Source organism: Pseudomonas sp. NFACC24-1, from assembly GCF_900115235.1.
In the GTDB taxonomy this organism is placed as follows: Bacteria; Pseudomonadota; Gammaproteobacteria; order Pseudomonadales; family Pseudomonadaceae; genus Aquipseudomonas; species Aquipseudomonas fluorescens_AA.
Window position 1 is genome coordinate 113,739 of the sequence record NZ_FOVS01000004.1, and the last position, 115,343, is coordinate 229,081.

The 115,343-nt window shown below is 61.6% G+C and carries 104 protein-coding genes and 2 pseudogenes (2 of these 106 cut by a window edge); 53 read left to right on the top strand and 53 right to left on the bottom strand.

Features of this window, described 5'->3' with window-relative positions; all coding sequences use genetic code 11:
• From nirB to BM317_RS05915, 3 genes are all read left to right on the top strand, one after another.
• A protein-coding gene (gene nirB, locus BM317_RS05905) for a nitrite reductase large subunit NirB (RefSeq protein WP_092473479.1) crosses the window boundary here: on the top strand, positions 1–1,895 show its 3' portion. It extends 667 nt beyond the left edge of the window; the window shows 1,895 of its 2,562 coding nt (coding positions 668–2,562); its start codon lies beyond the left edge, outside the window; its stop codon occupies positions 1,893–1,895.
• Positions 1,895–2,281, top strand: a complete 387-nt coding sequence (nirD, locus tag BM317_RS05910) for a nitrite reductase small subunit NirD (protein WP_060742269.1) — start codon at positions 1,895–1,897, stop codon at positions 2,279–2,281. The genes nirB and nirD overlap by 1 nt, the downstream gene beginning before the upstream one ends.
• A 190-nt stretch (positions 2,282–2,471) precedes the next feature.
• Positions 2,472–2,912, top strand: a complete 441-nt coding sequence (locus tag BM317_RS05915) for a CBS domain-containing protein (RefSeq protein ID WP_003202071.1) — start codon at positions 2,472–2,474, stop codon at positions 2,910–2,912.
• 43 nt (positions 2,913–2,955) lie between these two features.
• On the opposite strand, the gene BM317_RS05920 is transcribed toward BM317_RS05915, so the two are convergent.
• A complete protein-coding gene (locus tag BM317_RS05920) occupies positions 2,956–3,993 on the bottom strand; it encodes an AraC family transcriptional regulator (protein ID WP_092164430.1) in 1,038 nt (345 codons plus the stop codon).
• Positions 3,990–4,904, bottom strand: coding sequence for a GGDEF domain-containing protein (locus BM317_RS05925; RefSeq protein WP_092164431.1), 915 nt, complete (start codon positions 4,902–4,904; stop codon positions 3,990–3,992). Before BM317_RS05925 ends, BM317_RS05920 begins: the two co-directional genes overlap by 4 nt.
• Before the next feature lie 471 nt (positions 4,905–5,375).
• On the opposite strand from BM317_RS05925, the gene BM317_RS05930 reads away from it, so the two are divergent.
• The 5 genes from BM317_RS05930 (at position 5,376) to BM317_RS05950 (ending at position 12,013) form a co-directional block, all read left to right on the top strand.
• Positions 5,376–7,904: a TonB-dependent receptor gene (locus BM317_RS05930; RefSeq protein ID WP_092473481.1), complete on the top strand. Its 2,529-nt coding sequence runs from the start codon at positions 5,376–5,378 to the stop codon at positions 7,902–7,904.
• A 175-nt stretch (positions 7,905–8,079) separates the two neighbouring features.
• Positions 8,080–9,963, top strand: a complete 1,884-nt coding sequence (locus BM317_RS05935; protein ID WP_092164990.1) for a phytase — start codon at positions 8,080–8,082, stop codon at positions 9,961–9,963.
• A 64-nt stretch (positions 9,964–10,027) separates the two neighbouring features.
• The gene (gene tolQ / locus BM317_RS05940) at positions 10,028–10,735 is read left to right on the top strand and encodes a protein TolQ (RefSeq protein WP_092473483.1); all 708 of its coding nucleotides are present in this window, start codon (positions 10,028–10,030) and stop codon (positions 10,733–10,735) included.
• A 13-nt stretch (positions 10,736–10,748) separates the two neighbouring features.
• Entirely contained in the window at positions 10,749–11,195 is a 447-nt protein-coding gene (gene tolR / locus BM317_RS05945) for a protein TolR (protein ID WP_092473485.1), read from the top strand.
• Positions 11,192–12,013 carry an energy transducer TonB gene (locus BM317_RS05950; RefSeq protein ID WP_092473487.1) on the top strand — a complete coding sequence of 274 codons (822 nt, stop codon included), beginning with the start codon at positions 11,192–11,194 and terminating at the stop codon, positions 12,011–12,013. Before tolR ends, BM317_RS05950 begins: the two co-directional genes overlap by 4 nt.
• A gap of 155 nt (positions 12,014–12,168) precedes the next feature.
• Here the strand turns inward: BM317_RS05950 and BM317_RS05955 are convergent, their stop codons facing one another.
• Genes BM317_RS05955 through BM317_RS05975 form a run of 5 tightly spaced genes read right to left on the bottom strand, consistent with a single transcriptional unit; the run spans position 12,169 to position 17,717 of the window.
• Positions 12,169–13,062 (bottom strand): helix-turn-helix domain-containing protein, encoded by an 894-nt coding sequence (locus BM317_RS05955; protein ID WP_092473489.1) that lies wholly within the window; start codon positions 13,060–13,062, stop codon positions 12,169–12,171.
• 32 nt (positions 13,063–13,094) lie between these two features.
• Positions 13,095–13,562 carry a response regulator gene (locus BM317_RS05960; protein WP_092164443.1) on the bottom strand — a complete coding sequence of 156 codons (468 nt, stop codon included), beginning with the start codon at positions 13,560–13,562 and terminating at the stop codon, positions 13,095–13,097.
• Positions 13,559–15,871, bottom strand: a complete 2,313-nt coding sequence (locus BM317_RS05965; RefSeq protein WP_092473491.1) for an ATP-binding protein — start codon at positions 15,869–15,871, stop codon at positions 13,559–13,561. Before BM317_RS05965 ends, BM317_RS05960 begins: the two co-directional genes overlap by 4 nt.
• The gene (locus tag BM317_RS05970; RefSeq protein ID WP_092473493.1) at positions 15,868–16,536 is read right to left on the bottom strand and encodes a response regulator; all 669 of its coding nucleotides are present in this window, start codon (positions 16,534–16,536) and stop codon (positions 15,868–15,870) included. Before BM317_RS05970 ends, BM317_RS05965 begins: the two co-directional genes overlap by 4 nt.
• Entirely contained in the window at positions 16,533–17,717 is a 1,185-nt protein-coding gene (locus tag BM317_RS05975) for a sensor histidine kinase (RefSeq protein WP_092473495.1), read from the bottom strand. The genes BM317_RS05970 and BM317_RS05975 overlap by 4 nt, the downstream gene beginning before the upstream one ends.
• Positions 17,718–17,889: 172 nt before the next feature.
• On the opposite strand from BM317_RS05975, the gene BM317_RS05980 reads away from it, so the two are divergent.
• The 4 genes from BM317_RS05980 to BM317_RS05995 all read left to right on the top strand — a co-directional run bounded on the left by BM317_RS05980 (position 17,890) and on the right by BM317_RS05995 (position 22,742).
• On the top strand, positions 17,890–18,411 hold the full coding sequence (locus BM317_RS05980) for an SgcJ/EcaC family oxidoreductase (RefSeq protein ID WP_092164451.1): 522 nt from the start codon (positions 17,890–17,892) through the stop codon (positions 18,409–18,411).
• 227 nt (positions 18,412–18,638) lie between these two features.
• Positions 18,639–19,148: a sigma-70 family RNA polymerase sigma factor gene (locus tag BM317_RS05985; protein ID WP_092164453.1), complete on the top strand. Its 510-nt coding sequence runs from the start codon at positions 18,639–18,641 to the stop codon at positions 19,146–19,148.
• Positions 19,148–20,092, top strand: a complete 945-nt coding sequence (locus BM317_RS05990) for a FecR domain-containing protein (protein ID WP_092164455.1) — start codon at positions 19,148–19,150, stop codon at positions 20,090–20,092. Before BM317_RS05985 ends, BM317_RS05990 begins: the two co-directional genes overlap by 1 nt.
• A gap of 226 nt (positions 20,093–20,318) precedes the next feature.
• The gene (locus BM317_RS05995) at positions 20,319–22,742 is read left to right on the top strand and encodes a TonB-dependent receptor (protein ID WP_092164463.1); all 2,424 of its coding nucleotides are present in this window, start codon (positions 20,319–20,321) and stop codon (positions 22,740–22,742) included.
• Between the two features lie 36 nt (positions 22,743–22,778).
• On the opposite strand, the gene BM317_RS06000 is transcribed toward BM317_RS05995, so the two are convergent.
• From BM317_RS06000 to BM317_RS06010, 3 genes are all read right to left on the bottom strand, one after another.
• The gene (locus BM317_RS06000) at positions 22,779–23,180 is read right to left on the bottom strand and encodes a hypothetical protein (protein ID WP_060742284.1); all 402 of its coding nucleotides are present in this window, start codon (positions 23,178–23,180) and stop codon (positions 22,779–22,781) included.
• A 301-nt stretch (positions 23,181–23,481) separates the two neighbouring features.
• Positions 23,482–23,961, bottom strand: a complete 480-nt coding sequence (locus BM317_RS06005; RefSeq protein WP_060742285.1) for a nuclear transport factor 2 family protein — start codon at positions 23,959–23,961, stop codon at positions 23,482–23,484.
• 43 nt (positions 23,962–24,004) lie between these two features.
• Positions 24,005–24,568: a TetR/AcrR family transcriptional regulator gene (locus tag BM317_RS06010; protein ID WP_092164464.1), complete on the bottom strand. Its 564-nt coding sequence runs from the start codon at positions 24,566–24,568 to the stop codon at positions 24,005–24,007.
• A 123-nt stretch (positions 24,569–24,691) separates the two neighbouring features.
• Here BM317_RS06010 and pssA point away from each other — a divergent pair, with 123 nt between their 5' ends.
• From pssA to BM317_RS06065, 11 genes are all read left to right on the top strand, one after another.
• Positions 24,692–26,035, top strand: coding sequence for a CDP-diacylglycerol--serine O-phosphatidyltransferase (gene pssA, locus BM317_RS06015; protein ID WP_060742287.1), 1,344 nt, complete (start codon positions 24,692–24,694; stop codon positions 26,033–26,035).
• A gap of 11 nt (positions 26,036–26,046) precedes the next feature.
• The gene (locus tag BM317_RS06020) at positions 26,047–27,063 is read left to right on the top strand and encodes an AraC family transcriptional regulator (protein ID WP_092164997.1); all 1,017 of its coding nucleotides are present in this window, start codon (positions 26,047–26,049) and stop codon (positions 27,061–27,063) included.
• A 251-nt stretch (positions 27,064–27,314) separates the two neighbouring features.
• The gene (locus tag BM317_RS06025; protein WP_092164999.1) at positions 27,315–28,286 is read left to right on the top strand and encodes an NAD-dependent epimerase; all 972 of its coding nucleotides are present in this window, start codon (positions 27,315–27,317) and stop codon (positions 28,284–28,286) included.
• A gap of 27 nt (positions 28,287–28,313) precedes the next feature.
• Positions 28,314–29,057: a glycosyltransferase family 2 protein gene (locus BM317_RS06030; protein ID WP_092164465.1), complete on the top strand. Its 744-nt coding sequence runs from the start codon at positions 28,314–28,316 to the stop codon at positions 29,055–29,057.
• 1 nt (position 29,058) lies between these two features.
• Positions 29,059–29,352, top strand: a complete 294-nt coding sequence (locus BM317_RS06035) for a lipid-A-disaccharide synthase N-terminal domain-containing protein (RefSeq protein WP_092164466.1) — start codon at positions 29,059–29,061, stop codon at positions 29,350–29,352.
• Positions 29,353–29,419: 67 nt separating this feature from the next.
• Entirely contained in the window at positions 29,420–30,877 is a 1,458-nt protein-coding gene (locus BM317_RS06040; protein ID WP_170866246.1) for an ArnT family glycosyltransferase, read from the top strand.
• 348 nt (positions 30,878–31,225) lie between these two features.
• Entirely contained in the window at positions 31,226–32,890 is a 1,665-nt protein-coding gene (locus tag BM317_RS06045; protein WP_092164468.1) for an AMP-binding protein, read from the top strand.
• A gap of 16 nt (positions 32,891–32,906) precedes the next feature.
• Positions 32,907–33,668: an SDR family NAD(P)-dependent oxidoreductase gene (locus BM317_RS06050; RefSeq protein ID WP_092164470.1), complete on the top strand. Its 762-nt coding sequence runs from the start codon at positions 32,907–32,909 to the stop codon at positions 33,666–33,668.
• 16 nt (positions 33,669–33,684) lie between these two features.
• A complete protein-coding gene (locus BM317_RS06055) occupies positions 33,685–34,872 on the top strand; it encodes an acetyl-CoA C-acyltransferase (RefSeq protein WP_092473604.1) in 1,188 nt (395 codons plus the stop codon).
• A 9-nt stretch (positions 34,873–34,881) separates the two neighbouring features.
• Complete coding sequence (locus tag BM317_RS06060) at positions 34,882–36,009, top strand: acyl-CoA dehydrogenase (RefSeq protein ID WP_092473499.1); 1,128 nt, start codon at positions 34,882–34,884, stop codon at positions 36,007–36,009.
• Between the two features lie 131 nt (positions 36,010–36,140).
• A complete protein-coding gene (locus tag BM317_RS06065) occupies positions 36,141–36,914 on the top strand; it encodes an enoyl-CoA hydratase (RefSeq protein WP_092164473.1) in 774 nt (257 codons plus the stop codon).
• Positions 36,915–37,174: 260 nt separating this feature from the next.
• Here BM317_RS06065 and BM317_RS06070 read toward each other — a convergent pair whose 3' ends face one another.
• The 8 genes from BM317_RS06070 to BM317_RS06105 form a co-directional block, all read right to left on the bottom strand.
• Positions 37,175–38,326, bottom strand: a complete 1,152-nt coding sequence (locus BM317_RS06070) for an acyl-CoA dehydrogenase family protein (protein WP_092164474.1) — start codon at positions 38,324–38,326, stop codon at positions 37,175–37,177.
• Between the two features lie 3 nt (positions 38,327–38,329).
• Positions 38,330–39,436, bottom strand: coding sequence for an enoyl-CoA hydratase/isomerase family protein (locus BM317_RS06075; RefSeq protein WP_092164475.1), 1,107 nt, complete (start codon positions 39,434–39,436; stop codon positions 38,330–38,332).
• Between the two features lie 134 nt (positions 39,437–39,570).
• A complete protein-coding gene (locus tag BM317_RS06080) occupies positions 39,571–40,278 on the bottom strand; it encodes an HPP family protein (protein ID WP_092164476.1) in 708 nt (235 codons plus the stop codon).
• Between the two features lie 176 nt (positions 40,279–40,454).
• Positions 40,455–41,834 (bottom strand): UDP-glucose dehydrogenase family protein, encoded by a 1,380-nt coding sequence (locus BM317_RS06085; protein WP_092164477.1) that lies wholly within the window; start codon positions 41,832–41,834, stop codon positions 40,455–40,457.
• 97 nt (positions 41,835–41,931) lie between these two features.
• On the bottom strand, positions 41,932–42,867 hold the full coding sequence (locus BM317_RS06090; protein WP_092164478.1) for a LysR family transcriptional regulator: 936 nt from the start codon (positions 42,865–42,867) through the stop codon (positions 41,932–41,934).
• A 211-nt stretch (positions 42,868–43,078) separates the two neighbouring features.
• Entirely contained in the window at positions 43,079–43,276 is a 198-nt protein-coding gene (locus BM317_RS06095; protein WP_139197788.1) for a hypothetical protein, read from the bottom strand.
• Between the two features lie 40 nt (positions 43,277–43,316).
• On the bottom strand, positions 43,317–44,108 hold the full coding sequence (locus BM317_RS06100; protein WP_092164479.1) for a putative hydro-lyase: 792 nt from the start codon (positions 44,106–44,108) through the stop codon (positions 43,317–43,319).
• Positions 44,109–44,199: 91 nt separating this feature from the next.
• On the bottom strand, positions 44,200–45,147 hold the full coding sequence (locus tag BM317_RS06105; RefSeq protein WP_092164481.1) for a LysR family transcriptional regulator: 948 nt from the start codon (positions 45,145–45,147) through the stop codon (positions 44,200–44,202).
• A 242-nt stretch (positions 45,148–45,389) separates the two neighbouring features.
• Between BM317_RS06105 and BM317_RS06110 the strand changes: the two genes are divergently transcribed.
• On the top strand, positions 45,390–46,631 hold the full coding sequence (locus BM317_RS06110; RefSeq protein WP_092473501.1) for an OprD family porin: 1,242 nt from the start codon (positions 45,390–45,392) through the stop codon (positions 46,629–46,631).
• Positions 46,632–46,671: 40 nt separating this feature from the next.
• Here the strand turns inward: BM317_RS06110 and BM317_RS06115 are convergent, their stop codons facing one another.
• From BM317_RS06115 to BM317_RS06125, 3 genes are all read right to left on the bottom strand, one after another.
• Positions 46,672–47,352: a class I SAM-dependent methyltransferase gene (locus tag BM317_RS06115; RefSeq protein WP_092473503.1), complete on the bottom strand. Its 681-nt coding sequence runs from the start codon at positions 47,350–47,352 to the stop codon at positions 46,672–46,674.
• Positions 47,353–47,416: 64 nt separating this feature from the next.
• Entirely contained in the window at positions 47,417–48,046 is a 630-nt protein-coding gene (locus tag BM317_RS06120; RefSeq protein ID WP_092473505.1) for a LysE family translocator, read from the bottom strand.
• Between the two features lie 70 nt (positions 48,047–48,116).
• Positions 48,117–48,731: a TetR/AcrR family transcriptional regulator gene (locus BM317_RS06125; RefSeq protein WP_170842249.1), complete on the bottom strand. Its 615-nt coding sequence runs from the start codon at positions 48,729–48,731 to the stop codon at positions 48,117–48,119.
• Positions 48,732–48,841: 110 nt separating this feature from the next.
• Here BM317_RS06125 and BM317_RS06130 point away from each other — a divergent pair, with 110 nt between their 5' ends.
• Positions 48,842–49,846, top strand: coding sequence for an NAD(P)-dependent oxidoreductase (locus tag BM317_RS06130; protein ID WP_092473507.1), 1,005 nt, complete (start codon positions 48,842–48,844; stop codon positions 49,844–49,846).
• 37 nt (positions 49,847–49,883) lie between these two features.
• Here BM317_RS06130 and BM317_RS06135 read toward each other — a convergent pair whose 3' ends face one another.
• Positions 49,884–50,990, bottom strand: coding sequence for an NAD(P)/FAD-dependent oxidoreductase (locus tag BM317_RS06135; protein WP_092473606.1), 1,107 nt, complete (start codon positions 50,988–50,990; stop codon positions 49,884–49,886).
• A gap of 32 nt (positions 50,991–51,022) precedes the next feature.
• Complete coding sequence (locus BM317_RS06140) at positions 51,023–52,570, bottom strand: TerC family protein (RefSeq protein WP_092473509.1); 1,548 nt, start codon at positions 52,568–52,570, stop codon at positions 51,023–51,025.
• Between the two features lie 948 nt (positions 52,571–53,518).
• Here BM317_RS06140 and BM317_RS06145 point away from each other — a divergent pair.
• Both BM317_RS06145 and BM317_RS06150 read left to right on the top strand, forming a co-directional pair.
• Positions 53,519–53,935, top strand: a complete 417-nt coding sequence (locus tag BM317_RS06145) for a hypothetical protein (RefSeq protein ID WP_092164494.1) — start codon at positions 53,519–53,521, stop codon at positions 53,933–53,935.
• Positions 53,928–54,632, top strand: a complete 705-nt coding sequence (locus BM317_RS06150; RefSeq protein ID WP_139197789.1) for a hypothetical protein — start codon at positions 53,928–53,930, stop codon at positions 54,630–54,632. The genes BM317_RS06145 and BM317_RS06150 overlap by 8 nt, the downstream gene beginning before the upstream one ends.
• Before the next feature lie 75 nt (positions 54,633–54,707).
• Here BM317_RS06150 and BM317_RS06155 read toward each other — a convergent pair whose 3' ends face one another.
• Complete coding sequence (locus BM317_RS06155) at positions 54,708–55,643, bottom strand: hypothetical protein (RefSeq protein WP_092473511.1); 936 nt, start codon at positions 55,641–55,643, stop codon at positions 54,708–54,710.
• Positions 55,644–56,191: 548 nt separating this feature from the next.
• Between BM317_RS06155 and BM317_RS06160 the strand changes: the two genes are divergently transcribed.
• Complete coding sequence (locus tag BM317_RS06160; protein ID WP_092164497.1) at positions 56,192–56,737, top strand: hypothetical protein; 546 nt, start codon at positions 56,192–56,194, stop codon at positions 56,735–56,737.
• A gap of 44 nt (positions 56,738–56,781) precedes the next feature.
• On the opposite strand, the gene BM317_RS06165 is transcribed toward BM317_RS06160, so the two are convergent.
• The 10 genes from BM317_RS06165 to gabT all read right to left on the bottom strand — a co-directional run bounded on the left by BM317_RS06165 (position 56,782) and on the right by gabT (position 65,719).
• A complete protein-coding gene (locus BM317_RS06165) occupies positions 56,782–57,417 on the bottom strand; it encodes a hypothetical protein (RefSeq protein ID WP_092164498.1) in 636 nt (211 codons plus the stop codon).
• Positions 57,418–57,608: 191 nt separating this feature from the next.
• Complete coding sequence (locus tag BM317_RS06170; RefSeq protein WP_092473608.1) at positions 57,609–58,157, bottom strand: hypothetical protein; 549 nt, start codon at positions 58,155–58,157, stop codon at positions 57,609–57,611.
• 77 nt (positions 58,158–58,234) lie between these two features.
• On the bottom strand, positions 58,235–58,933 hold the full coding sequence (locus BM317_RS06175; RefSeq protein ID WP_092164499.1) for a hypothetical protein: 699 nt from the start codon (positions 58,931–58,933) through the stop codon (positions 58,235–58,237).
• Between the two features lie 93 nt (positions 58,934–59,026).
• Positions 59,027–59,788 (bottom strand): phosphate ABC transporter ATP-binding protein PstB, encoded by a 762-nt coding sequence (pstB, locus tag BM317_RS06180; RefSeq protein WP_025214260.1) that lies wholly within the window; start codon positions 59,786–59,788, stop codon positions 59,027–59,029.
• A gap of 75 nt (positions 59,789–59,863) precedes the next feature.
• Positions 59,864–60,775: a phosphate ABC transporter permease PstA gene (pstA, locus tag BM317_RS06185; protein WP_060742349.1), complete on the bottom strand. Its 912-nt coding sequence runs from the start codon at positions 60,773–60,775 to the stop codon at positions 59,864–59,866.
• The gene (gene pstC, locus BM317_RS06190) at positions 60,775–61,740 is read right to left on the bottom strand and encodes a phosphate ABC transporter permease subunit PstC (protein ID WP_060742350.1); all 966 of its coding nucleotides are present in this window, start codon (positions 61,738–61,740) and stop codon (positions 60,775–60,777) included. The genes pstA and pstC overlap by 1 nt, the downstream gene beginning before the upstream one ends.
• A gap of 72 nt (positions 61,741–61,812) precedes the next feature.
• On the bottom strand, positions 61,813–62,844 hold the full coding sequence (gene pstS / locus BM317_RS06195) for a phosphate ABC transporter substrate-binding protein PstS (RefSeq protein WP_092473513.1): 1,032 nt from the start codon (positions 62,842–62,844) through the stop codon (positions 61,813–61,815).
• A 300-nt stretch (positions 62,845–63,144) separates the two neighbouring features.
• On the bottom strand, positions 63,145–63,633 hold the full coding sequence (locus BM317_RS06200; protein WP_008146530.1) for an Lrp/AsnC family transcriptional regulator: 489 nt from the start codon (positions 63,631–63,633) through the stop codon (positions 63,145–63,147).
• 46 nt (positions 63,634–63,679) lie between these two features.
• Positions 63,680–64,336, bottom strand: a complete 657-nt coding sequence (locus BM317_RS06205) for an HAD family hydrolase (RefSeq protein WP_092473515.1) — start codon at positions 64,334–64,336, stop codon at positions 63,680–63,682.
• Between the two features lie 90 nt (positions 64,337–64,426).
• Complete coding sequence (gabT, locus tag BM317_RS06210) at positions 64,427–65,719, bottom strand: 4-aminobutyrate--2-oxoglutarate transaminase (protein ID WP_092473517.1); 1,293 nt, start codon at positions 65,717–65,719, stop codon at positions 64,427–64,429.
• Positions 65,720–66,005: 286 nt separating this feature from the next.
• Between gabT and BM317_RS06215 the strand changes: the two genes are divergently transcribed.
• The 3 genes from BM317_RS06215 (at position 66,006) to BM317_RS06225 (ending at position 68,773) form a co-directional block, all read left to right on the top strand.
• Entirely contained in the window at positions 66,006–66,932 is a 927-nt protein-coding gene (locus BM317_RS06215; RefSeq protein ID WP_092473519.1) for a 2-hydroxyacid dehydrogenase, read from the top strand.
• A gap of 226 nt (positions 66,933–67,158) precedes the next feature.
• Positions 67,159–68,016 (top strand): GNAT family N-acetyltransferase, encoded by an 858-nt coding sequence (locus BM317_RS06220; protein ID WP_092473520.1) that lies wholly within the window; start codon positions 67,159–67,161, stop codon positions 68,014–68,016.
• A gap of 49 nt (positions 68,017–68,065) precedes the next feature.
• A complete protein-coding gene (locus BM317_RS06225) occupies positions 68,066–68,773 on the top strand; it encodes a cupin domain-containing protein (protein ID WP_092473522.1) in 708 nt (235 codons plus the stop codon).
• Positions 68,774–68,982: 209 nt separating this feature from the next.
• Here the strand turns inward: BM317_RS06225 and BM317_RS06230 are convergent, their stop codons facing one another.
• The 11 genes from BM317_RS06230 to BM317_RS06280 form a co-directional block, all read right to left on the bottom strand.
• A complete protein-coding gene (locus tag BM317_RS06230; protein ID WP_092164506.1) occupies positions 68,983–70,062 on the bottom strand; it encodes a tartrate dehydrogenase in 1,080 nt (359 codons plus the stop codon).
• A 34-nt stretch (positions 70,063–70,096) separates the two neighbouring features.
• Entirely contained in the window at positions 70,097–71,554 is a 1,458-nt protein-coding gene (locus BM317_RS06235; RefSeq protein ID WP_092473524.1) for an NAD-dependent succinate-semialdehyde dehydrogenase, read from the bottom strand.
• 217 nt (positions 71,555–71,771) lie between these two features.
• Positions 71,772–72,929 carry an acetylornithine deacetylase gene (gene argE / locus BM317_RS06240; protein ID WP_092473528.1) on the bottom strand — a complete coding sequence of 386 codons (1,158 nt, stop codon included), beginning with the start codon at positions 72,927–72,929 and terminating at the stop codon, positions 71,772–71,774.
• Between the two features lie 71 nt (positions 72,930–73,000).
• On the bottom strand, positions 73,001–74,842 hold the full coding sequence (locus tag BM317_RS06245) for an ABC transporter ATP-binding protein (protein WP_092473529.1): 1,842 nt from the start codon (positions 74,840–74,842) through the stop codon (positions 73,001–73,003).
• Position 74,843: 1 nt separating this feature from the next.
• Positions 74,844–75,719 (bottom strand): ABC transporter permease, encoded by an 876-nt coding sequence (locus tag BM317_RS06250; RefSeq protein WP_053121195.1) that lies wholly within the window; start codon positions 75,717–75,719, stop codon positions 74,844–74,846.
• The gene (locus tag BM317_RS06255) at positions 75,716–76,672 is read right to left on the bottom strand and encodes an ABC transporter permease (RefSeq protein ID WP_092165009.1); all 957 of its coding nucleotides are present in this window, start codon (positions 76,670–76,672) and stop codon (positions 75,716–75,718) included. The genes BM317_RS06250 and BM317_RS06255 overlap by 4 nt, the downstream gene beginning before the upstream one ends.
• Before the next feature lie 40 nt (positions 76,673–76,712).
• Positions 76,713–78,359: an ABC transporter substrate-binding protein gene (locus BM317_RS06260; protein WP_092473531.1), complete on the bottom strand. Its 1,647-nt coding sequence runs from the start codon at positions 78,357–78,359 to the stop codon at positions 76,713–76,715.
• A gap of 84 nt (positions 78,360–78,443) precedes the next feature.
• Positions 78,444–79,718 carry an NAD(P)/FAD-dependent oxidoreductase gene (locus BM317_RS06265; RefSeq protein WP_092164512.1) on the bottom strand — a complete coding sequence of 425 codons (1,275 nt, stop codon included), beginning with the start codon at positions 79,716–79,718 and terminating at the stop codon, positions 78,444–78,446.
• Positions 79,719–79,754: 36 nt separating this feature from the next.
• The gene (locus tag BM317_RS06270; RefSeq protein ID WP_092164513.1) at positions 79,755–80,423 is read right to left on the bottom strand and encodes a haloacid dehalogenase type II; all 669 of its coding nucleotides are present in this window, start codon (positions 80,421–80,423) and stop codon (positions 79,755–79,757) included.
• Between the two features lie 356 nt (positions 80,424–80,779).
• Positions 80,780–82,105, bottom strand: a complete 1,326-nt coding sequence (locus BM317_RS06275; RefSeq protein ID WP_092164514.1) for an NAD(P)/FAD-dependent oxidoreductase — start codon at positions 82,103–82,105, stop codon at positions 80,780–80,782.
• Between the two features lie 397 nt (positions 82,106–82,502).
• Entirely contained in the window at positions 82,503–83,387 is an 885-nt protein-coding gene (locus BM317_RS06280) for a LysR family transcriptional regulator (protein ID WP_092473533.1), read from the bottom strand.
• 96 nt (positions 83,388–83,483) lie between these two features.
• Here BM317_RS06280 and BM317_RS06285 point away from each other — a divergent pair, with 96 nt between their 5' ends.
• The 3 genes from BM317_RS06285 (at position 83,484) to BM317_RS06295 (ending at position 86,628) form a co-directional block, all read left to right on the top strand.
• Entirely contained in the window at positions 83,484–84,620 is a 1,137-nt protein-coding gene (locus tag BM317_RS06285; RefSeq protein WP_092473535.1) for a DSD1 family PLP-dependent enzyme, read from the top strand.
• Positions 84,610–85,014, top strand: a complete 405-nt coding sequence (locus BM317_RS06290; protein WP_092473537.1) for a RidA family protein — start codon at positions 84,610–84,612, stop codon at positions 85,012–85,014. Before BM317_RS06285 ends, BM317_RS06290 begins: the two co-directional genes overlap by 11 nt.
• Positions 85,015–85,140: 126 nt before the next feature.
• The gene (locus tag BM317_RS06295; RefSeq protein ID WP_092473539.1) at positions 85,141–86,628 is read left to right on the top strand and encodes an aldehyde dehydrogenase family protein; all 1,488 of its coding nucleotides are present in this window, start codon (positions 85,141–85,143) and stop codon (positions 86,626–86,628) included.
• A 52-nt stretch (positions 86,629–86,680) separates the two neighbouring features.
• Here BM317_RS06295 and BM317_RS06300 read toward each other — a convergent pair whose 3' ends face one another.
• From BM317_RS06300 to BM317_RS06330, 7 genes are all read right to left on the bottom strand, one after another.
• A complete protein-coding gene (locus BM317_RS06300) occupies positions 86,681–87,181 on the bottom strand; it encodes a lipocalin-like domain-containing protein (protein ID WP_092164524.1) in 501 nt (166 codons plus the stop codon).
• Positions 87,182–87,246: 65 nt separating this feature from the next.
• Positions 87,247–88,569: an NTP/NDP exchange transporter gene (locus BM317_RS06305; protein ID WP_092164526.1), complete on the bottom strand. Its 1,323-nt coding sequence runs from the start codon at positions 88,567–88,569 to the stop codon at positions 87,247–87,249.
• A 69-nt stretch (positions 88,570–88,638) separates the two neighbouring features.
• Positions 88,639–89,694: an oxidoreductase gene (locus tag BM317_RS06310; RefSeq protein WP_092164528.1), complete on the bottom strand. Its 1,056-nt coding sequence runs from the start codon at positions 89,692–89,694 to the stop codon at positions 88,639–88,641.
• A gap of 44 nt (positions 89,695–89,738) precedes the next feature.
• A complete protein-coding gene (locus BM317_RS06315) occupies positions 89,739–89,999 on the bottom strand; it encodes a DUF2790 domain-containing protein (RefSeq protein WP_092164530.1) in 261 nt (86 codons plus the stop codon).
• Positions 90,000–90,129: 130 nt separating this feature from the next.
• The gene (locus tag BM317_RS06320) at positions 90,130–91,503 is read right to left on the bottom strand and encodes a heavy metal sensor histidine kinase (RefSeq protein WP_092473541.1); all 1,374 of its coding nucleotides are present in this window, start codon (positions 91,501–91,503) and stop codon (positions 90,130–90,132) included.
• Positions 91,503–92,207 carry a heavy metal response regulator transcription factor gene (locus BM317_RS06325; RefSeq protein WP_092326553.1) on the bottom strand — a complete coding sequence of 235 codons (705 nt, stop codon included), beginning with the start codon at positions 92,205–92,207 and terminating at the stop codon, positions 91,503–91,505. The genes BM317_RS06320 and BM317_RS06325 overlap by 1 nt, the downstream gene beginning before the upstream one ends.
• Before the next feature lie 132 nt (positions 92,208–92,339).
• Positions 92,340–93,272 (bottom strand): LysR family transcriptional regulator, encoded by a 933-nt coding sequence (locus tag BM317_RS06330; protein ID WP_092473543.1) that lies wholly within the window; start codon positions 93,270–93,272, stop codon positions 92,340–92,342.
• A 124-nt stretch (positions 93,273–93,396) separates the two neighbouring features.
• On the opposite strand from BM317_RS06330, the gene BM317_RS06335 reads away from it, so the two are divergent.
• From BM317_RS06335 to BM317_RS06405, 15 genes are all read left to right on the top strand, one after another.
• Positions 93,397–95,109 (top strand): dihydroxy-acid dehydratase, encoded by a 1,713-nt coding sequence (locus tag BM317_RS06335; protein ID WP_170842250.1) that lies wholly within the window; start codon positions 93,397–93,399, stop codon positions 95,107–95,109.
• Positions 95,106–96,389: an aconitase X gene (locus tag BM317_RS06340; RefSeq protein ID WP_092473545.1), complete on the top strand. Its 1,284-nt coding sequence runs from the start codon at positions 95,106–95,108 to the stop codon at positions 96,387–96,389. Before BM317_RS06335 ends, BM317_RS06340 begins: the two co-directional genes overlap by 4 nt.
• On the top strand, positions 96,386–96,868 hold the full coding sequence (locus tag BM317_RS06345; RefSeq protein WP_170842251.1) for an aconitase X swivel domain-containing protein: 483 nt from the start codon (positions 96,386–96,388) through the stop codon (positions 96,866–96,868). The genes BM317_RS06340 and BM317_RS06345 overlap by 4 nt, the downstream gene beginning before the upstream one ends.
• A gap of 33 nt (positions 96,869–96,901) precedes the next feature.
• A complete protein-coding gene (locus BM317_RS06350; protein ID WP_368665044.1) occupies positions 96,902–98,239 on the top strand; it encodes an FAD-dependent oxidoreductase in 1,338 nt (445 codons plus the stop codon).
• Positions 98,240–98,320: 81 nt separating this feature from the next.
• A complete protein-coding gene (locus BM317_RS06355) occupies positions 98,321–99,685 on the top strand; it encodes an MFS transporter (RefSeq protein ID WP_092164539.1) in 1,365 nt (454 codons plus the stop codon).
• A 113-nt stretch (positions 99,686–99,798) separates the two neighbouring features.
• A complete protein-coding gene (locus tag BM317_RS06360) occupies positions 99,799–101,028 on the top strand; it encodes an OprD family porin (protein ID WP_092473547.1) in 1,230 nt (409 codons plus the stop codon).
• A gap of 49 nt (positions 101,029–101,077) precedes the next feature.
• The gene (locus tag BM317_RS06365) at positions 101,078–102,442 is read left to right on the top strand and encodes an MFS transporter (protein ID WP_092473549.1); all 1,365 of its coding nucleotides are present in this window, start codon (positions 101,078–101,080) and stop codon (positions 102,440–102,442) included.
• A 331-nt stretch (positions 102,443–102,773) separates the two neighbouring features.
• A complete protein-coding gene (locus BM317_RS06370) occupies positions 102,774–104,999 on the top strand; it encodes a type VI secretion system Vgr family protein (RefSeq protein ID WP_092473551.1) in 2,226 nt (741 codons plus the stop codon).
• 16 nt (positions 105,000–105,015) lie between these two features.
• Positions 105,016–105,474, top strand: a complete 459-nt coding sequence (locus BM317_RS06375; RefSeq protein WP_092473553.1) for a DUF6484 domain-containing protein — start codon at positions 105,016–105,018, stop codon at positions 105,472–105,474.
• Between the two features lie 14 nt (positions 105,475–105,488).
• Positions 105,489–106,604: a DUF2169 family type VI secretion system accessory protein gene (locus BM317_RS06380; protein ID WP_092473555.1), complete on the top strand. Its 1,116-nt coding sequence runs from the start codon at positions 105,489–105,491 to the stop codon at positions 106,602–106,604.
• Positions 106,601–107,638, top strand: coding sequence for a 3-oxoacyl-ACP synthase (locus BM317_RS06385; RefSeq protein WP_092473557.1), 1,038 nt, complete (start codon positions 106,601–106,603; stop codon positions 107,636–107,638). The genes BM317_RS06380 and BM317_RS06385 overlap by 4 nt, the downstream gene beginning before the upstream one ends.
• A complete protein-coding gene (locus BM317_RS06390) occupies positions 107,638–108,825 on the top strand; it encodes a PAAR-like domain-containing protein (protein WP_092473559.1) in 1,188 nt (395 codons plus the stop codon). Before BM317_RS06385 ends, BM317_RS06390 begins: the two co-directional genes overlap by 1 nt.
• A 22-nt stretch (positions 108,826–108,847) precedes the next feature.
• Positions 108,848–109,774 carry a beta propeller repeat protein gene (locus tag BM317_RS06395; protein ID WP_256574055.1) on the top strand — a complete coding sequence of 309 codons (927 nt, stop codon included), beginning with the start codon at positions 108,848–108,850 and terminating at the stop codon, positions 109,772–109,774.
• A 33-nt stretch (positions 109,775–109,807) separates the two neighbouring features.
• Complete coding sequence (locus BM317_RS06400; RefSeq protein WP_092473563.1) at positions 109,808–111,067, top strand: TIGR02270 family protein; 1,260 nt, start codon at positions 109,808–109,810, stop codon at positions 111,065–111,067.
• Between the two features lie 59 nt (positions 111,068–111,126).
• A complete protein-coding gene (locus tag BM317_RS06405; RefSeq protein ID WP_092473565.1) occupies positions 111,127–111,906 on the top strand; it encodes an SDR family NAD(P)-dependent oxidoreductase in 780 nt (259 codons plus the stop codon).
• A gap of 58 nt (positions 111,907–111,964) precedes the next feature.
• On the opposite strand, the pseudogene BM317_RS31000 reads toward BM317_RS06405, so the two are convergent.
• Positions 111,965–112,063: pseudogene (locus BM317_RS31000) on the bottom strand (IS110 family transposase); the annotation flags it as partial.
• 68 nt (positions 112,064–112,131) lie between these two features.
• Between BM317_RS31000 and BM317_RS06410 the strand changes: the two are divergent.
• The 4 genes and pseudogenes from BM317_RS06410 to BM317_RS06425 form a co-directional block, all read left to right on the top strand.
• Positions 112,132–112,347 (top strand): annotated as a pseudogene (locus BM317_RS06410) (MFS transporter); the annotation flags it as partial.
• 137 nt (positions 112,348–112,484) lie between these two features.
• Positions 112,485–113,504 (top strand): LacI family DNA-binding transcriptional regulator, encoded by a 1,020-nt coding sequence (locus BM317_RS06415; RefSeq protein ID WP_092473567.1) that lies wholly within the window; start codon positions 112,485–112,487, stop codon positions 113,502–113,504.
• The gene (locus tag BM317_RS06420) at positions 113,488–114,492 is read left to right on the top strand and encodes an ABC transporter substrate-binding protein (protein WP_092164552.1); all 1,005 of its coding nucleotides are present in this window, start codon (positions 113,488–113,490) and stop codon (positions 114,490–114,492) included. The genes BM317_RS06415 and BM317_RS06420 overlap by 17 nt, the downstream gene beginning before the upstream one ends.
• A 15-nt stretch (positions 114,493–114,507) precedes the next feature.
• A protein-coding gene (locus tag BM317_RS06425; protein WP_092165015.1) for an ABC transporter permease crosses the window boundary here: on the top strand, positions 114,508–115,343 show its 5' portion. Its footprint extends 19 nt past the window's final position; only the first 836 of its 855 coding nucleotides appear in the window; its start codon is at positions 114,508–114,510; its stop codon lies beyond the right edge, outside the window.

Genomic DNA, 115,343 nt, shown 5'->3' on the forward strand with positions numbered 1-115,343 from the left:
GCGAGCAGTACCGTTATCGGATGAATTTCGGCGACGACGATTTCCTGGAAACCGACCTCATCGTCTTTTCTGCCGGTATCCGCGCTCAGGATGCCCTGGCACGCCAGAGCGACCTGCAGATCGGCCCGCGCGGCGGCGTGGTGATCGACGATCATTGCCAGAGCAGCGATCCGGACATCTACGCCATCGGCGAATGCGCGGCCTGGAACGGCAGCATTTTCGGCCTGGTCGCCCCGGGCTACCAGATGGCCCGTAGCGTCGCCGCCCGGCTGTGTGGCGAAAGCGCTGAAGCCTTCACCGGCGCAGACATGTCCACCAAGCTCAAGTTGCTGGGCGTGGACGTCGGCTCCATCGGCGATGCCCATGGCAACACTCCAGGTTCGCGCAGCTTCCAGTTCATCGACGAAACCAGCGCCAGCTACCGGCGGCTGGTGGTGGACGCCGCCGGCAAGCGGGTGATCGGCGCGGTGCTGGTGGGGGACAACAGCTACTACGACACCTTGCTGCAATACATGCAGAACGGCATCGCCTTGCCCAAGGATGCCGCCAGCCTGATCCTGCCATCGTCCGAAGGCGCCCCGACCCTGGGCCCGGCGGCGTTGCCGGAAACCGCCACGATTTGCTCGTGCCACAATGTGACCAAGGGCTCGATCTGCTCGGCCATCGACGGCGGCTGTACCGATCTCGGCCAGCTCAAATGCGACACCAAGGCCGGTACCGGTTGCGGTGGTTGCGCGGCCCTGGTCAAGCAAGTGTTCGAGCACGAATTGATTGCCCGCGGCGTCAGCGTCGACAAGAGCCTGTGCGAACATTTCGCCTACACCCGCCAGGAATTGTATGCGCTGGTACGCGTTGAAGGCATCATCAGTTTCGAAGAACTGCTGGCCAGGCACGGTCGAGGTCACACCGGCTGCGACCTATGCAAGCCGGCGGTGGGCTCGATCCTGGCGTCGTGCTGGAACCAGCCGATCATGGATCCATCCCTGGTGGCGCTGCAGGACACCAACGACACCTTCATGGCGAACATGCAGAAAAACGGCACCTACTCGGTGGTGCCGCGCATCGCCGGCGGGGAAATCACCGCCGACAAACTCATCGCCATTGGCGTGGTCGCCAAGAAATACGACCTCTACACCAAGATCACCGGCGGCCAGCGCATCGACCTGTTCGGCGCCCAGTTGCACCAGTTGCCGGACATCTGGGCCGAGCTGATCGAAGCCGGTTTCGAAACCGGCCATGCCTACGGCAAATCCACCCGTACGGTGAAATCCTGCGTGGGCAGCACCTGGTGCCGCTACGGCGTGCAGGACAGCGTGCAGATGGCCCTGACCATCGAAGATCGCTACAAAGGCCTGCGCTCGCCGCACAAGCTCAAGTTCGCGGTGTCCGGTTGCACCCGCGAGTGCGCCGAGGCCCAGAGCAAGGACGTCGGCGTGATCGCCACCGAGAAGGGCTGGAACCTCTACGTGGCCGGCAACGGCGGCATGCGTCCCCGTCACGCCGAGCTGTTCGCCACGGACCTGGATGACGCCACGCTGATCCGCTACATCGACCGTTTCCTGATGTTCTACATCCGCACCGCCGACAAACTGCAACGGACCTCGGTCTGGCGCGAAAGCCTGGAAGGTGGCCTGGACTACCTCAAGGACGTGATCATCCATGACTGCCTGGGCCTGGGCGCCGAGCTTGAAGCCCAGATGCAACTGGTGGTCGACCGCTACGAATGCGAATGGGCCAACGCCTTGAAGGACCCGGACAAGCTCAAGCGTTTCCGCACTTTCGTCAACGACAAGCGCGGCGATCCGGACGTTCACTTCGTCCGCGAGCGCGGCCAGCGTCGGCCGGTTCACGCCCATGAACTCCACCTGATTCCCGTTACCGAGGAGGTGCTCTGATGAGCCAGTCAAACGTCGTTCGCATTCCCGCCCGCGATGTCGCCCAGGAACCCTTGCAGTGGCGCGCCCTGTGCAGCCGCGCCGACCTGGTGCCCAACTCCGGCGTGGTCGCCTGGCACGACGGCAGCCAAGTGGCGTTGCTCTATCTGCCGGAACATGAGGACAAGCCGCTGTACGCCATCGACAACCGCGACCCCAAGTCCGGTGCGAACGTCATCGGCCGCGGTTTGCTGGGCAGCATCAAGGGTGACCTGGTGATTGCCTCGCCGATGTACAAGCAGCATTTCCGCCTGGAAGACGGCCATTGCCTGGAGTACCCGGAGCAAAGCCTGCGGGTGTGGCCGGTGCGCTTGAATGGCGATGTGGTGGAGATTGGCGAGGACTGATCCGCGCCTGCGAGTGAGTTGAAAAGCCGCATGAGAACCTGTGGGAGCGAGCTTGCTCGCGATAACGGTACACCAGTCGAACCTGAGGCTGCTGACCCAACGCTATCGCGAGCAAGCTCGGCTCCCACAGGGTGATGCCTGACTGACAGGCCTGGGTTCAAACATGCCTTTAGCTTTGTGGGGATGAACAATGAAAACCGCTGCTCAACTGGTGCGACTCAAGAGTGTGCAGAACCAGCAGGTCCACAGCATCGCGCCGGAGCAGACGGTGCTCGAAGCGCTGCAGATCATGGCCGAAAAAAACGTCGGTGCACTGCCGGTGATCGAGGACGGTCAGGTGGTGGGCGTGTTCAGCGAGCGGGACTACGCGCGCAAGATGGTGCTCAAGGGGCGGTCGTCGGTGGGTACGACGGTGCGCACCATCATGAGCGCCCCGGTGGTCACCGCCGACAGCCAGCAGAGCATCGACCGCTGCATGGAAGTCATGACCGACAGCCACTTGCGGCACTTGCCGGTGCTGGATAACGGGCAGTTGATCGGCCTGCTGTCCATTGGTGACCTGGTGAAAGAGGCGATTGTCGAGCAGGCCGACCTGATCCGGCAGTTGGAACACTACATTCGCGGGCACTGAGCCCACAGGGAATTTATCTGTGGGGGCAGTCTGCTCCCACAGTTCAGCCCAGCATCAGCAACTGCCGGATCAGATTCGGCGTGCTGCCGGTCCAGCGCTTGAACGAGCGACGGAAGTTCGCCGTATCGTTGAAGCGCAAGTACTGCGCCACTTCCTCGTTGCTGAACCCCTTGACCTGATACAGATACAAAGCCACGTGGGTGTGCACCCGGTCGACCTGTTGCTGGAACCCGGTGTGGTGCTTGTGCAACTTGCGCTTGAGGGTAGCCGGGCTCATGGCGAAGGCCTGGGCGGTTTGTTCCAGGCTTGGCGTCTGCTGCACATGGGCGTGCAGGTAGTCGTAGAGGCAATCGAGGAAGCTTGACGCGAACCCCAGTTGGTCGAGCTGGTCCTGGGCCTCAATTCGTGCCACCTGGCCGGCGGTGGCCGACACGTTGGGCCAGGGCTGGGCGAGGCAGTGGCGGGGCAGGCGCATCAGGTCCAGGGGACGGTCGAATTGCGTGTGTTCGCCCAGGTGCACCCAATACTGCTCGACGTAACGCGGCTCGCTGTGGCGAAAACTGCACTGCCAGGGCAGGCGTTCACTGCTGAGCCAGGCGCTCATCGCCACCATCGAGGTCATGCTCGCCTCCAGCACGAAGCGCCATTGTTCCCCGGCGCCGCAGCTGTCCAGCCAATGGACATAGGCGTAGTGCTCGTCCAGCAACAGGCGCGGGGCTGCCAACGGGCTGAGCAGCGCCTGTTGGTCGATCAGGCTTTGCAGGGCCTGATGCAGATTCTGCGCGTGGCGCAAGGCGTGGCTCGCGGGTCCGTAGTGGCCGGGCAATAGCCGTTGGCCAAACAGGAAACTGCTGTCGCTGGCATCCAGCAGGCGCCGGCTGTTGTCGATCAGGCCGAGGAATTGCTGCGGGCTGATGCGGCTCTGTCCGGCGAGGATATCGTCATGGAACAGTCCGGTGCCGCGCAGGAGGCGATGGCTGTCGATGTCCCGGGACAGCGCCAGGTCGATCAGCGCGGCAGGCTGATAGTGCCCCGGAATGAAGCGGCTGTCGGTTTCGTACCAGCAGGTCTTGAGCGTCATGCGCTTTTCGCCAGCGTGGTCCGGGATTGGGCCAGTGCCAGGTTCAGGCGCTTGAGCAAAACGTCGGGGGCTTCGTCGAACGCCATCAGCACTGCCGTGCTGGCGGCCAGTTGCAAGCGCTCGCTATGTTGCCGGGTCTTGTGGGCCAGGCTGCGCACCGCGATTTCCAGCTCCAGGGCCAGGCGCCGGGCCTGGCTCTCGCCAGTGTCGGGCAGCAGCACCACGAAGCGATCGCCGGCCAGGCGACACAGCAGATCCTGGCGACGCAGGTTCAAGACCAGCAACTGACTGATCGCCTGCAACACCGCATCGCCTTCGCCGTGGCCGAAGCGTTGGTTGATGGCGGTGAAGTTGTCCAGGTCCAGGGCCAGCAACGACAAAGGCTGCTGGCGCCGCCGGCTGTCTTCCAGGCTGGCGGACAGTTCGTGCTTGAGAAAGTCGGCGCCCCCCAACGGCGTGAGCTTGTCGAACAGGCGGTGCTCGCGGAACAATCGCTCGCGTTTCTCCATTTGCCCGTTGATCGCCAGCTGTTCGCGGTGCCAGTGATAGATGCCGAGGGTCAGCAGGATCATGCCCACCGGCATGGGGCCGGATTCGAGCCAGTGATCCCAGGTGATGCTATCGGGCAAGCGGATGAATTCGTCGAGGCTGTCGATCCACCAGGAAAAGAAGATGCAGCCCAGGCCCAGGATCAGGTAGTTGGTCACCCGCCCGGCCGGGCGGCTTTTCAATACCAGCCCCAGCCAGACCAGCGCCAGCAGCGCCGAGCCGCCTTCGCCGAGAATATCCAGCCAGACCCATTCGGCAATGGGTTTGAGCTCGCCGCTGGCCAAATGCAGGATCAGCCCGAGGTTGGCCGCCAGCAGAAGCAGGGCGAGTTTGAAGCGGTGCGGGCGAAGCACGGAGAACATGGCCGAAGTCCTTTGCCAGAAGCGGAATGCGGCCCAGCACAGCAGATGGATGTGACAGTGCGGTGACGGCGGGTAACGGAGTGGGGGAGGTCGAATCAGCTCATCGGTCATCCGGTTTTTTCACTGTATGGGACAGCACCTCTCCCATTGTGGCGAGGGGATTTATCCCCGCTGGGCTGCGCAGCAGCCCTGTAGAGCTGATTGCACGGCGTGACAGGTATGCCGCATGGGGGCGCTTCGCACCCCAGCGGGGATAAATCCCCTCGCCACAAAATTAATTGTCTTCAGATTCATTGAGCCGCAGGGAAGAGGTCATTTCAGCTCACTTCGGTCGACCAACCTGTCTAAATCGCCGATATCGTCCTTTGGCTGGCACCGCTGTCACAGAACCGTCATTCCCCACCCCTAGCGTGCCCTCCCAGTTGCCGGGCCACTGCCTGGCGGATTTCCGGATTCCTGGGGAGGATCACCATGTACCACCGCACAAGCACCGCCGGGCTCGTCGGTTTCACCTTCACCGCGTTGGCGATGGCCATTGCCAGCGAACGACTGAGTGCCGCCGAGCAAGCGGCCGGCGCCACGGAACACGTTGAAGTGGTCGGCCAGGCGGTGAGTATCGACCAGGCCCTCAAGGAGCAGCGCAGCGCCGACAGCATCAAGAGCGTGGTGCATGCCGACGGCGTGGCGCAGTTGCCGGATGAAAACGTCGCCGAAGCGGTGCAGCGCCTGCCCGGTGTCAGCGTCGAGCGGGACCAGGGCGAAGGCCGGTTTGTCAGCGTGCGTGGCCTGGGGCCGGACCTCAACAGCGTGACCATCAACGGCACCCTGGTGCCGGCTCCGCAAAGCGAGCGTCGCGCCGTTGCCCTGGATGTGCTGCCCTCGGAACTGGTGCAGTCGTTGTCGGTGATCAAGACCCTGACGCCGGACATGGACGCCAACTCCCTGGGCGGCACGGTGGATGTGAAAAGCCTCTCGGCCTTCGACCACAAGGGGCTGTTCTACACCGGCAGTAGCGAAGCCAGCTATGACAAGAACACCGACCAGACCAGCCCGAAATTCTCCGGTGCCATCAGCGACCGTTTCAGCCTTGGCGATGGTATCGACAACTTTGGCGTGGCCGCGGCGCTGAGCTGGCAGAAGCGCGACTTCGGTTCGGACAACGTCGAAACCGGCGGTGCCTGGGATTTCGCACAAGGTTCACGCCTCGAAGAGTTCGAACAGCGCGACTACGACATCCGCCGCGAGCGGGCCGGTGGCGGCTTGAATTTCGACTATAAGCCCGACGACTTCAGCAGCTATTACCTGCGCACGCTGTACAGCCGCTACAAGGACAGCGAAACCCGCAACGCCGCCAGCATCGCCTTTGAAGACCCGCAAGCCGCCGGGCAACTGGGGGACGCCGAGGGCGAGCGCAAACTCAAGCAACGTGAAGAAACCCAGGAAATCCAATCCTACGTACTGGGTGGCGAGCGCCTGTTCGGTCTCTGGACCCTGAGTGGCCAGGGCGGCTACAGCCAATCCAGCGAAGACAGTCCCGGCCATATTGCCGGGGCTACCTTCGAAGGCATCGACGGCTTCAATGGTGGTTTCTACGACAACGATAAGCCGCGGCCGATCATCGACTCGGGGTTCTACGATCCGGCCAACTTCAGCCTCGACAAGGTGGACTGGGAAGCGCAGAAGACCACCGACACCGAGAAGAACCTGCGCCTGGACCTGGCCCGGGACTATGATTTCAGCGGCTATGCGTCCCAGGTCAAGTTCGGTGGCAAAGTCAGCCGGCGGGACAAGGACAACGACCTGGACGCCTGGGTCTACGAAGATTTCGACGACCTGGGGTTCACCGACGAGCAACTGAACCTCGGGCAGTTCCAGAAAGGCAGCGTGGACTACCGTCTCGGTCGCTTCGGCCCGGGCATCAGCGCCGATGCCATCAAGCAGTTGCTGGGCGGCCTGAACCGCGACGAGTTTTTCGACGAGCAAGAGTCGCGAGTCAACGACTTCAAGATGAGCGAGGACATCAATGCCGCGTACCTGATGAACACCGTCGACATCGATGACTGGCGCTTCATCGCGGGCATGCGCTACGAAGGTACCGAATTCGAAGCCAAGGGCAGCGGCGCCACTGACGGGGTCTTCACCGATACCGAGACCCGTCGCGAGTATCATCACTGGTTGCCGGGCCTGCACGCGCGCTACCAATTGGACAAGAACACCCAGGTGCGTGCGGCCTGGACCAAGTCGGTGGTGCGTCCAACCTTCGGGCAATTGGCGCCAGGTTTTGTCATCGACGATGACGAAGCCACTTTCGGCAACCCGGAGCTCAAGCCGCTGGAATCGAGCAACCTGGACCTGGGTATCGAGCATTTCATGGGCCACGCCGGCACGGTCTCGGCCTTCGTGTTCTACAAGGACATCAAGCATTTCGTCTACAACACCGACCTGGCCGGTACGGGCGCCTGGACCGATTTTTCAGAAGCCCACAGCTACGCCAACGGCGACAGCGCCAAGCTGTACGGCCTGGAATTGGCCTACTCGCAAAAATTCGACTGGCTGCCGGCCCCCTGGAACGGGCTGCTGCTGGGGGCCAACACCACCTTCAGCCGTTCGGACGCCGAGATCGAAGGTTTCGACCAGGCCAGCGGTACCCAGCGCAAGCGCAGCATCGACCTGCCGAACCAGTCGGACACGGTCGGCAACCTGATGCTGGGTTGGGAGAACGACAAGCTGAGCCTGCGGCTGTCGGCCAACTACAAGTCAGCGTACCTGTTCGAGCTGGCGTCCATCGGCGACCCCGACCATGACCTGCACGTAGACGCCCAGACGTTCGTCGATTTCAGCGCGCGTTACTCGCTGACCAAGAATCTGCAAGTCAGCCTCGAGGCCCAGAACCTCACCGACGAGTCGTATTTCGTCTACACCGGCCACCGCTCCTATAACGGCCAGTACGAAGAGTACGGCCCGACGTACAAGCTGGGGCTGACCTTTACCCATTTCTGATTCGCGAACCTGATCACTTGTGGCAAGAGGATTTGGCTGTGGGAGCAAGCTTTGCTCCCACAGATGAATTCCCTGGCAATAGAAGTGAGCAACAAGCCCGTTTGAGTCTGACTGAACGACAAGGATTTTCCCGTTGAACAAGCTGTTTTCCTTACCCAAGCGCTGCCTACTGGCGATGGCGCTCAGCCTGGCATCAGCCGCCGCCCTGGCAGCTGCTTCAGTGCCCAAGCTAAAGCTGCAACCCTGGCCTCAAGCCGAACAACGGTCGATCAACGCCCTGGCATTCCTGCCTGGTCCTTCGACGACCGAGCGACTGGCCAGTGCCCGCGAGGGACTGTTCTTGCTCGATGCCCAGGGTCGCGAACTGACGCGCCTGAAGGGCACCTTCGAAGGTGTCGATAGCCGGGCCCAGGGCGCGAACGTGCTGGTCGCCAGCCTCGACAGCGAGCGCCAGCAAGCCATGGTCGTCAGCCTCGACCCACAAAGCCGCCAGTGGGGCGCGCCACTGTACCTGCCCACGCGGGACTTCCCGGTAAACGGCCTGTGCCTGTACCGCGACGAGGCGAGCAACCTGTTTGTGTTCCTGGTGGGGGAAGAGGGCAAGGGCGAGCAATGGCTGGTGAGCGCCGGCGAGCGGTTGGGTGCGACCGCCCAACGGGTGCGTGGCTTACCACTGCCGCCGGACGCCAAGACCTGCCAAGTGCAGGACACCAGCCAGCAATTGTTCGTCAACGAAGAGCGGATAGGCTGGTGGGCCTACCCGGCATCCTCCGAGGCTGAGACCGTGCGGGCGCCCGTGGCGATGCGTGCGCCGTTCGGCGACATCCAGCAGGCGGCCGGCGCCTTGGCGGTATTGCCCGGTGGCGTATTGGGCCTCGATCCAGAGGCTGTGCAGTTGCATCTGTATCAACAGGACGGCAAAGGCTGGACACCCCGCGCCACGCTGTCGCTGCCGGGCCTGAAGGAGCCGGAAAGCCTGGCGGCGCGCCGGACGAAAACCGGTATCGAAGTGCTGCTGCGCGACAATGATGACGGACGCCTGTATCAGGGTGAACTCAACTGGCAACCCACGCCCATGCCCTTGCCGCCGGTGCTGCCCACGGTAGTTGCCATCGCCCAGAGCGAGCCGGTGGCCCGCCAGGGCGATGCCGCGGATGACCCGGCGATCTGGGTGCACCCGACCACACCGGGCTTGAGCCGGGTGTTGGGCACCAACAAAAAGCAAGGCCTGCTGGCCTATGACCTGCAAGGAAAGTTGCTGCAGGAACTGCCGGTCGGGCGCCTGAACAACGTCGATGTGCGGGCGAACTTCAAGCTGGGCACGCAAACCGTCGATCTGGCGGTGGCCAGCAACCGCGATCGCAACAGCTTGAGCCTGTTCAGCATCGACCGTGCCAGTGGCGAGTTGCGCGAAGCGGGGGAGATTGCGACGTCATTGAAGGATATCTACGGCATCTGCCTGTTCCAGCCCGCCGAAGGTGAGCTGTACGCCTTCGCCAACGGCAAGGACGGGGGCTTTGTGCAATACCGCCTTAGCGCACCCGACGGCGTGGTGCACGGTCAATTGGTGCGCCAGTTCAGCGTCGACAGCCAGCCCGAAGGCTGCGTGGCCGATGAGCAGCGCCAGCGCTTGTTTCTCGGTGAGGAGGACGTGGGTGTCTGGGCGATGGATGCCCGGGCCGACCAGCCGGCGACCTTGAGCAGTGTGATCAAGGTTGGCCCGTCGTTGCACGCTGACGTCGAGGGCATGGCCTTGTACCAGGCCAAGGGTCGCGACTACCTGGTGATCTCCAGCCAAGGCAACGACAGCTACCTGGTGCTCGATGCAGAGCCTCCGTTCGCCGTGCGGGGTGCGTTCCGGGTCGGCCTGAATGCGGCTGCGGGCATTGATGGCGCGTCGGAGACCGACGGCCTGGAAGTGACCTCGGTGAACCTCGGCGGGCCCTGGAACCAGGGCATGTTGGTGGTCCAGGACGGCCGCAAGCGCATGCCCGAACAGACCCAGAACTTCAAGTTCGTGCCCTGGGCCGACGTGGCGAAAGCCCTGCGTCTGCCTTGAGCGGCACTGTCATCAACCGGTCACGAACATTTCATCGAATAGCCGCCAGACAGGAGTTCTACCCATGCAAGCCACTTTGGAACACATGACAATCTGGGGCCTGATCAGTGACGCAAGTCTGCTGGTCAAGGCGGTCATGCTCACCTTGCTGCTGGCCTCGCTATTGAGCTGGTACCTGATCATCCAGCGCAGTGCCGTGCTGCAACGCAACGAGCGTCAGCTCAACGCTTTCATGCAACGTTTTCGCAGCACCCAGGACCTGTTGCCCCTGTACCGGGAACACGCACAGATACGTGACGACGAGGGCGGCGTCACGCCGATTTTCCAGGCAGGCTTGCTGGCCTTCACTCAGCTCAACCAGCCTGCCTGTACGCCTGAGGTGGTACTCGAAGGCGTCGAGCGTTCGCTGCAGGTGGCGATCAGCGAACAGGAAGTGCACTTGGAGAAAGGTTTGCAGTTTCTCGCGACCGTCGGTTCGGTCAGCCCTTACATCGGCTTGTTCGGCACGGTCTGGGGGATCATGAATGCGTTCCTCGGCCTGTCCCAGGTGCAACAGGCCAGCCTTTCCACCGTGGCACCGGGCATTGCGGAAGCGCTGATCGCCACGGCCATCGGCTTGTTCGCGGCGATCCCGGCGGTGATTGCCTACAACCGTTTTGCCGCCCGCGGCCAGACCCTGCTGACCCGTTACTACGGGTTTGGCAACGAACTGCAGGCGCGTTTGCACCGCAAGCTGCACGGCGCCCCGGTGAACCTGGCCTCGGCCGCTTGAAAGGAGAGGCAAGATGCTCGTCAAGCCACAACGCAAGCACGGTCCCAAGGCCGAGATGAACGTGGTGCCGTACATCGACGTGATGTTGGTGCTGCTGGTGATTTTCATGGTCACCGCGCCGATGCTGACCCAGGGCGTGAAGATCGAATTGCCCAAGGTCGCGAGCCAAGCGCTGGCCACCGACAGTCGCCAGCAAATCCTCACCCTGTCGGTAAAGGCCGAAGGCGGTTTCTACTGGAACCTGGGCGGTGAGCTGGACACCCGCCACCAGACCGACAGCGCCGTGGACCTGGAGCAGATGCGCGCCAAGGTGGCGCAGGTGGTGGCCGAGCGCAGCGATACCCAGGTGTACATCCGTGCCGATGATCATGCCGATTACGGCCGGGTCGTCGCGGCCATGGCCGCCTTGCAGCAGGGCGGCGTGAGTAACCTGGGGCTGGTGACCGAGGCGCCGCAATGACGGCGATGATCATGCACAGTCCCGCCTTGAGCGTAACCGCGTTGAGCCGCCACGGTTTTTGGAGAAACGGCCTGGCGGCGGGACTGGCCGTGGCTCTGCACGCCGCAATAGCTGCGCTGTTGGTGTTGGGGTGGAACGTGGAGAAGCCCGTCGCCGAGACGCCGCGGGTGCTACGTACGCAACTGGTGATGTTGCCGGCCGCACCGGTGGCCGAAGCGCCTGCACCGGCGGCTGTCATCCCTGTTGCACCCCCCGTGGTCGAACCCGCGCCGCCACCCACGCAAGCGCCACTTCCTGTCCCCACCAAGCCGCTCGTCGACCCGCGGGTCCAGGCGCAGAAGCTGGAACAGGCGGCGCTGACCCGCAAACGGGTCGAGGAACAGAAACGCGAGCAGCAGGCCCAACAGCAGCAGCGCGAACGGCTGGAAAGTGAGCGGCGCAGGCAAGACGCCGAGCAGCAGGCCGCCGAACGACAGCGCCTGGTCCGGCAGGCCCAAGCACTCGCCGAACAACGCCAGGCCGAGCAGGCGCGCCAGGCCATCGCCGACAGCCGCAGCTATCAGCCCCTGAGCAAGCAAGCCCCAGATTACCCGCAGCGTGCCCTGGACAAGGGCTTGGAAGGCGATTGCACCGTGGAGTACAGCGTGACGCCGGAGGGCCGGATCGACAGTCCCAAGGTACTCGACGGCTGCCATCCGTTGTTCATCCGCCCGTCACTGGCGGCGGCCCAGACCTTCCGTTATCAGCCGCGAATCATCGATGGCAAGGCGGTGACGGTGCCGGCGGTGCGCAATACCTTTCATTACCGGATCAAATGAAGACAGGCCTGGCAGGAAATACCTGTGGGAGCGAGCTTGCTCGCGATAGCGGTGGAGCCGTTGCCATCAGTGTTGACGGGGCTGACGCCATCGCGAGCAAGCTCGCTCCCACAGGAGGTTGTGTGCGGCCACATTATTATGGCGCCGTCAGGCCTTTACTTGCGGTAATGACTCGGCGCCACGCCCACTTCGCGACGGAATACCTGGGAGAAGTGACTGGCGCTGCCATAGCCGACCTCCAGGCCGATATCGATGATGCTGCGCTCGGTTTCGATCAGCAGTTGCCGGGCCCGGGCCATTCTCAGTTGGATGAAGTACTGCGAGGGCGAACGCCCGGTGGCGCGCTTGAACAGGCGGCTGAAGTGGTATTCGCTCAGGCCGATGGCCCGGGCCAGGTCACCGAGGTTGAAGGGGTCGGCCAGGTGTTGCTCCATTAACAGGATCACCCGCTTGAGCTTGAAGGCGGGCAGGGCGTTGCGGCCGGACATGTCCTCGGCCCCGGCATCCACATAATGCCGCGCCAGGTGCACCGCCACGCATTGCGCCACGCCCTGGACCAGCAAGGCACTGGTTTCACCGCGTCGGGTCAGCTCCAACCGGATCTGTTCCAGCAAGGCCGAGAGCACTTCATCCCGCCCACCTGAGACTTCCCGCAGTTGGATCGCGCCGCCGCCAGCTTCGGCGATGGCGCGCTCCAGCAACGCCAGGCCCAAATACACATGCATGACCACGAACGGCTCAGGGCTGGTCACTTGCCAGCGCATTTCATAAGGCACAGGGGAGGTGGTCAGGAAAAAATCCCCGCGACAAACCGTATTCGCTTCCCACGGCTCGTGGGCGGTGCGCTCCTCGACAATGGCTTGCCCGGACAACACCCAGACGAGCAACGGCTCGGCCACCGCTGGCACGACGATGTGGGCTTCGCAACGCTCACGGACAAAGACCTCCACCAGGATATCCTTGCTCGATACGCCGTCGGAGGTGGCCAGGCGTTCGCCGCGAATGTGCCCTTGCAGGCCGTTTGCCGATGTTCGTTCGGTGACTTCCATGCTTCGATGGCCTCGATGAAACGGCCGCCAGACTAGACCGGGTCGGCGGCGGGACGGTGCTGGCGCAACAGTTCGATCTGCTGGGACGGGATCAACTCGCGCAATGCTTTATAGAGCGCCCGGGTTTCCAGCAGGTTCCAGATGCGCAGCATGGTTTCCAGGGCATCCAGGGGTTTGCTGATGAAGTCCCGGGCGCCGAGTGCCAGGGCCCGCAGGCGGGTGTCACGGGTCGCGTCGGCGGTCAGGACCAGGATCGGCAAGTAGTCGTTGGCCGGGATGCGCCGGTTCAGTTGTTCCAGCACGGCAAAACCGTCGAATGCCGGCATGTGCAGGTCGAGGATGACCAGGTCCGGCTCGAAGCTGTTGAACAGGTCGAGCGTACGCAAGGGCTCGGTGCTGCTCAGTACATTGTGCAGTCCTTCACGTGCCAGCAGTTGTTCCATCAGGTCCAGGTTGGGGCGCTGATCGTCGACGATCAGAATGCGCAAGTCGCGATTCATGCGGGCTCCGGTAGATAGTGCTCGAGGTGGCCGAGAAAGGCCTGGATATGGATAGGTTTGGTCAGGATCGCCGTGGCCCCGGCGTCGCGCAGGGCACGATGGGTCAGGTCGCTGGCATCGGCGGTGATCATCAGTACCGGCGTGGCCGCGGTGGCCGGGGATTGGCGCAGGCGCCGCAAGACTTCCAGGCCTTCCAGGTCCGGCAGGGTGACGTCCAGCAGGATCAGTTGCGGTGAGTGCTGACGGGCGAGGTCCAGGCCCATCTGGCCTTGCATGCTGGATAACAGCTGGATGCCGGGACGGCGCTGCATCAGGGTCTCGATCAGCGCGAGGCTCGACAGGTTGTCTTCAATGCAGAGGATTTTGCCGTGGTAATCCACGGGGGCGCGCGTTACGGCCAGGGCGGCGATGGGCGGCAAGTGCGTGCCGATCACCTGGGTGGCGGGCAGTTGCAGGGTAAAACAGCAGCCGTGCCCGGGCTCACTGTGGACCTGCAGGTTGCCCTGCATCATCTCCAGCAGGTTCTTGCTCAAGGACAAGCCAAGGCCAGTGCCTTCGACCTGCGGATCGGCGCCCAGGCGTTCGAAGGGCTTGAACAGCTGGCCCAGTTGTTCAGGGGCGATGCCATGGCCGGTATCGTGGACGGCGATGCTCACCTTCTGGGCCTGGACGCTCACTTCGATGCGCACCTCGCCGCCGGGTCGGTTGTACTTGATGGCGTTGGACAACAGGTTGAGCAATACCTGCACCAGGCGTTGGCGGTCGGCAAGCACACCGCTGTCGTCGGGCAGTGCAGGCAGGTCGATCAAGTGGATCCCGGCGTCGGCGGCCATGGGTGAAACCAGCGTCAAGGCTTCGTGCAGCGCCGTCGCCAGGGGGATCGGCTCGATGTTCAGGGGCAGGCGCCCGGCCTCGATCCGGGCGATGTCCAACACCTCGTTGATCAACGCCAGCAAGTGCTGGCCGGCCCGCAGGATGTGGCTGACCTGGGGGCGCTGGCCGGCGGTGGAGTCCATGTCCAGCAGTTGAGCGAAACCCAGGATGGCGTTCAGTGGCGTGCGCAGTTCGTGGCTCATGCGCGAAAGGAATTCGCTCTTGGCCCGGCTGGCGCTTTCCGCTTCTTCGCGGGCGGTGCGCAGGGCGATTTCGGCGGCGCGCCGGTCGGTGATGTCGCGGGTGATCTTGGAAAAACCGCGCAAGGCGCCCGTGCCATCGTACTGGGCGGTGATGACCACGCTGGCCCAGAAACGGCTGCCGTCCTTGCGGCAACGCCAGCCTTCCTCCATGTAGTGGCCGTCGCGGGTGGCTTCGCGCAGGGCCATGTCCGGGTGCGCCGGGCATTCTTCGGGCAAGTAGAACAGGGAGAAGTGCTGGCCAAGGATTTCCTGCTCGGTGTAGCCCTTGATCCGCTGCGCGCCGACATTCCAGGTAGTGACGTAGCCCTGGGCATCCAGCGCGAAGATCCCGTAGTCCTTCACCCCATCGATGATCAGCCGCAAGCGCTCCTCGTTATCGCGCAGGGCCCGCTCGCGTTCTGCGAGTAACTGCCCGGCCTCCACCAGCCGCGTGCCGAGCTGGCCGATTTCGTCCTGCTCTGGCGGTTGCGGCAACAATGGTTGGCCCAAGGCCAGGCGTTGGGCGTTGCCTTGCACCTGCTGGACCCGGGCGACGATGCCCTTGGATAGGAACAGCACCGCGACAATGGCCCCCAGCAAGCCGCACACCGCGGCCAGCAATGTGGCGAACAGCAGGCGCATGCGCGTGGCCGAGGCGGCGGCGCTGCGCTCGGCGAGCAGGCCATCCTCGCGTACGCGCATCGCGCTGATCTGCTCGCGCAACACGTCCAGCACCTGCTTGTTTTCGATCAGGATCGCGGTGATGGCCTCGGGGTCGTCACGCTTGCCGTTGCGCAAGGCGAGTAAACCGTCGAGTTTGTCGGCGATCAGCGGGGTGATGGTCTTGAGGTGCTCGCGCATCCTGGCATCGCGAATGTTGTGGTCCAGGCGCTGCAACGCCGCATGGATCAGCGGCGTGGCTTGTTCGTAGCTGGGCAGGAAATCTTCGCGCCGAGTCAGCAGGTAACCGCGCACGCTGGCCGCCGCTTCGGCCAGCAAGGTATGGACCGTCTGGATATCACCCTGGACGAGCAGTACCCGGCGCACATCCTCCTCGGCCCGTGCGGTCTGCCGTTCGGTGATGTAGATCAGCACCAGCGACAGCAGCAGGACCACCAGGGGCAGGGAAATCACCACCAGGGCCTTGCCCCGCAAGGGCAGGTCGGCCCAGCGGCGGGCGGCGAGAAACCTCATGGCCATTGCCCTGCGGGTTGCGCCACCAGCCCCAGGGCCACGCCGCGCACTGCGGCCTGGGTCCGGTCGGCGGCGCCCAGTTTGCCGATGACGCGCTCGACGTGGGCCTTGGCCGTGCCGGGTGCGATGCCCAGCTTTTCACCGATTTCACGATTGCTGAAGCCGCTGGCCACCAGCCCCAATACCTGGCGCTCACGGGCGGTCAAAGCCTGGACCTGGGGGGCGCCATTGGCACCGCGCTCGGCCATGCGGCGCAGCAGGCGTGCGCTGACTGAACTGTTCAGCGCCTCGTCGCCCTGGGCAACCCGTTTGAGGGCGTCGAGCACCTCATCGCGGCTGGCATCCTTGAGCAGATAGCCGACCGCGCCCGCACCGATGGCGGCTTCGAGGTGGTCGGGGCTGTCATCCATGGTGAAGATCACCACTTTGATCCCAGGCTGGCGCTGCTGCAGGATCCGCGCCGCGCCCAGGCCATTGAGGACGGGCATGCGGATGTCGAGAATCGCGATGTCCGGTTGTAGCCGCTCGCACAGGTCGAGGGCCTCCTGGCCGTCGCGGGCCTGGCCGACGACCTCGAACCCCGGGCTGTCGGCGAGCATGCTGATAAACCCGGCGCGGGTGACTTCGTGGTCATCGGCCAGCAGCAGGCGCAAAGGACGGTTCATGGCTGTACTCCGGCAGACGGTAGCGGCACGCTGGCCAGCAAGCGGGTGCCGCCGCCGGGTTGGCTGCGACAGGCCAGGTGGCCGCCCAGCAGGTTGGCGCGCTCCTGCATGGCGGCCAGCCCGAGGTGGCAACTGCCGTTGGTCTCGATGGGTTGCTCCAAGGCAAAGCCACGGCCATCGTCTTCTACCCGCAGGCTGGCGTGGTCATCTTCCACCGCCAGCCCCAGGCCCACATGACGGGCCTGGGCGTGCTTGAGAATGTTGTTGATGCCCTCCTGGGCAATGCGAAACAGGGCGATCTCGGTATTGCCCGGCAGGCGCGCGCTGCTGTGTTCGGTCCAGCTCACGGTCAGGCCCGCGTCACGCAGGCGATCGGCCTCCTTGTCGACGGCTTTGTACAGGCCGAAATCATCCAGTACGTGGGGGCGCAGGCCACCGATCAATTGCCGGCCCTCGCCGACGCAGCCTTGGGCCAGGTCGAGGATGGCCTGCAACTCGCTCGCCAGTGCCGGCGCCAGCGACGGGCAACGACCGGCGAAGCCCTGCAAGCGCTGGTGCAAACCGGCGAGGTTCTGCGCCAGACCGTCGTGCAGGTCGTAGGCCACGCGCTTGCGTTCGTCTTCCTGGGCGCTGAACAAACGGTGGACCAGCTCGGACATGGTCCGCTCGCGGGCCTGTAGCGCTTCGACCAGGCGGCTGTTCTCCAGATGCGCCGCCAACAGTGTCGCGAGCAATTGCAGCGACTCGATGTCTTCGTTGTCCGGCGCGCCGAGGGCGACGCTGTTGCCCAGCAGCAACGCCCCGAACGTCACGCCATCGGAGGTGCGCAGTGGAATGCGCAGGACCTGGGGCAGGGCGCTGCCGGGGGACTCCAGCCAATTCGGGCCGGGCGTCTGCGGCTGGGCCAGGTTGGCGAGAAAGTCGACCCGTTCCGCGCTCCCGTGGCTGGCGAGGGTGCGCAGCGTGTTGTCCGACGCCCACTCCAGCAACAGGCCGTGGTCCATCGCCATGAAGGCGCACGCCCGTTGCAGCGCACGCTGACGCATGGCCGGCAGGGGCAACTGCGTCAGCTCGTGGCCGGTGCCCAGCAACAGACCCAGGCGCGCGGCACGGCTTTGCGATTGGCGATACTGGCTGCGGATGGCCAGGGCACTGCCGGGGTCATGGGGCGGGCTTTGCATGGGGAGCTCCAGCATGGAAAAAGATCGGACGGTTCGCGGTGACGCCATTAGACCGTGTCACCGGCACCGGGCCTATCTGCCGAATGGCATAGGCGATCGGCACCGGTTGGCCGATGGCGAGAGCCGGGAAGGTCGGCAAAGTGGGCTCATTGAAACCCAAAGGAGCTTTCTGATGAAAATGAAAACCTGTGCCATCGCTGCTTTTTTCCTGCTGAGCGCGCCGTTTGTCCAGGCTGTCGAGGTCACACCTTACGTGTATCGCACAGTGGCCGAGCAGCCCAAGAACGTGAATGATCGGGAAATCGCTGCCCTGTTCGATCGCTGGAACGCCGCGCTGCAAACCGGTAGCGCCACCGCCGTGACCGGCCTCTATGCCCCGGATGCGATTTTGCAACCGACCGTCTCCAACAAGGTGCGCAACACACCGGCGCAGATCCAGGACTACTTCGAGCATTTCCTGGCCGCCAAGCCGGTCGGACAAATCAACTACCGAGAAATCCGTCACCTGGGGCCCGACGCGGCGATGGACAGTGGTGTCTATACCTTCACACTCACCCAGGCCGATGGTTCCAAGCGTGAGGTCCAGGCGCGCTACACCTTCCTTTATGAGCGTCTCGATGGCCAGTGGAAGATCATCAATCACCACTCTTCGGCCATGCCGGAAGTGCCGAAGACCTTGCATGCCAGTCACTGATCGCACTGTGTGCAAAGACCTGACTGTGGGAGCGAGCTTGCTCGCGATGGCGACCACCCAGTGCCGTGGAAGCAAGCTGACCCACCGCTATCGCGAGCAAGCTCGCCCCCACAGAGGGAGGGGGCTTGCATCCCGTTTCTAGACCCACTTTGCATAAACAACTTGGATTCCTGCGCGAACATTAATTAGAATCAGTCTCATTTAAGATCTTGCGCAGGCTTCTGGACATGTGTGATGCAGTTACGCCGACGGAGCAATCCCTTCATGTGTTGTACCGTGACCACGGGAGTTGGCTGGAAGGTTGGTTGCGACGGCGCATGGGCAATGCCTGGGATGCGGCGGACCTGCGTCAGGATACCTTCCTGCGGGTGCTTGCCAGCTCCCAGACCTTGACGGACCTGCAAGAGCCCCGGGCCTATCTGCTGACCGTCGGCAAACGCCTGTTGAGCAATTTCTATACCCGCCGCAATCTGGAACAGGCCTATCTAGACGCTTTGGCGAACCTGCCTGAAGCCTGTGCACCGTCTCCGGAACAGCGTTGGCTGCTGCTGGAAACCCTGCAAGCCCTGGACGAATTGCTGGATGGCCTGCCGCCCTTGGTGCGGCGGGCTTTTTTATGGAGCCAGCTCGAAGGCCTGGGCTATCGCGAGATCGCCGAGCGCCTGCAAGTCTCCGAACGCACCGTGAAGCGCTACATGGCCCAGGCCTATGAGCATTGCCTGTTGGTGGACTTCTGATGCCATCGACGCCATCACCCGAGGCTCGTGAAGCGGCACGGGCGGCTGCCCGGTGGTTGACCCTGATGGAGTTCGACGGGGATGCATTCGACTTGGCGGCCCTGCAACGCTGGCGCGACAGCAGCGCCCATCACGAGGCGGCCTGGCAGAAGGCCCAGCGATTGCGCCAGCGTTTTGCCGGGGTGCCGGCATCCCTGGGCATGGCAACCCTGGACCGTCCGGTACTGGCCCGGCGCGCGGTGCTCAAGCGTGCATTGGGCGTCGCCGCGTTGGTCCCGACCGCCTGGCTGCTGGGACGGGAGCTGCCGCTGGAGGCCTGGCGCGCTGATTTGCACACCGCCACGGGGGAGCGACGGCGCTGGTCGCTGGTCGATGGCAGTGCGCTGCAACTGAACACCGACAGCGCCGTCGACCTGGACCTCAAGGCCCGGCGCCTGGTGCTGCTGCGCGGTGAGATGGCCCTCAAACTCGCCGGGAGCACGCCGCTGTCCGTTCAGTCACCCTATGGGCTCGTCACGATCCATCGTGGCGAAGCTTGCCTGCACTTGGGCGACGGCGACTGCCGGGTGTCGGTGGTCAGCGGTTCAGCGTACCTGCAACCCCTGCGGGGACCCTCGCTGAGTCTGGAAGAGGGCCAGCAGGTCAACGTCCAGGCCTCAGGCGCGGGGCCGGTGCAGGCGTTCGACGTGGCACAGTTGGGTTGGCGTGACGGGGTACTGGTGGCGCAGGACCAGCCGCTGGGGCATTTCCTGCGGGAACTGAGCCGCTATCGCCCCGGCGTGCTGCGCTGGGACGAAACCCTGGAGCCGCTGCGAATCACCGGCAGCTTCCGCCTGGACAACACCGACCGAATCCTCACGCTGCTTGCGGCCAGCCTGCCGCTGGACGTGCACATGCGCACCCGTTACTGGGTCACGCTGACGCTTCGCAAGAATCTGGCCTGAGGACAGTTGATGTCGATCAGCCTCCCGCTGGGTCTGTAGGAGCTGCCGAGCGAAGCGAGGCTGCGATCTTTCTCCAGACACTTGAATCTCAAGCGAAAGATCAAAAGATCGCAGCCTTCGGCAGCTCCTACGGTGCCCACCAGCGTGAATCGAGACTGAGGCCTGTCCCCTTTTTTTGTCTCGCTTGTCATTCAAGGCAACTGAACAAAAACGAGAGCGCTTTCCAATGTCCGCAGTTGTACCTTCGCGTTTGCGCCCGGCCTTTGCCGGCCGGCGTCCGCTGTTGAACCTGAGCCTCATGTTGAGCCTGGGTGCCAGCCCATTTTTCATGTCATCAAGCCTGGCCGAAGAAGCCGCCCGGCGCAGTTATCAGGTGCCGGCCGGCAGCCTCGGCGCGGCGTTGACCCGGTTTGCCGGGTTGGCGGGGGTCAACCTGTCGGTGGATCCGGCCTTGGTGAGCGGGCGCGACAGCGCCGGGCTTTCGGGGGAGTTCGGGGTGGAAGAGGGGTTTGCCCGGCTGTTGCGGGGTTCGGGCCTGCAGTTGCAGCCGGTGGGGGAGCAGGCCTACATCCTGATGCCGGCGCCAGAAGGCGGCAGCTTGCAACTGGCACCCACCTCGATTCTCGGCGCCACGGCGTCGACGGACAGCCCGGTGTACGCCGGCGGCCAGGTGGCACGGCGTGGTTCGCAAGGCCTGCTGGGCTCGCGGGACTTCATGGAAACACCGTTCAGCATGACCACCTATACCAGCCAGACGGTCAAGAACCAGCAGGCGCGCACCCTCGGCGACCTGATCGCCAGCGACCCCTCGGTCCGCACCACCAACCCGGCGGGCGGACGCTTTGAGCAGTTCACCATTCGCGGTTTCAGCCTGTTCAACAGCGATGTCGCCTACAACGGTCTCTACGGCATCCTGCCGACGTACACGATCGACATGGAGATGGCCGAACGCGTCGACATCCTCAAGGGACCGAGCCAGCTCATCAACGGTATCTCGCCGCGGGGCAGCGTGGGGGGCGGGATCAATGTGGTGCCCAAACGCGCCACCGACAAGCCCATCACCTCGCTCACCGGCAGCTATGCCTCCAATAACCAGCTTGGCGGGGCGGTGGATGTCGGGCGACGCTTCGGTGAAGAAGACAAGTTCGGTATTCGTTTCAATGGCGTGAAGCAGGCGGGCGACACCGAATGGGATCACCAGAGCGTGGACCGCGAGATGGCGGTGCTGGGCCTGGACTTTCGCGGCGAACGCCTGCGACTCTCGACGGACATCGGCCACACCGAACGCAACACCGACGCGCCCCAGGAACGCGTGCAGGTCGGTGCCAATGCCCAGATCCCCCACGCCAGCGATGTGCGCGACAACTACGCCCAATCGTGGAGCAAGGCGCGCACCCAGGACACCTTCGGCACAGTGAACGCTGAGTTCGATGTCAGCGATTCGGTGATGCTGTATGGCGGTGTCGGCGCGCGCAAAAGCGACCACGACTTCCTTCGGCACAACGTTTCGGTCACCAACGACGCGGGCGACTTCACCGTCCAGCCCCGTGACTTTACCCGGGAGGAAAATGTCCGGACGGCCACGGCCGGCGTGCGCAACTGGTTCCATACCGGTCCGGTGAGCCATGAGGTCAACCTGGCGGCCAGTTATTTCTACATGGACTTCGAAAATGGCGGCGCCCGTTATGCCAACGGTCGCAGCAACCTGTATGACCCGGTACAGACCCCGACGCCGAGCAACCCGACCCGACAGGACGACAAGGTCTATACCGAGAACCGCTTCAGCGGCGTGGCCTTGTCCGACACTCTGGGGCTGTTCGAGGATCGCTTGCTGCTGACCCTCGGCGCTCGCTGGCAACGGGTGAAGGTTGATGACTGGACGAATAACGTCAAGGGTGACACCGCCTACGACGAGGAAAAGATTTCGCCGTCGGGCGGGATCCTGTTCAAGGCGACTGACAAGCTGTCGCTGTATGCCAACTACATGGAAGGCCTGAGCCAGGGCAAGATCGCGCCATCGACGTCGGTGAACGAGGATGAGATTTTCCCGCCGTTCATCAGCCGCCAGGTCGAAATGGGCGCCAAGTATGACGCTGGCCCGTTCGCTGTCACCGCCGCCGTGTTCCGAATCAAGCAGCCTGCCTATGCGACCGACGCCACGACACGTGTCTTCGGCCCGAACGGCAAGCGCGGAAACACCGGCGTGGAGTTGAGTGTGTTCGGCGAACCGCTGAAGGGAACCCGTTTGCTCGGCGGCGTGATGTTCATCGACAGTGAACTGACTGACACCACCGACAGCACCTTCGATGGCAACCGTGCACCGGCCACGCCGAGGTACAACGTCAACCTCGGCGCCGAATGGGATGTGCCAACGGTCCAGGGCCTGACCCTGACCAGTCGCGGCATCTATTCCAGCTCGCAGTACCTGGACCAGTCCAACACCAAGGAAATCGATGCCTGGACGCGTTTCGACGTGGGGGCTCGCTATGGGTTCAAGGTCGACGAAAAACACATCACCCTGCGGGCCAACATCGAAAACGTGGCCGACAAGCGCTACTGGAGTTCGGCCGGCGCATCGGATGACAGTGAACCGGGCTTGACGCTGTCGACCCCGCGCACCTACCTGCTTTCCGCGACCGTTGATTTCTAGGTCGAAGTGCCGCTCCAGGGAAGGAGCGGTCCAGGTTCAGGTATCGCGAAACAGATCGTGGGCATCCAGCAGTCGCCAGGCGATCTCGGGGCGTTTTTCCAGCCCGCGGCGGATGGCGGCGGGGATCGACTGGCGAATCTTGCGGCACAGGCCGGGCTGTTCCTGGAATTCGATGGCGATGCCGCGCATGGTCCGCACTTCGTTGTAGCCGGGCTCGACGCGCAGGCGGATCCCCAGGTTTTCATACAGGCGCTGTTGCAGGCGCTGGAGTTCGTCGAGGCTCTGGATGTTCTCCAGGCGTTCGAGCAGGCGTTTTTCTTCCTGGCGATTCAGGCACAGGATGCGCAGGTCGCTGCCAGGCGCTTGCAACAAGGCATCACGTCCGCAATCGCAGACGCCGGGCGGGCAGGGGGGACGGATCGGAATCGACGCGGTCATGGGCTCCACAAAGTCTGCTGCACAACGAAACAGCGAGCTTATCGCCGGCCCAGGCAATGTGATGCCTGGCGGCATGTGGGTCAAGCCTGTTGGAGGGGCCGCTGGTCTGGCGCGGCTGCTGTACTGTGCGAGCTTGCTCGCGATAGCGGTGGGTCAGTTTGCACACCCGTTGGATTTGCCGCCGTCATCGCGAGCAAGCTCGCTCCCACATTTGGATTTCAGTGCACACAAACGCTGTGTCCGACCTCAATCCCCTGTGGGAGCGAGCTTGCTCGCGATAACGGTAGATCAGCCGAGAGGGTTACAACCCCAACTCGGACAATCCCGGATGATCATCCGGCCGGCGGCCCAGGGGCCAATGGAACTTGCGCTCGCTTTCCTTGATCGGCATGTCGTTGATGCAAGCGTAGCGGTTGTACATCAGGCCTTGCTCGTCGAACTCCCAGTTTTCGTTGCCGTATGAGCGGAACCAGTTGCCCGAGTCGTCGTGCCATTCGTAGGCGTAGCGCACGGCGATGCGGTTATCGGTGAAGGCCCAGAGTTCCTTGATCAGCCGGTAATCCAATTCCTTGGCCCACTTGCGGGTCAGGAACGCCTTGGCTTCTTCGCGGTTGTGCGCGAATTCGGCGCGGTTACGCCATTGGGTGTCCAGCGTGTAGGCCAGGGATACTTTTTGCGGGTCGCGAGAGTTCCAGCCGTCTTCGGCCAGGCGAACTTTCTCGATCGCCGACTCACGGGTGAACGGCGGCAGTGGCGGACGAACTTCAGAAGAGGCAGACATGGCGAGTCTCCAATAAGTTGATGAATGAAGCAGGGTTCAACGGTCAGGTGTGTAGCAATATCTTCAGCATGTCCTGGGCGTGGTCAGCCGCGCTGTGGTCGCCCATGACCAGCGCCACGGTAATGGCGCCGTCGATCAGAATCAGTAGCTGGCGGGCCAGGGCGTCCGGATTTTCGACGCCTTGTTCGACGCACAACCGGGTCACGTAATCGAGCAGCTTCTGTTTGTGCATCTTCGCCACCTGGCGGACCGGGTCCTGTGGATCGCCGGTTTCGCCGCTGGTGTTGATGAAGGCACAACCGCGAAAACCTTCGCTGTCGAACCAGCCCTTGAGCACGGTGAACAGGTTGAGCAGCCGCGCCGTCGGTGTGGGCGCCTTGTCCACTTCGCTGCTGAACCAGTGCATCCAGCGCTCGTCCCGCCGCTCGAGAGCGGCCACGATCAGGTCGTCCTTGTTGGCGAAGTAGCGATAGACACTTTTCCTGGAGACGCCGGCGGTTTTCACCAGAAGGTCCATGCCGGTGGCGGCGATGCCACTTCTATAGATCAACTTTTCGGCGACATCGAGGATGATGTCTCGAGTTTCATTACCAGTGATTTCGTTCATGGGATAAAAGTAGAACGATCGTTCTCCTTGGTCAAGTTGTTTTTTTCTTGACGACAGGAAGACCCGAACCCATCCATGGTGTAAGCTCATCCGTTCTTCGGAATCGACCTTTTTGCGAGCCCTATGCCGTCGCTCTTCAAACGCTCCCTGCTGCCCAAGCTGCGCAGCTTTGCACTGACCGCCGACGCGGTGACCATCCTCGATGGCGCTGCCCAATTCCGCCGTTGCCTGCTGGAGAAAATCGCCCAGGCCACCCAGCGCATCTACATCGTCGCCCTCTACCTGCAACAGGACGAGGCCGGCCAGGAAATTCTCGATGCCTTGCATGCCGCCAAAGCGGCGCGTCCGGAACTGGACGTGGTCGTGGTCGTGGACTGGTTGCGGGCCCAGCGCGGGCTGATTGGCGCCAAGAAGCAGCCGGGCAACTCGGCGTGGTACCAGGAACAGACCCGTACCCATGCCAGCGAAGTGCCGATCTACGGCGTGCCGGTGCAGACCCGCGAACTGTTCGGCGTGTTGCATTTGAAAGGTTTCGTGATCGATGACTGTGTGCTCTACAGCGGCGCCAGCCTGAATAACGTCTATTTGCACAAGTTCGACAAATACCGCTACGACCGCTATCACCTGTTGCAGAACACGGCACTGGCCGACTCGATGCATCACCTGGTGCAGCATGGCCTGATCACCTCCAGGGCCGTGCATCGCCTGGACCTGCCGAACCTGCCCAGCACCCGCAGTTTGCGCAAGGACATCGGCGACCTGCGCAGTCGCCTCAAGTACGCGACCTATGACACCAGCGTTGGCAGCCTCGACAAAAGTGGCCTGTCGGTAAGCCCGTTGCTGGGGGTGGGCAAGAACAACCCCCTGAGCCGGGTGATCGGTGAGCTGATCGCCAGCAGCCGCCAGCAACTGACCATCTGTACCCCGTATTTCAACCTGCCCCTGGCCGTGACCCGGGAGCTCAACCGCGCCCTGGCCCGCGGGGTCAAGATCGACATCATCGTCGGCGACAAGACCGCCAACGACTTCTACATTCCGCCAAGCGAACCGTTCAAGATCATCGCGGCGCTACCATACCTCTACGAAATCAGCCTGCGACGTTTCGCCAAACGGCATCAGCACGCGATCGACAGCGGCCAATTGAACCTGCACCTGTGGCGTGACGGGGACAACACCTATCACCTCAAGGGCATGTGGGTCGACGAGCGCTACACCTTGTTGACCGGCAACAACCTCAACCCGCGGGCCTTTCGCCTGGACCTGGAAAACGCGCTGTTGCTGGACGATCCCAAGGGCGAGCTTCTGGCGCCGCGCCAGGCCGAGCTTGAGCGGATCTACCGCCACACCCGCCGGATCGAGCGTTACCTGGACCTGGAAACCCTGCCGGATTATCCCGAGGCCGTGGCCAGGTTCCTGAAACGAGTCAGCCGGGTGCGGATAGAACGGCTGCTTTACCGGATCCTGTGAACACCCGCGCCATGTCGGAAAAAGACACCATCTCCATCCAGCTGGTGCGTGAGGCGTTGCTGCAAAGCTGCGCGCCCGGGGCTGCTACCGATGAGGTCTTGAGCAAGGTCGGCATAGCCCCGGCGCTGCTTGACGATCCCCAGGCGCGTGTCCCGGCCCATGCCTATGCGCGGCTCTGGCGGTTGCTGGCCCAGCGCCTGGATGACGAGTTCTTCGGCATGGACCCGCGCAAGCTCAAGTCCGGCAGCCTCGCGTTCCTCTGCCAGTGCGCCATGGCCCAGCCCACGCTGGCGAGCGGGCTGACAGCGGGGCTGGGGTTTCTGTCACTGATGCTCGAACACCTGCCGGCCCAGTGGGTACGCCAGCAAAGCCTGGCGGAAATCGTGCTGCAGGAAGACGACCAGGCGCCACGCCGGGCCTTTACCTACTTCACTTACTGGATGATCGTCCATGGTGTCGCCTGCTGGCTGGCCGGGCGGCGCATTCCCATCCTGTCTGTCGAACTGCGCTGCCCGGCGCCGGATTTCTGCGACGACTACCGGGTGATGTTCTCCCAGAACTTGCGCTTTGGCCGGCCGCGCACCCGGATGATTTTCGCCGCCGAATGCCTCGACCTGCCCATCCGGCGCAACGCTGACGAGCTCAAGCGCTTCCTGGCCCGGGCCCCAGCCAACATCCTGGTCAAATACCGCGACCCGCAAAGCCTGGCCAGCCGTATCCGGCACGACCTGCGGCAACTGCCCGCCGAACGGTGGCCGGAAACCGAGGCCCTGGCCCAGCAGCTGTGCGTGTCCGCCTCGACCCTGCGCCGACGCCTGGCGGAGGAGGGCCAGACTTACCAAGGCCTCAAGGACAGCGTGCGCAAGGATCTGGCGATCACCTGGCTGGCCGAGCCGTCCATCAGCTTCGTCGAAATCGCCTCGCGCCTGGGTTTTGCCGATGCCAGCTCTTTCTACAAGGCGTTTCGCAAATGGTCCGGGTCCAACCCGGGGCATTATCGCAGCCTGATTCTCAACGACCCGGATTGATCCATCGGGTGGTCTCCAATCTTGTGCCCCCTTGTGGGAGCGAGCTGGCTCGCGATAGCGGTGGTTCAGTCGCCTCGTCATTGACTGCCATACCCTCATCGCGAGCCAGTTCGCTCCCACAGGGACTTTCGCCTGGCAAGCTGGCACGCTCATAAAACCGTCATTTTTCTTTGATACAAGCCTGTGCAGGCGCCGGAAAAGCCGGGCCATCCATCAGGGTAATGTATGCAAGTGACCGTTTTGGGCTGCGTATGAGCGTACTGGTCACCGGTGCTGCTGGGTTCATCGGGTTTCATACCGCCAGGCGGTTGTGCAGCGAGGGCCATCAGGTCATCGGCATCGACAACCTTAACAGCTACTACAGCGTCGAGCTGAAGCAGGCTCGGCTGGCGTTGTTGGCCGAATACCCCAACTTCCGCTTCCTGCGGCTGGACGTGGCTGACAAGCAGGCGCTGCTGGATGTATTTGCGAAAACTCCATTCGAGTATGTCGTCCACTTGGCGGCCCAGGCTGGTGTGCGCTATTCCATCGATAATCCCGACCTTTATGCGCAAAGCAACCTGGTGGGGTTCCTCAACGTATTGGAAGCCTGCCGTGCCCACCGGCCGGCGCACCTGGTGTTCGCCTCGAGCAGCTCGGTGTATGGCTTGAACGACCGGTTGCCGTATGCCACCACCGATCCGGTGGATCAGCCCGTGTCTTTTTATGCGGCGACCAAGCGCGCCAATGAGCTGATGGCCCACGCTTACTCGCATCTCTACGGGATTCCCACCACCGGCCTGCGGTTTTTCACCGTGTATGGACCGTGGGGGCGGCCCGACATGGCACCGTTCAAATTCACCGACGCCATCCTCAGCGGTCGCGCCATTGACCTCTACAACGACGGCGCGATGTCGCGGGATTTCACCTACATCGACGACATCGTCGAAGGCCTGGTGCGGTTGTTGCCGCGGCCGCCGGCCAACGAAACAGGCGTGCGCCACAAGCTCTACAACATCGGCTTCGGCGCTCCGGTGAAGCTCTTGCAGTTTGTCGAGTGCCTGGAAGAGGCCCTGGGCATTCCCGCGATCAAGCATTTCTTGCCGTTGCAAGCGGGTGACGTGGTCGACACGTGGGCGGACACGCGGGAGCTGGAGGAACACATCGGTTTTCGCCCGCAGGTCGCGGTGCCCGTCGGCGTGCAGTCGTTTGTCGATTGGTACCGCGCGTATTACCGCGTTTAACCCCCTCAGCTTTTTTACTGGAGCGTCATGCACGAAACCCTTTATGTGTCGGTCCTGATTCCGGCAAAGAACGAAGCCGGCAACCTCATTCCACTGCTGGAAGAAGTGCGGGCGGCGCTGGTGGACGAGGCCTTCGAAGTCATCGTGGTCGACGATGGCAGCACAGACGCCACCGCCGCGCAACTGCGGGCGTTGCAAGGCAGTGGCTATCGCCAGTTGCGGGTGCTCAGCCATGCCCGCTCCCTCGGGCAGAGCACGTCGATCTACCACGCGGCTGAAGTGGCCCGCGGGCATTGGTTGGCAACCCTCGATGGGGACGGGCAGAACGACCCGGCCGACCTGCCAAAGATGCTCGACCTGGTACGCGGTTCGGAGGGTACGCCCGCCGGTGTCAAGCTGGTGGCGGGGCATCGCGTCAACCGCCGGGACACGGCGAGCAAGCGTTGGGCCTCGCGGTTCGCCAACAAACTGCGGGCCAGCCTGCTCAAGGACCAGACGCCCGATACCGGTTGCGGCATCAAGTTGATCGAGCGGGAGGCGTTTCTGCGCTTGCCGTATTTCGATCACATGCATCGCTTCATTCCGGCGCTGATCCGTCGGCACAACGGCCGGATGCTGGTTCACCCGGTGAATCACCGTGAGCGCGGGGCCGGGGTGTCCAACTACGGCAACCTCGACCGGGCGCTGGTGGGCATTGTCGATCTGTTCGGGGTGTGGTGGTTGATAAGACGCACCCGCCTGGATATCAACGCACAAGAAACCGAGGTGTGACATGGGCAGAGAAACGTTGTGGCTGGCCGTTGGCTTCGGCGGCCAGTTGGCCTTCACCGGACGTTTTGTCCTGCAATGGCTGTACAGCGAGTACAAGAAGCGCAGCGTGATCCCCGTGGGTTTCTGGTACTTGAGCATCATCGGCAGCGCGCTGTTGCTGGCCTACGCCATCTACCGCGAAGACCCGGTGTTCATTGTCGGCCAGTCCTTCGGCTTCATCGTTTACCTGCGCAACTTGCAGTTGATCGCCAAGCACCACGAGCAGGAAAACCGCGAACTGGCCGAGAAGGGCTGAGACGGTGCGGATACGATTGTCTTCCTCGCGACTGGAGCTTCTGGCGCTTGTGGCATTGGCCTTGATCATGGTGGGCGCCGGCCTGGGTTGGCGCCAACCGATGAACGTCGATGAAGAGCGCTTCCTCGGCGTTGCCCTGGAGATGCTGCAGAACGGCTCATGGTTCATTCCCCACCGCGCCGGGGAAATCTACGCCGACAAGCCGCCGTTGTTCATGTGGGCGGTGGCCTCGTTCGTGCAATTGACCCACCTGCCGAAAATTGCCCTGTACCTGCCCGCGCTGTTGGCTGGTGCCGTCACCACCGCATGCCTGTATGACCTGGGCCGGCGCTTGTGGGGGCGACGCGTGGGAGGGATCGCCGCGCTTTTGTTTCTCGCCACCTACCAGACCTACAGCATTCTGCGCACCGGGCAGATCGATGGTTTTCTTGCACTCTGGACCATCTTGGGGATCTATGGCTTGTGCCGGCATCTGATGCTCGGCCCGGCGTGGCGTTGGTATTACGTGGCCTGTGCGGCGATGGGGCTGGGGGTCATCAGCAAAGGCGTGGGGTTTCTGCCGGTGTTGATGCTGATTCCCTACGCCTATGGGGTGCGTCGAGGGTGGAAAGGCCTGGTGTCCATGCCGGGCAAGGCGGGGGGCTGGTGGCTGGGGCTGGTTGTGGCGCTGGCCGCCATTGCGCTGTGGCTTGGGCCGTTGCTGCTGATCGTGTGGCAGGGCAGCCCCGACAGCCTGGCGTACGCCCAGGAAATCCTGCTCAAGCAGACGGCGGGGCGTTATGCCAATGCCTGGGAGCACCGCGAACCCTTTTGGTATTTCTTCGTCCTGGTGATTCCGAAATACTGGCTGCCGATCTTTTTCATGCTGCCATGGCTGGTGCCGGCCTGGCGCAGGCAGTTGCTCAAGCATGACGGTCGCGTGCTGATGCTGCTGGGGTGGGTGGTGCTGGTGCTGTTGTTCTTCAGCCTGAGCAGTGGCAAGCGCAAACTGTATATCTTTCCCGCGTTGCCAGCCTTGATCCTGCTGGTGGCGCCGCTTGTGCCGTGGATGCTGCACCGCTGGTTCAGCCGGCGTCCGAGGGGCAGGGTGGTATTCGCTGGGTTGACGGTGGTGTGGTTGTGCGCCTGGTTTGTGCGCGGCTTCATCGAGCCCTACAGGGAAGGCATCAACCCCCACCAGACCTTGATGCGTGATGTCGCGAGGCTGACTTCAAATGCCGAGTTGGCGCTCGTCGGGTGGCGCGAGGGGCATTGGCTGTTCGCCCAGCAGCCCATCGTGCATTTTGGCTTCCATGACCGCCAGTCCCTGGAACGATCCGCCACCTGGCTACGCGGCCACCCGCAGGCCTTTGCCTTGGTGCCCGCGCGGGACCTGGCGCGTTGCTACGACCCGCAAAAGGCGCGCCGGGTCGGCGATACCTCGCGGGCCGAGTGGTTCCTGGTGGGGCCTGATGCGGACAACCGGCGCTGCCAGTCCCCGGCGTCGGAGAAGGTTTACTCGTTCACATGGGCGCATCCTTTGTAGTGGCTGAAAACTTCCTGCGGCGAGGGCGCTTGCTCCCGCTGGGCTGCGCCCCGTAGGAGCTGTGTAGGAGCTGTCGAGTGCAACGAGGCTGCGATCTTTCCCCAGACACTTGAATCTCAAGCGAAAGATCAAAAGATCGCAGCCTTCGGCAGCTCCTACACAAGCCCAGCGGGAGCAAGCTCCCTCGCCACAGGGGAAGCTCGACAGACAACACATCCCTCGAACCATGGCCAAACCAGTCAAGCAACTTGATGGCTTTGACCATTGCCGCCACCGTCCTTCGGCGCGAGTATTTGCCTGCTCTTCACGGTTCCCCCAGCCAATAAAAAGTACAGAGGGATTCTGGTCATGCGCGATTATTCGTCCGCCACGTCACAGTTCGATTACCAGCACACCGTCAACGCCGCGCTGCACGGCTCGCTCGAGGCGCTCAATGCCTGTGTCGAGTGTTGCGACCGGCATGCATTGCCGGGTCGCATCGCCTTGTTCTGGGAGGGCCGTGACGGCAGCGAAGCTACCTGGACTTACCGCGACCTGCAGGACAATGCCGCACGGTTCGCCAACTTCCTGCGTGCCCAAGGCGTCGGCAAGGGCGACAAAGTGGCCGGCCTGCTGCCGCGCACTGCGGAACTCTTGATCGTCGTACTCGCCACCTGGCGTATCGGTGCGGTGTATCAACCGCTGTTCACCGCGTTCGGACCCAAGGCCATCGAGCACCGCCTCGGCAGCTCGGGCGCACGGATCGTCGTGACCGACGCCGTCAACCGTCCCAAGCTCAATGAAGTCGCCGGTTGCCCCACCATCGTCACCGTCGGTGGCGAAAAGGGCCAGGGCATCGTGCGGGGCGACTACAGTTTCTGGGCCGAAGTGGCGAACCAGTCCAGCCAGTGCGAACCGCTGATGCTCACTGGCGAAGATCCGTTTTTACTGATGTTCACCTCCGGTACCACGGGGCCCGCCAAGGCGCTGTCGGTGCCGCTCAAGGCCATCGTGGCGTTCCAGAGCTACACCCGTGACGCGGTGGACCTGCGCCCTGAAGACGCCTTCTGGAACGTCGCCGACCCGGGTTGGGCCTACGGTATTTATTTTGGCGTGACCGGGCCGCTGGCCATGGGGCATCCGATCACCTTCTACGATGGCCCGTTCACCCTGGACAGCACCTGCCGGGTCATCAACAAGTACGGCATCACCAACCTGACCGGCTCGCCCACCGCCTATCGCCTGTTGATCGCCGGGGGCGAGCAGTTTGCCCGCTCGATCAAGGGCAAGCTGCGCATCGTCAGCAGCGCCGGTGAGCCATTGAACCCAGAGGTGATCCGCTGGTTCGCCGACAACCTGAACGTGGTGATCCACGACCATTACGGCCAGACCGAACTGGGCATGGTGCTGTGCAACCACCACGGGCTGGAACACCCGGTGCACCTGGGCGCGGCCGGTTTCGCCTCGCCGGGCCACCGGATCGTGGTATTGGATGAAGACCAGCGCGAGCTGGGCGTGGGCCAGCCGGGCATTCTCGCGGTGGACCGCAGCCAGTCGCCCATGTGCTGGTTCGCCGGTTACGAAGGCGCGCCGACCAAGGCCTTTGTTGGCGACTACTACTTGAGCGGCGACACCGTGGAGCTGAATCCGGATGGCAGCATCAGCTTCGTCGGTCGCAGCGACGACGTGATCACCACCTCCGGCTACCGGGTCGGTCCGTTCGACGTGGAAAGCGCGCTGATCGAACACCCGGCCGTGGTGGAAGCGGCGGTGATCGGCAAGCCCGATCCTGAGCGCACCGAGTTGGTGAAGGCTTTCGTGGTGCTCAGCACCCAATATCGCGCCTCTCCGGAGCTGGCCGAGGAATTGCGCCTGCATGTGCGCAAGCGCCTGGCGGCCCATGCCTATCCCCGTGAAATCGAATTTGTCAGCGACTTGCCGAAAACCCCAAGCGGCAAGTTGCAGCGCTTTATCTTGCGCAACCAGGAAATCGCCAAAGCCCAAGAAGCTGCGGCGCAGAACGTTTCAGCTTGAACCCAAGGAAACCATGATGCAGATCGACAACAAGATTTTCCTCGTCAGCGGCGGCGCCTCCGGCCTCGGCGCGGCCACCGCTGAAATGCTGGTCAAGGCCGGCGCCAAGGTGATGCTGGTGGACCTCAACGCCGACGCCGTGGCCGCCCAGGCGCAAAAGCTGGGTTGCCAGAGCGTGGTGGCCGATATCAGCAACGAAGTGGCGGCTGAAGCGGCAGTCAAGGCCACGGTCACGGCTTTCGGGGGGCTGAATGGCCTGGTGAATTGCGCCGGTATCGTGCGCGGCGAGAAAATCCTCGGCAAGAACGGCCCCCATGGGCTGGACAGCTTCAGCCAGGTGATCAACGTCAACCTGATCGGCAGCTTCAACCTGCTGCGCCTGGCGGCTGCAGCCATTGCCGAAACCGAGGCCAACACCGACGGCGAACGTGGCGTGATCATCAACACCGCTTCGGTAGCGGCCTTCGACGGCCAGATCGGCCAGGCCGCCTACGCGGCTTCAAAAGGTGCCATCGCCAGTCTGACACTCCCCGCCGCCCGTGAACTGGCGCGCTTCGGTATCCGGGTGATGACCATTGCCCCGGGGATTTTCGAAACCCCGATGATGGCCGGCATGACGCCCGAGGTGCGGGATTCCCTGGCCGCCGGCGTACCATTTCCTCCGCGCCTTGGGAAACCTGCCGAGTACGCGGCGCTGGTCAGGCATATCATTGAGAACAGCATGCTCAACGGCGAGGTGATCCGTCTCGACGGCGCCTTGCGCATGGCAGCCAAATAAACAAGGAGGATTCATGATGTCCAACGATCCTATTGTCATCGTCAGCGCCGTCCGTACCCCCATGGGCGGTTTCCAGGGCGAACTGAAAAGCCTCACCGCGCCGCAACTCGGTGCCGCCGCTATCAAGGCTGCCGTGGAGCGGGCCGGTATCGCGCCGGGTGCGGTTGAAGAAGTGCTGTTCGGTTGCGTGCTCGCCGCCGGCCTGGGCCAGGCACCGGCACGTCAGGCCGCGCTGGGCGCCGGGCTCGACAAGTCGACCCGCTGCACCACGCTCAACAAGATGTGCGGTTCGGGCATGGAAGCGACGATCCTGGCCCACGACATGCTCATCGCCGGCAGCGCCGAGGTGGTGGTGGCCGGCGGCATGGAGAGCATGTCCAACGCCCCGTACCTGCTGGATCGCGCCCGCGGCGGTTATCGCATGGGCCATGGCCGGGTGCTCGACCACATGTTCCTCGATGGCCTGGAAGACGCCTACGACAAAGGACGGCTGATGGGCACCTTCGCCGAAGATTGCGCCGAGGCCAATGGCCTGGGTCGCGAGGCTCAGGACGCCTTCGCCATTGCGTCCACCACCCGCGCCCAGCAGGCGATCAAGGACGGCAGTTTCGACGCCGAGATCGTGCCGTTGCAGGTCATGGTCGGCAAGGAACAAGTGACCATTCGCCACGACGAGCAGCCGCCGAAAGCGCGGATCGACAAGATCGCCTCGCTCAAGCCGGCGTTCCGCGAAGGCGGCACGGTGACGGCAGCCAACGCCAGTTCCATTTCCGATGGTGCCGCTGCCCTGGTGCTGATGCGCCAGAGCCAAGCGGTGCAGCGCGGCCTCAAGCCTTTGGCGGTGATCCACGGTCATGCGGCGTTCGCCGATACCCCGAGCCTGTTTCCCACCGCGCCGATTGGTGCCGTGAAGAAACTGATGCAAAAGACCGGTTGGTCGCTGGACCAGGTCGACCTGTTCGAAGTCAACGAAGCCTTTGCCGTAGTGGGGCTGGTGACCATGGACAAGCTGGAAATCGCCCATGACAAGGTCAACGTTCACGGTGGCGCCTGTGCGCTGGGCCACCCGATTGGCGCGTCTGGCGCGCGGATTCTGGTGACTCTGCTGTCGGCCCTGCGCCAGAAAGGCTTGAAGCGCGGCGTCGCGGCCATTTGCATTGGCGGCGGCGAAGCCACGGCCATGGCCGTTGAATGCCTGTATTAAGGAACCACTATGCTCCCGACTGAAGAACAGACCCAAATCCGCGACATGGCCCGGCAGTTCGCCCAGGAACGCTTGAAACCGTTCGCGGCCGAATGGGACCGCGAGCACCGTTTCCCCAGGGAAGCCATCGCTGAGATGGCCGAGCTAGGCTTTTTCGGCATGCTGGTGCCGGAGCAGTGGGGCGGCTGTGACACCGGTTACCTGGCCTATGCGATGACCCTGGAGGAAGTCGCCGCTGGCGATGGCGCCTGCTCGACCATCATGAGCGTGCACAACTCAGTGGGCTGCGTGCCGATCCTCAAGTTCGGCAACGATGAGCAGAAGGCGAAATTCCTCACGCCCCTGGCCAGCGGCGCAATGCTCGGCGCGTTTGCCCTGACCGAGCCCCAGGCCGGTTCGGACGCCAGCAGCCTCAAGACGCGGGCGCGCTTGGAGGGCGATCATTACGTGCTCAACGGTTGCAAGCAGTTCATCACCTCCGGGCAGAGCGCCGGGGTGGTCATTGTCTTTGCGGTGACCGATCCGAACACCGGCAAGCGTGGCATCAGTGCGTTCATCGTGCCGACCGATTCACCGGGCTACAGCGTGGCGCGGGTCGAAGACAAACTCGGCCAGCACGCCTCCGATACCTGCCAGATCCTCTTCGAGGAGGTGAAGGTGCCGGTGGGCAATCGCCTGGGCGAGGAGGGTGAGGGCTACAAGATCGCCCTGGCGAACCTGGAAGGTGGACGGGTGGGCATCGCGGCGCAAGCGGTGGGCATGGCCCGCGCCGCGTTCGAAGCGGCCCGGGACTATGCCAGGGAGCGCTCCAGTTTCGGCAAACCGATCATCGAGCACCAGGCCGTGGCGTTCCGCCTGGCGGACATGGCGACCCAGATCGCCGTGGCCCGGCAAATGGTGCACTACGCCGCCACCCTGCGGGACAGTGGCCAGCCTGCTTTGGTGGAGGCGTCCATGGCCAAGTTGTTCGCTTCGGAAATGGCTGAAAAAGTCTGCTCCATGGCGTTGCAAACCCTGGGCGGTTACGGTTACCTCAACGACTTCCCGCTGGAGCGCATCTACCGCGACGTGCGGGTCTGCCAGATCTACGAAGGCACCAGCGACATTCAGCGCATGGTCATTTCGCGCAATCTTTGAGTAGGAGCTGCCGCAGGCTGCGATCTTTTGATTTTGCTTTCGTTCAAGACTCAATTGGCGGGAAAAGATCGCAGCCTTCGGCAGCTCCTACAGGGCATCGAGTCAAATACAGCGTTTAACAGGAGTCCTGCATGAGCTATGAAACGATTTTATTGGAGATCAAGGACCGCGTCGGCTTGATCACCCTCAACCGTCCCCAGGCCTTGAACGCCTTGAATGCGCAGATCGTCAGCGAGCTGAACCACGCGCTGGATAGCCTGGAGGCGGATCCGAGCATTGGTTGTATCGTGCTGACGGGCTCGAAAAAAGCCTTCGCCGCCGGTGCCGACATCAAGGAAATGGCTGAGCTGACCTACCCGCAGATCTACCTGGACGACCTGTTCAGCGACAGCGACCGCGTGGCCAACCGCCGCAAGCCGATCATCGCGGCGGTGAACGGTTTTGCCTTGGGCGGTGGCTGCGAACTGGCGTTGATGTGCGACTTCATCCTGGCCGGCGACAATGCCAAGTTCGGCCAGCCGGAAATCAACCTCGGCGTGCTGCCGGGCATGGGCGGCACCCAGCGCCTGACCCGGGCGGTGGGCAAGGCCAAGGCCATGGAAATGTGCCTGACCGGGCGCTTTATCGACGCGGTAGAAGCCGAGCGCTGCGGTATCGTCGCGCGGATCCTACCGGCCGATGAACTGCTGGACGATGCGCTGAAAACCGCAGCGTTGATTGCCTCCAAGTCGGTGCCCATCAGCATGATGGTCAAGGAAAGCGTCAACCGTGCGTTTGAAGTCAGCCTGTCCGAAGGCGTACGTTTCGAGCGCCGGGTATTCCACGCGGCGTTCGCGACGCAGGATCAGAAAGAAGGCATGGCGGCATTCGTGGCCAAGCGCGCGGCGGAGTTTCAGGACAAGTAAGGCGGCGTTCCGACTGACGCCATCGCGAGCAAGCTCGCTCCCACAGGGTGTCGGAGGTGTACGCAGCATTTGGGTACGCCACCAGCCCCTGTGGGAGCGGGCTTGCCCGCGAAGACGCCGGCACATTCAGCATAGAAGTGACTGACCCACCGCTTTCGCGAGCAAGCCCGCTCCCACAGTGGATCTCAGGTGTACGCGCCATTTGCGTACACCACTGGACACTGTGGGAGCGAGCTTGCTCGCGATGCTTTTTCCAGCCATCACACCAGGTAGTGTTTCAACTCCCGGGCGATGACCATTCGCTGGATCTCGCTCGACCCTTCATAGATCTGGGTAATCCGCGCGTCGCGGTAATAGCGTTCTACTGGGTAATCCTCAAGGTACCCGTACCCACCGTGAATCTGTATGGCCGAGGAGCAAACCTTCTCGGCCATTTCCGAGGCAAACAGCTTGGCTTGGGAGGCTTCCGACAGGCACGGCTTGCCGGCGCTGCGCAGGCGGGCGGCGTGGAGGATGAGCAGGCGGGTGGCGTTAATGCGGGTGTGCATGTCGGCCAGCAGGTTGGCGATGCTCTGGTGCTCGATGATCGGCTTGTCGAACTGGACGCGATCGCGTGCGTAGGCCAGCGCCGCTTCGAACGCCGCGCGGGCGATGCCCAAGGCTTGCGCCGCGATGCCGATGCGACCGCCTTCCAGGTTGGACAAAGCGATGGCCAGGCCTTTGCCTCGGGCGCCCAGCAGGTTGGCCTCGGGGACGGTGCAATTGCTCAAGGTGACCGCGCAGGTGTCCGAAGCGCGGATGCCCATCTTGTGTTCGGTGCGATCGACGATGAACCCGGGTGTATCCGTGGGCACCAGGAACGCCGAAATGCCTTTTTTGCCCAGCTCCGGGTCCGTCACCGCAAACACGATGGCCAGTTTCGCCCGTTTGCCGTTGCTGACGAATTGCTTGGCGCCGTTGATCACCCACTGGCCATCGCGCAGTTCGGCCCGGGTGCGCAGGTTGTGGGCTTCGGAACCGGCCTGGGGCTCGGTCAGGCAGAAGCAGCCAATGGCCTGGCCACTGGCAAGTTCGGCCAGCCATGTCTGTTTCTGTTCATCGGTGCCAAAATTCAGGACCGGCCCGCAACCCACCGAGTTGTGGATGCTCATCAGCGCCCCGGTGGCACCGTCGCCCGCGGAGATTTCCTCCACCGCCAGGGCATAGGCCACGTAATCGACGTAGGTGCCGCCCCATTCTTCCGGTACCACCATCCCCAACAGACCCAGTTCACCCATCTTTGCCACCAGGCCGTCGTCAATCCAGCCGGCTTTTTCCCACGCCTGGGCATGGGGAGCGATTTCACCACGGGCGAAGTCCCGGGCCATGTCGCGGATCATCACTTGTTCTTCGGTCAGTTCGAGGTCGTGCATGGCTCAGTTCCTGTGGTCGTCGAAGCCGTCGAAGAAACTCGCCACATGGTCGGCGTCCAGCGTCTCCAGGGTCGGCGGGTTCCAGCGCGGGTTCTTGTCTTTGTCGATCAGCAAGGCGCGCACGCCTTCGATCAGGTCACCGCGTTCGAACCATTGCCGGTCCAGGTGCAGCTCCAGGGCAAAACAGTCTTCCAGGCTCAGATGCCGACCGCGCCGCAGCATTTCCAGGGTCACGGCCATGGCCAGGGGCGAGCGACTGTCCAGCACGTCTGCGGTCTTCAGCGCCCATTCGTGGCTGTTGACGACGGTGACCTGGCGCAACTGCTCGACCATGCTTGGCACATCGGGCAGGGCAAAGAAATGGTCAATGGCCGGCCGCAAATCGGCCAGGGGGGGCGCAGGGAGCTGTTGCTGGCCGAGTTTGGCCAGCAGGCTTTGCAGGTCCTTGAGCGGCATGTCGTGCCACTCAAGTCGATCGAGACGCTCGTCGAGCTGCTTGAGCTTGTGGCTGTCGAGGTACCAGTCGGCGAGCCCGCAATACAATGCATCGGCGGCGCGGATCTGTACGCCGCTGACCCCCAGGTAGATCCCCAGCTCACCGGGAATGCGCGACAGGAAATAACTGCCGCCCACGTCCGGGAAATAACCGATGGCGACTTCCGGCATGCCCAGGCGACTGCGTTCAGTCACGATCCGCAGGTCGGCGCCTTGCACCAGGCCCATGCCGCCACCCAGCACGAAGCCGTCCATCAGGGCGAGGATCGGTTTGCGATAATGGTGGATCGTCAGGTCGAGGGCGTATTCTTCGACGAAGAAATCTTCATGCAGGGTGTCGCCCTGCTTGTGGCTGTCGTACAGCGAGCGGATATCACCGCCGGCGCAGAAGGCCTTGTCGCCCGCGCCACGCAGTACCACCGCGCGAATGTGTGGGTCGAGTGCCCAAGTATCGAGTTGTTGCTGCAAGCTGCGCACCATGCCCAGGGTGAGGGCATTGAGGCCGGCGGGGCGGTTCAGGGTCAAATGGCCAATGTGATTGCGAACGTCGACCAGCACCTCATTGGCCACGGTGTCCATGGCTGGCGCAGCTTGGGATGAAACCTGAGCTGTCATCGCTAACTCCCTGCTTTTATTGTTTTTTACGAATGGTGTCGCGCGTACCCGTTCAGGATCGTACCAGTGCAAATTTGCCTTGCACAACCGGGATACGTGCAGGTCCTGTCTGCATATTTATAGCAGCCACAGGCTCAACCGCGACCGGAAAGTACCTCCGCGATGCTGCGGCGCCTGGCATTTCGTTCGCTGGCCTGGATCAATTGTTCGAGATCTTGCGGGGTGACGTCGAAGAAGGCCTCCATTTCCGCCAGGGCCAATTTCAGGTCTTCGGCGGTGATGGCCTGTCGGTCGATGGGAGGGTGGTCAGCCGGTATGACGGCCGCCGGTTCGCTGGCGCGCTTGGGATAGCGCACCCGCGTCAGGTTGTTGTAGGCCAGCGCAAAGGCGAGTAGCCCGGAGCCGGCCAACATGGCCGCGCCGACCGCCTGCCAGTCCAGGGCAACGATGGACGGATCCGCCAGCACCAAGGTCGCCGCCAGGGCGCCTGCCGGTGGGTGCAGGCAACGCAGCCAGCACATCAACACCAGCGCCATGCCGGCCGCCAGGCAGGCGCTGCCCAGCGTCCGCCCCAATACATGGACCACCAGCAGTGCCACGACCGACGCACACAGGTAGCCGCCGACAATCGACCAGGGCTGGGCGAGGGCGCCCGAGGACACGGCAAACAACAACACGGCCGAAGCGCCGAGGGGGCCGATCAGGTGTTGCGCCACCTCAAGGCCAAAGACCTGGCCACATAGCCAGACACTGGACATCGTCCCCAGCGCCATGCCGATGGCGGCGCGACTCCATTCGCTGGGACGGGTATTGATAGCGGCGGGGACCCAGCGAGAAAGCATTTAGCGAGAATCCAAAAAACGAACAAAAAAAGGGGCTTACGGGAAAATCCCAGGAAGCCCTTTAAGTGTTCCAACAGTCGGGGGAGGAACGGTGCACAGTGTGCCGGTCACAACCCTTGCTTACAAATTCATATTAATGCTGGTTGAGTGCATTAATTTTGAGGTAACGGTCAGGCTCAAGCGCTTCTTGAGGCGGGGAACCACGTTTGCTGGGCAATGGGCAGGTTGCGTGACTGGCCGCGGCCCATCGGAAAATAGGTAAAGCCCTTGTCGGCCATGCGTTCCGGGTCGAACAGGTTGCGCCCGTCGAAAATCACCGGGGCCTTGAGTCGCTGCCGGATCAAGTCGAAGTCCGGTGCCTTGAAAGGCTGCCATTCGGTGCAGATGACCAGCGCATCGGCCCCTGGCAACACCGATTCCGGCGTGCCCATCAGCATGAGTCGGGTTTCGTCGGGATAGAGCAGTTGCGTCTGCTGCATCGCCTCGGGGTCAAAGGCGCGGACACTGGCTCCCGCAGCCCAGAGCGACTCCAGCAGGGTGCGGCTCGGCGCATCGCGCATGTCGTCGGTGTTGGGTTTGAAGGCCAGGCCCCACAGTGCGAAGGTCTTGCCGCGCAGGTCGCCCTGGTAGAACGCGTTGATCCGCTCGAACAGCTTGTGTTTCTGCCGACCGTTGATGGCTTCCACCGCTTGCAGCAGGTCACTGGAACAGTGAGCCTGCTCGGCGGTGTGGATCAGGGCGCGCATGTCCTTGGGAAAGCACGAACCGCCGTAGCCGCATCCCGGGTAAATGAAGTGGTAGCCGATGCGCGAGTCGGCGCCGATGCCCAGGCGCACGGACTCGATGTCGGCCCCCAGGTGTTCGGCCAGTTCGGCGATCTGGTTGATAAAGCTGATCTTGGTCGCCAGCATGCCGTTGGCCGCGTATTTGGTCAGCTCGGCGCTGCGCAGGTCCATGAACAGGACCCGGTCGTGGTTGCGGTTGAAGGGTGCGTACAGGTCGCGCATGGTTTCGCGCACTTCATCGCGCTCGCAGCCGATCACGATGCGATCCGGACGCCGGCAATCGGCGACGGCCGAGCCCTCCTTGAGGAATTCGGGGTTGGAGACGATATCGAACTGCAGCAAGCGACTGGCCTTGAGCAGGCATTTGTCGATGTGCGCCCGCAAAACGTCACCGGTGCCCACCGGCACGGTGGACTTCTCCACCACGATGAGCGGTTGCTCGCGGTAGCGCGCGACGGCCTCGCCAACGGCCAGCACCTGACTCAGATCGGCACTGCCATCGTCCCGGGAGGGCGTGCCCACCGCGATAAACAGCACCTGGCCGTGTTGCACGGCAAGCTGTTCATCACAGGTGAAGTGCAAACGCCCGGTCTCCAGCCCTTCGCGCACCAGCGCAGCCAGGCCGGGTTCGAAAATACTCACCTGGCCTTGCCGAAGGCTGTCGACCTTACGCTCGTCGATGTCCATGCACACCACGTCATGACCCACCTCGGCCAACACGGCGGCTTGCACCAACCCTACGTAACCACTTCCGAATACACTGATCTTCATGGCGGATTCCCTGGATCATTCCGAGCAAGCGACATGCACAACCAGCGTTCGCCGCAGTGCGCTTGGTTCAGAATAAGTCGGGGATGTTGCAGTTCACTTACAGCCCGCGGAAGTCTTGCCCCGCCAACCGGTATGCGACTGGCAATTGCGCGACGAACTCGCCGACCACTTCCCGGGTCAGGCTGACGATGTCTTCCACCCGCTCCATTCCGGCGCCGGTCCGCCAACTGGCGACGATGTCCATGACCGATGGCAGCGGCACGCCCTCCACCAAAGTCAGTGTGCCCTGGGCCAGTTCGCCGACCACCAGCGCCGCGGGCATGGCGCCGATGCCAAAGCCGTCGCGAACCAGGCGGGTGATCGCCGAGGCCGAGTTCACGCAGTTGATGCGTGGCGAGACGATGTTGGCCGAGTGCAGCAGGTTGAGGATGTCCTGGTGGGGTCGTGAGTTGCGTGAAAATGTCACGATGCGTTCCTGGGACAGATCTTCCAGTGACCCATAGGCTCGGTCATAGGCGGAGCCGGTGCGCACCACCCAGTGCATCGGATAACGGGTCAGCAAGGCATTGCGTACGCTGTCCAGGCGCAGGATGTCGGTCTGGAAAATGATGTCCTGGTAGCCTTTTTCCAGCTGTGAGCAGAGGTTGCTCGCGGTGTCGGCCGACAGTTCGATTTCCAGGGCCGGGTAGCATTCCATCAGGCGGGTCACCAAGGGACTGAGCCAGGTGTGGATCACCGTATCCATCGCGCCGATGCGGATCCGGCCGCGCACCTGGCGCGGGTCCTTGATCACGGCTTTCATGCTTTGCATGGTGTCCATGATGCGCTCGGCGTATTCCAGCACGCGCTGGCCCTCGGAGGTCAACGACACCCCTTTGGAATCGCGCACGAACAGGCGCACGCCCATTTCGTCTTCCAGGGCGGCGATCCGGCTGGAAATGGAGGCCTGGGTGGTGAACAGCTTTTCCGCGGTGAGGCGAAAGCTCTTCAGGCGGGCCACCCAGACGAAGGTTTCGAGAAACTTGATGTTCACTGGGGGCGGCTCCTTGGAACAGTCATGGGAGCATAGAAACAGTGGCGACGGGAGTAACCCCACCCGGTGGGAGCAAGGCTTGCCCGCGATGAAGATGACGCGATCTCCCTAGGAACCGAGGCCTTTGCATCGCGAGCAAGCTTTGCTCCCACAGAGAAATCCCCTCGCCACAATTGCCTAGGCTGGCTTCATTTTCTTCACCGCTCCGGTATTAGCCAAGCAGCGGACTACCTCTAGCAATTCGTCCAAATGCGGCACGGCCTTCAACGTGGTCGGGAAACGTGATGGCGCCGGTGTGCACGACCATGTCCAGAATAGCCGCCGCTGTAAAGGCCTGGTCCAGCAGGTGCGGGCGGTTGCCGTCCTTGGCACGGATGTACTGTTGAATCGAGAACTGAGCAGTATTCATCGTGTATCCCTTCAAGTCGCAAAGCAGCCTCGTTCGAGGCCTACAAATCACTGTTACATAAGTCCGTCACCAGCATGCAGCCCGGGGCATGGGTGATGCACAGCGGTGGGCGCGAGGCCTGGACCACCGATTGAGGCGTCACGCCGCAGGCCCAGAACACTGGGATCTCGTCCGCTTCCACCGGTACGGCATCGCCGTAGTCCGGCGTGGCCAGGGATTGAATGCCGATCAGTGAAGGATCGCCGATGTGCACCGGGGCGCCGTGGACATTGGGCATACGCCCGGTAATCTGGATCGCCTGGATGGCAGCGGCGGCTTTCATCGGCCGCATGGTCACCACCATCTTGCCAGACAGGCGGGCGGTGGGGCGCGTGTCGATGTTGGTCTGGAACATCGCGACATTGCGCCCCAGTTCAATGTGCCGCAAACGGATGCCGGCCTCCAGCAAGGGTTGTTCGAAGGAGAACGAGCAACCGAGGGCGAAGGCCACCAGGTCGTCCTGCCACAGGTGTTCGATGTCCACCGGCGATTCGCTCAATTTGCCGTGGCGATAGACCCGGTATTGAGGCACTTCATGACGGATATCGATGGCCGCGCCCAGGTTGCGGAAGAACGGATCCCCTGGCTCGGTCACGTCAAGCACCGGGCAGGCCTGGCGGTTGAGGGTGCAGTAGCGCAGGAACTCATTGGCCCAGTCGCCGGGCAGAATCACGATATTGGCTTGCACGCAACCCTGGCCCAGGCCGCTGGTATGGCCCTGGTACTGGCCGGCGGCGATGCTTTGGCGCAGGACGAGAGGCGTGCATTGCTGCAGTTGTTCGAAGGACGTCATCACGGGGTCTCCAAGTGTTCGTTCGCTACTTTGAGAACAGCGTGGTGAGGACGTCCAACAAGGAATATTGGTACCCCGCGACAACTAAAAGTTATTCGAGCGGCGCCTGGCTGTTCAGGCCAGGGGCGGCCACCATGCGCAAGGGCCCGATATCGACAGCGTATTGGCTGACCACCTGGCGGCTCATCTGGACGATGCTCTCGATCAACTCCAGGCCGACGCCGGCGCGCCAGGACGCAACGACGTCCAGTTGGGGCAGGGCGGTGCCGGGTTCGAGCTGGATCAATTCGCCGCTGGCCAGGGGCTTGGTCACCAGTGCGGCCGGTAAGGCCCCGATGCCGAAACCGTCACGAATCAGCCGGGTCATGGCCGAGACCGAATTGACGCAACTGACCCGCGGCGCACTCACGCCATGGGCGTACAGCAGATTCAGCACGTCTTGATGCGGGCGCGAATGCTTGACGAAGGTGATGATGCGCTCGCTGGCCATCTCCACCAACGACCCATAGGGTCGGGCATAGATCGATTGGCTGGCGGCGATCCAGTGCATGGGATAGTGCCCCAGTTCCAGGTTGCGCACGCTTTCGTGGCGCACCAGATCGGTCTGGAACACGATGTCCAGGTAGCCTTTCTGCAATTGCTCACAGAGGTTGCGTGCGGCATCGGCGGTGATTTCGATTTCCACGGCGGGGAAGGCCTGCATCAGCATCGACATCAATGGGCTGAGCCAGGTATGGATCACCGTATCCATCACGCCGATGCGCACCAGGCCTTGCTGCGGCGTGCTGGTGTCCAGTGATTGCTTCAACGCCCGTTGGACGTCGAGCATCTGTTGCGCGTAGTCGAGCACCTTGAGGCCTTCGGGTGTCAGCGAGACCCCGCGCGAATCCCGCACGAACAGGCGCAGGCCCAGTTCCTCTTCCAGTGACGCGATCCGGCTGGAGATCGCCGCCTGGGTGCTGAACATTTTCTCGGCGGTGAGGCTGAAGCTTTGCAGCCGAGCGACCCAGACGAAGGTTTCGAGGAATTTGAGGTTCATGAAGGCTCTCTGGGGGGCGTTTGGTTCTTATGATTGCAATTGTTACTCCAGATCGGGCTATCGGGCGCATCAAATTTTCTTATGCCCGATCCGGCTTTTTTCCCGTTTGACGCTGCGCGGATCCGGCACCAAGAATCCGCTCCACGACGCAGCCCCACTGCGCCGGTATCCCCATGACAACAATAACGAGGCGTGCGCACAGCCCCTGGTGGGTTCGCTCGCGCCCATAAAAGGAGCGCGCCATGCAACATGCCACATTCCCTCGATGGACCTGCACCTCGGCGGGCACCTTGCTCGGCCTGAGCCTGATCGGCGTGCCATGCGCCCAGGCTGACTTCATCGCCGACAGCAAAGGCAGCCTGGAGGCCCGCAACTTCTACTTCAACCGCGACTTTCGCCAGGAAGGGGCGCGGGACAAGGCCGAGGAATGGGCCCAGGGCTTCCTGCTGCGGATGGAATCGGGATACACCGCCGGGACTGTGGGTTTCGGCCTCGATGCCTTGGGCATGGCCGGTTTCAAGCTGGACTCCGGCGGCGGCACGGCTGGCACCAATCTGTTGCCGGCGGATTTGTCTGGCGGTTCCCAGGACCGTTATGGCGAATTGGGCCTGACCGCCAAGGTGCGCCTGTCCAATAGCACCTTGAAACTGGGGACGTTGCAGATCAAGGACCCGGCGGTGAGTTCCAACGACACGCGTCTGTTACCGGGAACGTTCAAGGGTGGGTTGCTGAGCGTGCAGGAAGTCGATCGTTTGAAGCTGACCGCTGGGCAATTCACGCAGATCAACTTTGTCGACTCCACCGACTACCAGGACATGACCGCCAACCGCATCGGTGGCAGCAGTGACCAGTTCCAGTTCGCCGGGGCGGACTATCAGTTCCTGCCGAACCTTACGGCACAATACCGCTATAGCCAGTTGCAGGATATTTACCAGCAAAACTACCTCGGGTTCGTCCATACCCTGGACCTGGGCGCAGGCCAGTCATTCAAGAGTGACGTGCGTTATTCTCGCAGCACCGAAGACGGCAGCTTCCGCGATCTCGACAACCAGGCCTTCGGCGCCTTGTTCACCTACAGCCTGGCGGGCCATGCCGTGGGCCTGGGCTACCAGCGCATGAGCGGCGACAATCCGTTTCCCTACATCGGCCGCAGCGATCCGTACCTGGTCAACTTCGTGCAGATCGGCGACTTCGCCAACATCGACGAGCGTTCCTGGCAAGCGCGTTATGACTACAACTTCGCGGCGATTGGCGTGCCCGGGCTGACCTTCATGACTCGATACATCACTGGCGACAACGTCCAGCGCAGCACCGCAGGCGAAGGCAAGGAATGGGAGCGCAACACGGACATTGCCTATGTGGTGCAAGACGGCACGTTGAAGGGCCTGGGCTTGAAATGGCGCAACGCGACGGTGCGCTCGAATTTTGGCAATGACCTGGATGAGAATCGGCTGATCGTCAGCTATACGCTGGCGCTGTGGTAAAGATATTCCGGTAACACCGAAGGGGGGGACCGTCGAGTCGCTAACGCCATGACGGGGATTGCTCGGCCACCAGAAGCAGTGACTGCGGCACCGGGCTTTGCGGGTGCTGCGGCTCCTGCATTCCCACCAGTCGGAAACCCGCCATGTCCAAGGCATTGAGCCAACTGGACAAGGTGCGGAAGTACCACGGCATCGGCTGCCATTGGCCTTTGAACCCATCGAAGGTCTCTTCCCGCCAGCCGTCCTGATAATTACCCGCCGCCACGGTCCAGGGATGCGACGTCTGGATCACCAGTGCACCGCCAGGGCTGAGTAAAGCGTTCATGGCGGCGAGCAGCGGGATGATGTCCTGATGCAACAGGGCGAAGTTGGCGCAGACCAGGTCGTAGCCGCTGCCGACGTCCACCTTCGTCTCTACCAGTGCTTCATAGCTTGCCAGATGCACCGGCGAGGATCCCGACGCCCGGGCCGCATCGACCAAGGTCGCGTCGCCATCCACACCCACCGCCTCGACGCCCCGTTCAGCCAACGCCCGCAACAACCAACCTTCGCCACAACCCAGATCCAGCACGCGCTCGGGCTGACGGCTCAGTACCGCCAGCAGCATGGCCTGGTCGGTGACCGTCTGACGGCTTTCGATGGCGCCGGTGCGGATGGCTTCGATCCAGGCTTGGGCATTGTGGTGCCAGCTTTGGAGGAGGGTGGTTTCGGAGAGCGACATCGATCCAGCTCCGGCAATAGGTCGAGTAAGCATAGGACAACGGCTGGCGCAGGGGCGTCGCAGGTCAAAGTGGTCGCTCAAGAAACAACAGGCGTGCCGCCAGCGCTGCCATGACCCCGGCAAAACCATAGGTGCCCAGGCGTCTTGAAATCCCGCCGCTTGCCAGTTTTGCCCTGAGCTGTGCGGCGCAAACACCCAGCAGCATATGGAAGACCAGAGCAATCAGTGCCAGCAAGGCTCCGAGGAAGATCAACTGCAGGCTCACGCCGCCAGCCTTGACGTTGACGAACTGGGGCAGGAACACCATGAAGAACAACAGCGCCTTGGGATTCAAGAGGCTGTTGAGGGCACCTCGGCAGAAAATTTTCCACAGCGAAGCCGCCTGAAGCTGGCTATCCTGCGTCGCTGCCGGCGTTCTCAGTGCTTGCCAGGCCAGCCACAGCAGATAGCCGGCCCCGGCCAGGCGTAGCACGTCGAACGCTGGCGCCCAGCTCATGACCAGCGCGCCGATGCCAGCACTGACCATCAGCGTCATCAGCGCGTCCGAAAAGGCAATGCCGAGGGCGGCCGCGACGCCGGCACGCCAGCCGTGGGCCAATGCATGACTGGTGACAAAGGCCATGTTGGGCCCCGGGACGATCAGCAGAAGCACGACAGCGACCACGAACAGGTAGAGATTGGCGGTATCCGGCATCGGGATCACTCCGTGGGATGAGCCACGACAGTAAGCGAAGGGCGAGGAGGGCGTCAGTTACAGTCCGGGCTTATCTGATAGCAACAGTGACACTGCGGATCAGTAAAGCGAATGCCTCAATGACCTCGTCTTCGCCATGCCGCCCCCGTACCAACGCGCCGGACAGGGCTTCTCCCGCGCCAACCAGGCCAATGCAGCATCGCTCGAGTTCGTCCGCTGACCACGTCGTATGAGGTTCGAGCACAGACATGAACATCTGCACACAGTTATCCAGAAGCTCCTGGAACACCGCCGCCTTCTCCTCGCTGCCCGCCAGGGCTGCACCCACGGCATGGAATTCGTCGGTGTTATCGGCCGCGCAATGAATGTAGGCGCTGGCCAGGACTAGCGCCGTCTCTTCCAGGCTCCGCGCAGTCTTGGACATGGCGTCACGGAAAGCGGTGACCCGCTCGGTATCGATCCACTTGTAGAGCTCGATCAACAGGCCCGAGCGGGTGCCGAAATGATCGTAGACCACCGGTTTGGATACGCCGGCGCGAACGGCCAGATGCCCCAAGGTCAAGCGATCCGCGTCTTCCTCGCGCACGATCAATAACGCGGTATCCAGCAACTGTCGCCGCCGTTCGGCTTTCGAAAGCCGGCGAGGAGGGGAGCTGATAGCGCTTTGCTCAGTGTTGTTCTGCACGTTTTCGTTCCTGGTTGATAAAAACCTACCAATGGTAGGTTGAAGTGCGTGATGTTGTGCTAGCTTACCTACTGAAAGTAGGTTTAAACCAGAGGCAAGGAGAACACACTATGTCACTTGATCCTATCTTGCTAATGGGCGGTTCTGGCGCCATTGGCCACCACACCGCCCGGGCGCTGCGCGCCGCTCATCCCGACGTCCCCTTGTTGATCGGTGGTCGCGACCTTGCCAAGGCTCAGCGTGCCGCGGAGCACATTGGCCGGGCGCAGGGCGTGGTGATTGATTCCGCCGCAGACGACCTGGGCCTCGGCGATCGCCCGATCAGCGCCGTCGTGGTCTTTTATATGGACCACGCTATTGCCGGGTTGCGGTTTGCGCAGAAACGCGGCGTGCCGCATCTCAGCATTTCCTCCGGTGTTTTCGAGATCGCGCCGGAAATCGGGATGTACATGCACAGGCCTGATGCCTCGCCCATTGTCCTGGGTTACGAATGGATGGCAGGCGCGACAACAGTGTCGACACTGAGCATTGCCCAGGCATTCAGCCGAGTCCACGATATCCGTATCAACGCGCTGGTCGATGAGCAGGACACCGGCGGCCCGACCGTCGCCACCGACTTTGAACACTTGAACAAAATGCTGCCTGCCGCGCTGACACGACGCGACGATGTGTTCGTCTGGCGCGAAGGGGAGGAGTCCAAGGCCAGATTCCATGCGGTGGATGGTACGCAAATCGAGGCTTGGGGCTTCTCGTCCATTGATGTCGTTGGCCTGGCGGCGGCGACGGGTGCACCGAATGTCCAGTTCAACATGGCCACCGCGGTGAGCTCAAGCCGACGCCAGGGTAGGCCGATGTCCACCGAGATCATCATTGAACTGGTTGGCGATGACCTCAAGGGCGAACCGCTGCATACACGTCATGCGATCATCCACCCGGCAGGCGCTGCGCCCTTGACTGGCCTGAGCGTCGCCATGACTCTGGAACGGCTGCTCGGGTTGGACGGCCAACCACCGACTCCGCCAGGGCTTTATTTCCCTTATCAACTGTTGGACGCCAGCGCGTATCAGGAGCGTTTGAAGAAGGAGGGCGGTGAGTTGCGCAAGCTGCAGGAGTAATGACCTGCGCAGTCCCGAGCCAGGCGGCCCGCGGTGGCTAGCGTTCAAGCAGCGCCCGAACCCGCTTGGCAATGGCAAGGCAAGAGGTCAACCCGGGCGATTCGATCCCGAACAGATTGATCAATCCCGGAACGTTATGCAGCCGTTCACTGCTGATGAGAAAGTCGCTGGCAGGTTCGCCTGGTGCGGAAATTTTCGGGCGAATCCCGCTGTACCCGGGTTGCAAGCTGTTGTCCGATAAACCGGGCCAGTAGCTGCGAATCGCTGCATAGAAGGCATTGGCCCGCGATGGATCGACCTGATAGTCCTCGGTCTCGACCCATTCAGTGTCCGGGCCGAAACGCGCTTGGCCGCCCAGGTCCACGGTCATGTGAACCCCGAGGCCGGCGGCCTCCGGTGCGGGGTAGATGAGATGTGTGAAGGGCGCACGCTTGGCCAGGCTGAAGTAGCTGCCTTTGCACAGGTAATCCCGGGGTACCGTTTGTTGCGCCAAGCCCTCCATGCGCCTGGCTAATGCAGGCGCTTTAAGGCCGGCCGCGTTGATCAGCAGGCGGCAGGACAGCGCCATCGGTGCCGCCCCTGCGACATTGAGAAGGAAACCGTTAGCGGTGACCCGGGCGCTGATCAGGGGCGAGTAGAACGCGATGGTGGTGCCCATCGCTTCAGCATCGCCCTGCAACGCCAACATCAACGCATGGGAATCGACGATGCCGGTCGACGGCGAATACAACGCTGCGATGCATTCAAGCGCAGGCTCCAGCGCGAGGGCCTGATCACGATCGAGCAGGCGTAGATCCTCCACGCCATTCATCCGTCCTCGCTCGAGCAAGACTTCCAGTTGGCGAACTTGCGCTTCATCCTTGGCGACGATCAGCTTTCCTGTTTTACGGGTGCTGACGCCATGGCTATCGCAGTAGGCATAGAGTGCATGCCTGCCCTCGACGCACAACTGGGCCTTAAGACTGCCGGGCGGGTAGTAGATCCCGGCATGGATCACCTCGGAGTTACGCGAGCTTGTGCCAATACCAATCGCTTCTCCGGCTTCAATCACCAGCACCTCATGACCTGCCAAGGCCATTTCGCGCGCGACGGCAAGACCGACGACACCCGCACCCACGACTACGCAATCGATATCGACACTCACCGTCATGGCTCCTTTCAATTGCATCTCTGTGCTTATTCCTTACGCAACAGCACCCTGGTCACTCGACGTTCTTCAACCTCCATCACGGTCATGCTCCATCCTTGGCAACTGAGCGTGTCGCCAATGATCGGTAAGCGATCCAGCAGGCTCATCACCAAACCAGCCAGCGTCTGGTAATCCTCTGTCGCTTTCGCCTGGAAGCCGATATGTTCGCGGACCTGACTGAGATTCAGGGCGCCGCTGACCAGGAAACCTTCTTGCTGGGGAACAATGTTCGGGCCTTCGATTTCACTGGCATCCGGCAGTTCACCTGCAATGGATTCCAGGATGTCAGTCATGGTGAGGAGGCCGACGAAGTCGCCGAACTCGTTCACCACGAACGCGATGTGGGTCGACTCTTTACGCATTTGCTCCAGTGCATTGAGGATCGTGAAGCTGTCGAGCAGGTTGATGGCTTTGCGTGCCATGACTTCCAGGTTCGGCTGATTGCCCGCCAGTATTTCCTTGAGCAGTTCTTTCTTATGGACAAAGCCTAGCGGCTCATCCACGCGCCCTTCGCGGATCAACGGCAAACGCGAGTAAGAAGAGTGCATCAATGCCGTACGGATTTCTTGCGGAGCGTCTGTCACGTCAAGGTGGTCAATTTGCGCACGAGGCGTCATCACGCTGCGTATCGGGCGCTCGGCCAATTGCAGCACGCCACTGATCATGACCCGTTCGCGCCGATGGAAAACCTGCTCCGGCTCATCGCCTTCCAGCATGTCGGCGATGTCCTCGCCGACTTCATCGGCCCCCAGCTTCTGACCGCCCAGCAGGCGCAACACCGCATGGGCAGTACGCTCGCGCATCGGTCGAAGACCTTGCAGGCTTTTCTTGCGACGCGAGCGCGCCAACTGGTTGAACAGCTCGATCAGGATCGAGAAACCAATCGCGGCGTACAAGTAGCCTTTTGGGATGTGGAAGCCCAGTCCTTCAGCCGTCAGGCTGAAGCCGATCATCATCAGGAAGCCCAAGCACAGCATGATGACGGTAGGGTGGCCGTTGACGAATTTTGTCAGCGGCTTGCTCGCGATCATCATCAAGCCGATCGAGAACATCACCGCGATCATCATGACCGACAGGTGCTCCACCATCCCCACGGCCGTGATCACCGCATCCAGGGAAAAGACCGCGTCCAGCACCACAATCTGCGCAACGATAGGCCAGAACAGCGCATAGGCGGCATTGCCGGAACGTTGCGCCACGTGGCCCTCGAGTCGTTCATGCAACTCCATGGTCGCCTTGAACAACAGGAACACACCACCGAATAGCATGATCAAATCCCGGCCCGAGAACGTCTTGCCGAAGACCTCGAACAGCGGGTTGGTCAACGTCACCATCCAGGAGATGCTGGCGAGGAGGCCAAGGCGCATCAGCAACGCCAGGGACAGGCCGATGATACGGGCACGGTCGCGCTGCTCGGGCGGAAGTTTGTCGGCCAGGATGGCGATGAATACCAGGTTATCGATGCCGAGCACCAGCTCCAGCACGATCAACGTCAGCAGGCCCAGCCATGCCGTGGGGTCAACGATCCATTCCATGGATTATTCGCTCCCTCGGACGGTCAATGCGAGGGCCCGGGGCTGCAACGAGCGTATGCAGGCCGCTGGGGCACAGGAGAGAAAACGATTCTTTGAAAGGCGACTGGGAGGTTCCTGGAGGGTGTTCATACAGACCTGGAAATGATTGGGGAAGAAATCCTACAACGGTTTCCAATACTTCATACGGGACGATTTATTACAGGATCTGACAAGGGAGACTGATGAGAACGGTGTGTCGACATGTCTCCTTGGAGATATCGGCAACCTGATGTTCCAGGAAGCTTTTGCCAATTAACGAAGTTCAGAGTCGCTGTCGCGTATGGAAGTTTTAACCCGTGGCTGACAGGTCGTCGTCAGCATGCTGAACTGGCCTCAAAGCGTGAGCCATTCGTTCAGCCAGAACCTGGTAAGGCGCCGCATTTACCGTCGTGGCCGACAGCGGCAGCACAGCGAAAAAGCCTGCACAGGGCGTCACCTGGGCTGATCATTGGCTACACATAATGTATATTATGTTAAACGATGTGTTTATCCCGACCTCCGCTACATTGCCGCCCTCACAAAGCTGACGTCTATAAGGCGTTCGCCATGGTCTTGGCCTGAAATCTACTGCGGCCAGATGAGCGTTGAGACTGATGGCTGGATGCTCACGTTCTACATCTTAAAGCTAGAAAACCGTGGTAAAACCTCTGCCTCAAACCTCATCAAGGCACGCTATTCATGAAAGAGCTACGGACAGCAGCTGAAGTCCTTGAGCGTCTGAGCCATAACAAAGACGCTTTGCGGGCCGCAGTCGAAGAATTAGTCAAATGGGTTGGTGATCGAGGAGCCACCAGCCTGAAGCCCTAGTCTGACGAAGCGCCAACAGCTGAAGAACAGCAGCCACGGCGAGGATTGTTTCTACTCGTTCTTACGGGATTTTTTTCCGGCCACACTACAGGTGACTCCAACATGAATTTCGCAAACATTGATTCTCCGGAGCAGCTTGAGGCGCTCGGTACGGTCGAAGAGGTAAGGCTCGCCCTTGAACAGTTCGCTAGCCCATTCAAGGTTCAAGCACAGAGCTATGAGGAGCTGATGCCCTATGTTATGAGAGTACAGCCCTGGAGCCCCCCCCACTCTGGTCACTTTGTCAGCCGACAGGCTGAGGTCATTTTCTTCCTGACCATGCTTACTGGAAAGACAAGGAATGACTTCCTTGAGGTCAAAGATGAGTACTTCCGTGATCATGAGGCTGCCAAGCGATGGTTCAGAAGACTGGCCAACATAGTGCATCCCGATAAGACCAATGGTGACAGCGAAGCCTTTAAGGCACTCACGAAACTGTACGAGGAAATAACCTACGTGGGAGCTGATGACGATGAGTGATAATAACAATAAATCCCCAGTCATTTTCCCGGTATCGGCCTTGAATCTTAATCTTCCAGAACCATCAGATCTGGTCGATCCGAAAGCAGCCACGCGTATTCAAAAAGCAGTAAAGACTCATGTTGTCTATACGCCTGAAGGCGAGCTATTGATCAACAAAAATTGCCTCAAGACGCTACTTCAGACAGATCAGGCTGGCGCCAACTTGGTAGTTGCTAACCTCCCGCCTGAACAAAAAATGGAGAACGGCAATGACCATTACGTCAAGAGCGCGCCAATCAACCAAGAGCTGTCGCGACGGATTCAAGAGCCTAGGGACGCCCAGCAGTTGCAAGGGCTAAAATATTCCGAGGCCTGCTTAAACACTGCCCGAGATAACCCTGAGCTTGAGGTTCGGCGACTCGTGCTTGAGTCCCGGAATGAGAAGACTATGCCTGCTGTCAAAAAAGTTGTGAAACAGGAAGCGACCGGATGCCTATCTGGTCAGCCGTTGCAGCCGAACGCTGAAGTCCACCACAAGGAGCGAGTCGCGGATCAACCACGCAAAAGCGTTGACCCAAATAACATGGTCGCAGTCAATCCCGAGGTTCACTCGACAATCCATAATGCGCAGGCCCATTCTCCAGCTGCACTTGAAGAGTTGGCCAAGCAGCAAGGATGGCCAGCGTCCTCAGAGGGTGATCCCGCAAAGCCATAGAAGACAAACTGGAGGTACTCAGTTAGAGGCATCATTTGATGCCCTTTTATTGGAGTATGATTGGTCTTACAAGACTTAACGGATGAAGGTCGTATTGGTTCTGTCTACAAACCCACGCAGCTTATCGGCAACCGTCTCCAACTCGGCCTTGAGCCCTGGCCCTCTTGGGATAAATCGTTTTCTAAAAGCAGTGACTTGTTTGTCCAAGGTGTTAGCAGTTGAAGGAAACGTGGCGGCGAACAACTTGAATGTGGTCACTGCGTCCAAGCCAATTGGACCTTGCTGTGCAGTAAAAGGTACGGCGTATTGCTCAACGGCAAGGCCAAACCTTCTATTCGAGCTCGCGATGACGGGCGCTAACATTACCCACGCGTGCGGTAGATCTTTCAGGGATTTTTTATTGATGACATGATCCGCATCCAGTGTCGAGTCAAATGGCTTGAGCAGGTGGCTGTCTTTAATGGCAGCCTGTTCAGAGGAAGAAGCAATCTGACAGCGCGCGGCCATGGCTCTGAAAATTTTAACCAGCTTCGCGCGGCGACCTGGGGATACTTTTTTACGGATGGCACCCGCTTCCACAGAAGCTGCGACTCGCTCGTAAACAATCGCAGCACGCCCCTGCACTTCAAATAGCTTTCGATCATCGCGTAGGTAATTCAACCAAGCCAGCAGTGCCACTCTGTATTTTGACGACGTGGCTTTGACCCAGATAAATGAGCTGCCTCTCAAGTTAAACGAGCTATTGTCCACGCCATGCGTCATGAACGCAGGATTTGATGGGGTGCCAACAGACACTTTGATCAGCTCGTTTAATTTTGCCCATTTAAAAAACTGCTTGGTGGTACTGAAGGCCCCAGGAAGCGCACCGAATGAATCACCCTCCTCCACTGCCACCTGAACGGAAGTCTGAAAGTTTAAATAACAATAGGCGTGATGATCCCACCTGCCTCCATTCGCCAAGGCCACGCTCTCCATAAACTCAACCAGGGACTGCGTTAGTACAGATGCCATGTAGATATATCACCTAATATGTTTAGCTTGAGGTGAATATATGCCAAATTTTATGAAATGCCTATAGCCACAATCGGCATTCAACGGGTGCCCTTCAAGAGTAACGCATCTAAGCATGCCAGCATGCATGCTTAGTGTCTTGGCATTATCCGCCAAAACAGCGTGGGCGCTTGCCCTAGATACATTTATATTGGCCATATTTAATCAGGAGTTCAGGGTGAGATGTAACAGTGTTCACCCAAGACGGCCCACACGAGGATATTTGGTGCTTCCAGCTCGAAAGAACCTCATGCAACTTGCAGACATGACTTGCGCCAGGTAAAACGCCGCTCATCATGGACAGAGTCGCAATGGCAGTCCTTTCTCCAGGTCTGTCGAAGCGTTTCCCGGCGGCGGTTCGTGAGTAGACCGGTTAGTTTATCGGGGGTACGTGAATGACTGATCCGTCCACACGATGTTTAAGTACGCATAAACCCACCCCCACCCTTGATGGCTCAACGCTATCTGTCGATAATCCCCCTCTCTAAAAAAGCACATAAGGATTTGCTGTGAAGAAGCTCTACCTGGCTCTACCGTTCTGCGCATTGCTGCTCCAGGGCTGCGGCGTGACCATGACCCGCTATGAACCCAATTTCCAGAACGTTCAGCAGCTCAAGAAAAATGAGCCCATGCAGTCCCTGCGCGAGACGCAGGTGAATGCCGATACGGGTCAAGGGTCGCTGATGGTGCGTCTGAACCCGATTTCTTCGCCCGTGGGCAGCATTCCACTGCACATCCAAGCCGCGATCAACGATGAGCTGCGTCAGGCTGGTCTGTTGGATCCTCGTGCTGATCGGCAGCTGCAGGTTCAGTTGGTTAAGAGCCAGCTCACCGCCGGCGCGGGCACTGGGCACGGCGAGCTGGCTGCACGCTTCACCCTGCGTAAAGGTGATCAGGTTTTGTACGAAACCACCAAAGACGTGCAGCGTGAGTGGGACAGTAGCTTCTTCGGTCCGATCGCCATTCCGGCGGCGGCTAACAACTACAACCCTATGCTGCAAGATTTGCTCAGGAGCTTGTACAACGACCCACAGTTCACTCAAGCGTTGAAGTGATCAAAAAAAAAAGAGCCGCGACTGCGGCTCTTTTTCTATCGGTCTCAACCCCGTGGGATGTGGGTATCGACAGCGGAATATTTCATGCGGTTGTTGTCGACCCAGTTTTTCAGCAGCGCATTGACCTGGCGATTGAAGGTGTCAGTGATGGCAGCCTTGGGGGTGTTACCCGCCAGCGGCAGGAACCAGATACCCATCCAAGTGTTGACCGCGTCATGATTGCTGGTCTTGCCCAACGGCTGGCCCTGATTGTCCAAGGTTTCCAGGCTCACGGTGTACTGGTCGGTTGCCAGCGCAGGAATGACCGTGAACGTGAGGCCGCTGATGAACGCCCAGACCATTTGCCCACCGCCTGGCGCATGGTTGTAGACCTTCAGGCGAAGGCTGTAGTCGCCGGGTTGCTTCTGGAACTCGTCGAACACTACACGCCCGAAAAGCCCTGATTCATCGAAGGCTCGCTTCAGATCGGGCTTGAGCATGTCACGGGCCTGAGGCACCTCGGTGGCTTTGGCATTGTCGGGTTCGCCCTGATAGAAATCGAAGTCGACATAGACGTTCGGTTTGTTCGAATAGCTGGCCATCGAAGGCAGATTCACGGGGGCGACTTCATCTTTGGTGAAACTGGCGCATCCACTGAGGCTCAAGGCCAAGGCAAGGCCAATGGCTTTTCCAAATTGCATATCGACTTCCTTGCTTAATATATTGATGCCGCTCACAGAGAGGGGGGACGAATTCTAGCGATATTCGCTTGAAATCAAAAGGCCATCACTCTCTGCCCTCGCCCGCGTTTTTCCATTGACGAGGCTGAGGGATGAGCTGGAGCGACCGAGCGGGTTCGGCCTGCTAAAGGGACGCGGCTCGCAATCACCCGCTAAACAGTCGGCACCCGGTGTAACGAAGGTCGTTGGACAGGCATCTGCTGCCAAGCCAGCTGCGCCTGAACAATGGCGACCGCCTCCAGCACTTTATGGGCCCAGCCGTCATCTTCCGGATGCACCACGACAACACGAAAGCCATGGTCATCACCTTCAATCTGTACGCCTTCGGAATCATCGACATGCAAGTCGATATCGAACGCCGGCGGATACTTCGAGGGTGTATTCGACAGCCCATGGTCCGTTAGCGCCTGATTGTGCAGCACGCTGTTGACCACACCGTCGACGCGGATGCCGTAGAGCAACAGCCAACGCCGGATGTAGGACGGCGTGCGGCCGGACGATGTATAGACCCAGATGCTGCAGTCCTGGCGGCGCAGCTCTCGGATCAGGGAGCGTGTCCCCCTGCGCAATGGCTCACCCAGCCAGCGATGAACACAGGCCGGCAATCGGCTTTGTTCGACTTCGCAGTGGTGGAGTTGGCAGGCGAGCGTGTCATCGATATCAAACGAAATGCGTATGCGCGGCCGCCTGGATATCTGCATCGGGATGGCGCAGCGGATGGCCTGCCCTGCCCGGCTGCCGAAGGTTTTGCATTTGGCGAGCGCTGAGTTCCCGCTCATCAATGGCCACCCTGAGAGAGGGGCAAAGACTTGCCCTTGAGGAAAAACTTCATCGGGTCAGGCGCTTGTTCTTCCAGGAAGGCTGCGTATTTTTTCTTGATCTTGGGCAGTTCGTACAACGCCTTGACTCCATGTTTGGCAGAGTTGCGTATAACCGATGACGGGTTGAAGTAGCCTTTGGCGTTTTCCAGCGTCAACACGAAGGGCGGCAAGCCCGCACGCATGAGCAGGTAGCTGACGATGAGCGACCCACTGCGGTTGTTCCCTTCAATGAACAACTGCGGCTTGCTGAGAATGCGCACATAGACGCCAGCCGCACGCTTCCAGACGGATTCGCTGCGGTACGCGCAATACCAATTGAACAAGTCCTTGATGCCTCCCTCAACGTTGTTGAAGAAATGCGCCTCGGTCGCGGCCAGGTGCTGGGCGTATTCCAGGCGGCGCGTCGGGTCTCGGCCACAAAGCACCGTGGCGTTGATCTCGAGCATCAGGTTCAGGTGCTGAAGGTCGAACAGATCGACGCCGCGGGCAACATAGTCGTCAATCAACGCGTAGCCTTCAAGCACGTTGTGCAGCACTTCGTCAGTCAAGGGATCGCGCGGTTCCGTGAAGTGCCGGCTGAGCTCGGCGAAGCGGTGTTGCACTTCGCGTAGTGCATGTTCAATCGCAGGCAAATCAAGGCGATGCGTAGCAGGCATTGGTGCTCCTTGGAAACGCTTGGTAAATGTCTACCGGATGCCCGCCAAATCCATTTGGCTTCTGCAGGTATGCGGCCTTGACCGGATGTATGGTTAGCTGAACTTGCCGCTGATGTAGTCACCGGTCATCTGTTCACGTGGGTTGTCGAAAATCTGCGTCGTCGGGCCCATTTCAACCAGATAGCCAGTACGCGTGCCCTGGGAAATATCCACCGAGAAGAACGCAGTGGTGTCAGCGACACGGATGGCTTGCTGCATGTTGTGGGTGACCAGCGCGATGGTGTAATCCTTCTTCAACTCGACCATCAATTCCTCGACCCGCCGGGTAGCGATCGGGTCGAGTGCCGAACAGGGCTCATCCAGCAGCAGGACTTCCGGCTCGGTGGCGATGGCGCGGGCGATGCACAGGCGTTGTTGCTGGCCGCCGGAGAGCGACAGGCCGCTGACCTTGAGCTTGTCCTTGACTTCATCCCACAGGGCGGCGCCTTGCAGCGCATGCTTGACCCGATCGCCTATATCGCCTTTGTAGCGGTTGAGGCGCAGGCCAAACGCGACGTTGTCGAAGATGCTCATCGAGAACGGGTTCGGCTGCTGGAACACCATGCCGATGTAACGGCGCACGACCACCGGGTCAACGCCCTTGCCGTAGACATCTTGCCCAAGGAAGTGCACGTGGCCTTCGAAACGGAAGCCTTTCACCAGATCGTTCATCCGGTTCAGGCTGCGCAGCACGGTACTCTTGCCGCAGCCGGATGGCCCGATGAAACCGGTGATCTTGTTTTTCTCGATCGGCACATGGCTGTCACGTACCGCCATGAAGTTGCCGTAGAAAATCTTGTCCAGTTTGCAGTCCATGACTACAGGTGCCTGGGTGACAAACGGAGCGGCTATTTGCGCAGTGGATACGTTCAAGATCAGATGCTCCCGTTCTTAATACTTGGGCTTGCCGAAGATACGGCTGATGATATTCACGACCAGCACGATCATCACCAGCACCAGTGAGGCCGCCCATGCGAGCTCGAGCTGGTTGTCGAACGGCATGCCGGAGAAGTTGTAGATCAGCACGGCAAGCGATGCCGTCGGGTTCATGACCTCGAGGCTGCCTTGGTGGTAGATCCAGTAGTTGCTGAACAGCGCGGTGAACAACAGCGGCGCTGTTTCGCCCGCGGCCCGTGCCACCGCCAGCATGACGCCGGTCAGGATCGCCGGCATGCCGGTGGGCAAGACGATTTTCCAGATCACCTGCGAGCGGGTGCAGCCCATGCCATAGGCGGCATCCTTCATGATCTTGGGCACCATCCGCATCGACTCTTCCGCCGTCAGCACGACGATAGGCAGCATCAGGACTGCCAGCGCTACGCCACCGGCCGGTGCCGAATAAGTGCCGGTGGTCATCACCACCAGGGCGTAAGCGAACACCCCGGCCAGAATCGAAGGCAGCCCCGTGAGCATCTTGGCGGCAAAGCGCGCAGCGTTTGCCAGCTTGCTGTCCGGCCCCAGTTCAGCCAGGAAAATCGCCGCCATGATGCCGACCGGTACCGCGATTGCCGCCGCGATACCCACCATCACAAAGGTACCGGCCATCGCGTTGCCGAAGCCCCCGCCCATCTCGAAGCCCGTCGGCGGCAGTTCGGTGAAGACTTCCAGGTTCAGGCGAGCGCCGCCGCGGGTGATCAGCATGTAGAGCACGGAAATCAACGGCACGCTGGCCAGCAGCGCCCCGCCCCAGACCAGGGTGGTCAAGATCAGGCTGCGCAGGGCGCGGCCCTCGAACTTGCGCTGCAGGCTGGGCATCGCGCCTGCTGGAGCCGTCAAGTCTGTTGCAGCAGTCAGGTCGGTCATCACTTATTACCCCGTTGGGCGTACATCATGATCAAGGAGCCGAAGACGTTCACGATCAACGTGATCAACATCAGCACCAGTGCGGCATACATCAACACCTCGATCTCGTTCGGCCCGGCTTCGGGGAAGTTCAGGGCCAGCAAGGCCGCCAGGGTGTTGGCCGGGGCGAACAGCGAGAGGGAAATGTTATTCGCGTTGCCTACCAGCATGGCCAGTGCCATCGTTTCACCCAACGCGCGTCCCAGGCCAAGTACCAAAGAACCGAAAATGCCCGTGGCGGCCGATGGCACCATCACCTTGAGAATCGCTTCCCAGTGGGTGGTCCCCATGCCGTAGGCGGCCTGTTTGGTTTTCATCGGTACGCCCGTAAGCGCATCCTGCGAAACAGCGGCAATGGTCGGAAGAATCATGATGGCGAGCACCAACGCCGCAGGAAGCAGCCCCGGCCCGCTCAAGGATGTGCCGAAAAATGGCACCCAGCCGAGTTCGCTGTTCAACCAGGTGGTCAGTGGCCGAATCGCCGGAATCACCACGTAGATCCCCCACAGGCCGTAGACGACGCTGGGGATGGCCGCGAGTAATTCGACAATGGTGCGGAAAATGGCGGCGAGCTTGGGGGGCAGGAAGTCCTGGGTCAGGAAAATCGCCATGCTGACGCCGAAAAAGCCCGCGATCAGCAATGCGATGAAGGCACTGTAGAGCGTGCCCCAGATTGCCGGCAAGATGCCGTATTTACCCTGGTTCACGTCCCAGACGGTGCCTAGGAGCACATCAAACCCGTGCTTTTCCATGCCAGGCAGCGCCTTGCGTCCCACTTCGAATACGAGGGCAAATACCAACGCCAGAACCAGAATGACCCCAATACGCGCAAGCGCACGAAAGGTGCGATCAACCAGGAAGTCCTTCGCGGACGGTGGTTGGCAGGCAGAATCTGGATTAACCGGTACGACAAAGGGTTTGTTCATTGGCTAAGTCCGGAACAAGGGGGAAACTCTCCCGGCATGGCTGACAGCACACGCCGAGAGAGGCCTCAGGCGTTACTGAATGTTGGCGGACGCTTTGCGAACCTGGTCGACAACCGATTGCGGCAACGGGATATAACCCATCGAATCGGCAATTTTCTGCCCTTCGGTCAGGCTGTATTCGACCATTTCACGCATGGCCTTGGCCTTGGCCGGGTTGCCGTTGTTCTTGCGGAAAATCATCCAGGTGTAGGAGGTGATCGGGTACGACTTGGCGCCGTCCGGATCAGGCAACCAGGACACCAGGCTATCCGGCATCTTCACCGCTGCCAGAGCCTCGGCACCGCTCTCGGCGTTTGGCACGACGTATTGGCCGGCCTTGTTCTGCAACTGGGCGAAGTCAACCTTGGCAAGTTTGGCGAAGCCGTATTCGATGTAGCCGATCGCGCCCGGCGTCTGGCGCACGGTAGCCGTCACACCATCGTTCTTCGGCGACTTGATGAACTTGTCACTGGCCGGCCAGTTGACGGTATTGCCCTCCCCCAGCGCCTGCTTGAACTCCGGATTGATGGTCGCCAAGTGCTTGGTGAATACCGCGGTGGTACCGCTGGAGTCCGCACGTACAACCACCGTGATCGGCGTATCGGACAGTTTCAGGTCCGGGTTGGCGGCGACGATCTTTGGATCGTTCCAGCGGGTGATCTTGCCCAGGAAAATGTTTGAGTACACATCGCGTGGCAACTTCAGGCCTTTAGGATTGCCCGGCAGGTTATAGGCCAGCACGATTTCCCCGGCGGTCATCGGCAGCAGCTGCACGCCTTCGGTAACCTTGGCGATATCCTCGTCTTTCATTGCCGAGTCACTGGCGGCGAAATCAACGGTTTTATTCAGGAAGTCCTGTACACCCGCGCCGCTGCCCTTGGATTGGTAATCCACAGTGACACCTTCGGATTTCTTGCTGAAATCCTTGAACCAGGTCAGGTAGATCGGCGCCGGGAAACTCGCGCCAGAACCCGTCAGACGGACGCTTTCTGCAGCGAACGACGCCGAAGTGGCACCAAGAGAAAGCGTAACGGCGAGCGCAACAGACTTCATCAAACTTTTCATTGAAAGAAATTCCTTGTGATGACGGGCTGGGGAACTCTGCAACAGTCGTGTTACGGTTTTATGAACATCGAATTGCAAAAGGGGACAAATGTCCCCGTTTTGCGCCACGGCACCGACGTGAAAAGCTCGCGCACACCCACGCCCCGGCGTTTGCGCAGGGCCTGAAGAACTTGAATTCACACGCCGATTGATCGGATCGCAATGCCGAGGCGCATTGATTCCGGCAGCGCTGGGGCTGCTTGAAGGTCGTAAGGACCCGTTCGAGGGATTGCCGTCATGGACGGCTGGCGCTGGGACGTATCAGTGGCGCAGCAACCTACGCAGCGGCACCCCATCCTTGAGCACGGGGGATTTGATGACGATGTAACTGAAGTACTTGGAAATGCCGATGTTCTTGTCCAGCAACCCTTCGATCACTTCCTGGTAATGCTGGATACTGCACGTCATGAAGCGCACCAGGTAATCGTAGCCGCCGCTGATCAAATGGCACTCCAGCACCTCATCAACCAAGCGAATATTGGACTCGAACTTGGCAAAGTCCTCGCGCTTGTGGTCGCTGAGTGTAATTTCAGTGAAGACCGTGACCGAGTCAGTGATCTTGGCCAGATTGAGATGAGCCCGATAGCCGGAAATATAACCGGCCGACTCGAGCCGCTTGACTCGCTGCAGGCAGGGGCTGGATGACAGGCCCACGGCATCGGCGAGACTGACGTTGGTCATTCGACCGTCCTTTTGAAGTTCAACAAGGATACTGATATCAATTCGGTCTAGTTTTATTAAACCTTCCATCGGGTACCCCTCGGTTGTCTTCAGGTTGACAGTGGTTTTAGCAAATTCAACGCCGCAAAGATAGCTGATGCTGAGCGACGAGGTCGGCCATGCTGGTGATGTAGAAATCGGCGGAATATGCTTGATTATCAGGCTCATGGCCACGGCGGATCAGGCACAGGCCAGCCGATTTTGGCGGGGATGCGGGCGGCCTGGACACTTGCATGATGTTTTCAGGCGTGAGCTTGTTCGCCAGCAACCATGCCTCGTCCTCCAATGGATTGTTGGCGCGGGAATGCAGGTCCTCGGGGGGAATTCCCAAGCGCTCGCAGAGCGGGTCACGATCCTCGGCATCACGATCGCAGTACACCAGCAGCCGGTAGAATTTGCGCAGGTACAACATGGCACCCGGCGCGTCCTCGAACAGCGACCAGTTGCTGGCCGAACGGGCAAAGCTCATGCCCTCCTCCCAACTGACCTTGAGCCCCAGGCGCTCTGCCAGTTGACGATGGGCAAAGCACAACAAACCACTGAAGCCCAGTTCGGAATAACGCGGATAGAGCCCGCGCACCGCCTCGTCGAACTCAGCCAGCACCGCTTCCCTGCCAGGCGTGCCCGGATGGTTGTCGAGCAAAGGTTGCAGGGCCGTCCAGACACCGGAATCCCGATCGACCAGGACTTCGTCGCAATCGATCAGCAGCGCACGATAATCAGTCAGGTGCATGTGTCGCCTCCCATGATGCATTCATCAATCCATATGCGCTAAATGCCCCCGGTCGGCACATCGCTACTGCGGGCCGACCGAGACCTGAGATTAATCCAACACGCGCAGCAATGCTGCTTCAAGAATGGTCAGTGCTTCGTCGATCTGACTTTCTTCGGTGACCAGGGGCGCCAGGAAGCGCAGGACATTTCGGTACACCCCGCATTTGATCACCAACAGCCCGCCTACCCTGGCCTGGTCGATCAGTTGTTGGGTGAGTTCGGCATCGGGGCTGCGGGCCTCATCGTCCTTGATCAATTCGATGGCCAGCATGAAGCCGCTGCCGCGCACGTCACCGATGCGCGAGTGACGTGCCTGCAAGCGCAGCAGGCCCTGACGCAGCCGCTCGCCCAGGACCTGGCCACGCTCGAGCAACTGCTCCTGTTCGTAAGCGTCGATCACCGCCAGCGCGGCGGCACAGGACAAGGCGTTGCCGCCATAGGTGCCGCCAAGACCACCGGGCAATGGTGCGTCCATGATGTGCGCACGCCCCACCACGCCCGAAATGGGCAGGCCACCTGCCAGACTCTTGGCGACAGTGACCAGGTCCGGCTGAATGCCGGCGTGCTGAAAACCGAACCATTTGCCGGTACGGCCGAAGCCGGTCTGGATTTCATCGAGGATGAGTACGATGCCGTGTTGCTCGGTCAGGGTCCGCAGCGCCTGGAGAAACTCGGGTGGCGCAGAAAGGAAACCGCCGTCGCCCTGCACCGGCTCGATGATGATCGCCGCGACTCGATCCGGAGCGACTTGGGTCGCCAGCAACTCATCCAGGGCCTGCAACGCCATCTCGCTGCTGAAACCGCGATAGGCATTCGGGTATGGGGTATGGAAGACTTCCGGTGCGAAAGGCCCGAAGTTCTGCTTGTAGGGCTGGCTCATGCCCGTCAGCGTAGTACCCAGCAAGGTACGTCCATGAAAACCGCCACGAAAGGAAATCACCGCGGGACGATTGGTATGGGCGCGGGCGATCTTCACCGCGTTCTCCACCGCCTCTGCGCCAGAGGTGAACAGCGCCGCCTTGTAGGCTTGCTGACCACCCACCAACCCACACAGGCGCTTGACCAGGTCGAGATAGGGCTTGTACGCCACCACCTGGAAGCAAGCATGGCTGACCTTTTGCAATTGGGCCTGCACGGCCGCGACTACCTTCGGATGATTGTGGCCGATGTTCAGGACGCCAATGCCGCCGACGAAGTCCAGGTAGCGCGCCCCATCCACGTCCCACACTTCAGCCCCTTTGGCCCGGTCGATGACCAGCGGATGTGCGGTGACCAGACCCCGAGGCACGAATTGATCGCGTTGACGGAGCAAACTTGGGGTTTCTTCGACTTTACTGTTCATGGCATCTCCCACAGTGAACCAGGCAACCGGGAAACGGCTGCGATGTGTTCCACAGGTTAAGCGTTCGACGCGATTGTCTAAGCCGAACTTGGCCTCTGGGAAATTCGGATCGACTGTTTTAACCCCGGCAAACAGCAGATTCCTTCAGCCGCCTCCAGTCCCATGGAATCTGCTGGCAGACGCCCTATACAACGCAGTGATGTGTGATTACGCAGGCTCTTTTGATACATCCTACTTTGCCACTCGGGCATGCTGGAGGTTCCCCATCCAGTACGAGAAGTGACCCATGGCCCTGCTTTATAAAGCCGACCCGGTACGCGGCGAACAATGGAAGCGTCTATTCGCCGAGCACGCGCCGGATATCGAATGGCGTGCCTGGCCGGACATCGGCGATCCGAAGGATATTCGCTACCTCGCCGCTTGGCAGGCGCCGAACGACCTCGAAACATTGCTGCCGAACCTGGAGGTGCTGTTCGCCTTGTCGGCCGGGGTCGACCAGCTTGACCTCGATCGCCTGCCCACGTCCCTGCCGGTGGTCCGGTTACTCGACCCTGGCATCACCCGGGGCATGTGCGAGTACGCCAGTTTCGCCGTGCTCAGCCTGCACCGGGACATGCTCCGTTATCGCCAGCAACAGATCGCCCGTTGCTGGCAGGCGCACTTGCTGCAACCGGCGGCCCAACGTCGTGTCGGCGTCATGGGGCTAGGCATGCAGGCCCAGCAGATCCTGGCCACCTTGCAGACCTTTGGTTTTGCCTTGTCAGGTTGGGCACGCAGCGAACACCGCATCGCCGGGGTGGATTGCTTTGCCGGTGACCAACAGCTCCCGGCGTTCCTCGGCCAATGCGACATCGTGTTGTGTGTCTTGCCATTGACCGAGCAGACCAGAGGGATTCTCAACCGCCAGTTGTTCCACCATCTACCCAAGGGGGCTGCCCTGGTCAACATGGGCCGCGGCGGGCATCTGATAGAAGAGGATCTGCTCGAGGCCCTAGCCAGTGGCCAGCTCAGTGCCGCGGTGCTCGACGTATTGCAACAGGAACCGGCCGCGCCGGATCACCCGTTCTGGCAGCATCCGCAAATATTGCTGACGCCGCATATCGCGGCGATGACCCAGCCCGAAAGCGCCTTTGGCGTGTTGCTGGACAATATCCGTCGCCATCAACGTGGCGAATCGATGCTCGGCCAGATTGACCCTCAGCGCCGTTACTGACCTGCGCGTGTCATGCACCTACGAGAAAAACACCGACGGAAAATCCGCTGATATTTGCTGCTGAGCCTGATCCCGATTTGAGCAATAACTGCGGCGCGCGAAGCCGCAACTTATGCAATCTACCGAATCAATGTCCGCCTCTTGTCAGGCCTGGCGGCAGGTGAGATACCAACACTTTCAGCGGAGAAATCCGACCGGTCACGCTCCCTGTCCATGGAGATCTGTCATGTCCAACACGCAACGCCCCGCCTATATCTATCGCCCCATGACGCCTGCCGATGTGACATCGGCTCATGCCTTGTCCGTGCGGTTGAAGTGGCCCCACCGCCTGGAAGACTGGGCCATGCTGCAGCGTGTCTCGCACGGTTTTGTCGCAGAGGACGAAGGCCGCCTGATCGGTACGGCGTTCACCTGCCCACAGGGTGACTACGCCACGATCGGCCTGGTGATCGTCAGCGATGAGTACCAGGGCCAGGGCATCGGTCGAAAACTGATGGAGCTGGCACTCCAGGCGTGCGGTTCGCAGACCCCCATGCTCAATGCGACGCTGGCCGGCGCACCTCTTTATGTCAGCCAGGGATTCGTCGACTTTGGGCATATCCAACAACACCAAGGAAACGTATCGCCTCCGGCCCCCACGGACCTGCCATCCGGTGAGCGCCTGCGCCACCTGGCCGACGCCGATCGAAACGACGTGATCGCACTCGCCAACGCCGGCAGCGGCCTGGACCGGCATGCCGTGCTCAACGATCTGTTCGAGAGTGTCGAAGACGTCGTGGGTATCGAGCGTGAGGGGCAATTGCGAGCGTTCGCCCTCCTGCGTTCCTTCGGTCGTGGTCGTTACATCGGCCCGGTCGTTGCGGAAAATCCAGAGCAGGCCAAGCACCTGATCGCGGTGTTGTTGGCGCAAGTGCCGGATGCTTTCGTGCGCATGGATGTACTGCCCGACAGCGGCCTCGGTTCCTGGCTGGAAGAAGCCGGGCTGAAGCAGGTCGACACCGTCGCACAAATGGTTCGTGGGACCCCGCCCCAAGCCAGCGGCGGCGTACACCAGTTTGCGCTGGTGACCCAGGCCATCGGCTGACGCCCCTACCTCACAGCTACACCATTCACTCTCCTGGAGAAACACCCTCATGCTAGAACCCACTGCCGTGCTGCTCGCACATGCCGACGGCACTCCCGCGTCCACAGCATTCACCTGCGGCTCATTGGACGCCAACGATCCTTTCGACCGACAGATCGCTTATGTCGGGACGGATAACATGGCTGCCGGTGTCGTCCAGGCGAGCGGACAATTCAGCGTCGACCATTACCCGTACAGTGAAACGATCGTGGTTCACGCGGGACGCGTCATCTTGCAGAGCCAGGATCACGCGCTCGAACTCAATCCGGGCGACAGCGCCGTGATCGCACGTGGTACATCGGTTCAGATCGACGCGCTACCTGGCTCGTTCTGGGCATTCTGTGCCGATACCCAGCCTGTTGAAACAGGCACTGTCGGATTGACCGCCCTCCCCCCATACTCCCTGCTCTCCCCTTCGACGCCGCCGAGTGAAGAGTTCCTGCTGAGCCCGACACCGCAATGTCGCTCGAACAACGTGTTCGTCGAGGACGCGACCAACCTGCGTATCGGCATCTGGGACTCGACACCCTATGTCCGCAAGGCGCGGCCACACACAATGCATGAACTGATGCACCTGATCGAAGGCAGCATCATTCTCCAGATCGCCGATGGTTCCGAACTGGCGGTCAACACGGGCGATACAGTGTTCGTGCCGCGAGGCGCCCCCTGCGCCTGGAAGAGCAGCGTCTATGTGCGCAAGTTCTACGTCTGCAAGTGATGTCTGGCGGGGCTTTTTTGGGTTGGTGAGGCCGCGCTTCCCCTGTGGGAGCTGAGCTTGCTCGCGATGGCAGACCTTCAGCAATGATGATGTCGACTGACGCAACGCCATCGCGAGCAAGCTCGCTCCCACAAGGGGAGCGCGGTGTACATGAGGTCTGTGGCTTCTGAAAATCCAATGTGGGAGCGAGCTTGCTCGCGATGTTCAGTTCAAAGCGCCATCGCAATCGCCTGACCAACATCCTGGGTCGAGCCCTGCCCGCCTAGATCAGGCGTGATCGGCCCCGCGGCGATCACCTGCTCGATGGCCTTGAGAATCCCATCATGGGCCGCACGGTAGCGCTCATCGCCATTGCCGAGGAAGTCCAGCATCAAGGCGCCGGACCAGATCATCGCAATCGGGTTGGCGATGTTCCGTCCATAGATATCCGGCGCCGAACCATGGACCGGTTCGAACAACGAGGGGAAGCGCCGTTCCGGGTCGAGGTTCGCCGAAGGGGCGATGCCGATGGTGCCGGCGCAGGCAGGGCCCAGGTCGGACAGGATGTCGCCGAACAGATTCGACGCCACGACCACATCGAAACGGTCGGGTTGAAGCACGAAGCGCGCGCAGAGGATATCGATGTGTTGCTTGTCCCAGGTGACGTCCGGGTACTGCTGCGCCATGAGCGCGGTGCGTTCGTCCCAGTACGGCATGCTGATGGAGATGCCGTTGGACTTGGTCGCCGCGGTCAGGCGTTTGCGCGGCCGGGTCTGGGCCAGGTCGAAGGCGAACTTGAGAATCCGGTCCACGCCGCGGCGGGTGAACACCGACTCCTGCAGCACGAACTCATGCTCGGTGCCTTCGAACATCTTGCCGCCGATCGAGGAATATTCGCCCTCGGTGTTTTCGCGGATCACCACGAAGTCGATGTCCCCGGCTTCGCGTCCGGCCAGCGGGCACGGTACGCCGGGAAACAACCGCACCGGCCGGATGTTCACGTATTGGTCGAAGTCCCGGCGGAACTTCAGCAGCGACCCCCACAGGGAAATGTGATCCGGCACCTTGTCCGGCCAGCCCACGGCGCCAAAGTAGATCGCGTCGAAGTCCTTGAGCTGCGCGAACCAGTCGTCGGGCATCATCTGCCCGTGCTCCAGGTAATAATCGCAGTGGGCCCAGTCGAGCACTTCGATGCTCAAGTCCAATTGCCATTTCTTCGCGGCCTGTTCCAATACCCGCAGCCCTTCCGGCAGGACTTCCTTACCGATGCCGTCGCCGGCAATCGCGGCGATTCTGAATGGTTTGCTCATCAACCGTGCCTCCTCTCTTCAAATGCTGACCGGATCACAGGCCACCCATGTGGAAGGCTTTGACTTCAAGGAACTCGTCCAGGCCATACTTGCTGCCTTCACGCCCCAGGCCCGATTGCTTGATACCGCCAAAGGGGGCGACGTCCATGGAAATGAGCCCGGTATTGAGCCCGACCATGCCGAACTCCAGCGCCTCGCCGAACCGCCATGAGCGGCGCAAGTCCTGGGTGAAAAAATAGGCGGCCAAGCCGTAAGGGGTTGCGTTGGCCGAGGCCAGCGCCTCTTCTTCAGTGTTGAAGCGCATCAGCGGTGCAACGGGGCCGAAGGTCTCTTCATTGGCCAGCAGCATTCCGGCATGGGCCTCACCGAGTACCGTCGGCCGGACGAACTGGCTGTCGCCCTTGGGGATTTCACCACAGAGTAGACGAGCGCCCTGACTCAAGGCCTCGTCGATATGTCGAGCGACCTTGCTGACCGCCGCCGTATTGATCAGTGGACCTATGTTTACGCCGGCATCCAGGCCATCGCCGACCTTGAGCTTGCCCACCTCCTCCACCAGACGCTGGGCGAAGCGCTCGTAGATCCCATCCTGCACCAGGATCCGGTTGGCGCAGACGCAGGTCTGCCCGGCGTTGCGGAATTTGCTGAGCATGATGCCGGTCACGGCCTGCTCCAGGTCAGCGTCGTCGAACACGATGAACGGTGCGTTACCGCCCAGTTCCAGGCTCAAGCGCTTGATGTGTTCGGCGCTCTGGCGCATCAGCAGGCGACCGACCGCCGTGGACCCGGTGAAAGACAGCTTGCGCACGGTCGGGTTGCCGGTCAGTTCTTCACCAATGCCGGCGGGCATGCCGGTCACGACGTTGAATACCCCGGCCGGAATGCCGACCCGCTCGGCCAACACCGCCAGGGCCAGGGCCGAGAGCGGGGTCAGGTCCGACGGCTTGACCACGATCGTGCACCTGGCGGCCAGGGCGGGCGCGCACTTGCGGGTGATCATCGCGTTGGGGAAGTTCCACGGGGTGATCGCGGCGCAAACACCGACCGGTTGCTTGAGGGTCAGCAAGCGGCGATCACCGCTGGGGGCCTGGATGGTTTCGCCGTAGACCCGTCGGGCTTCTTCGGCGAACCATTTGACGAAGCTGGCTCCGTAGCGAATTTCGCCCTGGGCTTCTGCCAGCGGCTTGCCCTGTTCGCAGGTCAAGATCAACGCCAGGTCGTCGAGGTTGTCGATCATGGCCTGATACCAGCGATCCAGCAGCGCCGCCCGTTCTGCCGCCGGACGTGCACGCCAGGCCGGCCAGGCACGATCGGCGGCTTCGACGGCCCGCCGGGTTTCACTGCCTTGTATCGCGGGGACCTTGGCGAGCACTTCGCCGGTGGCCGGGTTGATAACGTCCACGGTCGCGGCGTTGTCGGCGCCGACCCACTGGCCGTCGATGTAAGCGCGTTCTACCAGCAGGCTGGGGTCTTTCAGGCGATTCTTGAGCATGGCATCGGGTCCTGTTTTGAGACAGCCTTCAGTCTATTGTTTCGCCCTGGACGAGGATGCTGAAAACGCCGGCCCTACAGCCGTGAATGCTGAAAATCAGCCTTCGACGGCATGCTCTACCGTGGGTGGGGATTGATCGCCGTGCGCCTCGATCAGGCGATGAAACCCTTGGGGTTGCAGGCGTGGTGACGGATTGTTCAATCACGCAGACGGAACACTAGCGATGCATTGAACCCACTAACCCTTGCAGGAAGCGCTCGCCAGCGTCCATCTGGCTGATCTCGATGAACTCGTCAGGCTTGTGCGCCTGTTCTATCGAGCCTGGCCCGCAGACCACCACCGGCACATCCAGGCGTTGTTTGAACAAGCCGCCCTCGGTGCCGAATGAGACCTTGGCCGTGCCGGTGTCCGGCGCGGCAAAGTTTTTCAGGAAACGCACCGCTTCGACGCTCGGGTGGGTATCGAGGCCCGGGTAGACATTCAGGGTCTCGATTTCGATAGCGGCCACACTGGAGAGCTTCCTGGCTTCGCCGACGATCAGTTCGGCGCGCTCGCGCATCTGTTCGAGGAACCCGTCCAGGTCGTCCGCCGGCAAGTTACGCACTTCGAAGTCCAGGGTGCACAGATTAGGCACAATGTTCAGCGCCTTGCCGCCGACAATCTGTCCAACATGCACGGTGCTGTAGGGCACGTCGTAATCGGTATCCCGGGCGCCCTGCTCTTGCAACTGCTGCTGGCTCAGGCGCAGCGCGGCGATGAAGTCGCAGGCCACGTGAATGGCATTGACCGAGCGCGGTGCCAGGGAGGAATGCGCTTCCAGGCCACGACAGTAAGTACGGTAGGAACCCTTGCCCTTGTGCCCGAGTACGAACTGCATATTGGTTGGCTCGCCGATGACGCACAGAAGCGGCCGGACCGGTGCCAGATGCAGCACATCGAGCAAACGACGCACCCCCACGCAACCGATCTCTTCGTCATGGGACAGGGCCAATTGCAAGGGCCGGCTCAATGGCTGCTCGGTGGCCTCGAGCATGGCGTCGACAGCCAGTGCGATAAAACCCTTCATGTCGCAACTGCCACGGCCATAAATCCGCCCGTCCTGCACCGTCGCCTCGAAAGCCGGAAAGGTCCAGGCCTGCCCCGCCGCCGGCACCACGTCGGTATGCCCGGACAGCAGGATCCCCGGTACGTCCCGTGGCCCGGTACTGGCAAACAGATTGGCTTTCTTGCCGCTTTCATCCTGGACGATCAGTGACTCGATGCCCTTGGTCAGCAGCAGATCGCGCACGTACTCGATCAAGGCCATGTTCGATTCCGAGGAGACGGTATCGAAGGCCATCAGCCGTTTGAGAATGTCCAACACACGGGGTTTCATGAGGCCTTGCTCCATTGCTCGACTAAAAAAGAAGAAGCGCTTGATGTCGACCAGCCTGACGAAACGCCGGTTCAGGCATACGCCGCCACGTTAACGCTGTTGGACTGCTGGGTCTTCATCAGTTCCGCACTGTCGTGGTGGCAGAGGATTTCACTGCCGCCCACAATCATCCGCCGTTGCGGCGCGACACAATTGCACAAGCCGTCGACCCGTACCGGGCAGCGACTGAGAAAGGTGCACAGGCCGGGCACGTTGGCTTTAGGGCCAACGGGCGGCAACGTCTGGCAGGTCGTTGCCCCACAGGTTTCCAGCCAGCCCTGGCGCAGTTCCGGTACGGAATGGATCAGCAGGTCGGTATACGGATGGAACGGTGCCTCGGCATAGGATTGGCGCGTGCCGGCCTGGATCTTGTGGCCGCTGTACATCACCACGATGTCGTCACACAAGGCGCGCACGGTGGAGATGTCGTGGCTGATGAACAAATAGGACACCCCCAGTTGCTGGCGCAGATCGCGCAGCAGTTCGAGAATCGCCGCACCGACCACGGTATCCAGCGCCGAGGTCACCTCGTCGCAGAGAATCAGGTCCGGCTTGGCCGCCAAGGCCCGGGCCAGGTTGACCCGTTGCTTCTGCCCGCCGGACAGTTCGTTCGGACGCCGCTGCGCCAGCGCCCGCGGCAGACGCACCAGGTCCAGCAATTCGCCGACACGCTCGCGCAAAGCCGCGCCCTTGAGGCCGAAATACATCTTCAGCGGACGGCTCAGGATCGTGCTGACGCTGTGCATCGGGTTGAGCGCGGTGTCGGCATTCTGGAAGACCATTTGAATACGTCGGAACTGCTCGGAGGTGCGCGACGACAGGCTGCCCCCCAGGGGTTGGCCATCGAAGGTCAAGCCGCCAAGGGCCGGTACCAACAATCCGGCCACGACCCGTGCCAAGGTCGATTTGCCGGAGCCCGACTCACCGATGACGCCGATGGCCTGGCCTCTGCGAACCGTCAGGTCAATGTCTTCCAGCACGCGAATCGCTGGCATGCCCTGGGCGTTTTTGTTGCCGTAGCCGGCGGTGAGCCCCTGGATAGTCAGCAACGGCGTCTCTTGGGCGAGGTCGCTCGGCGGACGGATCGTCGTGTCCGGTCGCGCCGCCGCCAGCAAGCTGCGGGTGTATTCGTGGGCCGGCCCCTTGAGCAACGGTGCCGTGGCGCTGTGTTCGAAGATTTCGCCGCCATTGAACACCACGATCTGGTCAGCCATCTGCGCCACCACCGCCAGGTCGTGAGACACGTAGACGGCCGTGGCCCCACGTTCACGGACCACTCGCTTGAAGGCCCGCAGCACATCGATCTGGGTTGTCACATCGAGGGCCGTGGTCGGCTCGTCGAGCACCACCAGCAACGGATCACTGATCAGCGCCATGGCCGCCATCACCCGTTGCAGTTGCCCGCCGGACACCTGATGGGGGTAGCGCTGGCCGATGCGCTCAGGGTCTGGCAGGGCCAGGTCGCGGAACAACTCGATGGCCTTGGCTGCAAGCACCGCCCGACTACCCAGACCATGAATCAGAGCGCCCTCCACCACTTGGTCGATCAGTTTTTTCGCCGGGTTGAATGCCGCTGCGGCGCTCTGGGCGATATAGGACACCCGGTTGCCCCGCAACTTCTGCAACTGGCTCTCGCTCGACGCCAGCATGTCATGCTCGCCGATCTGCACCACGCCGCCCGCCAGGCGACAACCGCGCCGGGCATAACCAAGCAGCGCCAGGGCAATGGTGGTCTTGCCGGAACCGGACTCACCGATCAACGCCAACACTTCGCCTTTCTGCAGGGAGAAGCTGACACCCTTGACGATATCCACTTCACCTTGTTCGCCACAGGCGACCACTCGAAGGTCCTGTACTCGAATCAATTCACTCATTTCAATGACCTCCCGAACGTCGGCTACGTCGCGACGACAACCGGTCGATGAACAGATTCACACCGATGGTCAGGGTGCCGATGGCCAGGGCCGGAATCACAATGGCCGGCGCCCCCTGATTGAGGCCACCGATGTTCTCGCGCACCAGCGAGCCCAGGTCGGCATCCGGTGGTTGCACGCCCAGCCCCAGGAAACTCATGCCACTGAGCAGCAGCACGATAAAACCGAAGCGCAGGCCCAGGTCCGCCAGCACCGGGTTGAGTATGTTCGGCAGGATTTCCACACAAGCGATGTACAGCCGGCGCTCGCCACGGGTACGGGCCACTTGCACGTATTCCAGGGCTTCGATATTCACCGCCATGCTGCGGGCAATGCGGAAAGCGCCCGGGGTGTAGCTCAACACCGCGGTGCAGATCAGCAAGGTGACCGAGGAGCCGAAGGCCGAGACCATGATCAGTGCCAACATCTTGCTGGGGATCGAGATGAACGCGTCCATCAGGCGACTGATCAGCTCATCCAGCCACTTTGGCGACACCACCGACAACAGCGCCAGACTGGTTCCCAGGGTGCTGGACAACACCGCGGCCACCAACGCCAGGCCGACGGTGAAGCGTGCGCCGACGAGGATCCGGCTGAGCATGTCGCGGCCCAGGTAATCGGTGCCGAACGGGTATGTCGCGCTCAGGCTGTCGAAGACGTTGTCAGAGACCACCTCTCCCACCGGATGCGGCGCCAGCCACGGACCGAAGATGGCCACCAGCAACCAGATCACACACATCGCGGCACCGACCAGGCCAAGCCAGGACTTGGCGTGGGCGTCTTTGCCCAGCCCCAGCGCAACGGCCGCCGTCGGGGACTTCACAATGAGGTTGTTCATTGGTTTCTCAGCCTCGGGTTGGAAAGGATCGCGCACAGGTCGGCAATCAACACCAACGCCAGGTACGCCGTACAAAACAACATGGTGCAGGCCTGGACCAGGGCCATGTCGCGGTTGGTCACGGCATCGACCATCAGGCTGGCGATGCCGGGGTAGTTGAAGATCGTTTCCACGATCACCACCCCGCCCAGCAGATAGGACAGGCTCAGGGCGATGGCATTGGCGATGGGGCCAATGGCATTGGGCAAGGCATGTCGAAGGACGATCCGGATATTGCTGACGCCCTTGAGGCGGGCCATTTCCACGTAAGGGCTGTCGAGTTGATCGATCACCGCCGCCCGGGTCATGCGCGACATTTGCGCGACAATCACGCAGCACAGCGTCATCACCGGCAAGGCGTAGGTGCGCATGAATTGCCAGGGTGAGGTGATGTCACTGGCGTAGGACAGTGCCGACAACCAGCCCAGGTTCACCGCGAATATCAGCACCGCCAAGGTAGCGACCAGAAACTCCGGCACCGCCACCATGGTCAAGGTGAAGAAGCTCAGGAAGCTGTCGACACGCCCGCCACGCCCCATCGCCGAACCGATACCCAGGGTCAAGGCCACAGGCACCGATACCAACGCCGTGGCAGCCGCCAGCATCAAGGTGTTGGGGACCCGCCCGGCCATCAAGTCGACGACCGGCATGGCGTTGGAGATCGACATCCCCAAATCACCGCTGAGCAGGCTCGTCAGCCAATGCAGGTAACGCAACACACCGGGCTGGTCCAACCCCATTTTCATCCGCAGGGCCGCCACCTGTTCCGGTGTGGCGAACTGCCCCAGCGCCTGTTGCGCCGCGTCCCCCGGCAGCACTGCCGTGATGGCGAACACCACCATGGAGACAATCAACAAGGTCACGACCGCCGCCCCCAGGCGGCGGCCGATCAACCAGAGTGTGTTGCTATTCATCATCCGACCCTCATGCAATATGGCCCAAACCCGGCGGTCATCAGGCGTCCAGCCAGACTTGCTCGGCAAACATGTAGCCCATGAAACCGCCCAGGGGGTTGGCGCCGTAACCCTTTACGCGCTGATCGGCGCCATCGATGTTACTGATGAATACCGGTACGCCGATGCCACAGTGCTCATGCACCAGCACCTGCATGTCGCCGTACATCTTGCCGCGCTTGACCTCGTCGGTTTCACCTCGGGCCTGCACCAACAGCTGGTCGAACTGTTCGTTTTTCCAACCCGATTCATTCCACGGTGCGCTCGACTGGAAGAACTGCGAGAACAGCATGTCGGCATTGGGCCGCGGGTTGATGTTGCCGAAGCTCAGTGGATGCTTGGCCCAATGGTTGGACCAGTAGCCGTCGCTCGGCAGGCGGTTGACGTTGAGCTTGAGTCCCGCCTCCTTGGCGGACTGCTGCAGCAACACCGCGACGTCCACCGAGCCGGTCGCCGCTGGCGAGCACATCAGCGGCATGCTGATGTTTTCCATGCCGGCCTTCTTGAGCAGGAACTTGGCCTGCTCCGGATCGTAGGCCCGTTGTGGCAACTCGGCGTTGTAGAAACGTGCACCGGGTGCGATCGGATGATCGTTGCCGACCCTGGCATAGCCCCGGAAGATCGCCGACTTGATCTGTTCCCGGTCCAGCAGCAACTTCATGGCCTGGGTGAATTCCGGACTTTTGCCCGGCATCTGGTCCTGGCGGATGATCAGGTCAGTGTAGTTGCCCGACGGTGAATCGATGACCTGGTGCTTGGCGCTGGCCTTGATGCGAGTCGTCGAGCGTGGGTTGACCTCGTTGACGATATGCACGTCCCCCGACAACAGGGCGTTGATCCGTGACGATTCGTCGGCGATGCCGATGAATTCGATCTCGTCCAGGTACGGCAAGCCGGGTTTCCAGTAGTTGGTATTGCGCGCACCAATGGAGCGCACCCCAGGCTTGAACTCCTTGACCTTGAACGGACCGGTACCGATGCCCTGGCTGAAATCGCTGGTGCCCTCGGGAACGATCAACATGTGGGAGACGGCCAGGATCGACGGCAGCTCGGCGTTGGGACCGCTCAACTGTATCTGCACTTCATGAGTGCCGACGGCTTTGACTTCGGCGAACTGCGACGCCAGCGGCAGGACCTTGGAGCCGGTGATCGGGTCCTTGTGCCGCAGCAGCGAAAACACCACGTCGGCGGCGGTCAGGGCCTTGCCATTGTGGAAGGTCACTTCCTTACGCAGGCTGATCACCCAAAGCGTGGCGTCGGTGGTTTCGATACGCTCGGCCAGTTCCAGTTGCGGCACCATGTGGCTGTCGAAGCGCGTCAGCCCGTTATAGAACATGTAATGGCGCACATAATCGGTGGACGATGAACCTTTGGCCGGATCGAGGGTGTCGGCGGTGGAACTGGTCGAGCCTGCGACGCGAATGCGCCCGCCAGGCTTGCCTTTGCCAGGGGCGGCGGCCTCCTCATCGGCGAACAGCTTGCCGGCGGCGCCGAACAGGCTGCCCGCGCCCGCCACGGCCACCCCGGCCATTCCCAGCATTTGCAATGCATTGCGGCGTGACATGCCGCGATTGAGCCCTTCGAAAATGCGCAGACTTTCCGTACCTGTTATCAGCTGGGTGTCGATACTGTTTTTTTTGTCAGTCATGTCAGTTCTACCTTTCGGAAATGATAAGGCTCGATTGCTCGCGATTAACGCAATGTGTTGAAACGTGAAGCGTCTCCCCGCAACTCAATGCAAATAGTCTTGAAGGCGGTAGTACGCACCGACCAGAGGCAAAAACCACGGTTTGCCAAAATGACCGGGGATCGCCGGCCAATCGAGCTCGCGCCAAGGATTGGCCTCGACCTTGCCCGCCATGACCTCGGCCATGACTTGCCCCATGTGCACCGACATCTGCACACCATGGCCGCTGTAGCCCATGGAGTGATAAACCCCTCCGTGCTGGCCAGCCCGAGGCAGCCGATCGGAGGTCATGTCCACCAATCCGCCCCAGCAGTAATCGACCTTCACCTGGGCCAGTTGCGGGAACATCTGCACCATCGCCGCGTGCAAGACTTTGCCGCTCTTGGCATCGGACACGCTGTCAGACATGGCAAACCGCGCCCGTCCGCCAAACAGCAGACGATTGTCCGGGGTCAGGCGGAAGTAGTTACCAATCATGCGGCTGGTGACATAGGAACGGTGTGCCGGCAACAAGCTGTCGATCAGCGCCTGGGGCAACACCTCGGTGGCGATCACGAAACTGCCCACCGGCACGATCCGCCGCCGATACCAGCCCAACCCACCCTGCTGAGAGGTGCCGGTGGCCAGCAGCACTTGCGTGGCCTGCAGCGATCCCTTGGTGGTATTGACCCGATAGCCGCCGGCACTGGCTTTCCAGTCCGTGACGGACACGCCCTGGAAAATCAAGGCGCCGTGACGGGCGGCGGCCTCGGCCAACCCGACCCCGAAGCGCCCGACGTGCATCTGCACGCCGTTGCGCTGCAACAAGCCACCATGGAACAGGGCCGAGTTGACCTCTGCGCGGGTCTCTTGTGCAGACAACAACTCGACCTCGGCATCGACCTCCCGCCGAATCAACTCGCAGGTGCGCGCCAAACCTTCGTAATGCATGGGCTTGGCCGCCAGCTTGAGCTTGCCGTTGCGCGTGAAGTTGCAGGCAATCTGCTCCTGCTCCACCAGCGAGACGACGCTCTGCACGGCGCTTTCATAGGCCTGGTAATAGGCGCGCGCTTTATCGGCGCCGAGGCTGGCACTCAGGGCCGCGTAGTCCTGGGCCACGCCGGTATTGCACTGGCCGCCATTGCGCCCCGACGCCTCGCCAATGACCCGCCCGCCTTCCAGCACGACCACATTGGCCCCCTTCAAGGCCAGGGCCCGGGCCGCGGCCAGGCCAGTGAAACCACCACCGACGATGGCCACATCGACCTGCCCGGGCAACGCACCGAGCTGGGCACCGGTAAATGCCGGTGCGGTATCGAGCCAATAAGACTCACTGCCCATGTCTAACCCCTTATGCCTTGAAGAGTGCCCAACGACTCAGAGACCGACCAGGCCGGCCAATCCGCCGATGTCCGGGATCTGGTGGTAGTTGTAGCCAGCGTTTCCAGGTAGTTCATGACCACGGGCCACGAACGCTTTGTGCTTGATCTTCATGTCGTGGGCCGACATCAGGTCATAACGGAAGCTTGAGGACACGTGCAGGACATCTTCCGGCCCGCAGCCGAGGTTATCGAGCATGAATTCGAAGGCCGCCAGGCGCGGCTTGTAGGCTTGGGCTTGTTGAGCCGTGAAGACCTTATGGAACGGTGCGCCGAGCTTGTCGACGTTGGACATGATCTGCTCGTCCATCGCGTTGGAGAAAATCACCAGGGGAATCTTGTCGGCGATTTTCGACAGGCCGGCCGGTACGTCGGCATGGGGCCCCCAGGTCGGGACGGCATCGTAGTAGAGCTGACCTTCGCCTTTGTACTCGACGCCCCAACGCTTGCAGACCCGGGCCAGGGCAGTCTTGAGGATTTCATCATAGGGCCGCCAGTCACCCATCACCTGGTCCAGGCGATAGGCCGAGAAATCCTTGACGAACTGGTCCATCTGCCCGGCAGGGACCCGATCGGCGAACAGCTCGCGCGTCATGGTGCCCATCTGGAAATTGGTCAACGTGCCGTAGCAGTCAAAGGTAATGAACTTGGGGCGAAGGAAGCTCATGAGTGCAGTCCTGAGTGATGGTTGAGGTCATGAGGGGCAAGCGGTTGCGCCGTTCCGGGAGCCTGGGTGCAACGCTGCATCACGGATTTATTACAGCATCATGAGACCGTGCATAAACGGTTAAAAGTATAGGTCCCTTGGCACAAACCACCGTTTTTCGGGGCCTGCTCAGCAGACTGTGCGGGATGCGCCATGGCCGGGCATTTGCGCCGTTTTCAAGGCATTTGCGGCCGTTTATGGTGCGTAAAAAGCCACTTGGAACGCCACAAACGGCAGAATCTACGCCCGCGAACGAAAACGGGCGCATCCCCTGAGGATGCGCCCGTTCATTGTTTTGCCGGTGAGTTTCCAGTGCCTCAGAACTCCGCGACCTTGCCCCAGGCCGAAGATTGAAAACGGTCCGGGTGATAGGGACGCGGATCAACCAGTGGAGGCATGTCACAGACAATGTCGGCGATCAAATGCCCCGCACCCGGGCCGATGCCGAAGCCATGACCACTGAACCCCGCCGCCAGCACCAGGCCAGGCAGGCTCGCCATCTCGCCGATGCCCGGGACGCCGTCCGGCGTGCTGTCCACATAACCTGCCCAGGCTGCGGTGACCGACGAGGTTTTCAGCATCGGGATCAGGTCTACCGCGCGCTTGTAAGTCAACTCAACCGTCGAGGCGTCTGCCTTCGGATCCAGAATTCGCATGCGCTCCATCGGCGTCGGCTGGTCCAACTTCCAGCGACCCAAGCCCTCGTGTCCCGATTGAAAGCCTTCCAGGCCGCCGGGGGCCAGCTTGCGCCAACGGCGCTGGAACATCGGCAGGAACTGCGGGGCGAAACGCAGCAATTGCAAGGTCGGGTCGACACGCCCTCGGCCACTGATGGCCAGCGTGATCCCGCCATCGGAGCGACGGGTCATGGAGACTTCATCCGTGTGGAGCGCGTCCGGTATCTCTTGGGCACCTTTGGAAACCGACAGTATCGTCTGGCGAATGGACGCCTGGGGGAACCGGATGCCGTACTGACGGCAGAAAGAGGACGCCCATGCGCCACCGGCGAGCACCGCGAGCTTGGTGCGAATGGTGCCCTTCTCGGTGACGACGGCAGACAACCGGCCACCCTCGGTCTCGAGGCCACGGGCGGCGCAGCCCTGGTGCACCGTACCGCCCAGTTTAATAATGGCCCGTGCGACCGCCGGGGCGGCACGGGATGGGTCTGCCGTACCGTCGGTAGGTGAAAAGACCCCGCCTTTCCAGGGCTTGCCGGTCACCCGGCCATGTTGAGCGGCCTGCTCCGCCGTCAGCATGTGGGTTTTCACATTGACGGTACGGGCAAACTCCCCCCATTTCGCCCAACCGGCCAGCTCTTTCTCGTTGTTGCTCAGGTAGAGCAAGCCACACCTTCTGAAACCTGTGTCCTCACCAGTCTCTGCCGCGAACTGCTCCCAAAGATCCAGGCTCTTGGTCGACAGCGGCAGTTCGCGAGCGTCTCGATTCTGCTGACGGCACCAGCCCCAGTTTCGGCTCGATTGCTCTGCACCCACGCGGCCTTTTTCCACCAGTGCGACCTTCATGCCGCGCTTGGCCAGGTAATAGGCCGTGAAGGTTCCGATAATGCCGCCGCCGATCACGACAACGTCAGCGTGTGTCGGAAGCTCAGAATTCGTCTCTACGGAAATTAACGGTGCTGGCATTTTAGGGATGTCCATGAAGGCCGGGGAATTTGAAGGTACGTCTTCTTCAGGCGGTCGCGGGTGCATCGGCCATGCACTGAGGGTAGCGACCGGGGCAAGCCGCTACTTCGTTCCGGAAGCATCAGTGCCACGCTGAATCATGGTGTTATTACAACACCATGAAACCGTTCATAAACGGTTAAAAGTATAGGTCGCCTGGTACAAACCACCGTTTTGCAGGATGTGTTCAGCAGACTTTGCGGAGTGCTTCGGATTGGAGGTTTGGCTTATCTGTTTGGCGGGACACGTCCCGGCATTTATTTAGCTGGACCACCGCTATCGCGAGCAAGCTCGCGATGAGGCCGGCACATTCAACGTCTCATTGACTATGAAACCACCTTCGCGAGCAGTTCGCTGGTCATGCTTTCAATGCCTCCTCCAGAAACGCCACCAAAGCCTGCACACGCGGGCTACGCAGTTTTCGTGAAGGTACCAGCAGGTTGATCGGCGCACTGTCGAATTGCCAATCCGCCAACACCCGAACCAGACGCTTGTCGGCAATGGCGTCACTGATATCCCATTGCGAACGCAGCACCAGCCCCAGGCCTTGCTCGGCCCAGCGTCGAGCCACGCTGCCATCGTTGCTCGACATCGCGGGCTCGATGCGCAGGGTTCTGCGCCCCTGCCCGTTGCGCAGGTGCCACAGCGTGACATCTTCATCATTTTCACGGATACAAATGCAGCGGTGCCCGGCAAGTTGTTCAGGTGCCGACGGCGTGCCGTGCTGCTCCAGATAGGTAGGGCTTGCGCACAACCATCGGTCATTTGACGTGAGGTGCCTGGCGACCCACAGGCTGTCATTGAGGTGACCGATGTGGATTACCGCGTCGCTGTCATGGCGATCCGGCCATGGCGTTTCGCGTAAATCCAGGTGCAGGCACAACTGAGGGTGCAACCTGGCGAAACGCGCCAACAGCGGTGCAATGCGTTGCCGCCCATAGCCGAACGGCGCCGCCAACCTGAGCGTGCCAACCAACTGCTCGTCTCGTTGCTTGAAGGACTCCGGGAGCGCTTCCAACTGCTCCAGCAAACGCGCGCTTTCACGGGAGAAACGCTCGCCATCGGCGGTGAGACTCAGGCGCCGGGCATCGCGATTGGCCAGCGTCAGGCCGAGCAGCGTCTCCAACTTGCGCAGACGCATGGACAGCGCGGGAGGTGAGACATTCAGGATTCTGGCGGCGGCGCTCAACGATTCGGAGCGCGCCAGCGTCACGGCCAGACGCAGGTCCTCGATGGAGATCATTCAATTCTACTTAATGATTGATGACACCTCATTGAAGCACACCTTCACGACGGCTTTGTAGAGTGGGCCCTGTACCCAGCCATTCGAGCCCTCCTTATGTCAGCCTCTCTTGCCACCCTCGATACCCCCGTCGCGCTCGTGGATGTGCCGCGCATGCAGCACAATATCCAGCGCATGCAACAACGCATGGATGCCTTGGGTGTGCGTTTGCGCCCGCATATCAAAACCAGCAAATGCCTCCCCGTGATCCAGGCGCAGCTCGCCGCAGGTGCCAGCGGCGTCACGGTTTCGACCTTGAAGGAAGCCCAGTACTGTTTCGCTGAAGGCATTCGTGACGTCTTCTATGCCGTCGCCATCGCGCCAGGCAAACTGCCCCAGGCCTTGCTGCTGCGGCGCCAAGGCTGCCAGTTGAGCCTCCTCACCGACAGCCTTGCCGCTGCCCAGGCCATCGTCGCCTTCGGCCAACAACACAACGAACGCTTCGACGTCTGGATCGAGATCGACTGCGACGGCCATCGATCCGGCCTGCACGTCGAAGACGATTCACTCGTTGCAGTCGCACGGATACTCAACGAGGGTGGCATGCCGCTTCGCGGGGTGATGACCCATGCCGGATCAAGCTATGAACTCGACACCCCTGAAGCGCTGCAAGCCCTCGCCGAACAGGAACGCGATCTGTGCGTCAGCGCGGCCCAACGACTGCGCGAAGCCGGGTTCGCCTGCCCGGAGGTCAGCATCGGCTCGACGCCTACGGCATTGTCGGCACTGAACCTGGAAGGCGTCACTGAAGTGCGCGCCGGTGTCTATGTGTTCTTCGATCTGGTGATGCACAACATCGGTGTCTGCCAGGCCGACGAGTTGGCGCTGAGCGTGCTGACCACCGTCATCGGTCATCAGAAAGACAAAGGCTGGATCATCACCGATGCCGGTTGGATGGCCATGAGCCGTGACCGCGGCACGCAACGCCAACAGCGGGACTTTGGTTATGGCCAGGTTTGCACCGAAGCCGGCGATTGGATCGAGGGCGCGTTGCTCACGGGAGCGAATCAGGAGCACGGCATTATCGCGCTTGAAACGGCCGAGGGTGTCGACATCACCGCGCGCTTTCCCATCGGTAGCCGCCTGCGCATCCTGCCCAACCATGCCTGTGCCACAGGCGCGCAGTTCCCGGACTATCACGCGGTTGACGCCGAAGGTGGCGTACACACCTGGAGTCGCTTGCATGGCTGGTAATCAAGCAGGTTCGATCCAATTGATCAGCACGGCCAGCGCCGCGGCGCCGGGTGGACATTACGCCCAGGCGGTGGCGCACCAGGGCGTTCTGTATGTGTCCGGGCAACTGCCCATACGCGCCGATGGCGTTCACAGTGCCGACCAATCGTTCGAGGTCCAGGCCGCCATCGCCCTCGATAACCTGGTGGCGATTCTCGGTGCAGCAGGCCGGAGCACGCGCGACCTGCTGAAGGTCACGGTCTATGTCGCAGGTATCGAACACTGGCCCGCGTTCGATCGAATCTACGCCCGTTACCTGGGCGAGCATCGGCCCGCGCGAGCGGTAGTGCCTGTTCCGGCCTTGCATCATGGCTACCTGATCGAAATCGAGGCAATGGCCCTCGCCCCGGGGTAATGCCAAGTCTACCCGGCAGATACGGCAGATTCTCCTTTGCGCACTTGAACAACGGCATCTTTCGTCTGGGCTGCTTTGTTAGCTTATTGAGCAGGCTCGACATCTCGCTCGAAAGGAACACCTTGGATGATGACTCAATCTTCGAATAGCTACAGCGTTGATCCGCAAACAGCCCAGCTGTTTTATATCAATGGCGGTTGGTCTGCGCCGGTCAGCCCGGCCAGTTTGCCGGTGGTCAACCCGGCGACCGAAGAGGTCGTCGCCCAGGTCGCCAGCGGGTCTGCCGAGGATGTCGATCAGGCGGTCGCGGCGGCGCGTGCCGCGTTTGCCGGTTGGTCGGCCACTTCCACGGCGTTGCGTGCACAGGTGCTGGGCAAGATTCATGAGCTTATCCTTGAACGCAAAGAAGAGTTTGCCCAGGCGATCTCCCTGGAAATGGGCGCAGCCATCGGTTCTGCACGGGCAATGCAAGTACCTCTGGCAGCCGAGCACGTCCGGGTCGCCCGCGACCTGCTGTCCACTTATCGTTTCCAGACCGTCGAGAACGGGACCGCGATCCAACGCGAACCCATCGGCGTCTGCGGCCTCATCACCCCGTGGAACTGGCCGCTTTATCAAATCACCGCCAAAGTCGCCGCGGCGCTGGCGGCCGGCTGCACGGTGGTGCTCAAACCCAGTGAACTGTCGCCGCTCAGCGCCCTGCTGTTTGCGCAAGTGGTTCATGACGCGGGCGTTCCAGCGGGTGTCTTCAACCTGGTGAACGGCAGCGGCCATGTCGTCGGCGCTGCGATGGCCGCCCATCCCGACATCGACATGATCTCGATTACCGGCTCGAATCGCGCGGGCGCGCTGGTGGCCCAGGCGGCGGCCGCGACGGCGAAACGGGTCGGCCAGGAACTGGGCGGCAAATCCCCGAACATCCTGCTGCCCGACGCCGACTTTGCCAAAGCCGTCCCAATGGGGGTGATGGCGGCGTTGCGCAACGTCGGACAATCCTGCAGCGCCCCCACCCGGATGATCGTGCCCAAGAACCGGCTGGCGGAGGTCGAAGCACTGGCGGTCGCCACTGCCAACGGGATCATCGTGGGTGATCCGCAATCACCGGAAACGGTACTGGGCCCCATCGCCAATGAGGCCCAGTTCAATCGCGTGCAAGCCATGATCGAGGCCGGATTGCATGAGGGGGCAAAACTGCTCTGCGGCGGGCTCGGACGCGTGCCGGGGTTTGAAAAGGGCTTCTACACCCGCCCGACGGTGTTCTCCGCGGTGGATAACGCCATGCGGATCGCCCAGGAAGAAATCTTCGGGCCGGTGCTGTGCATCATTGCCTACGAAACCATCGACGAGGCAGTCGCTATCGCCAACGATACGGTCTATGGGCTTGGTGCTCATGTTCAATCGCAGGATCTTGAACTGGCGCGCGAGGTGGCTTCTCGAATTCGCGCGGGGCAAGTGCTCCTGAATTACCCGGCCTGGAACCCCATGGCGCCATTCGGGGGCTACAAACGCTCGGGCAATGGCCGTGAGTACGGCGTCTTTGGCCTCGAGGAGTACCTGGAAACCAAGGCGATCGTTGGGTTTGGCGAATCGCCTGAAGGTTCTTCGCGTACCTAGAGCTTCGATGCCAGCTGTCCATGCTTCGATAGCAGATGTGCCCTCGGGCACATCACTTCACACGCTCCCAGACGATGTGAACCTTCGCCCCATCCGGGCGGCGAAAATCCTCCACCATCTGGTCACCGTCGACCTTCAACTGCAGGTCATCGCGGGTACGCACAGCGCCCACCCAGTTCGGGAATGTAGAGCCTTGGACGGTATTGCCCGTGAACTCACCGTTCTGGTCGACGGTGTATCGCCCGAAGAAACCGATGCTCCCCGCCATCGCTGCCCGGTTTTCCTCATCGGTGCCTTCGCCACGCGCATTGGATCGAAACACCGGCACGCGTGGATCAGTGAGTACTTCGACAAACGTCAGCTCTGGCGTGAAGACGAGCCAGCCATGAGGATTGGGGCCATAAGCTTCCGATCGGCTGCCCTGACTCTCAACGGTTGCGCTGACCATGCGCCATGTCCCGACCAAGGCATTTTCTTTGCCCGCAAACACGCTGGAGAATGCCAAGAAGGCAATCACCGCACCGACCGCCAGTACTTTGTTTTTCAAACTCATCCGTATCACCTTTCACTCGTCGCAACGATGCGACGGACAATAGATTAGTTGGGTTGGCACGGTCTTCATGCCCTGGCCGCGATGGCCGCCAAGCGCAGCTCCCGGGACGCGGCATTGTCCGCCCGCCGCCCCAAATGCCAGCCCAAGTACCCCCACAGCAACGCGCAACAGGCGCCAATCATCGCGGCCGGACCGGCGCCCTGCCCTAGCAGATCGAGCAGGCTCTTGGCCCAGCCGCTCATGGCGTCACCGGCGCGGTACACCACGGTGTCGATGAAGTTCTTGGCCTTGTATTTACTCTCGGCATCCAGGGGAGCGAACAGCATTTCCCGGCCCGGTCGGACGAACGCGTACTCGCCGATCCGTCGCACGATCATCAGCGCTGCCAGCAGCGCGAACCCCGGCGCCAACGCCAGGCCGACGAAGCCGATGCACATGAGCAGCGGCACGATGGCCAGCAAGGCACGCACCCCCAGCCTCGGCGCGATACGACCGGTGATGAACAGCTGGGACAGCAACGCACCGGCCTGCACGATGATGTCGATAGTGCCGAAGATGCGCACTTGCGCCGCGCGATCCGGATAGAGCTCGGCCACCAGGCGCGCCTGCTCGAAGTAGAGAAAGGTGCTGACCGTCGCCAACAGCACGACAAACCCGGCGATTCCCAACAGGTAAGGTGACCTGAGCACTGCTGTCAAACCACTGAACGGGTTGCCCTGCAAAGGCTGCCGAGGGCTTTGCGTCGGCGCGGCGCCGGGACGGCCCGCCCCACCCTTTTCGCGCCACCCCATCAACGCTCGTTTCAACACCAGCGTGGCGCCAAGCAACAAAGCCGCCAGCAACATCAACCCTGAGGCGCCAAAGGGACCAATGAGCAGCGCGCTCAGGGCCGGCCCCAGCAGGCCGCCAACGCTGGCGCCTGCGGCGATGAAGGCAAACAGACGCTTGGCCTGCTCGCTGTCGAATACATCCGCCATCAGGCTCCAGGCCACGGAGACGACGAACAGGTTATAGACCGAGATCCAGACGTAAAAGACCCGGGCCAGCCAGATACTGTCCGGCTGGAACTGGAACAGCTCGACGAACATCAGCAGGTTGAAACCGAAGAAGCCGTACACCCAGTCGATCAGCCGCAGACGCGGCACTCGGGCGCTGAGCCAGGCGAACAACGGCACGGCCGCCAGCATGACCAGGAAGGTCGCGGTAAACAGCCATTGCAAATTCTCCACCCCCGCTGCGATGCCCATCGACTCACGGATCGGACGCAGCATGAAGTAACCGGTGAAGAGGCAAAGAAACAGCAGGAACCCGCACAGCGCCGGACGCAACTCGCCATCGCGGGCGTTCAGGGCGAGACTCAGCCGGTGCACATAGGAAGGCATACTCATAGGGACTCCGGGGAGACGGCAACAAGGCAAAGGTCAAGCGCGGGACGGACGCCCGCGCCCAGGGTTGCATCAGCGATAGGTCACGCCGGTCAGTTGCTCGGAGACCGCCCAGAGCCGCTCGGCATCCGCCTCCGTGCTGGCGGCGGGCGGCGTCTTGGCGAACCCCAACGGACCGCGTCTTTCTCCGTCGCCGGTCGGGCCGTAATAAGCCCCGCCTACGGCTTGGGCAGCCGTGGCGGCATATAACGTGGGCAGTGCCCCTTGTGCCGCTGAGTGGTACGCGTCGCGGTCCTTTGCCCAGCGCCGTCCGAACTCGCTGTCGAGGCCTGGCCCTCGTTCGACCAACTCGGTCACGGCAACGCCGGGGTGTGCCGCGATGCTGCGAATGCCCCAGTTTTCGGCGTCACTGCGCCGTTGCAAGGCAAAGGCCCAGTGCAGCACGGCCAGTTTCGATTGGGCGTAGGCCCCGTAGGGGTCGTACTTCTGCTCGCTCTGAAGGTCATCGAGGTTCATCGCGCCACGCGCCGCGGCAATGCTTGACAGGCTCACCACGCGGGCATCCTCGCTTTGACGCAAGAGCGGCACCAACAGGCCGGTCAGCGCGAAGTGCCCCAGGTAGTTGGTGGCCAACTGAAGTTCAAAGCCATCGGCGGAAGTCCCCCGCTCGGGAGGCGCCATGACGGCGGCGTTGTTGATCAGCACGTCGAGGCGCGGCAGTCGCTGATTGAGCCGCTGGGCCAGGCCGCGCACCGACGAAAGATCGGCCAGGTCCACGGCCTCGAACTGCACCTTGGCGTCGGGCACGGACTGGCGAATACGCGCAATGGCCTGCGCGCCACGCTCCGGGTTGCGCGCGGCGATGATGACTTCGGCGCCGGCGCGCGCCAAGGCCAGCGCATCCTCGTAGCCCATGCCACTGGTGCCACCGGTGATCAGGACAATCCGACCTTTCTGGGACGGTATGTCGCCGGTCGACCAGTCTGGTTTCGGTGCAATGCGAGCGGACGCTTCGATACCCACCGCACTGAGCAACGCGACGCCGGCGGCAAGGGTTTTCGCCAGTCTTCCAAGCCGGCTCATGGTGCTCATGCGGCCAATGACGGGTGTTGTTGTGCTATTCCACATGGTGATGGTCCCTGTTTGAAGAATGAACCGGCATCGCCGGACGGTCACTGTTTCGAGCACGCCTCGGCCAATTGCAAAAAGCTGAGGTGTTTCTTTGCCCCTTGGGTATTCAAGTAGGTCATCTTCGCTTGCACGACCTCGCACATCGGCGATGTCGGTGCCTCGATACGGATGACCTTGGCGATGTCCAGCGGCATGCCATATTCGTAGGCCGGGACTTGCGTTTGTTCTTTGGCGAGCAGCGGTGAACCGCTCAGGGCGATGACGACCAGCAGGCCGGCAATCGACAGGTTTTGAGTGTTCATAGTGGACTCCACGACACTGTGTCCTCGGGGGACGGTCGTAGCACTCTAGGCGGGAGCGACTGACGTCAAGGTGACTGCTGGCTGACGGGAAGATGTCAAACGCGGGCGGACTTTACTCCCAGGGCGACGACTAAGACGTCGCCTGGTTCATCAAGGAAAATCCGAAGGTGTTGAGCCCATTCTCACTGTGGGCGAACACGCGCCCACCGTGCATGGATGCCACCGCGCGCACGATGGAAAGGCCCAGCCCATGGTGGGCATCGCTTCGCGCCCGTGCGGCGTCGGCGCGGTAGAAACGCTCGAACAGACGCTCCAGGTGCACGGTATCGATGGGCTCGCCGGCATTGGAAACGCTCACCTCGACCTGCATGCCGTGGTTGACCAGGCTTACCGTGACAGTGCTGGTCGGCACCGCGTACCGCGCCGCGTTCTGGAGCAGATTGGCCAGGGAACGGTGAAAAAGACGTCGGTCGATGCACACGCGCATGTCGCCCTGGATCACCACGCTCAGCTGTTTGTCGTGCAATACCGGTTCCAGATACTCCACCGTCTTCGCCGCCTCCTCATAAAGCGAGACATCACTGAGCTCGGTTGCCCGTTGGCCGCTCTCGGCGCCGGCCAGGAACAGCATGTCGTTGACGATAGTGCCCATCCGCTCCAGCTCTTCGAGGTTTGACTGCAGCAAGTCCTGAAGCTCGCTCACCTCACGCCCGTGAGCCAATGCCACCTGCGTCTGTCCGATCAGGTTGGTCAGGGGCGTTCGCAGTTCATGGGCCACATTGGCATTGAACCCTTCGAGTTGGCACCAGGCCGCCTCCTGGCGAGCCAGGGCGCCGTTGAACGACACCGCCAGTTCCTGCAACTCGCCCGGCAGCGCCTCGGTGTCCAGTCGCTGTTTCGAATCCCCCGGCGGCAGGCTATTGGCTTGATGGCTCAAGCGCCTCACCGGCCCCAGGCCGAAACGCGCGATCCAGTAACCGAGCAGCGCAACCAGCCCGATACCCAACGCAGAGGTCAGGATCAGTATTTTGGTGAAGTGGTCCAGGGTCTTCCTGAAGGGCGTTGAATCCAGGCCCACGATAAAGCGCAGTTCCGGACGGTCGCCCATGGCCGCAATGGTCTTGAGCAACACCATCATGGGACGCTCGCGCTCAGGGAGATCGAGGGTAAACAGCCCATCGGAGCGCGTCGACCAATCCTGGCCGTCCGGCATCGCCCCGCCGTAGCTGAAGGCCGGGTCATCGACCAGGATCCAATAGCGGACCCGTTCATCCGCGGGCGTCAGGCTGTCGAGCTTCTGACGCAAGCCGACCCAGAACGCTGGCGAATCGTATTTCGCCAGCACCGGGTCGAGCACGGAATGGCGCAGGATCAACTCGTTCTGCATCTGCTCATTGAGCGATTGTTTCAAGGAACAACGCAACAGCGTCGCGCTGATCGACATGATCAGCAGGACAGCGAGGGCGAACATCAGGGCGAGCCGCTTGGCGATCGATCGTTTCATCAAGGCGTACCGTTTTGTCTCCCATTTTCCTCTCGGCTTTCCAGTACATACCCCATGCCGCGAACGGTATGCAACAGCTTGCGCGGATACGGGGCATCCACCTTGGCGCGTACCCGCTTGATCGCGACCTCGACCACGTTGGCGTCGCTGTCGAAATTCATGTCCCAGACCTGCTCGGCAATCATCAGCTTGGAAAGGATCTCGCCCTGGTGCCGCGCCAACAGGCTCAACAGACAGAACTCCTTGGCCGTCAGGTCCAGCCGCAGCCCACCCCGGGTCACTTTGCGCGCTTGCAGATCGACCTCCAGGTCGTCGATGCGCAAATGCGTCAGGTCGGCCGTGTCACCCGCGTGACGACGGATCAAGGCCTGGACACGCGCGACGAGCTCGGCAAATGAAAAAGGTTTGCCCAGGTAATCATCGGCGCCCTCGCGCAGCCCGCGAATGCGATCATCCACCGTCCCCCTGGCCGACAACATGATGACCGGGGTTTTCTTTTGCAGGCGCAGGCCTTGCAGCACGTCGTAGCCGTCCTTGCCCGGCAGCATCACATCCAGGATCACCACGTCGTAGTCCCATTCCAGGGCGTAATGCAGCCCATCGATGCCATTGGTCGCGACGTCGACAATATAGCCAAGCTCGGTCAAGCCACGATGGACGTAGGAGGAGGTTTTTTCTTCGTCCTCGACAATGAGCAAACGCATCAGCTGGTTCCTCTGCGGCAACGGGGGCAACCCAATGAGTCTAGACAGCGAAGGTGTCTGGAGGCTGACCGCTTCCTGACATTCTTGTCAGAAACGGTTCAATGGCCAACCTCGACGTACGATAACCACGGCTCAGATGGATACCGTTTCCGCGGGAGAGAAATCGGCGAGCAATTCGATGAAGGACTGACGCAGCCAACGATTCGCCGGGTCATGGTGGAACCGCGTATGCCAGTAAAGATGAATGTCGTAGCCGCAAATGGCCCAAGGTAGCGGCACCAGGCGCACATCGGTGATTTCGGCGAAACGTCGGCCGACCGCCAGGGGGACGGTGGCGATCATGTCGGACTCGGCCACCAGAAACGGCACGCCCATGAACCGTGGCAAGCTGAAACGCACCCGGCGCGTGACGCCATGGGCGGCCAGTTCACGGTCCAGCACACTCATGCCTCGCTCTTCGGCCTGGACCGCGACATGCACGGCCTGCTGGTACTGTTCGGCGCTTATGCTGTCGCCGATGGTGGGGTGATCGTTGCGCACGATGCACACGAATGAGTGACTGTACAGCGCCCTATTGCGGATCGAGGTGTTGAGCAGGCGTGGGAAATAGCCGATGGCCGCGTCCACCTCGCCGGCGTCCAGCCCCTCCTCCAATTGCTCCGACGACAATGCCTGGGTGCGAATTCTCAAATTCGGTGCGGCTTTGTCAAGCATGCGCATCAGCCGGGGCAGGAACACCATTTCGCCAATGTCCGACATGCAGAGCACCAGTTGTCGGTCGGAGTGTTCGGGGATGAACCCCGTGGACGGCAGCACTTGGCTGCTGACCATCTCCAGGATCCGTTGCACCGGCTCGGCGATCTGCAGGGCCCTGGCGGTAGGCTGCATGCCGCGGGAAGTACGGATGAACAGAGGATCGTCGAACAGCGTGCGGAGCTTGGCCAGGGCGAAACTCATGGCAGGTTGGCTGAGCCCCATGAGATCACCGGCCAGGGTCACGCTTTGCTTTTTGCGCAGCGCGTCGAAGACTTTCAGCAGGTTGAGATCGACGTCCTTGATATCCATATTTTGGATTTTATCTATAAGTGAAATAAGGTTTTCGGATTCTAGGTCGAAGCCTAGACTCGGCACAAGATCGTTAACTCGATTAACCGAATTGACAATCTCCATAACAATAACGGAGCACACCATGCCCAAGAAGCTGCGCAGCAATTTTCCCTATGGCTCTTATTTATGGGCTGTACGCGCCGCCCAGTGGCGCGCCTTGGGCATTGACGAAAGCGAGTTGGAGAAACCCAAGATCGCCATCGTGAACTCATCGTCCAACCTGGCGATCTGCTTCAGTCACCTGGATGGCATCGCGGACGTCCTCAAGCAGTCGATACGCGATGCCGGTGCCCTGCCCTTCGAAATCCGCACGGCCGCCCCCAGCGACTTCATCACCGGTGCCGGTGCCGGCGGCGCCTACATGCTCGCCGCCCGAGACCTCATCACCAACGACATCGAAGTCGCGGTCGAAGGGGCTCAGCTCGACGGCATGATCTGCCTGGCCTCTTGCGATAAAACCGTACCCGGCCAACTGATGGCTGCCGCCCGCCTGAATATCCCGACCCTGGTGGTGGTCTGCGGCTACCAGCCAAGCGGCGAGTACAACGGCAAGCATGTCGATATCGAAGACGTCTTTATCAGTTCCATGCACGTGGTGACCGGCACGCTGCCGGTCGAGGAGCTGGCCGGCATGGCTCGTAATGCCATCAAGGGGCCCGGGGTCTGCTCGGGGATGGGCACCGCCAACTCGATGCACCTGGTGTGCGAAGCCCTGGGCATGGCCCTGCCCGGCAGCGCGCCGATTGCCGCCAACAGCCCGCAGATGTTCGATTTCGTGCGCCAGGCCGGCCAGCGCATTGTGGAAATGGTCGAGGAAGACCTCAAGCCTCGGGATATCCTGACCCCCAATGCCTTCGCCAACGCCGTCGCGACCATTCTCGCCGCGGGCGGCTCCGTCAACACCATCAAACATATGCAGGCGGTGGCCGCCGAAGGCGGCGTCGAGGTCGACGTCTATCAACTCTTCAGGGACCTGGGAAACAAGGTGCCGGTGCTGGTCGGTGTGCGGCCGGTGGGAGAACACAGCATCGAGCAGATGGAGGCCGCGGGCGGCGGCCGTGGGCTGCTCAAGCGCCTGGAACCGCTGCTGCATGGCGACGTGCTGACGGTCACCGGGAAAACCCTGAAGCAGAACCTGCAAGGGGTGACCGTCAGCGATGACGCGGTGATCCGCCCGCTGGACAATCCCTTCGCCACCCAGCCCGCCATCGTGATGCTCAGTGGCAACATCGCGCCCCAAGCGGGCATCGTCAAATACGGCATCGACCCGAACAAGATGCGCCGCTTCAAAGGCCCTGCGATCTGTTTCGAGCGCTCCGCCGATGCCATCCAAGCCTTGCAGGATGGCCGCATACAACCTGGCCACGTGGTGGTCATGCGCGGAGCCGGTGTGCGCGGCGGCCCGGCCATGGGCGGCGGTGCCTCGAAAGTGGTGTTCGCCATCGATGGTGCCGGGCTCGGCGACCACGTGGCCATGCTGACGGACGGCCATCTTTCAGGGTTGGTGTGCAAGGGGCTGGTGGTGGCCGAAGTCGCGCCTGAAGCAGCCGTCGGTGGCCCGTTGGCGCTGGTCGAGGACGGCGACATCATCACCATCGACCTGGACCACAACAGCCTCGACGCCGATGTCAGCGAAACCGACATGCAGGCGCGGCGCGACCGTTGGCAGCCTCTGGCGCCGCAGTTCGGCGGCGGCTGGCTGGATATCTACCGCCATAACGTGTCCTCCATGGAGCGCGGTGCGGTACTGATCAAGCCGCGCGACATCACCCATGCCGGAGAACAACCGCAATGAGGTTGCACGACGACGAGAAAGCCATGCTTGCCGGCGATCAAGGCCCGGCCGTGCAGAAAGCCATGGACCTGCTGGTGCGTTATGGCGAGGCCCTGGATGCGCAATGCCTGGTGGACACGCGGAATGTGGCCGGAACCATCGGCGCCACCACCCCTTTCCTGCGTCAGTACGCCGAACGTGAGGGCGGCATGGACGCGGTGTTCAGCGAGTTCAACCTCGACAGCGCCGAGGTGGTCCGGATCCCCAAGGTCAAGGTCTTCAGCAGTCACCTGCAACAAGGCATCGACCCTCGGCACGCCAAGCGCCAGGGCATTGGCGAGGACGTGGTGCGCATTTATGAAACCGGCCAGGCCTACAGCAGCGGCCTGGGCGTACAACCGTTGAACACCTGCACGCCTTATCAAGTCGGCAACGTACCGGTGAAAGGCGAGCACTGCGCCTGGATGGAGTCTTCCGCCGTGATCTATATCAACTCGGTCCTTGGCGCCCGAACCAACGCCGAGGGCCGGGAAAGCACCGGCGCGGCGATGCTGACCGGCAAGATTCCCTATTGGGGCCTGCACTTGGACGAGAACCGTCGCGGCACCCACCTGATCCAGTTGGACATGGACGTGAGCACCACGGCCGACTGGGGACTGCTTGGCTACTGGGTCGGTGAACAGGTGCAGGATTGTATCCCGGTCATCGAAGGTGTGAGCCACCAGCCCAATCTGGCTCGCCTCAAGCACTTCGGCGCGGCGGCAGCTTCCAGTGGTGGCGTGGAGATGTATCACCTGGTCGGGGTTACGCCGGAAGCACGCACTCGCGAGCAAGCGTTCGGCGCCTCCCGGCCTTCAGCCATCTTGCGCTTCGGTGAAGCCGAACGACGCTGGGCCTACGAGCAAGTCAACGTCACGGCGCACGATGCACAAGTCGACTTCGTCATGCTGGGCTGTCCGCATTACAGCCTCGAACAAATCTGGGAAGTCTGCCAACTGCTGGAAGGCCAGCGCTTGAGCGCGAACACCGAGCTCTGGATATTTACCGCCGCGTCGATCAAGCAACTGGCTGACGTGGCCGGTTACACCCGCATCATCGAGCAGGCCGGCGGGCATGTGATGACCGATACCTGCTCGGCAATCGGCAAGGTGCTGCCCAAGGGCACACGAGTGGCGGCCGTGGACTCGGCCAAACAGGCCCATTACCTGCCGGCGATCATGGGCATCCAGGCGTGGTTCGGCACCACCGCCGAATGCATCCAGGCGGCCATCGACGGCCGTTGGAAAGGAGTATTGAGATGAGCGCAACCTTTACGCTCCGAGGCCGCAAGGTCGTTGGCGGCTGCTTCGAAGGCGAAGCCCTGGTGACCCATGACCGCATCTCTGGCTGGGGTGGCATCGACCCGCGCAGCGGCACCGTCATTGAGACCCGCCACGAACTCAAGGGCATCAGTTTTGCCGGCAAAGTCCTGGTGTTTCCGGGGGCCAAGGGCTCGTCCGGCTGGTCTTCGCAGTTCCACATCGCGCGCCTCGCCGGCGTGGCCCCTGGCGCCATGCTGTTCAACGAAATGACCGCGAAAATGGGCCTGGGCGCGGTGGTCGTGCACGCACCCGCCATGACTGGCTTTACCGAGGACCCGCTAAAGCGGATCCGTACCGGGGACTGGGTGCGCGTCGATGCCGACGCCGGGATCGTCGAAGTGACCCCACGCTCATCGCGCAATGACCCGCCCCTACCGCAACAGCCCAACGGTCCGCAGCGAACGCCGGCGCCGTCGTAACCCGAAGAAACCTGCTGAAAACAACCGCTCCCCGTGGCCACCGGCCAACGGGTTCGGGTTCGGCTGCCTTTTTTACCCCACAAAGGAAGTTTTATGGCTCATGTCATTCGCACGGTACGCCGTACCAGCGCCCCCACCCCGCAACGCCTGCAGGCTGATGTTTGCATCGCCGGCGCGGGTATTTCCGGTATTTCCGCCGCCCTGGAGGCCGCCGCGCTCGGCAAGCGCGTCGTGCTGTTCGATGCCCTGCCCATGCTCGGTGGCCAGGCGGTCGGCTCGATCATCGGGACTTTTTGCGGCTTGTTCTCCAATGGTCCGAACCGGCAGTTGCTGACCCATGGCATCGCCGACGGCATCCTTCGCGACCTGGGCGCCTCGGGCGATTTGCACCAGGCCATCGGTCCCTTGACCACCGTGGTTTACTACGACGAAGTGGCCCTCGGTCGCTGGATTGGTCAAAAGGTGCTCGACGCTGGCATCACCGTGGTGCTCGGTGCGGTGTTGCGTGAGGTGGTGCGCGAAGGCTCGCGGGTCCAGGAAGTGGAGTTGGCCACCCGTTATGGCGACGTGCGCGTGGCGGCCAACGGCTTTATCGATGCCAGCGGCGATGCTGCACTGGTCTGGAACGCCGGGCTCGCCTGTCGCGAACCGGACACGCCCATCTACGGCACCCAGATGTTCGTTCTCGAGCATATCGATGAAGCCCACCTGCCGACGCGCGCGCAATTCACCGAACGGGTCAAGGAAAAAGCCAGGCACTACGGCATCGAGCGCGACGACGGCCTGTTCTTCCAGTTCCCCGGACGCGGCACGGCAGCGTTCAACATGACGCACATCGAAACGCCCCTGGATCCGGTCGCCGCGTCTCACGTCGCCCTCGCCGGGCGCCAACAGGTGGACCAGGTGATCCGTTTCCTCAAAGCGGAGTATCCCCAGGCCTACGGCAAGGCCAAGGTACGGGCGTATGCACTGCCAGGCATTCGCCAGACCCGCTGGATTGTCGGCCAACATCACCTGACCACCGATGAAGTGCGTGCCGCTACGATGTTTCCGGATGCGGTGGCGCGCACCTCCTGGCCGGTGGAATTGCACGGCGACAGCACCGGTTACCAGTGGGAGCCCTTTGGCGACGATCATGTCCACAGCGTGCCGTTGCGCAGCATGCTCCCCGAGGGCAGCGATAACCTGGTGGTCGCGGGCCGCTGCATCGACGCTGACGCGGCCGCGCTGTCGAGTGTGCGCGTGATGGGGCCGTGTATCGCCATGGGGGCCGCGGCCGCCCATGCACTGGATCTGGCTGGCCCGGACGGGCGCCTGAGTGATATACCCGCGCAGGTGTTGCGCGAACGGCTGGCATTCAATCTGGAATAGGTTTCAAGCAGTTCGATGCGCCCGCCATGTGAACGGGGGGCGCCACTCCGACAACAATAAAAAATGCAGTGGAGAACGCACATGTCACAGTCCCGTACCCTGGATGTCGCGGCGCTTATAGAGGCACGCAAACTGTCACGTTTCAACTACGTGGTGATTCTGGTTTCGGTCTTGATCACCTTCCTCGACGGCTTCGACTTGTTGGTGCTCTCCCACACCGCCTCCTACATCGCCGATGAGGTCGGCCTGGACAAGATCCAACTGGGCGAAATCTTCTCCATCGGCCTGTTGGGCATGATGCTGGGCGGGTTCTTCTTCGGTTACCTGGGGGACCGCATCGGACGGCGCCCCACCATTCTGTTTTCCACCTGCTCGTTCGGCCTGTTGACGTTGCTGTTTGTCATGGCCGACAGCTACGCGTCGCTGATGGTCCTGCGTTTCTTCAACGGCTTCGCCCTGGGCGCCATGTTGCCGTTGTGCTGGGCCTTGAACATCGAGTTCGTTCCCAAGCGTTATCGCTCCACGGTGGTCACCATCATCATGGTCGGGTTCAGCCTCGGCAGCGCGATGGCCGGCCCGCTGACGGTGTGGCTGGCGCCGCATATCGGTTGGCAGGGCGTGTTCGTGTTCGGCGGCGTGGTCACGTTGTGCGCCTGGGTGCTGTTGTTGTTCACCCTGCCCGAATCGGTGCGTTTCCTGGCCAGCAAGCGTCAGGCACCGGAGAAAATCGCGGCGATTCTCAAGCGCATGGACCCGAACCTGGACGTGCGCCCTACTGACCAATTCGTCCTGCTGGACGAGCCGGACATCGGTCGCCAGGCATTTCGGGTCAGCCAGTTGTTCATCGGCCGCTTGAAATGGATCACGCCCATGATCTGGCTGGGCTACTCCGCCAGCTCCATGGCCATGTATTTCCTCGCCTCCTGGAGCCCGCTGGTCTATCAATACGCCGGCTTCGATCGCGCGACAGCGTCGTGGGTCAGCTCGATCGCATCCTTCAGCGGTGCGATGGCGGGCCTGGCGATGATGCGCTTCGTCGACACCCGTGGACCGTACATGGTGATGATCTATCCGTTGCTGGCCTTGCCTTTCCTGCTGGTGCTGGGCATCACCGGCATGCAAGGCACGGCGTTCCTGATGTTGAGCCTGGTCGGCGGCGTGTTCGTCAAAGGCTCCCACTATGGAATCCTCAGCATCGCCGGGGTGTTCTATCCCAGTGCCATTCGCGCCAATGGCGCCGGCTGGGCCACCTCCATCGCCAAGATCGGCTCGATCCTCGGCCCATTGCTGGGCGCCTATGTGCTCAATAGTGGCCTGCCGGTGGTCAAGAGTTTCCTGGTCCTGGCGGTCTGCCCCGCCGTGCTGGCGGCCTGTGCCTTTGTCATTGGCCACCTGACACGCCGCCACCGTGGGGCAGACCCACTGCCCGCCCCGTCACAAACCTGAGCACCTTTCTGCCGGCTTACCGCGCCTGACCCAGGCAGCCCGTACCGCGTCGCTATCGACGCGGTCAGGCAAAACTCGTCCTGAAAATCCTACTGATCCTGAGACCAATAAAAATGAACAGGAACCTTCTGCTCGCCGCCGCCCTGACGCTCTGTGGCCCAGTCACCGGCGCCCATGCGGACTTCATCAAAGACAGCAGCGCGACGCTGACGACGCGCAACTTTTACTTGAATCGCGATTTCCGCCAGAGCGACGCGCCTCAGGCCAAGGCCGAGGAATGGACCCAAGGCTTCATTGCCGAGCTTCAATCGGGCTACACCGAAGGCACTGTTGGCTTCGGGCTCGATGCCCTGGGGGAACTGGGGATCAAGCTCGATTCCGGTGCGGGCCGCCGTGGCGGTGGGCTGTTGCCTTATGGCCCCGACAGCAATCAACCGGTGGACGACTACAGCGAACTGGGGCTGACCGCAAAAATGCGCCTGTCCAAGACCCAGCTCAAGGTCGGAACGCTGATGCCGATTCATCCGCTGGCGTATTACAGCGATACGCGATTGCTGCCCTCCACCTTCACCGGTGCCTACCTGACGTCCGGCGAGCTCGACAACTTGACCGTCACCGCGGCAAGACTGACCAAGGCCAATGGCCGCGACTCATCCAGCAACGACGACATCAGCTATGCCGGCCAAAGCAGCGATCACCTGGACCTGCTCGGCGGCGATTACACCGTCGGCAAGCAACTGACCCTGCGCTACCACTACGGTGAGCTGCAAGACATCTACCGTCAGCAGTTCGCCGGCCTGATCCATGTGCTGCCCCTGGGGGAAGGCGTGAGCCTGCGCTCCGACCTGCGCTACGTCGACAGCGACGATATCGGTGTTGGAAAAGCCGGGAAGATCGACAACCGCAACTTCAACGGCATGTTCACCCTGACCGTCGGGGCCCAGCGCTTCTCCGCGGCGTTCCAGCGGCTGTCGGGTGAAAGTGTGTTTCCAGTCATCGATACCGGCACGCCTTATGTGGCGAACCTGGTCACCTACAACTCGTTCACCAAAGCCAACGAGAAGTCCTGGCAGTTGCGCTACGAGTATGACTTCGCCGCGCTCGGCATACCCGGCCTGACGTTCATGACCCGCTACGTGAAAGGCAGCGATATCCACACGCGCACGGTCAGCGACGGCAGTGAGTGGGAGCGCGACACCGACCTGGCTTACGTTTTCCAAAGCGGTGCCCTGGAAGGCCTGAACGTGCGTTGGCGCAACCTCACCTTCCGCTCCGGAAACGGCCTGACCCAGCAACTCGATGAGAACCGCCTGATCGTGGCTTACACCTGGAAACTGTGGTGAGCCCCGCCCACCGGAACCCGCTCGCATACGTCTTACCGGGAGAACACCCATGACGTCGTCTCGCGCCGTTGATGTCGCCGCCCTGATCGAGGGGCGCAAACTGTCGGGCTTCAACTATCTGATCATCTGCGTGTCGGTGTTGATCACCTTCCTCGATGGTTTCGACTTGTTGATGCTGTCCCATACCGCCGCCTACATGGCCGAGGAAATCGGCCTGGACAAACTGCAACTGGGCAACATTTTCTCCATCGGGTTGTTCGGGATGATGCTGGGCGGGTTCTTTTTCGGTTATCTCGGCGACCGGATCGGTCGGCGTCCGACCATCATTCTGTCCACCAGCGCCTTTGGTGTGCTGACGCTGCTGTTCACCTTTGCCGACAGCTACGCCTCGCTGCTGGTGCTGCGTTTTCTCAACGGTTTTGCCCTGGGCGCCATGCTGCCGCTGTGCTGGGCACTGAATATCGAATTCGTGCCCAAGCGCTACCGTGCCAGCGTGATCACCCTCATCATGGTCGGCTTCAGCCTGGGGGGCGCGGCAGCCGGTCCACTGACCGTATGGCTCGCACCACAGTACGGCTGGGCCAGTGTGTTCGTGCTGGGCGGTATCGCCACGCTGCTCTCCAGCGTCCTGTTGTTTTTCACCCTGCCGGAGTCGGTGCGGTTTCTGGTGAGCAAGCAGAAGCAACCGCAAACCGTGCTGCGAATCCTCAAGCGCCTGGATCCGGGCATCGATGTGCGCGCCGGGGACCGCTATTTCCTGGCCGATGAAATCGACATCGGCCGCCAGCCATTTCGGGTCGGCCAGCTGTTCATCGGCAAACTGAAATGGATCACGCCCATGATCTGGATCGGCTTTGGCGCAAGCTCCATGGCCATGTACTTCCTCGCGTCATGGAGCCCGCTGGTGTATCAGTATGCGGGCTTCGACCGGGCTACGGCGTCCTGGGTAAGCTCCTTCGCGTCCTTCAGCGGTGCCATGGCAGGGCTTGTGCTGATGCGAGTCGTCGACACCCGAGGGCCCTATGCGGTGATGATCTATCCCCTGCTTTCATTACCCTTCCTGCTGGCGCTGGGCATTGGCGACCTGCAAGGCAACGCCTTCATTGCGCTGAGCATGGTCGGCGCCATCTTCGTCAAGGGAAGTCACTACGGCATCACCAGCATCGCCGGGATTTTCTACCCCAGTGCCATTCGCGGCAACGGCGCCGGATGGGCCGCCTCCATGGGCAAGTTCGGCTCGGTATGCGGGCCGCTGCTCGGTGCCCATGTGCTCAACAGCGGCATGCCTGTCGTGAAGAGCTTCGCGGTATTGGCCCTGTGTCCTGCGGTGCTGGGCGTGTGCGCCTACACCGTGGCGCGCATCGATAGACGTTCAGCCATGGAAGCCGAGCAATTGAACCCGGCGAAACCCTAGAAGAACAGTAGCGGGTACGCAGTTTCATCCCCCCATGACCAGGGGGGCGAGTCAGCATTCACTTTTTCAGTTATTCGATTAATGAATAACATATATAGCTAATGAAACTAAGCAAACGACCTTTCAGTCACCTATCTTGACCTCAGCATCTGCCAATCTGGCCGCATGCTAAAGACCGCCAGACCGATAAGGAGATCACCTCTGTGGTGGATGTGCAGCAAACGTTGAGCTTGATTTCCCTTCACGTTCCCTTTGGCGGCGCCCTTGCCTACGGCGCCACCTTTCTTACGACGGCCAACTGACGCCCGAACCCGAGCCAAGGAAGCCGCTCATGGCAATCACCCAAAACAGCCGTTTGGTGCAGGTCGACAGCCCTCTGGGCGGCGATGTCCTGTTGCTGCAAAGCATGGAAGGCAGCGAAGAGTTGGGGCGATTGTTCCACTACGAATTGGACCTGACCTCCGAAGACCGGGCGATCACGTTCGACCAGTTGCTGGGCAAGCCGATGGGCCTGACCCTGGAGCTGTACGACGGCGCGAAACGCTATTTCCACGGCATCGTTTGCAGTTGCCGGCAGTTGACCGGGCACGGCCAGTTCGCCGGTTACCGCGTCAGCCTGCGGCCCTGGTTCTGGTTGCTCACGCGCACCTCCGATTGCCGGATTTTCCAGAACAAGACGGTGCCGGACATCATCAAGCAGGTGTTCCGTGACCTCGGCTTCTCCGATTTCGAAGACAGCCTGAGCGGCAGCTACCGCGAGTGGGAGTATTGCGTGCAGTACCGTGAAACCAGCTTCGACTTTGTCAGTCGGCTGATGGAGCAGGAAGGCATCTATTACTACTTTCGCCATGAAAAAAACCGTCATGTGCTGGTGCTGGCCGATGCCTATGGTGCCCACTCCTCGGCGGCGGACTATGCCTCGGTGCCCTTCTACCCGCCCGATCGGCAAATGCGCGAGCGCGATCATTTCTACGACTGGCAACTGGCACGGGAAGTCCAACCCGGCTCGCTGGCGTTGAACGACTACGACTTCCTGCGCCCGCGCGCCAGCCTTGAGGTGCGTTCCAGCGTACCGCGCAACCACACCAACGCCGACTACCCGCTCTACGACTACCCCGGTGAGTACGTCCAGAGCAACGATGGCGATCACTATGCACGTACTCGCATCGAAGCCATCCACAGTCAGTTCGAGCGTGTGCAATTGCGTGGACGCGCACGCGGCATCGGTTGCGGTCATGTGTTCACGCTGACGGGATACGACCGCGCGGACCAGAACCGCGAGTATCTGGTGGTGGCCGCCCGTTATCAGATTCGTCAGGATGCCTATGAAAGCGGGCAGTCGGACGTCGCCGAACAGTTCGTCAGCGAGCTGGACTGCATGGATGCCAACCAGGCCTTCCGTCCTCTGCCCCTCACGCCGATGCCCATCGTCCGCGGACCGCAGACCGCCGTGGTGGTGGGGCCCAGTGGCGAGGAAATCTGGACCGACCAATATGGCCGGGTCAAAGTGCATTTCCATTGGGATCGCCATGACCAGTCCAATGAAAACAGCTCCTGCTGGATTCGCGTCTCCCAGGCCTGGGCCGGCAAGAACTGGGGATCCGTGCAGCTCCCGCGGATCGGTCAGGAAGTGATCGTCAGTTTCCTCGAGGGCGATCCGGATCGGCCGATCATCACCGGCCGCGTCTACAACGCCGAACAGACCGTGCCCTACGGGTTGCCCGCCAATGCCACCCAGAGCGGGGTGAAAAGCCGTTCAAGCAAGGGCGGCTCACCGGCCAACTTCAATGAAATCCGCATGGAGGACAAGAAAGGCGCCGAGCAGCTGTTTATCCACGCCGAGAAAAACCAGGACATCGAGGTCGAGAACGACGAGACCCACTGGGTTGGCCATGACCGCCGCAAGACCATCGACAACGACGAAACCGTGCACGTCAAACACGACCGCACCGAAACCGTCGATAACAACGAAACCATCACCATTGGTGTGGACCGCAAGGAAAAGGTCGGCAATAACGAAACCATCTCCATTGGTGTGAACCGCACCGAGGATGTCGGCAGCAACGAGAAAATCACCATTGGCGCCAATCGCACCGAGAGCGTGGGCAATAACGAGACCATCACCATCGGTGCCGACCGCACGGAAAAAGTCGGTGCGAACGAAAAAATCTCCATCGCCAGCAACCGGACCGAGGACGTGGGTGGCAACGAGACCATCGGCATCAGCGGCAACCGTAACGAAACGGTCCAGGGCAATGAAGGCATCGAGATCAACGGCAACCAGAGTACCCAGATCGGCCAGAACGAATCCCGCGATGTCGCCCAGAACCGCAACACGGGCATCAAGCAGAACGACAGCCTGGACGTGGGCAAGCACTTCTCCCTCAACGCTGGCGACTCCATCAGCCTGACCACGGGCGCGGCCAGCATCACCATGAAGAAGGACGGCACCATCGTGATCAGCGGCAAGAACATCACCATCGACGGCTCCGGCGCCATCAACATCAAGGCGAACAAGAACGTGGTCGTCAAAGGCCAGAAAATCCTGCAGAACTAGCCACGGAGTGGGCGCCATGACCGTTGAATATCATTTCCCCGTTTCCCCCGCCGCCACGCCCGCGCGCGTGGATGGCGTCGTGATCGGGGTGCTGCTGGATGTGCCCGGGGCGGACGCCCCGGTGGTGGCCTTCCCGGGCTGCCCCGGCGAAACGGGCCTCGCCGCGCGCACCACCACCCCGCTCACCCGTGAAGACATCGGTGCCCAGGTCGCACTGATGTTCGAGGCCGGCGACCTGACCCGGCCGCTGGTGATCGGTCGCATCCAGCGCCTGCCGCAAACCTCGACGCCAACCGCCGCCCACCTGGATGGCGAGCGCCTGGAGTTCACGGCAGAGCGGGAAATCGTCCTGCGTTGCGGCAAGGCGAGCATTACCCTCACCCGTGAGGGCAAGGTGCTGATCCGTGGGACCTATCTTTCGAACCGGTCATCCGGCGTGAACCGTATCAAGGGCGGTTCGGTGCAGATTAATTAGAAGGTAGGCGATCCATGGAACTGCTCAACGCCAGCAAATTGGTGGTTGCCTACACCCTGGGCATGGCAAGCGACGGCCGCGAGTCCCTGGTTGTGGTGGCCAAGGGCACTTTCGATCTTCCGTTGGACGGCCGCGCCGCGACCCTCGCTGACACCCAGCAACCGCTGCTGATGGCCGACACTTTTCTTGGCGAACCGGGCCTCAGCGCCCCTCGGCAGGAAATGGACTTTGCCCCGTTCAAGCCATATTGCGATGTACTGGTGTGTGGCAAAGCCTACGCACCAGGCGGCCGGCCCGTGACGCAGTTGACCGCGGGCATTCGGGTTGGTCAGATGACCAAAGCCTTTTCCGTCCTTGGTCCCCGGCAATGGCAACCAGGACTATTGGGTGCTTCTCCTGGCTTACCCCAGCCCTTCACCGAGCAGGACATCTCTTATGCCCAGGCCTACGGAGGGTCCCATCCCATGGCCAACAAGCCGGGCATGCTGCATGAGTATCCGGACAATCCGAGTGGTTGCGGTTGGTTTCCAGGCAGCACCGGCAGTGCTGAAATCGCGGGCAAGCCCATGCCGAATACCGAGGAACTGGGCAAACCGATCGACAGCCCCTCCGGCGACTTTCGCCCCATGGCGCTCGGTCCCATTGGCCGAAGCTGGCCGCAACGCATCCGTTTTGCCGGTACTTACGATGATGCCTGGTTGGCCGACTGCTTTCCGTTTCTGCCACCAGATTTCGACCGTCGCTACTTCCAGGCAGCCCCTGACGACCAGCAGGTTTCTTACCTGCGTGGTGGCGAGAACGTACAGCTGCTCAACCTCACGCCCCAGGAGCGCGCAGGCTTTCGCATTCCCGAAATGGCTGTGCCGGTGACTTTCTTCCTGAAAAAAGGCGGTCATGAGACTGTGCAGGCGGTGATCGACACCCTGTTGATCGACACGGATGCGCGCCAGGTGCAGTTGACCTGGCGTGTTTCCCGTCCGCTACGACGCAACCTGTTCGAGATCGCCCAGGTGCTGGTCGGCACGATGTCCACGGGCTGGTGGCGCGCCCGTGAACTGGGCAAGGATTACTACCCGTCCCTCTCCTCTCTGGTAAAAGCCAGGCAGGCGCCCGAGGAGGCTGACGGATGACCGCGCTGTGTATCATCGGCTCCGGCATGGTCAGTGCCGTTGGCCTCAGCGCACCCGCGAGCTGCGCGGCGATCCGCTGTGCCATCGACAATTTCCAGGAAACCCGCTTTATCGACCGCGCCGGCGAATGGCTGATTGCCGCGAGCGTGCCTTTGGAGCAACCCTGGCTCGGCCGCACCAAGCTGATCAAGATGGCTGCCCGCGCCATTGCCGAGGCCCTGCAGAGTGCTCCGGGGCTCGACCCGGAAAAGACCCCGCTGTTGCTGGGGTTGGCGGAAGCTGAACGTCCTGGTCGCCTCGCCGGTCTCGATCAGGGACTGCTGCCGGCCATCGAAGCCGAACTGGGCATCCGTTTTCATCCTGGTTCCTACGTCATCGCGCGGGGCCGGGTCAGTGCCGCCGTGGCCCTGCTCAACGCGCGTGCGTTGATACATCAGGATGGCCATCGCCACGTGATCATTGCCGGCGTCGACTCCCTCCTTAATGGAGCGACCCTGACCGCTTTCGAACAACGCGAACGCCTGCTTACCAGCGAGAACTCCAACGGTTTCATCCCCGGCGAAGGTGCCGCAGCGGTGGTGCTGGCCGCTCCCGTTGCCAATGAACAGCCGCAATTGCTCTGCATCGGCCTGGGGTTCGGCGTGGAACAGGCCACGGTGGAATCCGAAGACCTGCCTCTGCGCGCCGAAGGCCTGACCCAGGCCATACGGGCCGCCCTGGGCGAAGCTGGCTGCGGGTTGGAGCAGATGGATTATCGGCTGACGGATATTTCCGGCGAGCAGTACTACTTCAAGGAGGCCTCCCTGGCCCTGAGCCGTAGCCTGCGGGTACGCAAGGAGTTCTTCCATCTTTGGCACCCTGCCGACTGCATTGGCGAAGTCGGCGCCGCCATCGGCCCGGTGATGCTCGCCGTGGCTCTGGCTGCCAGTCGCAAGGGCTACGGCGAAGGACCGAACATCTTCTGCCACCTGGGCAACGACGCCGGCCAACGCGCCGCCGCGCTGCTCAGCTACCAGATTGTGAGGGCCGCCTGATGGCCAACGAGGTCTTTGCCAATAATATGGAAGTGTCCTGCAAGGCGGCTGACGGCAAGTCGATCGCCTGCTTCCCGGATGTCTGTTTCACCCCACCCCAGGCCCCGCCCACCCCGCTCGGTGTGCCCATCCCCTACCCCAACACGGGCATGGCCAAGGACACCACCAAGGGCAGTCGCACGGTGAAGATCAGTGGCAAGGAAGTGATGCTCAAGGACAAGAGCCACTTCAAGACCAGCTATGGGGACGAGGCTGGGAATGCGCCGAAAAAGGGGATCGTCACGACCCGGAACAAGGGGAAGGTGTATTTCACTTCCTGGTCGATGGACGTGAAGTATGAAGGCAAGAATGTTGTCCGGCATATGGACCTGACCACCCATAACCATGCTTCCCAGCCTGGCAATACCGTGCCCTGGCCCTATACGGACAGAATGGCTCTTGCCAAGGACCTGGGCCAATGCGAGGGTGAAAAAAAGCGGGTGAACGACGCTTGCGATACCAGTAAGAAAGTGGTCTGCCCGGATATAGACAAGCTGAAAAACGCCCTCAAAGACCGTAACGTCGCAAAGAAAACGGCAGGCGACGGGTTTCAGACTGATCCGGCTTATCTAGCGGCACACACCGGAGTACAAAGCGAGTATTCGTCGTTGGCAAAAACCATCAACGCCGACCCTTGCCAAAAGGCCCTGCGCTGTTTTCTCGCGCCGTACAAGCCCAACAGGTGTTGCCCAGGACAAACCGGAGACCACCTGATCGATTCGGCATCCTTTACCGACGGACCAGCCTTTCCGGGTCAGCCCAGAAACCAGCACCCGACAAAAGCCGGCTGGAGCAAATACCAGACCGACAAGGCCCCGGTCATGTGCGTGGAGGGCCCCAACCAGACCACCGCCACCCACGGCCAGATGCATACCCGACGTGGGGTGGTGGCCTTGCACGAGGCCGATGCAAAAGGCGAATGGCCAAGGTCCAAGGCCACGGCGACAGGGGCCAAAGCCGCCAAGAAAACCTTTCCGGATTCCGACTGCTCCCAGGAGTGTCTGGAAGCCCAGTTGAACAAGTACCACGACAAAGCAAAGGACCCAGGCGATGAGAAGCCGATCAATGCCCGAGCTTCCATGACGAGTGATCCAGCTCAGCGCGCCAAGGCTGCGGCCGAGATGATCGGAAGCGAGTCTTCCCGTTAATGAACTTACGCTAGGAGATCAGATGGACACTCAAGACTCACGATTCAATGGACTTAGCATCAGTACTGGAGTCGTTCGCTATTCAGACCTCAGCTATTTGATTGCGACACACGATGCCGCCACCAGCGAAGGCTACATAGATTCGATATTGATAACGTTGGACGGTGGAAACTGGGGCGCAGGCACCGTTCCATGGCTCGCCTGCTCAGGCACGGTCTGCCATGTACCGGCCGAGCGTTACGTGGTTCTGGGCGCAGATGGATCAGTACGTACCAGTGGCGGTGGCGTGATTAAAGAAGAGGCCCCCATCGCAAGCTGCGCAGTAGATCCCAAAAAACGCGGCCCTCTCCGCGAAATCCGCGGCATCGCCAAAGGCCGCGCCTACGCCGTAGGCACCTGCCGCCAGGCCTACGTCCGCGATGACGAGAACCAGTGGCGTTGCATCGACCAGAGCGCCCAGGTCGGCGACACCCCCATCACCGACACCAGCTTCGAATCAATCGATGGGTTCAGCGAACAGGAAATCTACACAGTCGGTTGGGAAGGCGAAATCTGGAAGTACGACGGTTCCGTCTTCACCCAGCAGAACAGCCCGACCAACCTGGCGCTCTACAAGGTTCGCTGCGCGCCGGACGGTTTTGCCTATGCCTGCGGCCAGCTCGGCACTTTGTTGCGGGGCCGCGATGACCAATGGGAAGTGATCGAGCATGACAGCACCCGGGAAGACCTCTGGGGCATGGAGTACTTCGATGGACAGCTGTACGTGTCGTCCACCCATTTTGTCTATCGCCTCGAGGACGGCAAGCTGATCCCCATCGACTTTGGCGACGACGCACCGCGCACGTGTTATCACCTGAGCGCGGCCGACGGCATCATGTGGTCCATCGGGCCCAAGGACGTCATGGAGTTCGAGGGTGCGAACTGGAAACGGTGCCTGCAAATTGACTGACCCTGCCTGCCCGTACATCAGGATCGATGGCTGATGAAAACACTGCCCATCGTCCTTGACCTGCATGTCGAGGAAGCGAGTTTCCTGGCCGTCCTGCGCGATGATGCATTACGCGCCCCGCACTACGACCTGGACGATCTCCGCACACTCGACGAGCGCATCGACGCACATCTCGACGGCCTGCGGATCGCCGGCCCCACGGGTTTGCAAATCCTGCTGGCCCAGCTAAGTCCCCACGCCATCGGCGAGATGTTCGCCAGCGTGGTGCTGGCTTTCGAAGCGGCTAACGGCAAAGTGCTGTCGCGGCTCAGCGAGCATTTGCGCAGTGCCTTGGAAACGGAGCGCGGTTACCTGATGGCCCTGGGGTGGCTCGACTGGGAGCGCGTATCGCCCTGGATCGAGCGCATGCTCGCCTCCCCCGACCCACTGTTTCGCCGCCTCGGCCTGGCCGCCTGCGGCATGCATCGCCACGACCCCGGCTCCGCCCTGCTGGCCGGACTTTCCGATGCCGACCCAAGCGTGCTGGCACGTGCCGCCCGCACGGCGGGCGAACTGCGCCGGCGCGACCTGTTCCCGACGATTCGCGCCCACCGCCAGCATGCAGACGCCGCCACGCGCTTCTGGGCCAATTGGGCCACTGTCCAAATGGGCGATCAGCAGGCCTTGGAGCCTCTGCGCTCATTCGCCGAGCAACCGGGCGAGTTCCAGTACCGCGCGCTCTGCGTACTGCTGGCTTGGCAAGAACGCGAACCCAGCATCGCCTGGATACGCCAGTGGGTACAGGATCCCCGGGATCGGCGCGTCGGCATCCAGGCCCTTGGACTGCTGGGCGATCCGGTCAGCGTGCCCTGGTTGATCCAGCAGATGAGCGACCTGCCCTATGCCCGCGTCGCCGGTGAAGCCTTCAGCCTGATCACCGGCGCCGACCTGGCGTTACTTGATCTGGAATTGCAGGACCTGCCAGATTTCGATGCAGGCCCGAACGACAACCCTGAAGATCCCAATGTCGCCATGGACCCCGATGAAAACCTGCCCTGGCCCGACCCGCAGGCAATCGAACGATGGTGGCAAACCCACGGCGGACACTTTCAAGTGGGGACTCGTTACATGCTGGGATTGGCCCATAGCGAACACAGCTTTCAGCAAGCCCTTGTCCGCGGCCAGCAACGCCAGCGCATCGCCGCGGCCTGCGGTCTCGCCCGCTTCCGGCCAGACGAGGTGCTTTTCCCTACCAGCGCACCGGCTTGGCGGCAAAAGCGCTTGTTGGGAATGACGGCGCTGTTCGGGCGTTGACCAGGATGTTTATATAGCGCTCCAACACCTGGCAATCACTTACCCCCTCTGGAGGCACCATGCCAAACGCAACTGGACAGAACCCTGTGGCACTCATCAGCGGGGTTGGCAGTGAGATCGGAATCGGCATGGCGATCGCGCGCAGGTTGGGTGCCGCTGGCGCCCGATTGATCATCACCGCGAGCAGTGCACGCATCCTTGAGCGCGTCGCGCAGTTGCGTGCCGAAGGGTTCGAAGTCGAAGGGCGGGCCATCGATCTTACCGATGAAAACCAGGTGCGTGAATTTATGGTGTGGGCAGAGTCCGTCTGGGGGCAGGTCGATGTTCTGGTGAACAACGCGGGCATGGCCATGCAAGGCAGTCCGGAGTGTTTTTCCGAGCTGGCGGTCATGGACCTGCACACCTGGAACCTGACACTGGCACGAAATCTCACCACGGCTTTTCTGCTGACACGGGCTGTTCTGCCCGGCATGCGGGCGCGCCGATACGGGCGCATCGTCAACATCAGCTCCACGACCGGCACCCGTTGCAGTAACCCCGGTGAAGCGGCTTACAGCGCCGCGAAGGCCGCGATGGTCGGAATGAGCATGAGCCTGGCGCTGGAAGTCGCTAAGCAAGGAGTGACTGTAAACAGCGTCGCTCCCGGCTGGATCGCCACAGGGTCGACCACTGCCGAGGAAGCCACGGCGGCAGGCTACACGCCGATGGGTCGGGCGGGACGTCCCGAAGAGGTGGCGGCACTGGTGGCTTTTCTGGCGTCTTCAGAGGCGAGCTACATCACGGGCGAAGTCATCGTGGTGGATGGCGGCAACTGCCTGGTGGAGAACAAGGCCCCTTGATCTGAATCCATGGCCAGCACTTTTCCCTGTGGGAGATTCTATGGTTGAGGGGAAGCCCTCAAGCCGCTTTGGATTGGTATTCGCTTTGCTCTTTCAGCAGAGCGAATACGATCCGAGCAAGCTTGCGAGCTAGCATTACCAACGCCTCGGTGGTGTTGCAGACCAGGCTCGCCGTCCCCGTTTACCGGCCAGACTTGCATCCTGCCAATACTGGGAAACTTGTATATCGCCAAGACAGCCGGAGACGCGGCGGATCTGGCCCAGTCAATGCTGGTCACGGCCTGGAACCTCGCCATTGCCGGCGGCGGGATCGTCGGAGGCATTCTGCTCGACCACCTGGGGGGCGTGGCGTTTGCGCCGGTTCTGGTTGTTCTCCTGCTGCTGACGTTGGCGGTGGTGTGGTCGCCCAGGCAGTACGGGTTTACAGCAGGCACAGGCTGAACATGCACACCGCTCAATGAATAGTCATCAGCGATAGACAACCGTCGCTGACATCAAATCGTCATCACTGTGTCGCCGAAATGCCACGCTCTCTGGGTACTGTCCTCGCCAATGAGATCGATCTCAAGCGAGTGACAATGACTGATTTGAAAGAAGTGGCACGTTTGGCAGGGGTTTCGCGGGCAACCGCGGCCCGCACCTTTGCCTCCCCTGAAGTGGTGCGTCCGGCGACCCGCGAGCAGGTGTTCGCCGCCGCCCGCCAGTTGGGTTTTCGGCCCAATCATCTTGGTCGTCAGCTGCGCCTGCAAGTGACCAAGCTGATCGGCGTGGTAGTCCCCAACCTGCTCAATCCCGTGTTCGCCGAACAATTCCAGGCCATGGAGCACGCTGCGCGTTTACGCGGCTACAACCTGCTCCTGGCGACGACCGACTACAGCAGCGAGCGCGAAAGCGTGGTGGTCGAGGAGTTGTTGCGCCAGCGGGTCGATGGCCTGGTCCTCACCGTAACCGACGCCGAAAGCAACCGCGTACTGCAAAGCCTGGACAGCGAGGACACGCCGTTTGTGCTGGCCTATCACCAACCGGGCAATCCGCACTACAGCGCCGTGTCGGTGGACAACCGCGCCGGCATGGCCCTCGCCACTCGTTACCTGCTGGAAGCCGGGCATTGTCGCATTGGCATGGTTGCCGGCCCGGCCCTGCAATCGGACCGCGCTCGCCTGCGTTACGCCGGTTATTGCGACGCCATGGGTGAGGCTGGCCTCGACAGCCTGCCGGTGATTGAAATGCCCGCCCATACCCAGGCTGACTTCGCGGCCATCGCGCCCTTCCTGCAAGGTCCGCAGGCGCTCAGCGCGTTGGTTTGCTCCAACGATCTGCTGGCCATCAGCCTGATCGCGCAACTGCGTCGCAACGGCTGGCACGTGCCCCAGCAGCTCTCGGTCATGGGTTTCGATGGCATCGCCCTTGGCACTCAAATGCACCCGACGTTGTGCAGTGTGGTTCAGCCCATCGAGACCTTGGCCTGCACCGTCATCGATCAATTGCTGGCGCAGATCGCCGGCGCCACACCGGTTTCCCATTGCCTGCCCTGCCACATCCGGCCGGGGGAAAGTACTCAATCCTACGAGGAGACACTTGATGATCCGCTTCAGTAAAACCCTGGCGACGTTGCTGTTTTGCGGCGTTGCCAGCCTGGCCCAGGCCGCCGAAACGGCGATTTGCTACAACTGCCCACCGGAATGGGCCGACTGGGGCACACAACTCAAGGCCATTGCCGATACCACTGGCGTGCAGGTCCCGCTGGACAACAAGAACTCCGGGCAGGCACTGGCGCAACTGGTCGCCGAGCAGGCCGCCCCCGTGGCGGATGTGGTGTATTACGGCGTGACCTTCGGTTTGCAGGCACAAAAAGCCGGGGTGGTCGGCACCTATCAACCCAAGGGTTGGGAACAGATTCCGGCAGGCCTGAAAGACCCACAGGGACACTGGTTTGCCATTCACTCCGGCACCCTGGGCATCATGGTCAACGTCGATGCCTTGGGTGGCTTACCTGTCCCGCAAAGCTGGGGCGATCTGCTCAAGCCCGAGTACAAAGGCATGGTCGGTTACCTTGATCCATCCAGCGCATTTGTCGGTTACGTTTCCGCGGTGGCGATCAACCAGGCCATGGGCGGCAGCCTCGACGACTTCACGCCAGCGATCGATTACTTCCAGAAACTGGCGAAAAACTCGCCCATCGTGCCCAAGCAGACCGCTTATGCGCGGGTGCTGTCCGGGGAGTTGCCGATCCTGGTGGATTACGACTTCAACGCCTATCGGGCACGTTACAAGGACAAGGCCAACGTGGCTTTCGTGATCCCCAAGGAAGGCAGCATCAGCGTGCCCTACGTCATGAGCATCGTCGGCAACGCGCCGCATCGGGCCAATGCCGAGAAGGTGCTGGATTTCGTTCTGTCCGACCAGGGCCAGGCGCTCTGGGCCAAGGCCTACTTGCGACCGGTACGGGCGACGAAGATGCCTGCCGACATCGCTGCGCAGTTCCTGCCAGACAGCGATTACGCACGGGCCGGCGTGGTCGACTACCAGCAGATGGCGGCGGTACAGGAAGCCTTTTCCGCACGTTATCTGAAAGAGGTCAAGTAAGTGACCGCCTCGGTAATAAAAGCCCGGGGAGTCCCTTCGGGCCAGGCCACGGCGCCGCGTTTGCGGCTGACCGCGGCCTGGGCCCTGGCGCCTGCGGCGGCGGTGCTGTTCGCATTCTGGTTATTGCCGCTGGCGCACCTGATCGTGCTGGGCGGGCAACATCGCGATGGCGGCGAAAGCGGCTATTGGCAGGTACTGAGCAGTGCGCAATACCTGGGCAGTCTGGCTCAGACCTGCCTGCTGGCCTTGGCGACGACCCTCGCGGCACTCCTGGTGGGCGGCATCAGTGGCTTTTTTCTCAGCCGCCAACGCTTCTTCGGCCGTTCGCTGCTGGTCGCCTTGTTGACCTTCCCGTTGGCATTCCCCGGCGTGGTGGTCGGCTTCCTGGTGATCCTGCTGGCCGGGCGCCAAGGGTTGTTCGCCAGCCTCGGGCTCGAGCTGGCGGGTGAACGCTGGATCTTCGCCTACTCGCTGATGGGGTTGTGTCTGGGTTACCTGTACTTTTCGATTCCGCGGGTGATCCTCACGGTGATGGCCGCTTGCGAAAGCCTGGATCGCAGCCTGGAAGAAGCCGCTCAATCCCTGGGGGCCGGTCACTGGCGAGTGGTCTGTGATGTCATCGTCCCCGGCCTGGCACCGGCATTGGTGTCGTGCGGGGCGATCTGCTTTGCGACCTCCATGGGGGCGTTCGGCACGGCCTTCACCCTTGGCACCCGTCTGAACGTGACCCCGGTGGCGATCTACAACGTGTTCACCAACTACGCCAATTTCGCCGTAGCCGCTGCGCTGTCGGTGGTGTTGGGGGCGCTGACCTGGGCGGTACTGCTGCTGGCCCGACGGCTGGCGAAAAA

Coding starts and splice junctions, on each gene's coding strand:
- BM317_RS06315 (WP_092164530.1), bottom strand. CDS start 89,999: ATGAACACTCAAAACCTGTCGATTGCCGGCCTGCTGGTCGTCATCGCC.
- BM317_RS05980 (WP_092164451.1), top strand. CDS start 17,890: ATGAAAATGAAAACCTGTGCCATCGCTGCTTTTTTCCTGCTGAGCGCG.
- BM317_RS05950 (WP_092473487.1), top strand. CDS start 11,192: ATGACGGCGATGATCATGCACAGTCCCGCCTTGAGCGTAACCGCGTTG.
- pstA (WP_060742349.1), bottom strand. CDS start 60,775: ATGACCGACCTGACTGCTGCAACAGACTTGACGGCTCCAGCAGGCGCG.
- BM317_RS06285 (WP_092473535.1), top strand. CDS start 83,484: ATGTCAGCCTCTCTTGCCACCCTCGATACCCCCGTCGCGCTCGTGGAT.
- gabT (WP_092473517.1), bottom strand. CDS start 65,719: ATGAACAGTAAAGTCGAAGAAACCCCAAGTTTGCTCCGTCAACGCGAT.
- BM317_RS06375 (WP_092473553.1), top strand. CDS start 105,016: ATGACCGTTGAATATCATTTCCCCGTTTCCCCCGCCGCCACGCCCGCG.
- BM317_RS06120 (WP_092473505.1), bottom strand. CDS start 48,046: ATGCCGGATACCGCCAATCTCTACCTGTTCGTGGTCGCTGTCGTGCTT.
- BM317_RS06365 (WP_092473549.1), top strand. CDS start 101,078: ATGACGTCGTCTCGCGCCGTTGATGTCGCCGCCCTGATCGAGGGGCGC.
- BM317_RS06420 (WP_092164552.1), top strand. CDS start 113,488: ATGATCCGCTTCAGTAAAACCCTGGCGACGTTGCTGTTTTGCGGCGTT.
- BM317_RS06215 (WP_092473519.1), top strand. CDS start 66,006: ATGGCCCTGCTTTATAAAGCCGACCCGGTACGCGGCGAACAATGGAAG.
- BM317_RS06405 (WP_092473565.1), top strand. CDS start 111,127: ATGCCAAACGCAACTGGACAGAACCCTGTGGCACTCATCAGCGGGGTT.
- BM317_RS06100 (WP_092164479.1), bottom strand. CDS start 44,108: ATGACGTCCTTCGAACAACTGCAGCAATGCACGCCTCTCGTCCTGCGC.
- argE (WP_092473528.1), bottom strand. CDS start 72,929: ATGAAACCCCGTGTGTTGGACATTCTCAAACGGCTGATGGCCTTCGAT.
- BM317_RS06165 (WP_092164498.1), bottom strand. CDS start 57,417: ATGCAATTTGGAAAAGCCATTGGCCTTGCCTTGGCCTTGAGCCTCAGT.
- BM317_RS06040 (WP_170866246.1), top strand. CDS start 29,420: ATGGTGGGCGCCGGCCTGGGTTGGCGCCAACCGATGAACGTCGATGAA.
- BM317_RS06280 (WP_092473533.1), bottom strand. CDS start 83,387: ATGATCTCCATCGAGGACCTGCGTCTGGCCGTGACGCTGGCGCGCTCC.
- BM317_RS06170 (WP_092473608.1), bottom strand. CDS start 58,157: ATGCAGATATCCAGGCGGCCGCGCATACGCATTTCGTTTGATATCGAT.
- tolR (WP_092473485.1), top strand. CDS start 10,749: ATGCTCGTCAAGCCACAACGCAAGCACGGTCCCAAGGCCGAGATGAAC.
- BM317_RS06145 (WP_092164494.1), top strand. CDS start 53,519: ATGAATTTCGCAAACATTGATTCTCCGGAGCAGCTTGAGGCGCTCGGT.
- pssA (WP_060742287.1), top strand. CDS start 24,692: ATGCCGTCGCTCTTCAAACGCTCCCTGCTGCCCAAGCTGCGCAGCTTT.
- BM317_RS06060 (WP_092473499.1), top strand. CDS start 34,882: ATGCTCCCGACTGAAGAACAGACCCAAATCCGCGACATGGCCCGGCAG.
- BM317_RS06390 (WP_092473559.1), top strand. CDS start 107,638: ATGGCCAACGAGGTCTTTGCCAATAATATGGAAGTGTCCTGCAAGGCG.
- BM317_RS06355 (WP_092164539.1), top strand. CDS start 98,321: ATGTCACAGTCCCGTACCCTGGATGTCGCGGCGCTTATAGAGGCACGC.
- BM317_RS05920 (WP_092164430.1), bottom strand. CDS start 3,993: ATGACGCTCAAGACCTGCTGGTACGAAACCGACAGCCGCTTCATTCCG.
- BM317_RS06000 (WP_060742284.1), bottom strand. CDS start 23,180: ATGACCGCGTCGATTCCGATCCGTCCCCCCTGCCCGCCCGGCGTCTGC.
- BM317_RS06225 (WP_092473522.1), top strand. CDS start 68,066: ATGCTAGAACCCACTGCCGTGCTGCTCGCACATGCCGACGGCACTCCC.
- BM317_RS06415 (WP_092473567.1), top strand. CDS start 112,485: ATGACTGATTTGAAAGAAGTGGCACGTTTGGCAGGGGTTTCGCGGGCA.
- BM317_RS05965 (WP_092473491.1), bottom strand. CDS start 15,871: ATGAGGTTTCTCGCCGCCCGCCGCTGGGCCGACCTGCCCTTGCGGGGC.
- BM317_RS06030 (WP_092164465.1), top strand. CDS start 28,314: ATGCACGAAACCCTTTATGTGTCGGTCCTGATTCCGGCAAAGAACGAA.
- BM317_RS06205 (WP_092473515.1), bottom strand. CDS start 64,336: ATGCACCTGACTGATTATCGTGCGCTGCTGATCGATTGCGACGAAGTC.
- BM317_RS05930 (WP_092473481.1), top strand. CDS start 5,376: ATGTACCACCGCACAAGCACCGCCGGGCTCGTCGGTTTCACCTTCACC.
- BM317_RS06360 (WP_092473547.1), top strand. CDS start 99,799: ATGAACAGGAACCTTCTGCTCGCCGCCGCCCTGACGCTCTGTGGCCCA.
- BM317_RS06260 (WP_092473531.1), bottom strand. CDS start 78,359: ATGACTGACAAAAAAAACAGTATCGACACCCAGCTGATAACAGGTACG.
- BM317_RS06075 (WP_092164475.1), bottom strand. CDS start 39,436: ATGACAGCTCAGGTTTCATCCCAAGCTGCGCCAGCCATGGACACCGTG.
- BM317_RS06150 (WP_139197789.1), top strand. CDS start 53,928: ATGAGTGATAATAACAATAAATCCCCAGTCATTTTCCCGGTATCGGCC.
- BM317_RS06250 (WP_053121195.1), bottom strand. CDS start 75,719: ATGAACAACCTCATTGTGAAGTCCCCGACGGCGGCCGTTGCGCTGGGG.
- BM317_RS06095 (WP_139197788.1), bottom strand. CDS start 43,276: ATGAATACTGCTCAGTTCTCGATTCAACAGTACATCCGTGCCAAGGAC.
- BM317_RS06385 (WP_092473557.1), top strand. CDS start 106,601: ATGACCGCGCTGTGTATCATCGGCTCCGGCATGGTCAGTGCCGTTGGC.
- BM317_RS05970 (WP_092473493.1), bottom strand. CDS start 16,536: ATGAACCGTCCTTTGCGCCTGCTGCTGGCCGATGACCACGAAGTCACC.
- BM317_RS05985 (WP_092164453.1), top strand. CDS start 18,639: ATGTGTGATGCAGTTACGCCGACGGAGCAATCCCTTCATGTGTTGTAC.
- BM317_RS06140 (WP_092473509.1), bottom strand. CDS start 52,570: ATGGAATGGATCGTTGACCCCACGGCATGGCTGGGCCTGCTGACGTTG.
- BM317_RS05955 (WP_092473489.1), bottom strand. CDS start 13,062: ATGGAAGTCACCGAACGAACATCGGCAAACGGCCTGCAAGGGCACATT.
- pstS (WP_092473513.1), bottom strand. CDS start 62,844: ATGAAAAGTTTGATGAAGTCTGTTGCGCTCGCCGTTACGCTTTCTCTT.
- BM317_RS06290 (WP_092473537.1), top strand. CDS start 84,610: ATGGCTGGTAATCAAGCAGGTTCGATCCAATTGATCAGCACGGCCAGC.
- BM317_RS06270 (WP_092164513.1), bottom strand. CDS start 80,423: ATGAGCTTCCTTCGCCCCAAGTTCATTACCTTTGACTGCTACGGCACG.
- BM317_RS06055 (WP_092473604.1), top strand. CDS start 33,685: ATGTCCAACGATCCTATTGTCATCGTCAGCGCCGTCCGTACCCCCATG.
- BM317_RS06230 (WP_092164506.1), bottom strand. CDS start 70,062: ATGAGCAAACCATTCAGAATCGCCGCGATTGCCGGCGACGGCATCGGT.
- BM317_RS06320 (WP_092473541.1), bottom strand. CDS start 91,503: ATGAAACGATCGATCGCCAAGCGGCTCGCCCTGATGTTCGCCCTCGCT.
- BM317_RS06330 (WP_092473543.1), bottom strand. CDS start 93,272: ATGGATATCAAGGACGTCGATCTCAACCTGCTGAAAGTCTTCGACGCG.
- BM317_RS05995 (WP_092164463.1), top strand. CDS start 20,319: ATGTCCGCAGTTGTACCTTCGCGTTTGCGCCCGGCCTTTGCCGGCCGG.
- BM317_RS05990 (WP_092164455.1), top strand. CDS start 19,148: ATGCCATCGACGCCATCACCCGAGGCTCGTGAAGCGGCACGGGCGGCT.
- BM317_RS06080 (WP_092164476.1), bottom strand. CDS start 40,278: ATGCTTTCTCGCTGGGTCCCCGCCGCTATCAATACCCGTCCCAGCGAA.
- BM317_RS06235 (WP_092473524.1), bottom strand. CDS start 71,554: ATGCTCAAGAATCGCCTGAAAGACCCCAGCCTGCTGGTAGAACGCGCT.
- tolQ (WP_092473483.1), top strand. CDS start 10,028: ATGCAAGCCACTTTGGAACACATGACAATCTGGGGCCTGATCAGTGAC.
- BM317_RS06045 (WP_092164468.1), top strand. CDS start 31,226: ATGCGCGATTATTCGTCCGCCACGTCACAGTTCGATTACCAGCACACC.
- BM317_RS06050 (WP_092164470.1), top strand. CDS start 32,907: ATGCAGATCGACAACAAGATTTTCCTCGTCAGCGGCGGCGCCTCCGGC.
- pstC (WP_060742350.1), bottom strand. CDS start 61,740: ATGAACAAACCCTTTGTCGTACCGGTTAATCCAGATTCTGCCTGCCAA.
- BM317_RS06395 (WP_256574055.1), top strand. CDS start 108,848: ATGGACACTCAAGACTCACGATTCAATGGACTTAGCATCAGTACTGGA.
- BM317_RS06310 (WP_092164528.1), bottom strand. CDS start 89,694: ATGTGGAATAGCACAACAACACCCGTCATTGGCCGCATGAGCACCATG.
- BM317_RS06370 (WP_092473551.1), top strand. CDS start 102,774: ATGGCAATCACCCAAAACAGCCGTTTGGTGCAGGTCGACAGCCCTCTG.
- BM317_RS05935 (WP_092164990.1), top strand. CDS start 8,080: ATGGCGCTCAGCCTGGCATCAGCCGCCGCCCTGGCAGCTGCTTCAGTG.
- BM317_RS05960 (WP_092164443.1), bottom strand. CDS start 13,562: ATGAATCGCGACTTGCGCATTCTGATCGTCGACGATCAGCGCCCCAAC.
- BM317_RS06155 (WP_092473511.1), bottom strand. CDS start 55,643: ATGGCATCTGTACTAACGCAGTCCCTGGTTGAGTTTATGGAGAGCGTG.
- nirD (WP_060742269.1), top strand. CDS start 1,895: ATGAGCCAGTCAAACGTCGTTCGCATTCCCGCCCGCGATGTCGCCCAG.
- pstB (WP_025214260.1), bottom strand. CDS start 59,788: ATGGACTGCAAACTGGACAAGATTTTCTACGGCAACTTCATGGCGGTA.
- BM317_RS06200 (WP_008146530.1), bottom strand. CDS start 63,633: ATGGAAGGTTTAATAAAACTAGACCGAATTGATATCAGTATCCTTGTT.
- BM317_RS06175 (WP_092164499.1), bottom strand. CDS start 58,933: ATGCCTGCTACGCATCGCCTTGATTTGCCTGCGATTGAACATGCACTA.
- BM317_RS06335 (WP_170842250.1), top strand. CDS start 93,397: ATGCCCAAGAAGCTGCGCAGCAATTTTCCCTATGGCTCTTATTTATGG.
- BM317_RS06105 (WP_092164481.1), bottom strand. CDS start 45,147: ATGAACCTCAAATTCCTCGAAACCTTCGTCTGGGTCGCTCGGCTGCAA.
- BM317_RS06070 (WP_092164474.1), bottom strand. CDS start 38,326: ATGCACGACCTCGAACTGACCGAAGAACAAGTGATGATCCGCGACATG.
- BM317_RS06020 (WP_092164997.1), top strand. CDS start 26,047: ATGTCGGAAAAAGACACCATCTCCATCCAGCTGGTGCGTGAGGCGTTG.
- BM317_RS06255 (WP_092165009.1), bottom strand. CDS start 76,672: ATGAATAGCAACACACTCTGGTTGATCGGCCGCCGCCTGGGGGCGGCG.
- BM317_RS06345 (WP_170842251.1), top strand. CDS start 96,386: ATGAGCGCAACCTTTACGCTCCGAGGCCGCAAGGTCGTTGGCGGCTGC.
- BM317_RS05975 (WP_092473495.1), bottom strand. CDS start 17,717: ATGCAAAGCCCGCCCCATGACCCCGGCAGTGCCCTGGCCATCCGCAGC.
- BM317_RS06380 (WP_092473555.1), top strand. CDS start 105,489: ATGGAACTGCTCAACGCCAGCAAATTGGTGGTTGCCTACACCCTGGGC.
- BM317_RS06025 (WP_092164999.1), top strand. CDS start 27,315: ATGAGCGTACTGGTCACCGGTGCTGCTGGGTTCATCGGGTTTCATACC.
- BM317_RS06400 (WP_092473563.1), top strand. CDS start 109,808: ATGAAAACACTGCCCATCGTCCTTGACCTGCATGTCGAGGAAGCGAGT.
- BM317_RS06130 (WP_092473507.1), top strand. CDS start 48,842: ATGTCACTTGATCCTATCTTGCTAATGGGCGGTTCTGGCGCCATTGGC.
- BM317_RS06325 (WP_092326553.1), bottom strand. CDS start 92,207: ATGCGTTTGCTCATTGTCGAGGACGAAGAAAAAACCTCCTCCTACGTC.
- BM317_RS06295 (WP_092473539.1), top strand. CDS start 85,141: ATGATGACTCAATCTTCGAATAGCTACAGCGTTGATCCGCAAACAGCC.
- BM317_RS05915 (WP_003202071.1), top strand. CDS start 2,472: ATGAAAACCGCTGCTCAACTGGTGCGACTCAAGAGTGTGCAGAACCAG.
- BM317_RS06010 (WP_092164464.1), bottom strand. CDS start 24,568: ATGAACGAAATCACTGGTAATGAAACTCGAGACATCATCCTCGATGTC.
- BM317_RS06035 (WP_092164466.1), top strand. CDS start 29,059: ATGGGCAGAGAAACGTTGTGGCTGGCCGTTGGCTTCGGCGGCCAGTTG.
- BM317_RS06220 (WP_092473520.1), top strand. CDS start 67,159: ATGTCCAACACGCAACGCCCCGCCTATATCTATCGCCCCATGACGCCT.
- BM317_RS06305 (WP_092164526.1), bottom strand. CDS start 88,569: ATGAGTATGCCTTCCTATGTGCACCGGCTGAGTCTCGCCCTGAACGCC.
- BM317_RS06085 (WP_092164477.1), bottom strand. CDS start 41,834: ATGAAGATCAGTGTATTCGGAAGTGGTTACGTAGGGTTGGTGCAAGCC.
- BM317_RS06115 (WP_092473503.1), bottom strand. CDS start 47,352: ATGTCGCTCTCCGAAACCACCCTCCTCCAAAGCTGGCACCACAATGCC.
- BM317_RS06110 (WP_092473501.1), top strand. CDS start 45,390: ATGCAACATGCCACATTCCCTCGATGGACCTGCACCTCGGCGGGCACC.
- BM317_RS06275 (WP_092164514.1), bottom strand. CDS start 82,105: ATGCCAGCACCGTTAATTTCCGTAGAGACGAATTCTGAGCTTCCGACA.
- BM317_RS06300 (WP_092164524.1), bottom strand. CDS start 87,181: ATGAGTTTGAAAAACAAAGTACTGGCGGTCGGTGCGGTGATTGCCTTC.
- BM317_RS06340 (WP_092473545.1), top strand. CDS start 95,106: ATGAGGTTGCACGACGACGAGAAAGCCATGCTTGCCGGCGATCAAGGC.
- BM317_RS06005 (WP_060742285.1), bottom strand. CDS start 23,961: ATGTCTGCCTCTTCTGAAGTTCGTCCGCCACTGCCGCCGTTCACCCGT.
- BM317_RS05925 (WP_092164431.1), bottom strand. CDS start 4,904: ATGTTCTCCGTGCTTCGCCCGCACCGCTTCAAACTCGCCCTGCTTCTG.
- BM317_RS06245 (WP_092473529.1), bottom strand. CDS start 74,842: ATGAGTGAATTGATTCGAGTACAGGACCTTCGAGTGGTCGCCTGTGGC.
- BM317_RS06065 (WP_092164473.1), top strand. CDS start 36,141: ATGAGCTATGAAACGATTTTATTGGAGATCAAGGACCGCGTCGGCTTG.
- BM317_RS06265 (WP_092164512.1), bottom strand. CDS start 79,718: ATGGGCAGTGAGTCTTATTGGCTCGATACCGCACCGGCATTTACCGGT.